108 protein-coding genes (2 of these 108 running past the window's edge) are annotated in these 113604 nt (G+C 63.0%); 45 read left to right on the top strand and 63 right to left on the bottom strand.

The genetic code is table 11. The annotated features are described in order from the left end of the window. Both mtnA and mtnK read right to left on the bottom strand, forming a co-directional pair. Nucleotides 1–825: the 5' portion of an S-methyl-5-thioribose-1-phosphate isomerase gene (gene mtnA, locus NKH97_RS02140; protein ID WP_352440044.1), read on the bottom strand. It extends 270 nt beyond the left edge of the window; the window shows 825 of its 1095 coding nt (coding positions 1–825); the start codon lies at nucleotides 823–825; the stop codon falls past the left edge of the window. Beyond that, entirely contained in the window at nucleotides 822–2096 is a 1275-nt protein-coding gene (mtnK, locus tag NKH97_RS02135) for an S-methyl-5-thioribose kinase (RefSeq protein WP_023808758.1), read from the bottom strand. Before mtnK ends, mtnA begins: the two co-directional genes overlap by 4 nt. A 135-nt stretch (nucleotides 2097–2231) precedes the next feature. Here mtnK and NKH97_RS02130 point away from each other — a divergent pair, with 135 nt between their 5' ends. From NKH97_RS02130 to NKH97_RS02115, 4 genes are all read left to right on the top strand, one after another. Then, nucleotides 2232–3743: a sugar ABC transporter ATP-binding protein gene (locus tag NKH97_RS02130; protein ID WP_352440043.1), complete on the top strand. Its 1512-nt coding sequence runs from the start codon at nucleotides 2232–2234 to the stop codon at nucleotides 3741–3743. A 79-nt stretch (nucleotides 3744–3822) separates the two neighbouring features. Beyond that, complete coding sequence (locus NKH97_RS02125; protein ID WP_023808756.1) at nucleotides 3823–4818, top strand: ABC transporter permease; 996 nt, start codon at nucleotides 3823–3825, stop codon at nucleotides 4816–4818. Between the two features lie 50 nt (nucleotides 4819–4868). Continuing rightward, nucleotides 4869–5921, top strand: coding sequence for a substrate-binding domain-containing protein (locus NKH97_RS02120; protein WP_352440042.1), 1053 nt, complete (start codon nucleotides 4869–4871; stop codon nucleotides 5919–5921). A gap of 99 nt (nucleotides 5922–6020) precedes the next feature. Further along, complete coding sequence (locus NKH97_RS02115; protein ID WP_352440041.1) at nucleotides 6021–6866, top strand: acyl-CoA thioester hydrolase/BAAT C-terminal domain-containing protein; 846 nt, start codon at nucleotides 6021–6023, stop codon at nucleotides 6864–6866. Here the strand turns inward: NKH97_RS02115 and NKH97_RS02110 are convergent. From NKH97_RS02110 to NKH97_RS02100, 3 genes are all read right to left on the bottom strand, one after another. After that, nucleotides 6852–7718 carry an alpha/beta fold hydrolase gene (locus NKH97_RS02110; protein ID WP_128302420.1) on the bottom strand — a complete coding sequence of 289 codons (867 nt, stop codon included), beginning with the start codon at nucleotides 7716–7718 and terminating at the stop codon, nucleotides 6852–6854. The two genes, NKH97_RS02115 and NKH97_RS02110, sit on opposite strands and share 15 nt — an antisense overlap. Nucleotides 7719–7882: 164 nt before the next feature. Continuing rightward, nucleotides 7883–9937 carry a bifunctional aldolase/short-chain dehydrogenase gene (locus NKH97_RS02105; RefSeq protein WP_352440040.1) on the bottom strand — a complete coding sequence of 685 codons (2055 nt, stop codon included), beginning with the start codon at nucleotides 9935–9937 and terminating at the stop codon, nucleotides 7883–7885. Between the two features lie 90 nt (nucleotides 9938–10027). Then, nucleotides 10028–10993, bottom strand: coding sequence for a sugar-binding transcriptional regulator (locus NKH97_RS02100; protein WP_127291072.1), 966 nt, complete (start codon nucleotides 10991–10993; stop codon nucleotides 10028–10030). A 191-nt stretch (nucleotides 10994–11184) separates the two neighbouring features. Between NKH97_RS02100 and NKH97_RS02095 the strand changes: the two genes are divergently transcribed. The 4 genes from NKH97_RS02095 to NKH97_RS02080 all read left to right on the top strand — a co-directional run bounded on the left by NKH97_RS02095 (nucleotide 11185) and on the right by NKH97_RS02080 (nucleotide 18371). Then, a complete protein-coding gene (locus NKH97_RS02095) occupies nucleotides 11185–12837 on the top strand; it encodes an acyl-CoA synthetase (RefSeq protein ID WP_128302422.1) in 1653 nt (550 codons plus the stop codon). 375 nt (nucleotides 12838–13212) lie between these two features. Further along, the gene (locus tag NKH97_RS02090) at nucleotides 13213–13818 is read left to right on the top strand and encodes a TetR/AcrR family transcriptional regulator (protein ID WP_023808749.1); all 606 of its coding nucleotides are present in this window, start codon (nucleotides 13213–13215) and stop codon (nucleotides 13816–13818) included. 55 nt (nucleotides 13819–13873) lie between these two features. Then, nucleotides 13874–15025: an efflux RND transporter periplasmic adaptor subunit gene (locus NKH97_RS02085; protein WP_352440039.1), complete on the top strand. Its 1152-nt coding sequence runs from the start codon at nucleotides 13874–13876 to the stop codon at nucleotides 15023–15025. Between the two features lie 199 nt (nucleotides 15026–15224). Continuing rightward, nucleotides 15225–18371, top strand: coding sequence for an efflux RND transporter permease subunit (locus tag NKH97_RS02080; protein WP_352795271.1), 3147 nt, complete (start codon nucleotides 15225–15227; stop codon nucleotides 18369–18371). A 68-nt stretch (nucleotides 18372–18439) separates the two neighbouring features. Here the strand turns inward: NKH97_RS02080 and NKH97_RS02075 are convergent, their stop codons facing one another. The 16 genes from NKH97_RS02075 to NKH97_RS02000 form a co-directional block, all read right to left on the bottom strand. Next, nucleotides 18440–20149 (bottom strand): trimethylamine N-oxide permease, encoded by a 1710-nt coding sequence (locus NKH97_RS02075; protein WP_128302425.1) that lies wholly within the window; start codon nucleotides 20147–20149, stop codon nucleotides 18440–18442. A gap of 388 nt (nucleotides 20150–20537) precedes the next feature. Further along, nucleotides 20538–22907 carry a trimethylamine N-oxide demethylase gene (locus tag NKH97_RS02070; RefSeq protein WP_352440037.1) on the bottom strand — a complete coding sequence of 790 codons (2370 nt, stop codon included), beginning with the start codon at nucleotides 22905–22907 and terminating at the stop codon, nucleotides 20538–20540. Nucleotides 22908–23049: 142 nt separating this feature from the next. Next, nucleotides 23050–23679, bottom strand: coding sequence for a sarcosine oxidase subunit gamma (locus tag NKH97_RS02065; protein ID WP_023808744.1), 630 nt, complete (start codon nucleotides 23677–23679; stop codon nucleotides 23050–23052). Next, nucleotides 23672–26653, bottom strand: a complete 2982-nt coding sequence (locus tag NKH97_RS02060) for a sarcosine oxidase subunit alpha (RefSeq protein WP_352795270.1) — start codon at nucleotides 26651–26653, stop codon at nucleotides 23672–23674. Before NKH97_RS02060 ends, NKH97_RS02065 begins: the two co-directional genes overlap by 8 nt. Beyond that, complete coding sequence (locus NKH97_RS02055; protein WP_352440035.1) at nucleotides 26653–26928, bottom strand: sarcosine oxidase subunit delta; 276 nt, start codon at nucleotides 26926–26928, stop codon at nucleotides 26653–26655. The genes NKH97_RS02060 and NKH97_RS02055 overlap by 1 nt, the downstream gene beginning before the upstream one ends. A gap of 17 nt (nucleotides 26929–26945) precedes the next feature. After that, nucleotides 26946–28199, bottom strand: coding sequence for a sarcosine oxidase subunit beta family protein (locus tag NKH97_RS02050; protein WP_127270293.1), 1254 nt, complete (start codon nucleotides 28197–28199; stop codon nucleotides 26946–26948). Between the two features lie 36 nt (nucleotides 28200–28235). Beyond that, a complete protein-coding gene (gene glnT / locus NKH97_RS02045) occupies nucleotides 28236–29543 on the bottom strand; it encodes a type III glutamate--ammonia ligase (protein WP_352440034.1) in 1308 nt (435 codons plus the stop codon). Between the two features lie 62 nt (nucleotides 29544–29605). Continuing rightward, nucleotides 29606–30934, bottom strand: a complete 1329-nt coding sequence (locus NKH97_RS02040; RefSeq protein ID WP_023808740.1) for an FMN-binding glutamate synthase family protein — start codon at nucleotides 30932–30934, stop codon at nucleotides 29606–29608. 6 nt (nucleotides 30935–30940) lie between these two features. Then, the gene (locus NKH97_RS02035; protein WP_023808739.1) at nucleotides 30941–31666 is read right to left on the bottom strand and encodes a GltB/FmdC/FwdC-like GXGXG domain-containing protein; all 726 of its coding nucleotides are present in this window, start codon (nucleotides 31664–31666) and stop codon (nucleotides 30941–30943) included. 4 nt (nucleotides 31667–31670) lie between these two features. Beyond that, complete coding sequence (locus tag NKH97_RS02030) at nucleotides 31671–32567, bottom strand: class II glutamine amidotransferase (RefSeq protein ID WP_023808738.1); 897 nt, start codon at nucleotides 32565–32567, stop codon at nucleotides 31671–31673. 103 nt (nucleotides 32568–32670) lie between these two features. Continuing rightward, complete coding sequence (locus NKH97_RS02025; protein ID WP_352440033.1) at nucleotides 32671–32994, bottom strand: hypothetical protein; 324 nt, start codon at nucleotides 32992–32994, stop codon at nucleotides 32671–32673. After that, nucleotides 32991–33680, bottom strand: a complete 690-nt coding sequence (locus tag NKH97_RS02020) for a hypothetical protein (protein WP_352795269.1) — start codon at nucleotides 33678–33680, stop codon at nucleotides 32991–32993. Before NKH97_RS02020 ends, NKH97_RS02025 begins: the two co-directional genes overlap by 4 nt. A gap of 45 nt (nucleotides 33681–33725) precedes the next feature. Continuing rightward, nucleotides 33726–35129 carry an APC family permease gene (locus NKH97_RS02015; protein WP_023808735.1) on the bottom strand — a complete coding sequence of 468 codons (1404 nt, stop codon included), beginning with the start codon at nucleotides 35127–35129 and terminating at the stop codon, nucleotides 33726–33728. A 14-nt stretch (nucleotides 35130–35143) separates the two neighbouring features. Further along, nucleotides 35144–35305: a hypothetical protein gene (locus NKH97_RS02010; protein WP_013532900.1), complete on the bottom strand. Its 162-nt coding sequence runs from the start codon at nucleotides 35303–35305 to the stop codon at nucleotides 35144–35146. Nucleotides 35306–35341: 36 nt separating this feature from the next. Further along, on the bottom strand, nucleotides 35342–35719 hold the full coding sequence (locus NKH97_RS02005) for a hypothetical protein (RefSeq protein WP_352795268.1): 378 nt from the start codon (nucleotides 35717–35719) through the stop codon (nucleotides 35342–35344). A gap of 12 nt (nucleotides 35720–35731) precedes the next feature. After that, entirely contained in the window at nucleotides 35732–36019 is a 288-nt protein-coding gene (locus NKH97_RS02000; protein ID WP_027036059.1) for a hypothetical protein, read from the bottom strand. A 287-nt stretch (nucleotides 36020–36306) separates the two neighbouring features. On the opposite strand from NKH97_RS02000, the gene NKH97_RS01995 reads away from it, so the two are divergent. The 4 genes from NKH97_RS01995 to NKH97_RS01980 are packed head-to-tail and all read left to right on the top strand — an operon-like array spanning nucleotide 36307 to nucleotide 40090. Continuing rightward, entirely contained in the window at nucleotides 36307–37440 is a 1134-nt protein-coding gene (locus NKH97_RS01995; protein ID WP_352795267.1) for an aminomethyl transferase family protein, read from the top strand. Between the two features lie 41 nt (nucleotides 37441–37481). Continuing rightward, nucleotides 37482–38078 carry a dimethylamine monooxygenase subunit DmmA family protein gene (locus tag NKH97_RS01990; RefSeq protein ID WP_023808731.1) on the top strand — a complete coding sequence of 199 codons (597 nt, stop codon included), beginning with the start codon at nucleotides 37482–37484 and terminating at the stop codon, nucleotides 38076–38078. Beyond that, nucleotides 38075–39040: a PDR/VanB family oxidoreductase gene (locus tag NKH97_RS01985; RefSeq protein WP_023808730.1), complete on the top strand. Its 966-nt coding sequence runs from the start codon at nucleotides 38075–38077 to the stop codon at nucleotides 39038–39040. Before NKH97_RS01990 ends, NKH97_RS01985 begins: the two co-directional genes overlap by 4 nt. Nucleotides 39041–39049: 9 nt before the next feature. Further along, nucleotides 39050–40090 (top strand): heme-dependent oxidative N-demethylase family protein, encoded by a 1041-nt coding sequence (locus NKH97_RS01980; RefSeq protein WP_352795266.1) that lies wholly within the window; start codon nucleotides 39050–39052, stop codon nucleotides 40088–40090. Nucleotides 40091–40403: 313 nt separating this feature from the next. Here the strand turns inward: NKH97_RS01980 and NKH97_RS01975 are convergent, their stop codons facing one another. Then, a complete protein-coding gene (locus NKH97_RS01975) occupies nucleotides 40404–41120 on the bottom strand; it encodes a helix-turn-helix domain-containing protein (protein ID WP_127270283.1) in 717 nt (238 codons plus the stop codon). 259 nt (nucleotides 41121–41379) lie between these two features. On the opposite strand from NKH97_RS01975, the gene NKH97_RS01970 reads away from it, so the two are divergent. Beyond that, nucleotides 41380–42738: a trimethylamine monooxygenase gene (locus NKH97_RS01970; protein ID WP_352795265.1), complete on the top strand. Its 1359-nt coding sequence runs from the start codon at nucleotides 41380–41382 to the stop codon at nucleotides 42736–42738. 15 nt (nucleotides 42739–42753) lie between these two features. Here NKH97_RS01970 and NKH97_RS01965 read toward each other — a convergent pair whose 3' ends face one another. The 8 genes from NKH97_RS01965 to NKH97_RS01930 all read right to left on the bottom strand — a co-directional run bounded on the left by NKH97_RS01965 (nucleotide 42754) and on the right by NKH97_RS01930 (nucleotide 51895). Then, nucleotides 42754–43131 carry a GFA family protein gene (locus NKH97_RS01965; protein ID WP_352772238.1) on the bottom strand — a complete coding sequence of 126 codons (378 nt, stop codon included), beginning with the start codon at nucleotides 43129–43131 and terminating at the stop codon, nucleotides 42754–42756. A 38-nt stretch (nucleotides 43132–43169) separates the two neighbouring features. Then, nucleotides 43170–43955, bottom strand: a complete 786-nt coding sequence (locus NKH97_RS01960) for a hypothetical protein (protein WP_352795264.1) — start codon at nucleotides 43953–43955, stop codon at nucleotides 43170–43172. Nucleotides 43956–43962: 7 nt separating this feature from the next. Further along, complete coding sequence (locus NKH97_RS01955; protein ID WP_352795263.1) at nucleotides 43963–45945, bottom strand: ABC transporter permease; 1983 nt, start codon at nucleotides 45943–45945, stop codon at nucleotides 43963–43965. Further along, entirely contained in the window at nucleotides 45942–47027 is a 1086-nt protein-coding gene (locus NKH97_RS01950) for a quaternary amine ABC transporter ATP-binding protein (RefSeq protein ID WP_352792669.1), read from the bottom strand. Before NKH97_RS01950 ends, NKH97_RS01955 begins: the two co-directional genes overlap by 4 nt. Nucleotides 47028–47103: 76 nt before the next feature. After that, a complete protein-coding gene (locus NKH97_RS01945; protein WP_127291030.1) occupies nucleotides 47104–48078 on the bottom strand; it encodes an ABC transporter substrate-binding protein in 975 nt (324 codons plus the stop codon). 420 nt (nucleotides 48079–48498) lie between these two features. Beyond that, entirely contained in the window at nucleotides 48499–49263 is a 765-nt protein-coding gene (locus NKH97_RS01940; RefSeq protein ID WP_352795262.1) for an SDR family oxidoreductase, read from the bottom strand. Between the two features lie 89 nt (nucleotides 49264–49352). Then, nucleotides 49353–50222 carry a DUF427 domain-containing protein gene (locus NKH97_RS01935; RefSeq protein ID WP_502895876.1) on the bottom strand — a complete coding sequence of 290 codons (870 nt, stop codon included), beginning with the start codon at nucleotides 50220–50222 and terminating at the stop codon, nucleotides 49353–49355. 17 nt (nucleotides 50223–50239) lie between these two features. Beyond that, on the bottom strand, nucleotides 50240–51895 hold the full coding sequence (locus NKH97_RS01930) for an ABC transporter substrate-binding protein (RefSeq protein ID WP_352628581.1): 1656 nt from the start codon (nucleotides 51893–51895) through the stop codon (nucleotides 50240–50242). A gap of 114 nt (nucleotides 51896–52009) precedes the next feature. Between NKH97_RS01930 and NKH97_RS01925 the strand changes: the two genes are divergently transcribed. Continuing rightward, nucleotides 52010–52912 carry a LysR family transcriptional regulator gene (locus tag NKH97_RS01925; protein WP_352628583.1) on the top strand — a complete coding sequence of 301 codons (903 nt, stop codon included), beginning with the start codon at nucleotides 52010–52012 and terminating at the stop codon, nucleotides 52910–52912. A 24-nt stretch (nucleotides 52913–52936) separates the two neighbouring features. Here the strand turns inward: NKH97_RS01925 and NKH97_RS01920 are convergent, their stop codons facing one another. The 8 genes from NKH97_RS01920 to NKH97_RS01885 form a co-directional block, all read right to left on the bottom strand. Continuing rightward, a complete protein-coding gene (locus tag NKH97_RS01920) occupies nucleotides 52937–54979 on the bottom strand; it encodes a dipeptide ABC transporter ATP-binding protein (protein WP_352609385.1) in 2043 nt (680 codons plus the stop codon). Further along, entirely contained in the window at nucleotides 54972–55850 is an 879-nt protein-coding gene (locus tag NKH97_RS01915; protein WP_352440023.1) for an ABC transporter permease, read from the bottom strand. Before NKH97_RS01915 ends, NKH97_RS01920 begins: the two co-directional genes overlap by 8 nt. After that, complete coding sequence (locus tag NKH97_RS01910) at nucleotides 55847–56800, bottom strand: ABC transporter permease (protein WP_352792731.1); 954 nt, start codon at nucleotides 56798–56800, stop codon at nucleotides 55847–55849. Before NKH97_RS01910 ends, NKH97_RS01915 begins: the two co-directional genes overlap by 4 nt. A 71-nt stretch (nucleotides 56801–56871) precedes the next feature. After that, nucleotides 56872–58536 (bottom strand): ABC transporter substrate-binding protein, encoded by a 1665-nt coding sequence (locus NKH97_RS01905; RefSeq protein WP_352440022.1) that lies wholly within the window; start codon nucleotides 58534–58536, stop codon nucleotides 56872–56874. 237 nt (nucleotides 58537–58773) lie between these two features. After that, nucleotides 58774–59958, bottom strand: coding sequence for a mandelate racemase/muconate lactonizing enzyme family protein (locus tag NKH97_RS01900; protein WP_352440021.1), 1185 nt, complete (start codon nucleotides 59956–59958; stop codon nucleotides 58774–58776). A gap of 1 nt (nucleotide 59959) precedes the next feature. Next, nucleotides 59960–61066 (bottom strand): mandelate racemase/muconate lactonizing enzyme family protein, encoded by a 1107-nt coding sequence (locus NKH97_RS01895; RefSeq protein WP_352440020.1) that lies wholly within the window; start codon nucleotides 61064–61066, stop codon nucleotides 59960–59962. A 34-nt stretch (nucleotides 61067–61100) separates the two neighbouring features. Next, entirely contained in the window at nucleotides 61101–61793 is a 693-nt protein-coding gene (locus tag NKH97_RS01890; protein WP_023808713.1) for a GntR family transcriptional regulator, read from the bottom strand. Between the two features lie 106 nt (nucleotides 61794–61899). After that, nucleotides 61900–62688 carry a HalD/BesD family halogenase gene (locus tag NKH97_RS01885; protein WP_023808712.1) on the bottom strand — a complete coding sequence of 263 codons (789 nt, stop codon included), beginning with the start codon at nucleotides 62686–62688 and terminating at the stop codon, nucleotides 61900–61902. A 102-nt stretch (nucleotides 62689–62790) separates the two neighbouring features. Between NKH97_RS01885 and NKH97_RS01880 the strand changes: the two genes are divergently transcribed. Further along, nucleotides 62791–63723, top strand: coding sequence for a LysR substrate-binding domain-containing protein (locus NKH97_RS01880; RefSeq protein ID WP_352628589.1), 933 nt, complete (start codon nucleotides 62791–62793; stop codon nucleotides 63721–63723). Between the two features lie 22 nt (nucleotides 63724–63745). Here NKH97_RS01880 and NKH97_RS01875 read toward each other — a convergent pair whose 3' ends face one another. The 3 genes from NKH97_RS01875 to NKH97_RS01865 are packed head-to-tail and all read right to left on the bottom strand — an operon-like array spanning nucleotide 63746 to nucleotide 68337. Next, nucleotides 63746–64897, bottom strand: a complete 1152-nt coding sequence (locus tag NKH97_RS01875; RefSeq protein WP_352440018.1) for an efflux RND transporter periplasmic adaptor subunit — start codon at nucleotides 64895–64897, stop codon at nucleotides 63746–63748. A 15-nt stretch (nucleotides 64898–64912) separates the two neighbouring features. Beyond that, nucleotides 64913–68089: an efflux RND transporter permease subunit gene (locus NKH97_RS01870; protein WP_352795261.1), complete on the bottom strand. Its 3177-nt coding sequence runs from the start codon at nucleotides 68087–68089 to the stop codon at nucleotides 64913–64915. Continuing rightward, the gene (locus NKH97_RS01865) at nucleotides 68083–68337 is read right to left on the bottom strand and encodes a hypothetical protein (protein ID WP_023808708.1); all 255 of its coding nucleotides are present in this window, start codon (nucleotides 68335–68337) and stop codon (nucleotides 68083–68085) included. The genes NKH97_RS01870 and NKH97_RS01865 overlap by 7 nt, the downstream gene beginning before the upstream one ends. A 243-nt stretch (nucleotides 68338–68580) precedes the next feature. On the opposite strand from NKH97_RS01865, the gene NKH97_RS01860 reads away from it, so the two are divergent. After that, complete coding sequence (locus NKH97_RS01860; protein WP_023808707.1) at nucleotides 68581–69171, top strand: TetR/AcrR family transcriptional regulator; 591 nt, start codon at nucleotides 68581–68583, stop codon at nucleotides 69169–69171. A 329-nt stretch (nucleotides 69172–69500) separates the two neighbouring features. On the opposite strand, the gene NKH97_RS01855 is transcribed toward NKH97_RS01860, so the two are convergent. From NKH97_RS01855 to NKH97_RS01835, 5 genes are all read right to left on the bottom strand, one after another. Then, nucleotides 69501–70523 (bottom strand): LacI family DNA-binding transcriptional regulator, encoded by a 1023-nt coding sequence (locus tag NKH97_RS01855; protein WP_128302452.1) that lies wholly within the window; start codon nucleotides 70521–70523, stop codon nucleotides 69501–69503. A gap of 137 nt (nucleotides 70524–70660) precedes the next feature. Further along, nucleotides 70661–71452: an ATP-binding cassette domain-containing protein gene (locus tag NKH97_RS01850; protein WP_023808705.1), complete on the bottom strand. Its 792-nt coding sequence runs from the start codon at nucleotides 71450–71452 to the stop codon at nucleotides 70661–70663. A 3-nt stretch (nucleotides 71453–71455) separates the two neighbouring features. Further along, a complete protein-coding gene (locus NKH97_RS01845; RefSeq protein WP_128302453.1) occupies nucleotides 71456–72442 on the bottom strand; it encodes an ABC transporter permease in 987 nt (328 codons plus the stop codon). A gap of 114 nt (nucleotides 72443–72556) precedes the next feature. After that, entirely contained in the window at nucleotides 72557–73492 is a 936-nt protein-coding gene (locus tag NKH97_RS01840; protein WP_023808703.1) for a substrate-binding domain-containing protein, read from the bottom strand. A 328-nt stretch (nucleotides 73493–73820) separates the two neighbouring features. Continuing rightward, complete coding sequence (locus NKH97_RS01835) at nucleotides 73821–74978, bottom strand: fumarylacetoacetate hydrolase family protein (protein ID WP_023808702.1); 1158 nt, start codon at nucleotides 74976–74978, stop codon at nucleotides 73821–73823. A gap of 236 nt (nucleotides 74979–75214) precedes the next feature. On the opposite strand from NKH97_RS01835, the gene NKH97_RS01830 reads away from it, so the two are divergent. The 8 genes from NKH97_RS01830 to NKH97_RS01795 all read left to right on the top strand — a co-directional run bounded on the left by NKH97_RS01830 (nucleotide 75215) and on the right by NKH97_RS01795 (nucleotide 82328). Continuing rightward, nucleotides 75215–76495 carry an NAD(P)/FAD-dependent oxidoreductase gene (locus NKH97_RS01830; RefSeq protein WP_023808701.1) on the top strand — a complete coding sequence of 427 codons (1281 nt, stop codon included), beginning with the start codon at nucleotides 75215–75217 and terminating at the stop codon, nucleotides 76493–76495. Nucleotides 76496–76597: 102 nt separating this feature from the next. After that, on the top strand, nucleotides 76598–77482 hold the full coding sequence (locus tag NKH97_RS01825) for an ABC transporter permease (RefSeq protein WP_023808700.1): 885 nt from the start codon (nucleotides 76598–76600) through the stop codon (nucleotides 77480–77482). Then, nucleotides 77479–78348 (top strand): ABC transporter permease, encoded by an 870-nt coding sequence (locus tag NKH97_RS01820; protein WP_023808699.1) that lies wholly within the window; start codon nucleotides 77479–77481, stop codon nucleotides 78346–78348. Before NKH97_RS01825 ends, NKH97_RS01820 begins: the two co-directional genes overlap by 4 nt. Continuing rightward, a complete protein-coding gene (locus NKH97_RS01815; protein ID WP_023808698.1) occupies nucleotides 78333–79403 on the top strand; it encodes an ABC transporter substrate-binding protein in 1071 nt (356 codons plus the stop codon). Before NKH97_RS01820 ends, NKH97_RS01815 begins: the two co-directional genes overlap by 16 nt. A 69-nt stretch (nucleotides 79404–79472) precedes the next feature. Next, entirely contained in the window at nucleotides 79473–80081 is a 609-nt protein-coding gene (locus NKH97_RS01810; RefSeq protein ID WP_128302457.1) for a cupin domain-containing protein, read from the top strand. After that, nucleotides 80071–81156 carry an ABC transporter ATP-binding protein gene (locus NKH97_RS01805; protein WP_128302458.1) on the top strand — a complete coding sequence of 362 codons (1086 nt, stop codon included), beginning with the start codon at nucleotides 80071–80073 and terminating at the stop codon, nucleotides 81154–81156. Before NKH97_RS01810 ends, NKH97_RS01805 begins: the two co-directional genes overlap by 11 nt. A gap of 97 nt (nucleotides 81157–81253) precedes the next feature. Then, nucleotides 81254–81862: a 2'-5' RNA ligase family protein gene (locus NKH97_RS01800; RefSeq protein ID WP_128302459.1), complete on the top strand. Its 609-nt coding sequence runs from the start codon at nucleotides 81254–81256 to the stop codon at nucleotides 81860–81862. 112 nt (nucleotides 81863–81974) lie between these two features. Beyond that, nucleotides 81975–82328 (top strand): nuclear transport factor 2 family protein, encoded by a 354-nt coding sequence (locus NKH97_RS01795; protein ID WP_023808694.1) that lies wholly within the window; start codon nucleotides 81975–81977, stop codon nucleotides 82326–82328. A 103-nt stretch (nucleotides 82329–82431) separates the two neighbouring features. Here NKH97_RS01795 and NKH97_RS01790 read toward each other — a convergent pair whose 3' ends face one another. Together NKH97_RS01790 and NKH97_RS01785 are read right to left on the bottom strand one after the other, a co-directional pair. Next, nucleotides 82432–82911, bottom strand: a complete 480-nt coding sequence (locus NKH97_RS01790; protein WP_023808693.1) for an SRPBCC family protein — start codon at nucleotides 82909–82911, stop codon at nucleotides 82432–82434. Beyond that, nucleotides 82908–83264 carry an ArsR/SmtB family transcription factor gene (locus NKH97_RS01785; protein ID WP_023808692.1) on the bottom strand — a complete coding sequence of 119 codons (357 nt, stop codon included), beginning with the start codon at nucleotides 83262–83264 and terminating at the stop codon, nucleotides 82908–82910. Before NKH97_RS01785 ends, NKH97_RS01790 begins: the two co-directional genes overlap by 4 nt. 159 nt (nucleotides 83265–83423) lie before the next feature. On the opposite strand from NKH97_RS01785, the gene NKH97_RS01780 reads away from it, so the two are divergent. Beyond that, on the top strand, nucleotides 83424–83771 hold the full coding sequence (locus NKH97_RS01780) for an ArsC family reductase (RefSeq protein WP_352722811.1): 348 nt from the start codon (nucleotides 83424–83426) through the stop codon (nucleotides 83769–83771). 222 nt (nucleotides 83772–83993) lie between these two features. Here the strand turns inward: NKH97_RS01780 and NKH97_RS01775 are convergent, their stop codons facing one another. From NKH97_RS01775 to NKH97_RS01765, 3 genes are read right to left on the bottom strand one after another with little or no spacing between them, the layout of a single operon-like run. Continuing rightward, nucleotides 83994–84350 carry a DUF488 domain-containing protein gene (locus NKH97_RS01775; protein WP_128302461.1) on the bottom strand — a complete coding sequence of 119 codons (357 nt, stop codon included), beginning with the start codon at nucleotides 84348–84350 and terminating at the stop codon, nucleotides 83994–83996. A 19-nt stretch (nucleotides 84351–84369) separates the two neighbouring features. Beyond that, nucleotides 84370–85626 (bottom strand): aminopeptidase, encoded by a 1257-nt coding sequence (locus NKH97_RS01770; RefSeq protein ID WP_023808689.1) that lies wholly within the window; start codon nucleotides 85624–85626, stop codon nucleotides 84370–84372. Beyond that, on the bottom strand, nucleotides 85623–86615 hold the full coding sequence (locus tag NKH97_RS01765) for a LysR substrate-binding domain-containing protein (protein ID WP_352795260.1): 993 nt from the start codon (nucleotides 86613–86615) through the stop codon (nucleotides 85623–85625). Before NKH97_RS01765 ends, NKH97_RS01770 begins: the two co-directional genes overlap by 4 nt. Before the next feature lie 93 nt (nucleotides 86616–86708). On the opposite strand from NKH97_RS01765, the gene NKH97_RS01760 reads away from it, so the two are divergent. The 3 genes from NKH97_RS01760 to sbmA all read left to right on the top strand — a co-directional run bounded on the left by NKH97_RS01760 (nucleotide 86709) and on the right by sbmA (nucleotide 89577). Next, on the top strand, nucleotides 86709–86930 hold the full coding sequence (locus NKH97_RS01760; RefSeq protein ID WP_128302464.1) for a hypothetical protein: 222 nt from the start codon (nucleotides 86709–86711) through the stop codon (nucleotides 86928–86930). Nucleotides 86931–87043: 113 nt separating this feature from the next. Continuing rightward, nucleotides 87044–88204, top strand: coding sequence for a YbfB/YjiJ family MFS transporter (locus NKH97_RS01755; RefSeq protein ID WP_128302465.1), 1161 nt, complete (start codon nucleotides 87044–87046; stop codon nucleotides 88202–88204). 113 nt (nucleotides 88205–88317) lie between these two features. Further along, nucleotides 88318–89577, top strand: coding sequence for a peptide antibiotic transporter SbmA (gene sbmA / locus NKH97_RS01750; RefSeq protein WP_023808685.1), 1260 nt, complete (start codon nucleotides 88318–88320; stop codon nucleotides 89575–89577). A 34-nt stretch (nucleotides 89578–89611) separates the two neighbouring features. On the opposite strand, the gene NKH97_RS01745 is transcribed toward sbmA, so the two are convergent. Continuing rightward, nucleotides 89612–90610, bottom strand: a complete 999-nt coding sequence (locus tag NKH97_RS01745) for a polysaccharide deacetylase family protein (protein WP_352795299.1) — start codon at nucleotides 90608–90610, stop codon at nucleotides 89612–89614. Nucleotides 90611–90824: 214 nt separating this feature from the next. Here NKH97_RS01745 and NKH97_RS01740 point away from each other — a divergent pair, with 214 nt between their 5' ends. After that, nucleotides 90825–91490, top strand: coding sequence for a tetratricopeptide repeat protein (locus NKH97_RS01740; protein WP_023808683.1), 666 nt, complete (start codon nucleotides 90825–90827; stop codon nucleotides 91488–91490). Beyond that, nucleotides 91487–92923 (top strand): ribosome biogenesis GTPase Der, encoded by a 1437-nt coding sequence (der, locus tag NKH97_RS01735; protein WP_352609401.1) that lies wholly within the window; start codon nucleotides 91487–91489, stop codon nucleotides 92921–92923. Before NKH97_RS01740 ends, der begins: the two co-directional genes overlap by 4 nt. A 28-nt stretch (nucleotides 92924–92951) precedes the next feature. Here der and NKH97_RS01730 read toward each other — a convergent pair whose 3' ends face one another. Beyond that, nucleotides 92952–93875: a LysR substrate-binding domain-containing protein gene (locus NKH97_RS01730; RefSeq protein WP_352440007.1), complete on the bottom strand. Its 924-nt coding sequence runs from the start codon at nucleotides 93873–93875 to the stop codon at nucleotides 92952–92954. A gap of 119 nt (nucleotides 93876–93994) precedes the next feature. Between NKH97_RS01730 and NKH97_RS01725 the strand changes: the two genes are divergently transcribed. The 7 genes from NKH97_RS01725 to NKH97_RS01695 all read left to right on the top strand — a co-directional run bounded on the left by NKH97_RS01725 (nucleotide 93995) and on the right by NKH97_RS01695 (nucleotide 99576). After that, a complete protein-coding gene (locus tag NKH97_RS01725; RefSeq protein ID WP_352722806.1) occupies nucleotides 93995–95293 on the top strand; it encodes an MFS transporter in 1299 nt (432 codons plus the stop codon). 144 nt (nucleotides 95294–95437) lie between these two features. Beyond that, nucleotides 95438–96622 (top strand): cell wall hydrolase, encoded by a 1185-nt coding sequence (locus tag NKH97_RS01720; RefSeq protein ID WP_023808679.1) that lies wholly within the window; start codon nucleotides 95438–95440, stop codon nucleotides 96620–96622. Nucleotides 96623–96875: 253 nt separating this feature from the next. After that, nucleotides 96876–97283, top strand: a complete 408-nt coding sequence (locus NKH97_RS01715; RefSeq protein ID WP_352795259.1) for an AtpZ/AtpI family protein — start codon at nucleotides 96876–96878, stop codon at nucleotides 97281–97283. Between the two features lie 59 nt (nucleotides 97284–97342). Continuing rightward, the gene (locus NKH97_RS01710; protein WP_023808677.1) at nucleotides 97343–98101 is read left to right on the top strand and encodes a F0F1 ATP synthase subunit A; all 759 of its coding nucleotides are present in this window, start codon (nucleotides 97343–97345) and stop codon (nucleotides 98099–98101) included. Between the two features lie 85 nt (nucleotides 98102–98186). Continuing rightward, nucleotides 98187–98411, top strand: coding sequence for a F0F1 ATP synthase subunit C (locus tag NKH97_RS01705; RefSeq protein ID WP_006206606.1), 225 nt, complete (start codon nucleotides 98187–98189; stop codon nucleotides 98409–98411). Nucleotides 98412–98474: 63 nt separating this feature from the next. Next, complete coding sequence (locus NKH97_RS01700) at nucleotides 98475–99074, top strand: F0F1 ATP synthase subunit B (protein WP_127290956.1); 600 nt, start codon at nucleotides 98475–98477, stop codon at nucleotides 99072–99074. Between the two features lie 10 nt (nucleotides 99075–99084). Then, entirely contained in the window at nucleotides 99085–99576 is a 492-nt protein-coding gene (locus tag NKH97_RS01695; protein WP_023808675.1) for a F0F1 ATP synthase subunit B, read from the top strand. A gap of 134 nt (nucleotides 99577–99710) precedes the next feature. Here the strand turns inward: NKH97_RS01695 and rnhB are convergent, their stop codons facing one another. Continuing rightward, nucleotides 99711–100406, bottom strand: coding sequence for a ribonuclease HII (gene rnhB, locus NKH97_RS01690; RefSeq protein WP_352795258.1), 696 nt, complete (start codon nucleotides 100404–100406; stop codon nucleotides 99711–99713). A 151-nt stretch (nucleotides 100407–100557) separates the two neighbouring features. Further along, a complete protein-coding gene (locus tag NKH97_RS01685; RefSeq protein ID WP_127257410.1) occupies nucleotides 100558–101712 on the bottom strand; it encodes a PA0069 family radical SAM protein in 1155 nt (384 codons plus the stop codon). Nucleotides 101713–101861: 149 nt separating this feature from the next. On the opposite strand from NKH97_RS01685, the gene NKH97_RS01680 reads away from it, so the two are divergent. Both NKH97_RS01680 and NKH97_RS01675 read left to right on the top strand, forming a co-directional pair. Then, nucleotides 101862–102386, top strand: a complete 525-nt coding sequence (locus tag NKH97_RS01680; protein WP_352795298.1) for a glycosyltransferase — start codon at nucleotides 101862–101864, stop codon at nucleotides 102384–102386. 143 nt (nucleotides 102387–102529) lie between these two features. Further along, a complete protein-coding gene (locus tag NKH97_RS01675) occupies nucleotides 102530–103504 on the top strand; it encodes a hypothetical protein (protein ID WP_352795257.1) in 975 nt (324 codons plus the stop codon). A gap of 7 nt (nucleotides 103505–103511) precedes the next feature. Here the strand turns inward: NKH97_RS01675 and NKH97_RS01670 are convergent, their stop codons facing one another. The 7 genes from NKH97_RS01670 to NKH97_RS01640 form a co-directional block, all read right to left on the bottom strand. Next, a complete protein-coding gene (locus tag NKH97_RS01670; protein WP_023808670.1) occupies nucleotides 103512–103934 on the bottom strand; it encodes a GFA family protein in 423 nt (140 codons plus the stop codon). A gap of 137 nt (nucleotides 103935–104071) precedes the next feature. Beyond that, nucleotides 104072–104626, bottom strand: coding sequence for a molybdenum cofactor biosynthesis protein B (gene moaB, locus NKH97_RS01665; protein ID WP_023808669.1), 555 nt, complete (start codon nucleotides 104624–104626; stop codon nucleotides 104072–104074). After that, nucleotides 104613–105512: a 4-(cytidine 5'-diphospho)-2-C-methyl-D-erythritol kinase gene (locus NKH97_RS01660; protein WP_023808668.1), complete on the bottom strand. Its 900-nt coding sequence runs from the start codon at nucleotides 105510–105512 to the stop codon at nucleotides 104613–104615. The genes moaB and NKH97_RS01660 overlap by 14 nt, the downstream gene beginning before the upstream one ends. 20 nt (nucleotides 105513–105532) lie before the next feature. Next, on the bottom strand, nucleotides 105533–105718 hold the full coding sequence (locus tag NKH97_RS01655; protein WP_352772272.1) for a hypothetical protein: 186 nt from the start codon (nucleotides 105716–105718) through the stop codon (nucleotides 105533–105535). 128 nt (nucleotides 105719–105846) lie between these two features. After that, on the bottom strand, nucleotides 105847–106710 hold the full coding sequence (locus tag NKH97_RS01650) for a S49 family peptidase (protein ID WP_023808666.1): 864 nt from the start codon (nucleotides 106708–106710) through the stop codon (nucleotides 105847–105849). 79 nt (nucleotides 106711–106789) lie between these two features. After that, complete coding sequence (locus tag NKH97_RS01645; protein ID WP_352772275.1) at nucleotides 106790–107590, bottom strand: tRNA1(Val) (adenine(37)-N6)-methyltransferase; 801 nt, start codon at nucleotides 107588–107590, stop codon at nucleotides 106790–106792. Further along, a complete protein-coding gene (locus tag NKH97_RS01640) occupies nucleotides 107590–107814 on the bottom strand; it encodes a putative signal transducing protein (protein ID WP_352795256.1) in 225 nt (74 codons plus the stop codon). Before NKH97_RS01640 ends, NKH97_RS01645 begins: the two co-directional genes overlap by 1 nt. A gap of 203 nt (nucleotides 107815–108017) precedes the next feature. On the opposite strand from NKH97_RS01640, the gene NKH97_RS01635 reads away from it, so the two are divergent. Next, a complete protein-coding gene (locus tag NKH97_RS01635; RefSeq protein WP_023808663.1) occupies nucleotides 108018–109034 on the top strand; it encodes a polyprenyl synthetase family protein in 1017 nt (338 codons plus the stop codon). 21 nt (nucleotides 109035–109055) lie between these two features. Here NKH97_RS01635 and NKH97_RS01630 read toward each other — a convergent pair whose 3' ends face one another. Beyond that, a complete protein-coding gene (locus NKH97_RS01630) occupies nucleotides 109056–110492 on the bottom strand; it encodes an MFS transporter (RefSeq protein ID WP_352772278.1) in 1437 nt (478 codons plus the stop codon). Between the two features lie 100 nt (nucleotides 110493–110592). On the opposite strand from NKH97_RS01630, the gene NKH97_RS01625 reads away from it, so the two are divergent. The 5 genes from NKH97_RS01625 to NKH97_RS01605 all read left to right on the top strand — a co-directional run. Further along, complete coding sequence (locus NKH97_RS01625) at nucleotides 110593–111195, top strand: TetR/AcrR family transcriptional regulator (RefSeq protein ID WP_023808661.1); 603 nt, start codon at nucleotides 110593–110595, stop codon at nucleotides 111193–111195. A 75-nt stretch (nucleotides 111196–111270) separates the two neighbouring features. Next, the gene (locus NKH97_RS01620) at nucleotides 111271–111939 is read left to right on the top strand and encodes a GntR family transcriptional regulator (RefSeq protein ID WP_127290934.1); all 669 of its coding nucleotides are present in this window, start codon (nucleotides 111271–111273) and stop codon (nucleotides 111937–111939) included. Between the two features lie 107 nt (nucleotides 111940–112046). Further along, nucleotides 112047–112640: a biotin transporter BioY gene (locus tag NKH97_RS01615; RefSeq protein ID WP_023808659.1), complete on the top strand. Its 594-nt coding sequence runs from the start codon at nucleotides 112047–112049 to the stop codon at nucleotides 112638–112640. Then, on the top strand, nucleotides 112637–113080 hold the full coding sequence (locus NKH97_RS01610) for a DUF1284 domain-containing protein (protein ID WP_352795255.1): 444 nt from the start codon (nucleotides 112637–112639) through the stop codon (nucleotides 113078–113080). The genes NKH97_RS01615 and NKH97_RS01610 overlap by 4 nt, the downstream gene beginning before the upstream one ends. A gap of 237 nt (nucleotides 113081–113317) precedes the next feature. Next, a protein-coding gene (locus NKH97_RS01605; RefSeq protein WP_352795297.1) for a tetratricopeptide repeat protein crosses the window boundary here: on the top strand, nucleotides 113318–113604 show its 5' portion. 1489 nt of this gene lie beyond the right edge of the window; 287 of the gene's 1776 nt are visible here — the first part of the coding sequence; its start codon is at nucleotides 113318–113320; its stop codon lies beyond the right edge, outside the window.

The raw sequence follows: 113604 nt of genomic DNA, 5'->3' as shown, positions 1-113604 counted from the left end.
CGCGACATAGAACGGCACATCATTGTCGGCGGCGGCGAGTGCCTTCAGATAGGTGCCGATCTTGTTGCAGACATCGCCGTCGGCCGTGGTGCGGTCGGTGCCGACGATGACCATGTCGATCTCGCCGCGCTGCATCAGATGGCCGCCGGCATTGTCGACGATCAGCGTGTGCGGCACGCCGTGGCCGGCCATCTCCCAGGCGGTCAGCTGGGCGCCCTGGTTGCGCGGCCGTGTCTCGTCGACATAGACGTGGACCGGAATGCCGGCTTCCGTGGCCAGGTAGATCGGCGCCGTGGCGGTGCCGTAGTCGACGGTGGCCAGCCAGCCGGCATTGCAGTGGGTCAGGATGTTGACCGGCTCGCCCTTCTGCTTGCGCGCAGCGATCGCCTTGATGATGGCGAGACCGTTCTCGCCGATGGCGCGGTTGAGGCCGACATCCTCGTCGGCGATCTCACTGGCCCGCCGATAGGCGGCTGCCGCGCGTTGTTCGGGAGGCAAAGGCCGCAGGAAGCGCCGCATCTCGTCCAGCGCCCAGCGCAGATTGATCGCCGTCGGCCGCGTCTCGTGCAGGGTCTCCCACACGGCGTCGAGCGCTTCATCCGACGGATCGTCGGCCATCTGCATGGCGACGCCGTAGGCAGCGGTGACGCCGATCAGCGGCGCGCCGCGTACCCACATATCGCGGATGGCGGTGGCGATGCCGTCGACCGTGCCGATCGTTTCGATGCGGAAATCATGCGGCAGCCAGCGCTGGTCGATGATCTCGACCGAACGGCCGTCGTCGCTCAGCCAGATGGTGCGATAGTGGCGGTCGCCGACGTTCAAAGGCTGCTCTCCTGTTCGATCAGCGCGGCCAGTTGGTTGACCTCGTCGATGCTGTGGATCTGGCGCCGGTTGACGGCGAGGTGACGGCCGAATTTCAGCGCCTTTGCCTCACAACTGGCGCGCAAATCCTCATCGGCAATGGTCTCGAAATCGGCATTGTGGGCGAGGCCGAGGATGCGCCTGTGCACCTCGATGCCGGCAAAGCCGAGCAAATCGGTCCACATCTGGTGCAGAACATGGTCGAGCGCCTGCTCGGCACCGAGCCTGTCGCCCTGATCCTCGAACAGGCTCCTCTGGTAGAGCATGCCGGTGCGTTCGGTCCGCCATAGATGCGAGAACTCGGCGCGGAACACCGCCCAGGTCTCGGTCGTCACCCCGAGCAGATAGGCGCGCATGGCGTCGCGCTTTCCCTCCTGCTCGTGGCCGCGCTGCGAGAAGAAGGACATCCAGAAATTGGCGAGCAGCATGCCGACATCGAAGGCCATCGGGCCGTAGAAGGCAAACTCCGGATCGATCATCCGGGTTTCCGTGTCGGTGACCATGATCGAGCCGGAATGCAGATCGCCATGCAGCAGCGTTTCGGCATTGGCGGCGAAGATGTGCTTCAGCCGCTGCGCCTCGACCTTCAGGTCACGGTCGGCGCGCAGTTCGGCGACCAGGCTGTCGAGCTGCGGCGAGGTGTGCCGGTTCATCTTGGCGTCGAAATAGGGGTCGGAAAACACCAGGCTTTCGGTGATGTCGCAGAGCTCGACATTGTCGGCGAACAGCGCCAGATCGGCCTTGCGGTCCTTGGCGGCCATGTGCAGGTCGGAGCCGCGAAACAGCGTCCGGGCCATGAACAGGCCGATGTCCCGGGCAATGTTCGGCAGCTGGCGGCCGTCGATCAGGGCGCGGCGCAGGATGATGTGCGGCGGCGCAAGATATTCCATGATGATCAGCGCCTGGCCTTCATCGAAATAATGGATCGCCGGCACCGAGCCTGGCGCGCGCGCCTCTTGCCTGGTCAGCGCGTGATATTCGAAGAAGGAGCGCTTCAACGGCAGCGGCCAGCTGTCGCCGACCAGGCGAACATAGGGCAGGGCCTGCTTGACGACGGCTGCACCATTGGCGCCCTCGGCGATGAACACCAGGTTGAGATTACCGTCGCCGACCTCGCGGACCTTCCAGGCGCCAGTGTCCTTGCCGATCTTCGCGCACAGCGCCTCGTTGCCGCCAAGGCGTGCAGCCAGGGTTTCGACCGATAGTGCTTCGAACCGCAATTTTTCAGTCATCGTCATCCTCCCGCTTATGCGCTCCGAACATAACGGACGCATGGCGGCTGGACCAAGCTAGGAAGCGATCTGGCAATTGTCAATCGTGTTGACAATTGCCGATGCAGCCCGTAGCGTCATGTCAGGGAGGAACGCATGGTCGGTAATGCCGTGTTCCGCGTAGAGGGACTGAGGAAATCCTTTGGCCATAACGAGGTGCTAGGCGGCGTCTCGGTCGAATTGCATGCCGGCGAAGTCACCGTGCTGATGGGCGCCAACGGCGCCGGCAAATCCACCCTCGTCAAGATCATCTCCGGTGTCTACGAACGCGGCGGCGGCACGATGGCGCTCGCCGACCAGGATTTCGCACCGAAAACCCCTGCCGAAGCGATCCGCGCCGGCGTCGTCACCGTGCACCAGAATATCAACGACGGTGTCGTCGCCGATCTCGACGTCGCCACCAACCTGACCCTCGACCGACTGAGCGGCAGCGGTGCGCCGACCCTGTTCAATCCAATGCGCGTGCGGCGGGAGGCCAAGGCGGTTGCCGAGCGCATGGGGCTGACCATCGATTTGAAGGCGCGGGTGAGCGATCTTTCGCTGGCCGATCGTCAGATGGTGGCGATTGCCCGCGCCCTGGCGCACCAGCCGAAAGTGCTGATCCTCGATGAGCCGACCTCATCGCTCTCCAGCGCCGAGGCTGATCGGCTGTTTGCGCTGATCGACAGGCTGCGCGAGCAGGGCGTGGCGGTCCTCTACATCTCGCATCGCATGTCGGACATCAGGCGGTTGGCTGATCGCATCATCTCGATGCGAGACGGGATCATCTCGGGCATTTTCGACAAGAAACCGCTCGACTATGAGGGCGCGGTCAATGCCATGCTCGGCCGCAAGATCCATCTCGACCAGATCGTCGTCAGGAATTCGGCCAAGGCCGTCCTCAAGATAGAAGGTCTGCGCATTGCACACGGCGCTCGGCCGATTTCGCTGACGCTCGGCGACGGCGAGGTCGTTGCCATCACCGGCCTCGTCGGCGTCGGCAAGACGGCGCTTGCCGAGACGCTGTTTGGCGTGCGCCAGCCGCTCGCCGGTACAATGACGCTGAACGGCAGGCCTTATGCGCCTGAAACAGCCGGCGAGGCGATCGCCGCCGGCGTGTTCCTCGTCGCCAAGGACCGCGGCGAGAACGGCATCGTCCAAAGCTTCAACATCCAGGAAAATATCAGCCTGCCGTTTCACAAGCGCATGTCGCGCTTCGGCATCCTGAGGCGCCGCCTCGAACGCACCACGGCACGCCGGCAGATCGAGGAGCTGAGCATCGTCTGCCGTTCCGAGAAGGACGAAATGTCGGAGCTGTCCGGCGGCAACCAGCAGAAGGTGATGGTCGCCCGCTGGATGGCGCAGGAGGCAAGACTGTTCATTCTGGATGAGCCGTTTCAGGGCGTTGATATCTCGGCCCGGCGCGACATTGCCGCCAAGCTCAGGGCCAGTGCCAACGGCCGCGCCACGCTGCTGTTCGTCACCGAGCTCGATGAGGCGCTGGAGACCGCTGATCGCATCCTGGTCATGTCGGAACAGACCATCGTCGGCGAGCACCGCAATGCCGATGTCGATCTCGACCGCCTGTTGGCCGAGGTCGCCGGCGGGCCGCTGCACAGTGCCGCCTGAGCCCGGGCGATAGGAATTGGAATGGAGAGAGCATGGGTTCGGATTGGGTAAAGACGGCAGCAGCGCGCGGGAGCGCCGGATGACATTGCGCGACCACGCCATCCGCTACGGGTTCATCGTGCTCTTGTTCGGGCTCGTCGCCTATTTCTCGATCGCCGCCGACGGTTTCGTTTCGCCGCAAAGTGCCGTTTTCATCTTCCAGTCGGTCGCCATCACCGGCGTGCTGGCGCTCGGCGTCACCGCCACGCTGGTCGTCGGCGGCTTTGATCTGTCGATCGGCTCGGTCGCCACCTCAGCCATGATGGCGGCGGCCTATGTCATGGTGGTGCTGGAGCAGAACGCCCTTGTCGCGGTCGTCGTCTGCCTGCTCATCGGCGCCATTGTCGGCCTGATCAATGGCTGGTTGATCGTCTACATGCGCGTGCCCGATCTGCTGGCGACGCTCGGCATGATGTTCCTGCTGGTCGGCCTGCAGCGCATTCCGACAGAAGGCCGCTCGATCGCCACCGGCATGACCATGCCCGACGGTTCGGTCGCCAACGGCAAATTCTCCGACGCCTTCCTGGCGCTCGGCCGCCACCGCTTCGACTTCTTCATCCCGAACCTCATTCCGGTGTCGGTAGTCGTGCTGCTCGTGCTCGCCGTGCTGATCTGGTTCTTTCTCGAATACACCCGCTTCGGGCGCATGATGTATGCCGTAGGCAGCAATGAGCGCGCCGCCGAACTCGCCGGTGCGCCTGTCAAGGCATACAAGATCTGGGCCTACGTTATTTCAGGAGTTTTTGCCTCGATCGGCGGTATTTTGCTCGCTGCCCGGCTTGGACGCGGCGACATCGCCTCGGGTAATAATCTGCTACTCGATGCGGTCGCCGCGGCACTGATCGGCTACGCGGTGCTAGGTGCCGCCAAGCCGAACGCCTTCGGCACTGCCATCGGTGCGCTGTTCGTCGGCATCTTGCTGCAAGGCCTGACGATGATGAACGCGCCTTACTACACGCAGGATTTCGTCAAGGGCGTGGTTCTGGTCGTCGCCCTTGTCTTCACCTTTGCGCTTTCGGGCAGGGGCAGAAGGTAGCTTTCGACCGGAACAGGATTTTGGGTTTAACAAGAGTGGAGGAAAACAAAGTGAGCATTACAAGAAGACTTCTGGGGAAGGTGGCGCTCGGATTGGCCGGCGCAACCATGCTGATGCAGGTCCCGGCTTTTGCCGCGGACAAGCCGGCGCCTTTCGACAAGCCTGGCGTCAAGATCGCGCTGGTGCGTTATCTCTCGACCGGTGACTTCTTCCAGGCCTATCTCTCGGGCGTCGAGGCACAGTCGAAGGCGCTCGGCATCGACCTGCGCGTCCTCGACAGCCGCCAGGATGCCGCCCTTCAGTCCGACATGGTCGATCAGGCCATCGCGCTCGGCGTGCAGGGCATCATCATCCAGCACGGCCTGACGGAATCGATGAAGGACGCCGCCCAGCGTGCGGTCGACGCCGGCATCAAGGTGGTGGCGTTCGACGTCAATGTCGAAAATCCCAAGATCCCGCAGATCGAACAGTCCGACCGCGACCTGGCGCGCCTCGCGCTCGAGCAGGCTGTCAAGGACAATGGCGAAAGCTGGAATGCCGGCTATGTCTATGTCGCCGGCATCGCGCCGCTCGACCGCCGCAACGAGACCTGGGTCGACGTCAAGAAGAAGTATGCCGGCATCAAGGAAGTCGCGATGTTCGGCACGCTCGACAATCCGATTGCCAACTCCGTCGCCAACCAGGCGCGTTCGGTGCTAACGGCGCATCCCGACATCAAGGTGATGTTCGCTCCCTATGACGAATTCGCCAAGGGCGTGAAAATCGCTATCGACGAAGCAGGCTTGAACAAGGGCATCAAGATCTATTCGGCCGACATCTCGACGTCCGACATCGCTGCGATGCGTGAGCCCGACAGCGCCTGGGCCGCGACCGCCGCGACCAATCCGGCCGTCGTCGGCCAGGTCTCGGTGCGTGCGCTGGCGCAGCTGCTGGCCGGTGAAGATCCCGGCCACAACGTCGTCGTGCCGCCGACGCTGATCACCCAGAAGGACCTCATCGACAAGGACATCAAGAACATGGAGGACCTGTCGGCCAAGCTGCCGCAGTTCGCCCACGCCGATGTCGCGATGCCGGCCTGGATGCCAAACCCGAACGCCAAGTAACTTTCGCTGTCGAAGGCCGCTTGCAGTCGCTTGCTGCAGGCGGCCTTTTGCCGAATATTCGCAGAGCCAGTCACTGGTTCTGGAAGGTTCGGTGCGTAAATGGAAGCACAGGCGGCAATCGAGAAAAACCTGTCCGGCGCCGTCGCTGGAACATTGTTTCGATGCCCGCACGCTACCACCGGCGTGGTGGTGCTGGGTGGATCGAGTGGCCGCATCGATGTCGGGCGTGCACGGCTCTTTGCAAACCAGGGTTCGTCGGCCCTTGCCCTGCAATGGTTTGGCGGTGAGGGCCAGCCTCCCGGAATATGCGAAATTCCCCTCGAAACCTTCTTTGCGGCAACCGACTATCTCATTGGAACGGGATGCCGCCGCATCGTCTATGTCGGCACATCCAAGGGTGCCGAGGCATCACTCCTTGCGGCCGTCCATGACCAGCGCATCAACGCTGTGGTCGCCATCAGCCCCTCATCGGTGGTTTGGGGAAATATCGGTGCGGGCCGGGATGGCGTCAGCTGGCCTGAGCGGTCCTCATGGTCGCTCGACGGTATCCCCCTGCCATTCGTGCCGACAGATCCGGATTGGGTACCCAAGCTCGTGGATGGTCTGGTGTCTTACAGCGGATTATTCGAACGCAGCTTGAAAACCTTCAAGCGGGAGGCGAATGCCGCGACCATCCCGGTGGAAAAGATATCGGCCGAGATTGTGCTTGTCGCGGGTGGCGACGATGCGCTGTGGCCCTCCCTATGGTTTGCGGAAGAGATTGTCCGGCGGCGCGGCAAAGCCGGCAAGATCACCCACCTCGTTTCATCGCCGGATGCGGGGCACCGAATTCTCTTACCGGGGGAGATCACGCCGCGCTCGGTGTCGCATGAGCATGGCGGCAGTGACGAGGCTGATTCGAGGCTGGGAACCAGGGCCTGGAAACACATCCTAGAGTTGCTGTAGCACGCGTTTCGCGGCGGCTGAAGAATGCTGGTCGTTCCAGAAGTCGAGCACAGTCGAGATTATTGCCTCTGGCGCGTCTTCCTGAACGAGATGTTTGGCATTTGGAACCGTGATGAACGGCGCACCGGGGATGCGGCGCGCGAGTTCTCGCCCGTCGTCGAGCGGAATCCACTCGTCGTCTTCACCCCACAGGATCGTCACAGGGCAACGTATCTCGCCATATCGCCACTCGACCTCTCGACTGTACTTGTCGTCCATCTGTGCGATCTGACGCCAAAAAGCCTTCTGTCCTTCGTCTCCAAGCCATGGCTGCAGATAGAGCTGCATTTCGTCCGCGCGCAATGCGTTCGCGACAGCGCCGCCGATATAGGCGCGAAGCATGGCTTCATGGATATAGGCCGGCAGACTGGCAAACGCTTTCTCGTTTTCTTTTGCCGCTTGAACCAAGGGCGATCCCTGAGGGCTGATCGCGACCGGATCGATCAGCACCAGTGAGCGATAATCGAGCCTGTTGAGAAGGTGGCCACGCAACGCGACGGAGCCGCCGAAGTCATGCGCCACAATGTCGGGCAGCTCCAGCTCCCAGTGAGCGTAGAGCGCCGCGAACAGCTGGTTTTGAATGCCGCGCGACACGTCCGCGTCGGGCTTGGCGGATTGCCCGTAGCCGAGCATGTCGAAATAGTAGATCCGGCGCCGTTGCCCGAGCCAAGCTGCAATCCGCCGCCATTCCACCGACGAGAACGGGGTGCCATGAAGCAAGACCGCCGGCGGGCCGTCGCCGATCGTTCCCCATGCGATCGGGTGACCCGAAAAAATAAAGCGTTCGGGCAGGGACCAGTTTTCGGCTGGCATGAGGGAACTCCTCGAGAAGGCAAAAATTTGGCTGCTTGACCTTGCTCGATCTCAATGGCCGGTCGGGTCGAAAGTTCCCAACCGCCCTTTCTCCAGCGCGTTTCCGGGCAATAAGCTCAAGTTTCGGAGTTGCACCGCACCTTTTCGTCTAACGGATCTCTACATCAGCGCAGCGCTGCCGCGATATTGCCGCCATCGACCGTCGTCACATCGGCGGTGGTGCGGTCGGCCAGCGCGTGATGCAGGAAGGCCTGCGCCACGTCCTGCGCCGTCACTTCCTGGCCGAGCAGATTGCCGGACATGTAGTCCTTCTCCGACACGCCGCGCGCGCCTGAGCGGCTGGTAATCATGGCGTCGGTCAGAAGCCCTGAGCGGATGCGGTCGGCGTTGACGGCGTTGGAGCGGATGCCATGCGCGCCATAGTCGAGCGCGTATTGCCGGGACAGGAACAGCGTCGCTGCTTTCGGCACGCCATAGGCGCCGAACTTCGGACCTGGATTGACCGCCTGCTTGGAGGTGTTGAACAAAAGCACGCCGCCTGTGCCCTGCTCGAGCATGATGCGCACGGCATTCTGCGCCACCGACTGATGGGCGAAGAAATTGAGTTCGAAACTCTTGCGCAGGAGTGCGTCATCGAGCTCACCGATGCGGCCTTCCCAGGCCGCGCCGGCATTGGAAACCATGATGTCGACACCGCCGAACACGGCGACGGCTCTGTCGAAGGCGGCACGCACCTGCGCCGGGTCGGTGATGTCGGCTGCGACGCCGATCGAGTTGTTGCCGGCCTTCTTCGCCGCGTCGGCAGCCTTTTCGGCGTCGAGATCGACGACGACGGCATGGGCGCCATTGTCGGCGAACAATTTGGCTGTCGCTGCGCCGATCGCGCCGGCGCCGCCGGTGATCAGCACCACCTGGCCAGTCAGTGGCTTCGGCTTGTTGGACGCGAGCTTGGCCTGTTCCAGCGACCAGTATTCCAGCGGGAACAGATCGGCCTTGGAGAGCGGGTGGAAACGGCCGACCGCCTCGGCGCCGCGCACCGCCTCGATCCACATCTCGCCGACATCCGAGGCGATCTTCGCGTCCTTCAGCGTGCGGCCGTGGCCGAACATGCCGAGGCCGGGCACCAGCGTCAGCCGCGGCATCTGGTCGAGCATGGTGCGCTTGACGTCGTCGAGCGAATCATTGGTTTCGAAATAGGCGCGATAATCATTGGCGAACGCGTCGACATGGCTCTTGATCACCGCCTTGTAGTCGCCGGCCTTGTCCGCATCGGGCGCCGGCAGCGCCATCGGCCCGGTCTTGATGCGGATCGACAGATCGGGTGTCGACACGCCGCGTCCGGCATAATCGGCAATCTCGGATGAATTGATGAAATCGACGATTGCCGGCGAAGTGCGGAAGTCAGAGATCATGCGGTCGAAGCGGCCTTCGCCGCGCGCTACCGCCACCGCTCCGCGCAGCATCGGCGCAATGGACGCCGGTGTCGCGAGCTTTGCCGGCAAGACTGCCTTTGCCGCCTTCGGCTTGCCGCTTGCGGCAATGAAGTCCTCGGCGACATTCACATAGTGGATCATCCGGTCGTAGGCCTGTTTGGCGTCGTCGCCGAAGGTGAAGATGCCGTGCTTGTCGAGGATCAACCCTTCGACATCAGGGTCGGCATCGAAGATGTCGGCCGCCGCCTTGGCGAGGTCGAAGCCGGGCATGATATAAGGCACGTAACCCATCTTGCTGCCGAAAACCGTCTTCACCAGCGGCTTGGAGTCCTCCTGGTCGACGATGGCGAGGATGGCGGTCGAGTGCGTGTGGTCGACGAATTTGTGCGGCAGGAAGGCATGCAGCAGCGTCTCGACCGAGGGGTTGGGCGAGGATGGATCGATGAGGTTGACGCGTTGCAGCGCGACCATGTCCTCGTCGGCCAGTCTGTTCAGCGCGCGCGCCTTGAGCAGCGGCTTGAGCTTGACCGCCGGCAGGCCCTGCGGCTCGATGACGCCCATGTCCCAGCCGCTGCCCTTGACGCACAGCACGTCCCACTGGTCGCCGACGAGATCGGTGGCCGTCGTCTTGCAGGAGGTGTTGCCGCCGCCATGCAGAACCAGCCGCGGTTCGCCGCCGAGCAGCCGGGTCGTGTAGACGCGCAGCGCCAGGTCGCGGCCGACACCCTTTTTCGCGTAGTCGGCGACGAGTTTTTCGGCTGCTTCGTCATTCCACAAGTTCTTCATGTTCGCTTCGTCCGGTTGCTGTCTTTGTTGGTGAAACAGGATTGCCGCGACGCTTTGATGACAATGCCCCGGCAGCGGAGAGGAGGATTTCTAGGAGGCCTTTTCTATGGTGGCAGCCGCATGGTCCAGGAGCCGCTGCGCCATGTGCGCGCCGACCACCAGATGCGTGCAAAGGCCGCCCGCGATCGCCGCGAGCAGCGGTTCGAACTTGCTGTCCTCCTGCACCACCACCAAACGCCTGGCGATGGCGCGCAGCGAGGCAAGCTCGGCGGAGATCACCCGCCTGTTATAACTGCAGTCGAGCACCTTGCCCTCGGCGTCTATGATCTGCCCGGCAATCACGCCGGCAGCGCCTTGGCTGCGCAGATCCGCCATTTCACTGGGCGTCAGCGCGCCGCATTTGACCAGATGGCTGTCGGCGTCGACCGCGCCGACCGAGTATAATGCCAGGTCGCATTCGCTGACACCCGACAATTGTTCCCGGATCACCGGCTCGGCACGCAGCGCCCGCGCGAGTTCTTCCGTCGACAGCACCAGCGGCGCGTAGAAATTGAGCCCCTTGGCGTTGAGCCGCCGCGCGATCTCCATGGTGCATTGGTCGGGCCGATAGGAATAGGGTGCGCCGAGATTGCCGCAGAGCTGCACCACAGTGACGTCCTGCAGATCGGCATAGGACATGACGTCGGCGATCATGTAGACGGTTCGGCCCCAGGCAACGCCGATGCGGTCGCCCTTCTTGACCAGTTCGAGAAAGACACTCGCCGCCAGCACGGCGATTTCCGTCGACGGGTCGGCAATATGATCATTCTCCGGTGCGATCCAGACGGCGTCGAGGCTCAACGCATCCTCGAGCTTGCGCGCCAGCACGTCGTCGGTGAAAAGCTGGGTCGAAGTCGAGATGTTGACGATGCCGGTCTCGCGAGCCTTGCGCAGGTACATGGCGACTGAGGCACGGGAAATGTTAAGCTGGCTCGCCACCTGGTCCTGCCGCAGGCCATGGGCATAGTAGAGCCAGGCGGCCTTGTGGATGAGTTGTTCTGCCGGTCGGATCGCCATGCCGTCTCCTCGGCTGACATTATTCACGGCTCTCGACAAAAGTCAAACTGGGCAGAGGTATGCGATGCTCCCGCTTACGCCGAATCTGGTTCATCATTGCGCCGAATGCGCTCTGTCGTGGCATCGTTTGTGGTGACGCGGCCCGAGCCTGTGATTAGAACGTCTGAAAGAAAACCGCGGGGGAGCATGGGATGGGCAGTCCTTACGAACAGGATCTCGACAAGAACGCGGCCAACCATCAGCCGTTGACGCCGCTCACCTATCTGGAGCGCGCGGCCAAGACCTATCCCGACCATATCGCCATCATCCATGGCCGCCAGCGCATCGACTATCGCACCTTCTGGCAGCGGTCGCTGAAGCTTGCCTCGGCGCTCGACAGGCGCGGCATCGGCAAGGGCGACACCGTCACCGTCATGCTGTCAAACACGCCGCCGATGCTGGAGGCGCATTTCGGTGTGCCGATGACCAAGGCGGTGCTGCATTCGCTCAACACCCGCCTCGATGCCGCGGTCATCGCCTTCCAGCTCGATCATGCCGAGACCAAGGTGCTGATCGTCGACCGCGAATTCTCCGGCGTCGTCAGACAGGCCCTGGAACTGGCCAAGGTCAAGCCGCTGGTCATCGACTATGACGATCCCGAATACGCCGCCGACGCGCCGTACCCGAAGGGTGAGCGCATCGGTTCGCTCGACTATGAGGACTTCATCGCCGGGGGCGCCGCGGACTTCGCCTGGTCGATGCCCGACGATGAGTGGGACGCGATCTCGCTGAACTATACCTCCGGAACGACAGGCAATCCGAAGGGCGTCGTCTACCACCATCGCGGTGCCGCGCTGATGGCCTACACCAACACCATTCATGCCGGCATGGCCAAGCACGCTATCTATCTCTGGACGCTGCCGATGTTCCACTGCAATGGCTGGTGCTTTCCGTGGACGCTCGCAGTCCAGGCCGGCACCCATGTCTGCCTGCGCTGGGTGCGGCCGAAGCCGGTCTACGATGCGATCGCCGATCAGGGCGTCACCCATCTGTGCGGCGCGCCGGTCGTCATGTCGGTGCTGATCAATGCCAGGGACGAGGACAAGCGCGTATTTCCGCAGACGGTCACTTTCAACACCGCCGCAGCACCCCCGCCGGAAGCGGTGCTATCGGGGATGGCGGATGCCGGATTTGCCGTCACCCATCTCTACGGCCTGACCGAGACCTATGGCCCGGCGGTCGTCAACGAATGGCATGGCGCCTGGGATGATCTCGAAAAGGGCGAGCGCAGCGCCAGGAAGGCGCGGCAGGGCGTGCGCTATGCAGCGCTCGAAGGCCTGACAGTCATGGACCCCGAGACGATGCGGACGACACCGGCCGATGGCGAGACCATCGGCGAGGTCATGTTCCGCGGCAACATCGTCATGAAGGGCTACCTGAAAAACCGCAAGGCGAGCGACGAAGCCTTCGCCGGCGGCTGGTTCCATTCCGGCGATCTCGGCGTCATGCACCCCGATGGCTACATCCAGCTCAAGGACCGCTCCAAGGACATCATCATCTCCGGTGGCGAGAACATTTCCTCTATCGAGGTCGAGGACGCGCTCTACAAGCACCCGTCGGTTGCCTCTTGCGGCGTCGTCGCCAGGCCCGACGACAAATGGGGCGAGGTGCCTGTCGCCTATGTCGAGCTGAAGCCCGGCAAGATCGCGACCGAAGCCGAGATCATCGATCACTGCCGCGCGCTGCTTGCCCGGTTCAAGGTGCCGAAGGCGGTCATCTTCGCCGAAATCCCGAAGACCTCGACCGGCAAGATCCAGAAATTCCGGTTGCGCGAGATGGCAAAGGACCTGACTTCGTCATCCTAGGGTGGAGCAGTCGCGAAGCGACGTCGCGGAAACCCTAGGATCCATGCCGTGACCTCTCAGCCATGCTCCAACGTCGAGGATGACAGGGCGCGCTTACCAGCGTAACTTCTTGATCCGCCACACTCCTCAGCAGACGTCGCGGCATGGATCCTAGGGTCTGCGCCGCGTCGCTTCGCTCCTTGCTTCGCCCTAGGATGACGAATTCATCAGGGCCAGCCGCTAATAGCGATCGTCGATTCCACCTTCTCACTGTCACCATCTGTCACCATCTGTCACCATTCGTACGCGTACATCGAATCCGCGTTGACAGGCCGCTCTTTTCAATTTACGAGTGACGAAAATCGAAATTCGTCACTCGTAAATTGACAGAGGATCATGTCCGAAGCCGCCACCATAGTCGCCGAAGCCGCCCGACAGGAAAATGTAACGCGCATTCTCGATTGCGCCGAGCGCCTGTTCCGGCATTATGGCTACGGCAAGACCAATGTCGCCGACATCGCGCGTGAACTCGGCATGTCGCCCGCCAACATCTATCGTTTCTTCGCCTCCAAGGTCGAAATCCACCAGGCCGTCTGCGGCCGGATGCTCGGTGCCAGCTACAAGATGGCCTACGAGATTTCGCGCCTGCCGATCAGCGCCGAGGAGCGGCTCCGGCGTTACGTGCATGCGCAATACAAGATGACGATGGAGGTCATGCTCGACGACCAAAAGGTCCACGAGATGGTCATCGTCGCCCTCGAACGGGATTGGGGTGTGATCGACAAGCATGTCGACAGCATCCACGACCTGTTTGCGGAAATCATTCGTGACGGCATCGAGGCCGGTGAGTTCAGAAAACAGGATCCGGTGATCGCGTCTCGCTGTTTCGGCGCCGCGACCGTCATCCTGTGTCATCCGCAGATGGTGGCGCAATGCCTTGCCAAGACCAACCGGGCAATGCCTGACGACCTCATCGACTATGCAATCAAGGCTTTGAAGTAGCCGCCGCCCGCCGGGCGCCGGTTCAACGATTCATCTCCATTTCGGGAGTACGCGCGTGTCTTCGTTCAGTTCAATCATCGGCAGGCTGCCGGCTGTGGGCCCGGTGCTGCTTGTCACCGCCACTCTCGGGCTTGCCGGCTGCAGCCAGGAAAAAGCCGGAGTCAAGGATATTATCCGTCCGGTCAAGGTTGTCGAGATCGCGAAGGTGCATGACACCCGCATGCTCTCCTATTCCGGATCGGTGCGGGCCCGCACCGAGAGCGCTCTGGCGTTCCGCGTCAATGGCAAGATCACCGAGCGCCTCGTCGATATCGGCCAGCATGTGGCCTCGGGCGATGTGCTCGCCCGCATCGATCCCATTGACTACGACCTTTCGGTCAAGAGCGCGCAGGCAGCGCTCGATGCCGCCGAGCGGCAGGTCGAGACCGTAGAGCTTGCCCGCAAGCGTGCCGAGCAGCTTTTTGCCAAGAATTTTGCCCCGAAATCACAGCTCGAACAGGCGACCTTGACCTATGACCAAGCGGTCGCCACGCGTGATTCCGCCCTTTCGACACTTGCTCAGGCGAAGAACCAGGTCGGTTATACCGATCTCAAGGCCGACAGGGATGGCATCGTCACCACCGTCAGCGCCGACGTCGGCCAGGTGGTCGGTTCCGGCACGCCGGTTGTTACTGTCGCTGTCGACGGCGAAAAGGAAGTGCTGATCGCCGTTCCCGAAATGGAAATCGCCGAATTCAAGCCGGGCAAGGCCGTCAAGGCGGGCTTCTGGTCCGACGATGCGCTGGCGCTCGATGGCAAGGTCCGCGAAGTCGCCGGCAGCGCCGATCCGCAGTCACGCACCTTTGCCGTCCGCGTCAGCCTGCCCAACGATCCGCGTGTGCTGCTCGGCATGACCGCCAGCATCGAAGCCTCGGCGGCCAATGAGCGGCAGCTGGTCTCGATCCCGCTGAGCGCACTGGCCGAGCAAGGCACGCAATCGATCGTCTGGACCGTCAATCGTGGCGCCGACACCGTTCATGCCCGTCCGATCAAGGTCGCCGAATTCGCCGCCGATGGGGTGCGTGTCGCAGAGGGTTTGAACCCCGGCGATGTCGTGGTCGCCGCCGGCACGCAATTCATGACCGAAAACCTGAAGGTGAAGCTCGCCGGTGAGACGGCGCTGCAATCGGCATCCGCGGCAGACGGCGACGCCAAGCAGGTGCGCTGACGACAGACAACCGGCTGCGCGTTCCCGCAGTCGCTGGTTTCCGGGCGGCAGGCGCCCGACCGAGACGCTCGATTGATGTAACCCCCACGTCGATTTCGCGTCCCACCGCGATGAGCGTTTCTCCTCTCGGAGAGCCTTGCCGCCCGGAAGCCACTACGAACCCTCGATTTTGTTGCGCTAGATAGATGGACCAGCGTCGATGACCAATTCCACGGAAGAGAAGCGGCCCTTCAACCTGTCGCGCTGGGCAATCGGCCATCCCGCCATTGCGCGGTTCCTGTTCGGCCTGATCATCATTTCCGGCGCGCTCGGCCTGATGCGTATGGGCCAGAAGGAAGATCCCGATTTCACCTTCCGGATCATGGTCGTCCAGGCGATCTGGCCGGGCTCCTCGATCAAGGAGATGGAAGACCAGGTCGTCAACAAGATCGAACGCAAGCTGCAGGAAACGCCGCATCTCGATTTCGTGCGCTCCTTCACCCGCGCCGGCAGCGCCATCATCACTGTGCAGATCAAGGGCGACACCAACACCGCCGAGGTGACGGACGCTTTCTACCAGGTGCGCAAGAAGGTCGGTGACATTGCCGGTGACTTGCCGCAAGGTCTGCTCGGCCCCTATTTCAACGACGAGTTCGGCGACACCTTCATCACGCTGCATTCGATCAGCGGCGATGGCTTCAGCTATCCCGAGCTGAAGAAGTTCGCCATCCAGGCGCGCGACATGCTTTTGACGACGCCTGGCGTCGAGAAGGCCGTTATCATCGGCGACCAGCCGGAAAAGCTCTATATCGACGTCTCGTCCAAGGCCCTGGCCGAACGCGGCCTGACGCTGACCGATCTGCAGAATGCGATCAAGGGACAGAACAATGTCGACCCGGCCGGCTCCGTCGATACCGGCACCAACTCGGTACGCATCTCCGTCGAGGGCGATGTCGGCAAGGTCGAGGATATCCGGAACCTGCGCCTGCGCGCCGGCGGACAGGTCACAAGGCTGGGCGACATCGCCACGGTGACCTCGGGGCTGGAAGATCCGTTCCAGCGCAAATACCGCTTCAACGGTCACGACAGCGTGCAGTTGGGCGTCGTCATGGCCAAGGGCTTCAAGGTTACCGACGTCGGCAAGGATGTCGAGGCCACCTACAAGCGCTTCGAAGAGGCGCTGCCCTACGGCGTTGCGGTCGACCAGATCTCCGACCAGCCCGGCGTCGTCACCGATGCGGTGGCCGAGTTCATGCATGCGCTTGGCGAAGCGCTGCTGATCGTGCTCGTCGTCTCGTTCCTGTCGATAGGCTGGCGTTCCGGCCTGGTCATCGCCATCGCCATCCCGCTGGTGCTGGCTGCGACCTTCGCCATCATGTACGAACTCGGCATCGACCTGCAGCGCATCTCGCTCGGCGCGCTGATCATCGCGCTCGGTCTTCTGGTCGACGACGCGATGATCGTCGTCGAGATGATGGAGCGCAAGCTGGAGGAGGGGATGGTCAAGGTCGAGGCGGCGAGCTTCGCCTATTCCTCGACCGCCTTCCCGATGCTGACCGGCACGCTGATCACCACAGCCGGCTTCATTCCGGTCGGCTTCGCGGCCTCGACCGCCGGCGAATATGTCCGCACCCTGTTCTATGTCGTCGGCATCGCGCTGATCGTCTCCTGGTTCGTCGCGGTCTATTTCACGCCATGGCTCGGCAACATGATCCTCAAGCAGCGCAAGCATGCCGGCAGCCATCACGATGTCTTCGACACACGTTTCTACCGCCGGCTTCGTGCTACCGTCAGCTGGGCCGTGCGCCATCGCATCATCGTCCTGGTGATGACGCTGGTCACCTTCGGCACCAGCCTGTGGGCTTTCCAGTTCATTCCGCAGAACTTCTTCCCGCAATCGTCGCGGCCGGAAATCCTTGTCGACCTTTGGCTGCCGGAAGGCACCAGCATCAAGGAAGTCGAGGCGCAGGCCAAGGCGCTCGAAACCAAGATGATGGACGACAAGGACAAGCGTTTCATCGCCACCTATATCGGCGAAGGCGCGCCGCGCTTCTTCCTGCCGCTCGACCAGCAGCTGAGCAACCCCAACTTCGCCCAGCTGCTCGTCATGGCTAATGACGAACCGGCCCGCGAACGGCTGATCGCCAAGTTGCGCACCGTCCTGGCGCAAGACTTCCCATCCATCCGTGCCAAAGTCGATCGTCTGTTCCTCGGCCCGCCGACCGGCTGGCCGGTGCAGATGCGCGTCATGGGGCCGGATCGCCAGGAGGTGCGCCGCATCGCCGACCAGGTGAAGGCGAAGTTCCGCGAGGATCCGCTGCTTGGCGCCGTGCATGATGACTGGCTGGAGCCGGTTCCGGCGATGAAGCTGGTCATCGACCAGGATCGTGCCCGCGCACTCGGCGTCACCTCGCAGCGCATCCGCCAGATGCTGCAGGCGGCGATGTCCGGCGCGCCGCTCGACGACTTCCGCGACGGCGAGGAGACGGTGTCCATCGTCGCCCGCGAGCCGGATGCCAGCCGCAGCCTGCTGTCCTCGGTCGACTCGGTCTATATCCCGACCGACTTCGGTGGCTTCGTGCCGCTGTCGCAGGTTGCCAAGGTGGTGCCGGTGCTGGAGCAAGGCATCGAGTGGCGCCGCGACCGTCTGCCGACCATCAGTGTGCGGGCAACGCTGCCCGACGGCGTGCAGTCCAATGACGTCGTCACCAAACTGTACAAGGATATGCAGGGCCTGCGTGACGGATTGGCGCCCGGCTACAAGGTCGAGATCCAGGGCGGTGCGGAGGATTCGGCGGAAAGCCAAGCTTCGATCGCCGCCAAGGCGCCGATCATGCTGGCCGTCATCGTCGTGCTTTTGATGATCCAGCTGCAGAACTTCGGCAAGGCGATGCTGGTGCTGGCGACCGGTCCGCTTGGCATTATCGGTGCTGCCGCGGCACTCTTGATCAGCGGCGCGCCGTTCGGCTTCGTCGCCATTCTCGGCGTCATCGCGCTGCTCGGCATCATTATGCGCAACTCGATCATCCTGGTCGACCAGATCGACCAGGACATCGCCGCGGGCATGGACCGCTACGAGGCGATCATCGGTTCGGCCGTTCGCCGTTTCCGGCCGATCACGCTGACGGCGCTGACGGCGGTGCTGGCGCTGATCCCGATCTCGCGCGGCGTCTTCTGGGGTCCGCTCGCCTACGCCATGATGGGCGGCATCCTCGTTGCCACGGTGCTGACCATCCTGGTCCTGCCGGCCGGTTACGCCCTGTTCTTCGGCCAGGAGCCGAAGAAGCGCGGGGCGGAGGGGCGGACGGACGATCTGGAACTGAGCCAGGAAGCCGAAAAGCCGCAACTGGCGCTGGCCGCCGAATAGATCGATCACGCCAGTCGAAAAGGATCGGACGCGCCGAAGCGCGCCCGGTCCTTTTCACTTTTACGAGGTCAGATGACGAAGAACCAGTTGGCGAGCAGCATCACCACCACGCCGGCGACCAGCGTCAGATAAGGCAGCATCCCCGCCTTTTTGACCGAGAGGTCGGCCCCCGTCATGCCGAGATCGGCCAGCATGTGGTCGGGGAACTTGCCCTTGTCCTGGATATAGTGGCGGAAGCAGAACACCGGGATGATCAGGGCCGCGGTGATCAGGCCGGCCCACAGCGCCATCGGGTTCCACACCTTGGCGCCGGCGCCCATGAAGATCATGTTGACATAGGCGAAGATCGCGCCGACGCCGAGCAACCAGCTCGGTGCTTTCCAGGGCCGGGCGATATGGCCGTTGTCGATGCGGTGGATCCAGCCGGCGTTGAGGTTGAGGAAGTTGAAGATGATATAGCCGCAGTTCGACACGGCGAGGATGAAGAAGAAGCTCGTCGCGTCGGCAGAGGCGATGGCCAGCACGATCAGGTTGAAGACGAGATCGGTCCACATTGCCCGCGTCGGCGCGCCATGTTCGTTGACATGGCTGAGATAGCGCGGCAGCCAGCCATCGACCGAGCCCTGGTAGAGCGTGCGCGAAGAGCCTGCCATGGCGGTCATGATGCACAGAACCAGAGCCAGGATCATCAGCATCACCAAGAGGCTGTGGATCAGTGCGCCGCCGCCGACCATGCCGGCCAGCGCGTCGGCGACACCGGAGCCGTCGACGATCGGTGTCGCCAGCATGCCGTTGAGGCCAAGCACGCCCTGGAAGGTGAACGGCACCAGGATGAACAGCAGCATGCACAAAAGGCCGGAATAGAAGATCGCCTTGAACGTGTCGGTGCCCGGGTTCTTGAACTCCGAGGTGTAGCAGACGGCGGTCTCGAAACCGTAGGTCGACCAAGCGGCGATGAACATGCCGCCAAGCACCAGCGTCCAGCCGGCAATGTTCCAGGCGCCGGGTTCGGGCGCATAGGCGGCCGCCAGCGGCACCAGCGGCGAGAAATTCGCCCAGTTGATCTGGCCGGTGACGATCGGCACCACGCCGACGATCAGCATCGGAATGATGACCAGCAGGCCGATATATTTCTGCACGTTGGCAGTGCCGAGGATGCCGCGATGCTGGATGGCGAAGATGATCAGCATCAGCACCGCACCGATGAAGAAGGTCGCGTTGAGGGTGAACGAGACCGGCCCCAGCGTGTGGCTGTAGAGCGTCCAGTTGCGGATCACCGGCGTTGCCGCGGCGGTCACCGCCGTGATGGCGTCGGCGGCACTCGTCCCGGCATGCGCGGCGATATAGGCGACGACTTCGGGCGAGGCATCGGTGAACAGCGGCACCGGCGCCAACGCGTTGAGGATATAGGCGGCGGCGATCGAGCAGCCGAGCGATAGCACCGGCGACCAGGCGAACCAGTTGCACCACACCGACAGCGGCGCGATGAACTTGGAATAGCGCAGCCATGCGGTGGCGCCGTAGATCGACGCGCCGCCCGACTTGTTCGGAAACAGGCCGGCGATTTCGGCATAGGTGAAGGATTGCAGGAAGCCCATGATCATGGAGAAGATCCAGATCGCGAAGGCCAGCGTGCCGGTCGTGCCGGCAATGCCGCCGATCGAGAACAGGACGAGGGCAGGCACACCGCTCGCCACCCAGAAGGCGCCGCGCCAGTCGATATTTCGGTGCAACTTGCCTTCGGCAAGCGGCTCCAGGACAGTCACTATCGTGCTCATATGTCTTTGTTCCCCATTTTGATGTTCCGCGTTCGTGACCGCCGCGGCTTCGCGAGGCTTCACCATCGACGCATGCATTGTTCGACTGCCGGTGTTTCCACTCAGTCGTATTTTTTTCTTAACAGTGAAGATTGATCCGGCGCGCTTTCAGGTCAAGCGAATTGTCGCGCCGTGCACATCCCGCTTGCGAAACATGTCAGCTTCACACTGGCGGGCAGGATTGTTCGGAAAAGGACCAGGGGTCTGGAAACGAAAAACCCGCCGGAGGCGGGTCGCGGCGCAAATCAGCACCATGGACGAATATGTAGCATAGCTGCCCTCAGCAGGTCAAGAAAAAATTCCTATCACGAACTGCCAGCACGGCCTCACTGTCTTGGGAGGAAGGCCGTCAGGAGCGTGGTTTGGTCTTTTGCGGATCGTAGTGGGCGAAGGCGACGACGCGCGCCGGCAGCCGCTTGGCATGGCCGTCGAGCTTGCCGATCTCGACCTCGGTACCGACAGCTGAATGGGTGACGTCGAGCCTGGCCAGCGCGATGGTCTTGTTCAGCATCGGAGAACGCATGCCCGACGTGACCACGCCGATCTGGGCGCGGCCGACATGCACGCAATCGCCATGGCCGACGTCGACATTGGCCTCGATGTCGAGGCCGACCAGCTTCGTCTGCGGGTGCTCCTTGCGGCGGATCAGCGCTTCGCGGCCGATGAAATCGTCGGTCTTGCTCTTCAGCGGCACGGTGAAGCCGATGCCGGCCTCGAACGGGTCGGTCTGGTCGGAGAATTCGTAGCCGGCGAAGATCAGCCCGGCCTCGATGCGCACCATGTCCAGCGCCTGCAGCCCCATCGGCTTCAGTCCATGCGACTGGCCGGCTTCCCAGATGGCGTCGAACACTTTTTCGGCGTCGCGCGGATGGCACCAGATCTCGTAGCCGAGCTCGCCGGTATAGCCGGTGCGCGAGACCACGACCGGAATGCCGTTGCCGCCACCAATGCGGGCGACGGCGAAGCGGAACCATTCGAGTTCGTCGATCGATGGCTGCAATGGCGAAGTCCAGATCACTTCTCGCAGGATGTCGCGGCTCTTCGGACCCTGCACGGCGACATTGTGCATCTGGTCGGTCGACGAGCGCACCAGCACGTTGAGACCCAGCTTGGCGGCCGTCTCGCGCAGCCATTCGCCGGACAGATCGTCGCCGCCGACCCAGCGGAAATTGTCCTTGCCGAGCCGCAGCAGGGTGCCGTCGTCGACCATGCCGCCATGCTCGTAGCACATCGCCGAGTAGACCACCTGGCCGACGCCCAGCTTCTTGACCTCGCGGGTCAGCGTGTATTGCAGCAGCGCTTCGGAATCCGGACCGGTAACCTCGAACTTGCGCAGCGGCGACAGGTCCATGATCACCGCGTCCTGCCGGCAGGCCCAGTATTCGGCGATCGGCCCGTCCTTGGCGAAGGAATTGGCCAGCCAATAGCCCCTGTACTCGCCGAAGTTGCGGGTGTGCTTGGCAAAGCTCGAATGAAAAGCTGTCTCGCGGGTCATTTTCGGTTCCGAATCGGGCGTCATGCGTCTGGCGATCGCTCGCGAGAATTTGTGCTGGCCGGAATAGGTCCGCACATGGATGTCGGTCGGGTTCCAGCCATTGGCCGGCGTCGTGTCGTCGGGGCAGGCGGAGGAAACGCAGACGATGTCGGTGAGCGCCCGCAGCAGCACGTAGTCGCCCGCCCGCGACCACGGCTCGTCGGACACCATGACGCCATGCGCGTCGATCGCGGTGTTGAAGAAGAAGTTGATCGCCATCCAGCCGGCGCGGGGCGTGACGCCTTTGTCCAACAACGCGCGATTAAAGTTCTCAGAGCAGTTGGTGTGGCCGGGATAGCCGATGTCGTCGTAATATTTGGCGGCGCAGGCGAGCGCGAAGGCGTCGTGCCGACCGCATGTGTCCTGCACCACCTCGACCAGCGGCTCCATGTCCTGGTCATAGTATTTGGAATGCAGGCCGGGCATCGGGTAGCTCGCACCCATCAGCGTGCGCGTTGTCGTCACGTCGAGCGGATGATCCAGTCCCCTGTCCAGCTTGCGCGCCGAAAAGCACTGGAAGTCGGTGCACTGGCGGCCGTCGACATCGATGATCTGCAGATAGTCACCGGCCTTGACGAAATAGGCCTCCGCCGTCGCCGAATGGACACGCAAATCGAGCACCGGGTCGGCCAGCGGGTCCGCCAACAGCGATTTCGCCGCCGGGCGGATCGTGGCGCGGCGAACGATGGCGGTCAGCGGCGTCGCCGTGTCGTGACCGTCGACCAGCATCGGCCCGCCGGGGGCCGCAATCAGCATCGAGCCGTCACGCGTGACCGTGAATGTTTGTTCTGTACCGGCAGGCGTAGTGGCGCCGAACACCCGCACCGCCTTGGCATGGTCAAGCTGCACCTGCCGGCGCGCGAGCCCGCTCCGTAGCGATGCGAGGCTGTCGTCGTCCTCTATGAGCAGCGCCTTGATGCCGGCAGCGTTGCTGTCCGATGCTTCACCGAAAATGCCGGGATCGGTCGCGCCGGTCCTGTCCCAGGCCAGCAACTCGCAGGCCTGGCCACCCTCGACATTGCGCACGGTGATCGTGTCGCCGGCCATGATATCGATGAGCACCGCGCCATTGCCATGGATCGTATAACGCTCCATGCCCGGCGGCAGCGCGATCTGGCCGGGCCTCAGGATGAGGCTCGGCCGCGGCGGTCCGGCGGCAATTGCGGGGTAGGGCGACTGGCTCATCTCAGCCTTGCGGTTCGAGAAACAAGTTTGCCTGTGTGTGAAATTATTTTAGCGGTAAGAATAGCAGTGCGCGTGCGTTTGGCAAGGCGAAGCGCACTTCTTCCCTTCTCCCCCAAGGGAGAAGGTGGGGCGCGCGCAAACGCTATTCGAAATCCTCGGAATGGCTGACCGTAACGCCGTACTCCGCAGCCGAGTCGAGCATCGTATGCCAAAGGCTTTCGGCAAAGGTCGCGAACACCAGGAGGTTGAACACCGCCAGGCCATCCGGCCGATCATTCCCGCGCCAGAGCGTGACGCTGGTGTGGTCCATCGACGTCGCAGCAGCGGCACCAATCGGAAACGAGGCGGCATGCAGGTCGATCGACGACAGCTTGGCGAGCATGGCGCGCGCCTGGATTCCGGAAACGCTGATCAACGCGCGTGCATGCGACTGGTCCGATAGCGAAGCGGGACCGGTGAATGCCGGCGCCAGCGTCCACATCGTGTGCTTGCCACTTTTCGACAGGATCAAGAACTGATCCGGCCCCGACCAGATCAGCGTGGCATCCGGAGTTTGTACCGCCTTCGGCGCATCCGGTGCCGCGATGCCGAAGCGGGTCCTAGTCGCCTTTGCCAGTTCGGCTCCTTTGCCGCGCCGCGCCATCACCTGGATCGGATCAAAATTGCGAACCTCGGTCAGCGAGACGCCAGCCTCGATACCGCGTGCACCATGCGCACCGGTGACAAGCGCTTTTTCAAGCGGACTGCGGGGAGTCCAGGAAAAATCAACCACGCTGACGCCCTCCATCCGGATCGTAGAAGACGGGATTGCAGAGTTCGACATCGTAGTCTTCGCCGCGCAATGGATCATGCGCGTGGACGATCTCGCCGATGCGCTCGCGGCCGCGTTCGACAAGCGCGAGCCCGATCCACTGACCCAACGTCGGCGAGAAGCAGACCGAGGTGACATAGCCCTGGTCGTTGCCGGGGCCGGGCGTCTGACCCTTCGGGATGATGTGCGCGCCAGAGCGCAAGCGGCGGCCCTTGTCGGTCGGCTTGATGCCGACCACGACCTGGCGATCCGGGGCGATCAGTGCCTCGCGTCCGGCCATCACGCGGCCGATGAAATCCTTCTTGGTCGACATCATTTTGCCGAGGCCAAGATCGGCGGCTGTCGTCGTGCCGCTCAGTTCCGGTCCGGCGACGTGACCCTTTTCAACGCGCATGACACCGAGCGCCTCGGTGCCGTAAGGCGTCACGCCGAATGGCGCTCCGGCCAGCATCAAATTGCGCGCCATGGCATCGCCAAAGCGCGCCGGCACCGAAATCTCGAAAGCCATCTCGCCTGAGAACGAGATGCGGAACAGCCTTGCCCTCAGGCCCCCGCGAAGTGCTACTTCGCGCGCGCCCATGAATGGAAAGCCTTCGTTGGAAAGGTCCTCGGTCGGATCGACGATTTCCCTCAGCAGGTCGCGTGTCTTCGGCCCGGCGATCGAGAATTGCGCCCACTGGTCGGAGACGGAAGTGAGCTGCACGTCGAGCTCCGGGAACAGCACCTGGCGGCAGAATTCGAGATGCTGCATCACCAGCCCGGCCTTGGCCGTGGTGGTGGTCAGGAAATAATGGTCCTCGGCCAGCCGCGACGTCGTGCCGTCGTCATAGACGATGCCGTCCTCGCGCAGCATCAGCCCATAGCGCGCCTTGCCAACTGCGAGGCTGGAGAAGGTGTTGATGTAGACGCGATCCAGGAAGGCGCCGGCATCGGGGCCGTGCACGTCGATCTTGCCGAGCGTCGAGACATCGCAGAAGCCGACGCCACCGCGCACCGCCTTGACCTCGCGGGTCACCGATTCCAGCCAGTCCTTCTCGCCCGCGCGGGGGTACCACTGTGCCCGCTTCCACAGGCCGGTGTCGACGAAGACAGCACCTTGTTCCACGGCCCAGTGGTGCGACGGCGTCAGCCGCGTCGCATGGAACGTCTCGTCGCGGTGATGGCCGGCGAAGGCGCCGATGGCGACCGGCACGTAAGGCGGCCGGTAGATCGTCGTGCCGGTCTCGGGGATCGAACGGCCGCTGACCGCGGCCATGATGGCAAGGCCGGCGACATTAGAGGTCTTGCCCTGGTCGGTGGCCATGCCGAGCGTCGTGTAGCGCTTCAGGTGTTCGACGGATTCAAAGCCTTCGCGTTGCGCCAGTTCGATGTCAGAGGCGGTGACGTCGTGCTGGTAATCGACAAAAGCCTTGCCCTTGCCGGCGACGTGCCAGAGCGGCGTCAGCGAGAATGCCTCGTCGTCGGCGAAAGGCGCGGTACCCACTGTGCCGCTATGTCCCGTGTCACGCGCCGCTGCCGCGCCGGCGGCAAATCCCTGGCTCAGGCAGGCGCCGAGCCCGAAATCGCCATTGGCGGCGCCGGCGGCGACCATGCCGGAGGGCGCGCCGTCGGGCACGAAGGCGGCAATGTCGTCACGCCATTTCGGCCGGCCGCGATGATAGGAGGTCAGCCCAACCGCCGGGTTCCAGCCGCCCGAGACGGCGAGCCCGTCGGCTTCGACTTCGGCGCGCGCGCCGCCGGTCAGCGACACCGCGATTTTCCTGACCCCATCCTTGCCGCCATCGACGCCACTGACGGAACCGTGCAGCACCGGGAAGCCGCCCTTGGAGGCCAGCGAACGATGCGCCGGCGATACTTCGGACCGTGCATCGATGACCGCCGCGATCTGCAGACCGGCACCGAGTGCCGTCTCGACAGTGCGCCAGCCATCCTCATTGTTGGTGAACAGCGCGAGGCGCTTCGCCGGTGTCGCCGCATAGCGCGCGACATAGGTGCGCATGGCGGACGCCATCATCACACCGGGCGTGTCGTTGCCGGCAAAGACGATCGGCCGTTCGATGGCGCCGGCCGCGACAACGCAGCGCTTGGCCACGATCCGCCACAGCCGCTGGCGCACCTGATGCTCGGGCGGCGAGGGCAGGTGGTCGTTGACTCGCTCGATCGCGCCATAGGTACCGCCATCGTAGACGCCGAATAGTGCCGTGCGGGTCATGATGCGGACGTCCGGCATATCAGCCAGTTCAGCCAGCGTCCGCGACAGCCATTCGGCTGCCGGCACACCATCGATCGTGCCGTCATCCGACAGCAGGCGGCCGCCGGGGACAAAATCCTCTTCGCACAGGATGACGCGGGCACCAGCGCGGCCGGCTGCCAATGCCGCGGCCAAACCGGCCGGGCCTGAACCGGCGATCAGCACATCGCAATGCGCCCATGCCTTGTCGTAGTGGTCCGGATCGGCGACGCCTGCGGCGCGGCCAAGGCCGGCGGCGCGACGGATCGCCGGCTCGTAGATTGCTTCCCAGAATTTCGCCGGCCACATGAAGGTCTTGTAGTAGAAGCCGGCGACGAAGATCGGCGCGAACAACTGGTTGACCGACATCATATCGTGGCGCAGCGATGGCCAGCGGTTCTGGCTCGCGGCTTCAAGCCCTTCATAAAGCTCGGCCGTGGTGGCCTTGGTGTTCGGCTCGCGCCGTGCACCCGTGCGCAACTCGACCAATGCGTTGGGTTCTTCCGAACCGGCGGTGAGAATACCGCGCGGGCGATGGTATTTGAACGAGCGGCCGACCAGCTTGACGCCATTGGCGATCAGCGCCGAGGCCAGCGTGTCGCCCTGGAAGCCGGAGAAAGCCTTGCCGTCGAAGCGGAAGTTCAGCGGCGCCGACCGGTCGATGAGACCGCCATTGCCGAGCCGGTGTGTCTGCGCGCCGGCCATCACGCACCGACTTTCGCGGCGCCGGCACCCGCCGCCGGCTCAACGGCGGAAATCTCGTGCGTCAGCGTGTTGCGGGTGACCTTCAGCCAGGCCCGGCAACCCCCGCCATGGTACCAGTGTTCGCTGGTCTGTCCGGCGACATTGTCGCGCAGATAGACATAGTCGAAGACCTCGTCTTCCGAGGCGCCGGCTTCGGGCCGCACAGGCTTGGCGTCGCCGAGATAGGTGAACTCGCCGAGTTCGCGTTCACCGCAGAAGGGACAGACAATGCGCATGCTGTTCTAGACCGCCTTCAATGCAGGTTCGGTTGGGCGCCCTGGCCCTTTTCGTCGATCATGGCGCCAGTCCGGAACCGGTCGAGGCGGAACCGCGCGGCTTCTTCGTGCGATTCGTCGCGCGCAAGAAGATGGGCAAAGACGAAGCCGGAGCCCGGCGTCGCCTTGAAGCCGCCATAGCACCAGCCGGCGTTGAGATAGAGCCCGTCGACCGGCGTCTTGTCGATGATCGGCGAACCGTCCATCGACATGTCCATGATGCCGCCCCACTGGCGCAGCAAGCGCACGCGGCCGATCATCGGCATCAGCGCCATGCCGCCCTCGCAGACGTCCTCCATGACAGGCATATTGCCGCGCTGGGCATAGGAATTGTAGCCGTCTATGTCGCCGCCGAACACCAGCCCGCCCTTGTCGGACTGGCTGACGTAGAAATGGCCGGCGCCGAAGGTCATGACACCAGGGATGAGCGGCTTGATCGCCTCGGAGACGAAGGCCTGCAGCACATGGCTTTCGATGGGCAGGCGCAGGCCGGCCATCGCCGCGACGCGCGATGAACTTCCGGCAACAGCCATACCGACCTTGCCGGCGCCGATCTTGCCGCGCGACGTCTCGACGCCGGTCACCTTGCCATTGGCGTCCCTGACGAAGCCGGTGACTTCGCAATTCTGGATGATGTCGACGCCGAGTTCGCTCGCCGCATGCGCATAGCCCCAGACAACAGCATCGTGCCGCGCCGTGCCGCCGCGTCGCTGCAACAGCCCGCCTTGCACGGGAAAGCGCGCATTGTCGAAGTTCAGGAACGGTATCATCTTCTTGACGGCAGCGAGGTCGAGCAGTTCGGCGTCGATGCCGTTGATACGCATGGTGTTGCCGCGCCGCGCATAAGCGTCGCGCTGTGCGTCGGAGTGGTAGAGGTTGATGACGCCGCGCTGGCTGACCATTGCATTGTAGTTGAGGTCCTGCTCCATCCGCTCCCACAGCTTCATCGACAATTCGTAAAAGCCGGTATTGCCTGGCAGGCCGTAATTGGAGCGGATGATGGTGGTGTTGCGGCCGGCATTGCCGGAGCCGATCCAGCCTTTTTCGAGCACGGCAACATTCTTGATGCCGTACTCGCTGGCGAGAAACCAGGCGGTGGCAAGGCCATGGCCGCCACCGCCGATGATCACCACATCGTAGCGGTCCTTCGGCGTGGCGTCGCGCCAGGTGCGTTGCCAATTCTTGTGGCCGGACAGGGCAGCACGGGCGAGCGAAAAGATCGAATATTTCATACGTTCATTCCGAGGTCGCTCGCACCGCGCTGGTGGTCAGATATCCAGCGTGTGGTCGCGCTCCCATTGCGTGAAGTGCGAAGCATAGGAATTCCATTCCTGGTGCTTCAGCTTTAGGTAGGCCGACGAGAATTCCTCACCCAGCGCCGCCTTGAGCGATTTGTCCTTGTCGAACTCGCGCAGCGCGTCGAGCAGATTGAGCGGCAGTTTTGGCGCGCCCTTCACCGTGTGCCCATGCTGGTACATGTCGATGTCGTAGCGCTTGCCGGGATCTGCCTTCGAGCGGATGCCGTCGAGGCCGGCGGCGATGATAACCGCCTGCAGCAGATAAGGGTTGGCAGCACCATCCGGCAGCCGCAGTTCGAAGCGGCCGGGGCCGGGCACGCGCACCATGTGGGTGCGGTTGTTGCCGGTCCAGGTCACCGTGTTCGGCGCCCAGGTGGCGCCCGAAATGGTGCGCGGCGCATTGATGCGCTTGTAGGAATTGACCGTCGGGTTGGTGATCGCGGCAAGCGCGGAAGCATGCTTCATGATGCCGCCGAGGAAATTCCGGCCCTTGGCCGACAGGCCAAGCTCCATCGCATTGTCGGCGAAGACGTTGGTCTTGCCCGATTTGTCCCAGACCGAGATATGGGCATGGCAGCCATTGCCGGTCAGGCCCTGGAAGGGTTTGGGCATGAACGTCGCGCGCAGGCCGTGCTTCTCGGCGATCGACTTGACCATGAATTTGAAGAACGAGTGCTTGTCGGCGGTCGCCAGCGCGTCGTCGAAGGCCCAGTTCATCTCGAATTGGCCGTTGGCATCCTCGTGGTCGTTCTGGTAGGCGCCCCAGCCGAGCGCCAGCATGTGGTCGCAGATCTCGGCGATGACGTCATAGCGGCGCATCACAGCTTGCTGGTCGTAGCAGGGCTTTGAGGCCGTGTCGTATTCGTCGGAAATCGTCTTGCCGTCCGGCGAGATCAGGAAGAACTCGGCCTCGACGCCGGTCTTGACATGCATGCCGTCGCTGGCGGCCTCCGCGATCAGCCGCTTCAGCGTGTTGCGCGGCGCCTGGTCGACCTCCTTGTCGTCCATGATGCAGTTGGCCGCGACCCAGGCGACCTCAGGCTTCCACGGCAGCTGGATCACCGAATCCGGATCCGGAACCGCCAGCATGTCGGGATGCGCTGGCGTCAGATCAAGCCAGGTGGCGAAACCGGCAAAGCCGGCGCCATCCTTCTGCATGTCGGCGATGGCTTGCGCCGGCACCAGCTTGGCACGCTGGCCACTGAACAGGTCAGTGTAGGAAATCATGAAATATTTGACGTTTTTCGCCCTTGCGAATTCAGCAAGATCAACTGTCACGGAAGTTCCCCATTTTTTGTCGATTGTGGCCCCAGAGCGTGTGGGCTTCGGCCCTTCATTGATTAGAAGCCGTTCTTCCCCGGTATCCAGTTGGTGCCGGCCAGCGGTACGCCGGCCATGGCGGCTGCCTCGATCGTCAGCGCGACGAGGTCCTCGGGTTCCAGATTGTGCAGGCTGTTCTTGCCGCAGGCACGGGCGATGGTCTGCGCTTCCAGCGTCATCACCTTGAGGTAGTTCGCCAGCCGGCGTCCGGCGGCCACCGGGTCGACCCGCTTCATCAGTTCGGGGTCCTGCGTGGTGATGCCTGCGGGGTCGCGCCCCTCGTGCCAGTCGTCATAGGCGCCGGCCGTGGTGCCGAGCTCGTTATACTCCGCCTCCCAGCGGGGATCGTTGTCGCCGAGCGCGACAAGGGCGGCCGTGCCGATCGAGACCGCGTCGACGCCGAGCGCCAGCGCCTTGGCGACATCGGCGCCGTTGCGGATGCCGCCGGAGACGATCAACTGCACCTTGCGGTGCATGCCGAGATCCTGCAGCGCCTGCACCGCCGGCCTGATGCAGGCAAGCGTCGGCATGCCGACATTTTCGATGAACACCTCCTGTGTCGCGGCGGTGCCGCCCTGCATGCCGTCGACGACGACGACATCGGCGCCGGCCTTCACGGCAAGCGCCGTGTCATAGTAGGGCCGGGCACCGCCGACCTTGACGTAGATCGGCTTTTCCCAGTCTGTGATTTCGCGCAATTCGAGGATCTTGATCTCGAGATCGTCGGGACCCGTCCAGTCCGGATGGCGCGAGGCCGAGCGCTGGTCGATGCCCTTCGGCAGCGTGCGCATTTCGGCGACGCGGTCGGAAATCTTCTGGCCAAGCAGCATGCCGCCGCCACCCGGCTTGGCGCCCTGGCCGACGACGACTTCGATCGCATCGGCACGGCGCAGATCGCGCAGGTTCATGCCATAGCGCGACGGCAGGTATTGATAGACCAGCTGCTTGGAATGGCCGCGCTCTTCCTCGGTCATGCCGCCATCGCCGGTGGTGGTCGAGGTGCCCGACAGTGTGGCGCCGCGCCCGAGCGCTTCCTTGGCGGGCCCCGACAGCGAACCGAAGCTCATGCCGGCGATGGTGATCGGGATCTTCAGCTCGATCGGCTTCTTGGCATGGCGTGAACCCAGCACGACCGATGTGTCGCAGCGTTCGCGATAGCCTTCGAGCGGATAACGCGAGATCGAGGCGCCGAGGAACAGGAGGTCGTCGAAATGCGGCAGCTTGCGCTTGGCGCCGGCGCCACGGATGTCATAGATGCCGGTCGCCGCCGCACGGCGGATCTCGGAAAGCGTATAGTCGTCGAAGGTCGCGGATTTGCGCGGCGTCGTCGGCGGGTTGCGATAGGTCATGCTGCCTCAATACGCGTCGGCGTTGTCGATATTGAAATTGTAGAGCGTGCGCGCCGAGCCGTAGCGCTTGAACTCCGACGGCTTGACGCCGGTGACGCCGGCACGGTCGAGCAGGCCTTGCAGCAATTCCAGATGCTCGGCCCGCATCTCCTTGGCGATACAGTCGGCACCCAGGCTGTCGACCTTGCCGCGCACGAAGAGACGCGCCTCGTAGATGGAATCGCCCAGCGCGTCGCCGGCATCGCCCAGCACCACCAGATTGCCCGACTGCGCCATGAAGGCCGACATGTGGCCGATATTGCCGTGCACGACGATGTCGATGCCCTTCATCGAAATGCCGCAGCGCGACGACGCATTGCCTTCGATGACCAGCAGGCCGCCCTTGCCGGTGGCGCCGGCATACTGGCTGGCGTCGCCTTTGATGGTGATCGAGCCCGACATCATGTTCTCGCCGACGCCGGGACCCGCCGAGCCGTGCACGGTGATGGTGCTGCCGGAATTCATGCCGCCGCAATAATAGCCGACGCTGCCGCGCACATCGATGGCAACAGGCTGGTCGACGCCGACGGCGACCGAATGGCTGCCTTTCGGGTTCAGCACTTCCCATGCCGTTTCGTTCGAGCCGGGAGCCAGATTGTGCAGCGCCTGGTTGAGTTCACGCAGCGACAATTGGTCGAGATCGAAGACCCGAGGGTCGTGTGCTGCCGTCTTTGAAAGCGTGGTTGCCGGCATGAATTCAATGCTCCCAGAAATAGACGGTTGCGGGTTCGGGTTCCCAGACCCTCGCATTGTCTATGCCAGGCAGTTTGGTCAGCGCGCGATATTCCGAGCCGAAGGCGACATACTGGTCGGTCTCGGCCATCACGGCGGGCTTGCAGGCGATCGGATCGCGCACCACGCCAAAGCCGTTCTTGGTGCCGACGACGAAGGTGAAGAAGCCGTCGAGGTCGGAGAGCGTGCCTTCCAGCGCTTCGCCGAGATTCTTGCCATGCGCCATCTGCGACGAGAGATAGGCGGCGGCCACTTCAGTGTCGTTCTCGGTCTCGAATTTCATGCCTTCGCGGATCAACTCGCGGCGGACATTGTTGTGGTTCGACAGCGAGCCATTGTGCACAAGGCACTGGTCGGCGCCGGTCGAGAACGGATGCGCGCCCATTGTCGTCACAGCCGATTCCGTCGCCATCCGGGTGTGGCCAATGCCATGCGTGCCGGTCATCTTGCGGACATCGAAGCGATCGACGACCGCCTCGGGCAGGCCAACTTCCTTGTAGATCTCGACAACGTCGCCGGCGCCCATGATGCGGATGTCGGGGCGCAGCGTCTGGATGGTTTCGCGCGCTTCATCGATCTTGGCGGGCGTGGTCCTGACGACCGCATGGGTGGATTTCACCGCGATCGTCACCGGGGTGCCGATGGCCTTGGCGAGCTCCGCCTCGAGGCCGCGGAAATCGCGGTCCGGCTTGGCCGACTGAATGGTGATCTTGGCCTCATTTTTGGAAGGCGCGCCATAGATGGCAATGCCGGCGCTGTCGGGACCGCGATCGCTGAGCGAGATCAGCATCTGCGACAGCATCGCGCCAAGCTGGGGCTCCAGCGACTTGTCCTTCAAAAACAGTCCGACAATTCCACACATGTCAGCCTCCCGATGTTTGTAGCTAAGAGATCGTTTGTAGCTAAGAGAGGATGTATCGAATGAGTTGCACAAATTCAATCGTATGAAAAAAATATTCCTCTAGTTACCTATGCGGCTCAATGCCGCTCTGCGCACTGTCGCCGTCTCGCCGGGCATTGTGAACCCATTTCGCGGTGCGGATGCGAGCGATCTTGTAGGCGTCGAGAATCGACAAGGCATAGATCAGGAAGCCGCCGGCGTGACGGCCGACAAAGCTGGCATCCGACGGTGCGATCTTGGCCGTCACCCATGCCAGGATCACCATGAAGAAAAGGAACTGCAGGCCGCGCACCGGCACGCCGAGAATGACGTGCCCGCTTCCCGGCAGCACGATTGCCGCGCCGAGAACCAGATAGGGGTTGGTGGGTGCCGTGGTGGGAATGGTCATGCGGCTTGCCGTTCGCTTTTGTTGATGGCGTCGCGAAGCGCCGACACCGACACCAGCAGTCTTTCGATCAGCGCGGGATCGAGTGTGGCGTCGCCGAATTCGGCCTGCCGGAACACACCGTAGCGCGCCCGTTCGGCTTCGGCCAGCAGCCACACGATGCGTACCCCTTTCGGGGTGATCAGCAGTTCCTTGGCGCGCCCTTCGGAAAAAATCCCGAGGTGGCCGGCGATGGTCTCCAGTGGGAAGTGGACGCCCCTGCGATCCGTCCGCAACACGGCCTCAGCCGGAAATGCTGAGCTCTTCGGCAGCGTGTGCTCGAGATGATCGAAATTGGAGAAGGTCGTCGGCGATCCCGGCCGCATCATCATGTCGAACGTCGACGGCACCGCGACCTCTTCGGTGATCGAAACACTGAGCCAGCGCGCCGGCAGTTTTCGCGTCGCCAGCGTATCGACGATGGTGCGCACCTGGACACGTTTGCTGTTCCAGGATCCTTCCCAGGTGATGACGCCGGCGGTGCCATCCGAAACATTGGCAGCGTCGGCGATGACTGTGCGGATGCGGCCTTGCTCAACGGCGAGCGCCATCGATGCCCTGCTGCGGCTGGCACGCGCCTGCCGGGCAAGGTGGAGAACGACAGCCAGGATAATGGCCCCGGCCAGCAGTGCTGATGTCACCTCGGACATTTTCTCATGCCAGGCCCGCCCAGGCTATGGACGGGCCTTCTCCCATCAATAACCCTGCGGCTTCGGCCACGGCATGGTGAACTGATCGCCGCGCCGCACGAATTTGTAGCGATAGAAATGGAACCACAGTGAGATCAGGAAGTAGAAGGCGACCATGGCGATCAGCTGCGAGCCGAAGCCGAGGAAGATGGCGAAGAAGGTCACCACGCACAGGCAAAACAGCACGATGGCCGGGATCGGGTGGAAGGGGTGCGTGTAGCCGCGCCGGATCGAGCCCAGCGGCCACTTCTTGCGGAACATGATGATGTTGATGCTCATGAAGGTATATTGCAGCACGCCCGACAGGATCGAGAAGGTGATCGCTTGGTTGAGGTCGGCGATGAAGGCGAAGGCCAGCGCGATCGGCAGCAGGAACAGGATCGAACGATAGGGCGTGCGATATCTCGGATGCACGGCCGAGAACCATGTCGGCAGATAGCGGTCGCGGCCGAGCGAGAACCAGGCGCGCGCCGCATCGTTGATGCAGCCATTGGCGGAGGCCATTGCAGCAAGCAGCGTGGCGACGAACAACAGGTTCTCGAGCAGCGGGCTGCCAGTCAGCTTGCCGGCGTCCCACAGCGGATAATAGGTGATGCCGAGATACTCCCATGGCATCATCGAGGCGCAGACATACCAGGTCATGGCGGCTGCGATCAAAAGCGTGATCATGCCCGCCATGGTGCCGTAAGGCAGCGAGCGGGCCGGCGAGCGCACTTCCTCGGCGGCCTGTGTGGTGCCCTCGATGCCGAGATAGTACCAGATGCCGAACTGGAAGGCGGCGATGACGCCGATCCAGCCATAGGGGAGCGCATTGCCGGGAGTGACCAACTCGTTCAGCTTCAGCACGGCGCCTTGCGTCCACGGGCTGACCGAAAAGAACAGGATGACGATCGAGATATAGGCGACTGCTGTGATGACGAAGTTGACGTTGAGCGTCATCAGCACGCCGCGATAGTTCAGCCACGCCAGCACGACGATGGTCGCGGCGATGAAGGAATTGTGGGTGAGCCCTTCGACGCCGGCCTTGGCGACGATGGTATCGCCGAGCAGGATGGCGTCGGACACTTCGAGCATGGTGTAGGCAAAGACCAGGAACAGCGCGACGTTGAACGCCATCAGCGGTCCGACGATGTGCTTTGCCTGCGCATACTGGCCGCCGGCGGCGGCCACGGTCGATGTCACCTCGGAATCAATCATGGCGACCGAGGTGTAGAGCAATCCCACGACCCAGCAGACGATCAGCGCGGCCAGTGCGCCACCCTTGTCGGCCGAGAAATTCCAGCCGGTGAATTCGCCGACCAGGACGATGCCGACGCCGAGCGCCCAGACATGGGCCGGTCCGAGCACGCGCAGGAGTGAAACTCTGTCCCCTTGGGCAGCCGGGGCAGCCGGTTCAAGTGCGATCGTCATTGTTCAATCCTGACTCAGATCCGGTGTTTTTCGGAAGTGGCTTCCAGTTCGCCTTCGCGCGAGGAGGTCAGCACCTCTTCGGAGAAGGTCGTGTCGACCTTGAACCAGTCGTAGAGCATCCACAAAGCGAGCACGATCGAGATGCCCCAGCATGCGTAAGAGAGTGCTACCCACATGATCGTGTCCCCCGAATTAGATCGTCTTCAGAACTCTTACTTGTCGTCGAATTTTTCGTTGATGACGTCGCGATATTCGCGGTCTGATGCACGAAACAGGAAGACGAAATAACCGATCAGCACCGCCGCCATGATGATCAGCGTCGGCCAGTCGATGACATAGTGGAAGCGGTTCTGGATGATGTCGTGCGCGGTCTCGGGCGTATAGCCGAGCTTTTCCCAGATAGACGCCATGGTCGAGTTCTGGCCTAGCGCTTCCCAGGTCTTGGCGTCGAGCGCGTCGATGGATTTCGCCGCGCCGGCGAGGCCCAGCTTGAGCGGTAGCCACAGTGCCACGAAAATGGCGACCACGACGACGGCAATGTCGAAAACCTGCCCGGCCTTGCTTTGCTCCGGCGGCGTGTAGCGGGACATCTCTTCTACCCCTCAGGACTTGCGGTTGCGGAATGCGTCGGCGTTCTTGATGTCGAGCCCGTAAATGAATTCCTTGTCTTCCTTGTAGTGCTTGACCATCGCCAGGATGGCCGCGGTGTTGAAGATCAGCACGGCGGCGGCGGCGATCGCGACCACGGCCTTGATGCCGCTGTGCGGGATGTAGGGCCATGTCATGAGGAGGACGAAGAGGATCGTCGCCCACAGGCAGACGATCAGGAGCGCGGCTCCGCGCACGTCGGAACGGTACAGCGCTTCGATGCGCTGCTGCATGTCTGACATCGGTTTCTCCCCTTTCTCCGCCGTCCGGTTCCGAATCTCCCGTCCGCCGTCCTCTTTCAACAGAGTGAAATTTTTTTCATAAGTTCTGTCTGAATCCCGCAATTGTCAAGCGCGATTTACGTGGGGTTAACCGTTTGGTTTGCGTGACGGATTTTGCCTGACAATGAAATTAATTGCTTATGGGTATTGCGGCGCCCGGAGGTTTGCGATCAATATTCGGCCAAAGCTCCCGCCGCTGCGCAGGGGGCAGGGAACAGCAGAGCATTATCGAAACGGAGGACGAGCGGATGACGGCATCCTGGAGATTTTCGACCCTGGCGGATCGCCACCGAGCGCTCGGTTCGAAGCTCGAAGACTGGAGCGGCATGGGAACCGCCTGGACCTACGACAAGGATGCCGACGAGGAGTACATCGCCATCCGCACCAAGGCTGGTCTGATGGATGTCTCCGGCCTCAAGAAGGTCCACATCACCGGGCCGCACGCCTCGCATCTCATCGACCTCGCCACCACACGCGATGTCGAAAAGATCTATCCCGGCAAGTCGGCCTATGCCTGCATGCTGAATGAGGCGGGCAAATTCACCGACGATTGCATCCTCTACCGCACCGGCCCCAACGCTTGGATGGTCGTGCATGGTTCGGGCACCGGCCATGAGGAGTTGCAGCGGGCAGCTATGGGCCGCGACGTCTCGCTGCGCTTCGACGACAATCTGCACGATCTGTCGCTGCAGGGTCCGACAGCAGTCGATTATCTAGCCAAGCATGTGCCGGGCATTCGCGACCTCAACTATTTCCATCACATGCAGACGCAACTGTTCGGCTTGCCCGTCATGATTTCGCGCACCGGCTATACCGGCGAGCGCGGCTACGAGATCTTCTGCCGCGGCCAGGATGCCGGCACGATCTGGGACAGGATCCTCGACGAGGGCAAGAGCGCCGGCATCATTCCGTGCCGCTTCACCACGCTCGACATGCTGCGCGTCGAAAGTTATCTGCTCTTTTACCCCTACGACAATTCGCAGAAATATCCGTTTGAGAACGAAGGCCCGGGCGACACGCTGTGGGAACTCGGCCTCGACTTCACCGTCAGCCCCGGCAAGACCGGCTTTCGCGGCGCCGAGGAGCACTATCGGCTGAAGGGCAAGGAGCGCTTCAAGATCTATGGCGTGCTGCTCGACGGCAAGGAGCCGGCCGATGAAGGAGCGCCGGTCTATCGCGACGGCAAAAAGGTCGGCGTGGTGACCTGCGCCATGTATTCGCCGCTGGTCGAGAAATCGATGGGCATCGCCCGGCTCGACGTCGACTGCGCGGTCAAGGACACCAAGCTCGAAATCCGCAACAAGAGCGGTGCCATCAAGGCGACGGCGCAGCCACTGCCATTCGACGATCCCAAGAAGACCAAGCGCACCGCGAAAGGTTGAGGCATAGTCAACGGCGAGGGGTTCGAGGCACGAAGGCATAAATGGCAGCCAAAAGCATCATCAGCCGGCCGGTTTACGGAACTTTGTCTCCGCAACCCGGCAAGCATCATCTTTTCATCGCGGACGCGGAAGGGGCGCTGGCAATAGCGGAGATGGCCGGGAGGGCGCCCCCCAGGTTTTTCGACGACGCCGAAGTCGTCTTCATTCCTGGGCCGGACGGCAAACACACCGTCGCGCTCGAAGCGTTGAAGCCGGCACAGTTCCACCAGGCGCCGTCCTTTGCCAGCCTGTTGCCACGGCTCCGGCAGACACTGGCCAACGCGCATATGGGCCTGCGCCTCTATCTCTCGGGCACCGAGGGCCTGATCGGCCAGGCGATGCAGGTGGCGCTTGAAGCCGGCATCGACCACACCTCGATCCAGACCGAGCACCGCGGCTCGCTGGCGCGGCGCATGCAATGCGTCCACTGCAAGGGCATCACCGAGAATGTCACGACGCAGCCGGCGACCTGCGCGCATTGCGGCCTGCTGCTTCTGGTGCGCGACCATTATTCCAGGCGCATCGCAGCCTTCCAGGGCGTCTGCATCAATGCGGAAGATCGCAGCGAAATTCCTCCGATGGAGGAGATTTTCCGATGAGCACCGGCACCACTAAGCTAGACGTCGTTGTCAGCGATGTCGTCCCGGTCAACGACCTGGTCAGCCGCTTCCATTTCCGCCGGCGCGACGGCAACCTGTTGCCGACATTTTCCGGCGGCGCGCACGTTGTCGTTGAAATGCGCGATGGCGAACGGACCCGGCTCAATCCCTATTCGCTGATGGGCTCGCCACTCGATACGCGCGAATACACGATCTCGGTGCGCCGTGACGATGTCGGGCGCGGCGGCTCGCTGTTCATGCACCGGAGCGTCAAGCCCGGCATGGAGATGGTGGTCAGCTATCCGGTCAACCTGTTCTCGCTCGACCTGCGCGCCAAAAAGCATCTGATGCTGGCCGGCGGCATCGGCATCACGCCGTTCATGGCGCAGACCGCGCAGCTGGCGGCGGAGGGCGGCAATTTCGAACTGCATTACACCGTCCGCACCGCATCGCTCGGCACCTATGCGGATGTGCTGCGCGCGCGCTACGACCGCAGGGTCAGGCTCTATCATGATGACCTCGACGAGCGCATCGGACTCGACCGGTTGCTGTCGACGCAGCCGCTCGGCACGCATCTCTATGTCTGCGGCCCGGCCGGCATGATCAACTGGGTGCGCGATCGGGCTGCTGCCTTGGGCTGGCCGCCGGAGACCGTGCATTTCGAGCATTTCGCGGCACCCCAGCCCGGGCTGCCGTTCGACGTGACGCTTGCCGTCAGCGGCAAGGCGATCCGCGTCGACGAACAGCAGAGCCTCTTGGAAGCGATCGAGGCGGCCGGCGTCGATCCGCCTTACCTCTGCCGCGGCGGCGTCTGCGGCCAGTGCGAAACCAACGTCATCTCTTGCGACGGCAAGTTCATCCACAACGACCACTGGCTAAGCGAGGAAGAGCACCGTTCGGGCAAGAAGATCATGCCGTGCGTGTCGCGCTTCGAAGGCCGGTCGCTGGTCCTGGAACGGTAGGAGAAAATCATGGGCATTACCTTTCGCAAGGAAACGTTCCGCGACGACTTCACCTTCAAGAACAGCCCCGAGCACATAAGGCGGTTTCCGTTCCCGTTCCACGAAGACGCCTACATGTATGCGGTCAACATCGAGCCGCATGTCGTCGGACCCAGGGGCAGCGTGCTGGAAAACCTGATCGACGTCGACGAGCACTATGTCGCCGAGATGCAGGACCGCGCGCTGGTCCTGGCTGAGGATCCGCTGCGCTGCCAGTCGCTGCCGCACATGACGCTGGCCGGCTGGGACCTGCTCGAATTGCTGATGGAGCAGCAGGCGCTGGGCTATCCCGAGCATTTCACGCTGACCCGCGACGGCGATCGCTGGCGCTGGATCAACCGGCCGCTCGGTATCGACGACACCTTCACTTTCGGCGACACCTCGACGTTGCCTTACGGCCCGATGGAATACATCACCCGGCAGAGCCAGGGCGATTTCTGCATCCTCGACCAGCGCGACGGCAATCTGTGGATGGATGCCGGCATGGTCACCACCCAGGCCGACTGGTCGCTCGATTTCGAAATCGGCATGAACTTCTTCGAATGGCATGCGCCGGTGCCGCTGGCGCATGAGAAGGGGATTTTCGTCAGGGCGCTGAAATTCCTCACCAACATCCAGCAGGGCAAGCCGGCGCGGCGCCTGAATTGGACGATGACCATCAATCCGCGCCTCGACACCAGTCCGGAAAACTACCACAAATGGGGTCCGGACCGGGCGACGGTGACGCCGGAGAATGTCGGCGACAAGGTGCATCTGCGTGTCGAACTGCAGAGTTTCTGGCGCCTGCCGCGCTCCAACGGCATCGTCTTCCCGATCCGCTGCTATCTGATCAAGATGGACGAATTGGTGACGCAGCCCAAATGGGCACGGCGCCTGCACCGCGTCATCCGCGACCTGCCCGACGAACTCGCCAACTACAAGGGCCTGACGCGCTATCGTCCGGCGTTGGTCGAGTGGCTGTCGAAGCTGGATGATGGGAGTGCGACAAGTTCGGGCTTTGGGCCGGATTAGAGCCTGCTGGGAGAGAAAGAAAGGAGCCCGGCGGGACGGTTTCGCTCCCTTCCTCTACCCCGTCGATCGGGGGAGAGGTGTCGCGCGAAGCTCGACGGAGTGGGGGTCGACCTGATTCGGCGGTTGTGAGTTCGCGCCCAGGCGATGCTTCCGATTGTTCAGCTGCCTGCCGAGATTTCAGGCCCGCTCGGTCGTGCCACTTGTCGGCGGGTTCGCGTTTGAGGACCGCCTTCCCCCACTCCGTCGCTGCTTCGCAGCGCCACCTCTCCCCCCTCCGGAGGGAGAGGAAGAGAGTTTTGCGGGACAGCTAACCTCACCCCGCGCTCTGCGGATAGCAAATGATCGACAAATAGCGCATCGGCAGCTTCGTCAACTGTTCCGGCCCGTGCGGTGCGTCGGCATCGAAGAACAGGCTGTCGCCGGGCTTCATCGGGTAAAGGTTGCTGCCGTGCCGGTAAACCACCTCGCCTTCCAGCATGTAGAGGAACTCCATGCCCTCATGCTGGAAGGTCGGGAACACATCGGAATCCTCGGTCAGTGTGATCAGATAGGGTTCGACGACGACGCCGCTGGTGTTGGAGCCGATATGGCCGAGCAGATTGTACTGATGGCCTGCACGGGTGCCGCGGCGCTCGACATCGAGGCCTTGGCCGGCCTTGACGAAGACGGCGCTGCGCTCTTCCTCAAAGCGGCGGAAAAAGGCGGTGACCGGAACGCCGAGCGCCCGCGACAGCGCCTGCAAGGTGGTCAGCGACGGCGAGGTGATGCCGTTCTCGATCTTCGACAGCATGCCCAGAGAAATGTCGGTGGCGACCGCCAGATCGGCGACGGTGATACCGAGCTTCTTGCGGAACGCCCGCACCTCGCGGCCGATCGCCACCTCCAGCACTTTTTCGCGCGTGTCGCGAATGGCATGCGGGTTCTGCGTCAGCGGCGCGCGGATGGTCTTGCCGTCGGCCGAAACCTTTGGCAGCGGCTTGGCCGTCGCACCGGCGAGACCAGCCTTGGGATCGGAAACCTTCTTCGCCATGTCGCCCCCCGCACTCCTGGGATTTATTTCACTCTAGGTGAACATGTCAGGTGCCGATACAGGAGCGCAACTGCGACGGCAAGTCGCGTGAACGCGCATGCGGATGATAATGATGTTTGGCAGCGTCCGGTTTTTCGCGGGAAATCCGCCCGCGCGGAACCTTGTTTCAGCATCGGGCTGTTGACAGCACGAAAGGGCCAATTACTGTCCTGTGAGTGAAATTTGTTTCGTAAGAGCAATTCAGATCGGGAGGCCTGCCATGAAAAGTCGCGTTGCCGTCATCGGAGCCGGCCCGTCCGGCCTGGCACAGCTCAGGGCTTTCAAGTCGGCGGCCGACAAAGGCGCCGACATTCCCGAAATCGTCTGCTTCGAAAAGCAGTCCGACTGGGGCGGCCTGTGGAACTACACTTGGCGCACCGGCCTCGACGAGCATGGCGATCCGGTGCACGGCTCGATGTACCGCTACCTCTGGTCGAACGGACCGAAGGAATGCCTGGAATTCGCCGACTACACCTTCGAGGAGCATTTCGGCCGGCCGATTGGCTCCTATCCGCCGCGCGCCGTGCTGTGGGACTACATCAAGGGACGCGTCGAGAAATCAGGCCTGCGCAAATGGGTGCGCTTCAACAGCCCGGTGCGCATGGTGACGTTTTCCGACGAGACGAAGAAATTCACCGTCACCGCGCATGATCGCACCAACGACGTCACCTATTCGGAAGAGTTCGACAATGTCGTCGTCGCTTCCGGGCATTTCTCGGTGCCCAATGTGCCCTATTTCGAGGGCTTTTCGACCTTCAACGGCCGCATCCTGCATAGCCACGATTTCCGCGACGCGATGGAGTTCAAGGGCAAGGATATATTGATCATCGGCCGCTCCTATTCGGCCGAGGACATCGGCTCGCAGTGCTACAAATACGGCGCCAAATCGATCACCTCCAGCTACCGCTCGAAGCCGATGGGCTTCAAATGGCCGGAGAATTGGAAGGAAGTGCCGCTGCTGCAGAAGGTCGTCGGCAAGACCGCGCATTTCAAGGACGGCACCACTAGGGATGTCGATGCCATCATCCTATGCACCGGCTACCTGCACTCTTTCCCGTTCCTCACCGAGGACCTGAAGCTGAAGACAGCCAACCGCATGTGGCCGGACGGGCTCTACGAGGGTGTCGTCTGGGAGAAAAATCCGAAGCTGTCCTTCATCGGCATGCAGGACCAGTTCTACACCTTCAACATGTTCGACGCGCAGGCCTGGTTCGCCCGCGACGTCATCATGGGCCGCATCAAGCTGCCGTCGGCCAAGGCAATGGCCGAGCACGGCGCGAAATGGAGGGCGCGTGAGGAAACGCTCGAAGACGCCGAGCAGATGATCTGGTTCCAGGGCGACTACACCAAGGAATTGATGGATCAGACCGACTATCCCGGTTTCGACGTCGAGGCGGTCAACCAGACCTTCATGGAGTGGGAGCACCACAAGGGCGAAGACATCATGAGCTTCCGCGACCACGCCTATCGCTCGCTGATGACCGGCACCATGGCGCCACTGCATCATACGCCCTGGCTGCAGGCACTGGACGATTCGATGGAGAGCTATCTCGAGGTGAAGGGGGTCGCGGCGGAATAGCGGGTGGGCTTGCCTTCAGGCCGGCACCGCGACCCAGCCGTGGCGACTCTTGCCGTAGACAGACTGTGTCGGCTCCGGGAATGACGGGTCGCCGAAACAGCCGACGGCAACGGCCACCGCTGCGGGTCTCCGCGATGGATACCAGAAAACCGTCGAGCCGCACGTTCCGCAGAAATGGAAGGTGACGGGAAAGCCGCTGTCGGAATCACGTTGGTATGTCTGGAATGAGCCGCTGATCTCGATCGCGGCGGCATCGAAGAAGGCGGCGATCCCGAACGGACTGCCGGTCCGTCGCTGACAGTCCAGGCAATGGCAAAGCGAGACCTTGGCCGACTCTTGCGGGCATCGGATCTGCAATTGGCCGCAGGTGCAGCGAGCTGTCCGGCCTGTCATCACTCTCTCCTTTGCAGGGTTGGGCGGTTCAGCTTTACTCAATCCAGCGGATAGTCGGGAGCAGCATCGGTCTCCGTCACCTTGACCGACAACACGTCGCAGTCGTTGGCCCAGTCGGGGCCATCGCCGCGCATCGCCATCGTGTCGGCCATCAGCAGGAACTGCATGGTTCTGAGCGCCCAGTCGGTCGGCTCTTCCGGCCAGGCGAAGACGCCGGCGGCGTCGCCGCCGAATTTCACATGGTGGCAGACGAAACCGACCTCGACCTTCCAGGATCGCAGCGTTGCGCCTGGTGGTGGGTAGGGCGGGTCGGGAAGCTCGAAGTAATTGGCGACATGAATTTTTGTCGGCACATCAGGCGCGATGCCCTTGGCTTTGAAGGCGGCAACGGCGTCCTCATGGAATCGCTCGAGCAGGCCTTGCCCCGACAGCCTGTAGGTCGCGCGGAAGAAGCCGCCGCACCAGACGGATTCGTTGGTGTCGTTGGAGATCAGCAGAGTGGCGCGAAAACGGCGCAGCCTTGGCGCCAGCGCCGGCCAGTCGCATTCGGCAGGTGAGAACTCGTCGAGAAGATCGCTGCCGCGCACCGGGCTGCTCAATACCGGGCAGTCTTCGCCGTAGAGGTGCCAGAGCTTTCGCAACTCCGCTGCCGCGATGCCGGGCTTTCGCAGTTCCTCCACCGAGGCGCGGACCCGCGCGATCGCATAGTTCGTCGCCGCCTCCAGCGTGCCGAAGCCGGATATCAGGTGCTCGCCGTCCGGCTCGCCGGTTCTGGCCATATCGAAAACGAGGACGGCGAAGGGTGGCTCGCCCGGCTCGGACATCCGGCTTCTATCCCAGCCTTGCCCTGGCCTTCGCCGTCCAGGCATTGAACAGCCGGTCGGCGACGATGCCGATGAAGGCGATGGCCAAGCCCGCAACGATACCACGACCGGAATCGGCCTTGGACAGCGCGATGAACACTTCCTGGCCGAGATCGCGCGTGCCGACCATGGCGCAAATGATGATCATCGCCAGCGCCATCAGGATCGTCTGGTTGACGCCAAGCATGATCTCCGGCAGCGCCAGCGGCAGTTGCACGCGAAAGAAGGTCTGGCGTGGCGTGCACCCGGAAACCTTGGCTGCCTCGATCAGCGCCGGCGGCACCTGCCTGATGCCGTGATTGGTGTAGCGGATCGCCGGTACCACGGCGAAGGCTATCGTTGCGATCATCGCGGTGACGTCGCCGACCCTGAACAGCATCACCACCGGGATGATGAAGCAGAAGGACGGCAGCACCTGCAGCGTATCGATGACCGGTGTGACGATCTTCTCGAAACGGTTGCTGCGTGAAGCCATCAGGCCGATGGGGATGCCGATCAGGCAGGCAATGAAGGCAGAGATGCCGCAGAGATAGACGGTCGCCATGGTCTTTTCCCACAGGCCGGTGATGGCGCAGAAAGCGGTCAGCGCTGCCACCAGCACGGCCAGCCGCAGGCCGGAGAGCTGATAGCCTGCGAGGCCGAGCAGGAAGACGGCGCCCAGCCAGGGAAAGCCCTCGCAAAAGGCGCGCAGCGGGTTCAGCAGATTGAGGATGAGCGTCACGCGAAACGCCTCGATCATGTCGAAGAAATTGATCGTCACCCAGTTTACGGCCGCTTTCCACAGGGGCGCGGTGGTGAAGGTGATCGCCTTCGGCACCGCCGCGAAGGCCGGCACGAACAGGCCGAGAAGTGTCGTCACCACAAGGATGGCGATGGCCAGCGTCAGATTGGGGTAACGCCGCCAGAGGCTCAGGCTTGCCTCCTGATGGACATGGCCCTTTGCCTGCTTGTGCGCGATGGCCTGGCTCAGCCGGTCGAGCGCGATGGCCAGCGCGACGATGGCAAGGCCGGCTTCCATCGCCTCGCCGACCTTAAGGGCGCGCAGTGCCAGAAGCACGTCATAACCGAGTCCACCGGCGCCGATCATCGAGGCGATGATCACCATGTTCAGCGCCAGCATGATCACCTGGTTGACGCCGACCATCAGTGTCGGCCGTGCCGAGGGCAGCAGCACTCGCCACAGTTTCTGCCGCGCCGTGCAGCCTGCCATCTCGCTGAAATCGTCGATCTCCGACGGCACCCGCGACAGGCCGAGCATCGTTGCCCGCACCATCGGCGGCGTGGCGAAGATGGCGGTCGCGATCATCGCCGACACCGGGCTGTTGCCGAACAGCAGCAGCATCGGGATGAGATAGGCGAAAGTCGGGATCGTCTGCATCAGGTCAAGGGCAGGAGAGACGATGAGCCTTTCGGCCCATGGCTTGCGCCACGCCCAGATGCCGGCGAACAGGCCGGTGACGATGCAGAACGGAACCGCGATGGAGATCAGCGCCAGCGTCAGCATGGCGCTGGTCCATTGGCCGAACAGGGCGATGTAGAGGAAACAGCCACCGACCAGCAGACTGAGTTTTCTGCCGCCAACGGCATGACCGGCGAGGAAGGCGGCGGCGCAGACGCCGACCCAGGACAGGCGCGGCAGGATATAGGCGTCAGCGCCGTGGCCGATCTTGAAATTCTTGGCCAACAGATTGAGCGCGAAATCGAGGGGAACGCCGAGCACAGCGGTGATCGAGCGGGTCAACCAGGACAGGTTCGACTTGATCCAGCGCATCAGCGCGCTGACCCAATCGGCGACCGGCACGACGGCGCTGGCCGGATAATTGACGGCCCAGGGCAGGCGATCCTGCAGCAGGAGCACGACAAGCACAACGGTAAGCGCTGCCGCCCAGATCAGCAGCCATACCTGAATCGGCCGTGGCCTTGCCTCGCTGGCGCTTGCTGTCACCGTCATGCGCCGACCCTTGAGCGATCGATGCCGGCCAGCAGATCGATCACCGCTTGCGGCGTCACCTCGCCGATCGGCTTGCCGGTGCCGTTGACCACCGCGAACGGCTTGTTGGCGGCAACGATGCCGGCCGAGAAGCTGGCGATCTTGGCATCCGGGGCAACGGTGCCGCCATGTTCCGAGCCGTCGCAGGCGCGCATCAGGCTGCGTGCTGAAATAACCTTGGCGCGGTCGACGTCCCGGGTGAACTCGGCGACATAGTCGGTCGCCGGATTGACCACCAGCTCCTCCGGCGTGCCGATCTGGATGACCTCGCCATCCTTCATGATGGCGATGCGGTCGGCCAGCCGGATGGCCTCGTCGAAATCATGGGTGATGAAGACGATGGTCTTGTGCAGCATGGTCTGCAGCCGCATCAGCTCGTCCTGCATTTCGCGGCGGATCAGCGGATCGAGCGCCGAGAACGGCTCGTCGAGGAACCAGATTTCCGGTTTTGTCGCAAGGCTCCGGGCGATGCCGACACGCTGCTGCTGGCCGCCGGACAGCTCGCGCGGATAGAAATGCTCGCGGCCACGCAGGCCGACAAGTTCGATGACCTCGCGCGCCCGCGCTTCGCGTGTCGCCCGGTCCTGACCCTGGATGCCGAGCGGGAAGGCGATGTTCTCCAGCACGTTGAGATGCGGCAGCAGGGCAAAGTTCTGGAACACCATGCCCATGCGGTGCCGCCGCAATTCGATGAGTGCTGCATCGGAGATTTTCAGGAGGTCATTGCCTTCGAATTCGACCTTGCCATGGGTCGGCTCGACCAGCCGCGACATGCAGCGGACCAGCGTCGACTTGCCGGAGCCCGACAGGCCCATGATGATGAAAATCTCGCCCTGGCGGATTTCGAGGTCGACGGCGCGCACCGCGCCGACCAGCCCGGCGGCGGTGACATCAGCCATGCTGGCCTTGCCGTTGCGTTCGCGGATGAAACTGGCCGCATTCGATCCGAACAGCTTCCAGACGTTGCGGCAGGCAAGCTTTATCGGGCGGGCATCTTTTGGCGTGCCCGCCTCCTTGGCGCCCTGTTCAGTCTTGTCCGTCATTCAAACGTCCTTCTGGAACACCAAGAACCGAGGCCCGGCTGATCAGCAGCCGGGTCTCATCTTCCAGTCGGAACGATCACTGCGCCCAGGCTTTCCAGTCGGCCTCGTGGGCGGCGATCCAGGCTGCGGCGACATCTTCCGGCGTCTTGCCGCCGAGATCGATCTCGCCGCTCATCTTGTTGAGTTCGTCGGTGTCGACCGTGTAGGCCTTGGCCACCTTGTAGGCGACCGGCCATTTGTCCTTCATGCCGGACCAGGAGTACTTCCAGATCTCGCCATGCGGCTTGCCGCAATCATATTTGGCGTCGGGATTGGTGCCCCATTTCGGGTCGTTGTAGCACTCGGGCGTGTATTCGGGGAATTCCACCCACTCGCCCTTGTACTTGGCCGGCGCCCAGTGCGGCGAATAGATCCACAGCATGATCGGCGCCTTGCGCTGATAGGCGGAATCGAGTTCGGCGAACATCGCCGCGTCGGTGCCGGCATGGATGACGGTAAAGGGCAGCTTCAGTGCCTCGACGCGCTCGTCGTCAAAGCCTTCCCAGGTCACCGGGCCGCCGAGATAGCGCCCCTTCGGTGCGGTCTCGGCCGTCGAGAAGGCTTCGGCGCATTTCGGGTCCTTCAGCGCTTCCCAATTGGGTAGGCCGGGGCACTTCTCCTTCATGTATTCGGGAAACCACCATTCTTCCTTGGCCTTCGGGCCGAGCTTGCCCAGCCGTTCGGTCTGGCCTGTCGCATCGGAGGCCTTCATGGCCTCGCCGGCGGTCGTGTCCCAGAATTCCATGCCGACATCGAGATCGCCATTGGTGAGGCCTGTGGTCAGGCTGGAGAGGTAGTCGGCGGTCGGATACTCGACGGTGTAGCCGAGCTTTTCCAGGATGCCGCCGAGGATCTTGGCGTTCAGGTTGACGCTGGTCCAGTCGAACAGCGCGATCTTGATCGGGTCGTTCGATTCCGGCGCGGCTGCGTAAGCCGGTGATGTAAGCGCACTTGCGGCGGCAAGCGCGAAGGCTCCCATTGTTAAGTTCGAAATCACACTGCGAAGTGACATGCTTGTTCTCCTTCAAGCTGTGAAAATTATCGTTCGTTCCCTTCTTGCGGCTTTTCTTGATTGTGTTGGAAAGGCTGGTCTTTGCGCAAGGCCGTCGGCGCCAAATTGTTGCCCCGGCTTTGGCCAGCGCAGGCAAGATGGTGCTCAATTCTGGTGATGATGGGACAGGATTGGAGTGTCGGCGTCATGGCTGCCGACGGATCGCTGCGGGAGCGGTCATCTGCGGATCGATTGCCAGTCCTGCGGCGCCCCTGCAAGGTGCGAGCCATCAAGGTCCTATGATCTCGGCTACCCGCCTGGTAAGCCCCATCTCGCCAAGGCCGTTTCATAGGATGAAATTATATATACCAAGGTTCATGTCGCGCAACGACTAACGCTTCGCGAGACGTACAAATTCAGACTGCAGGCGAAGCTGAGCTCTTACCAGCAGACGTAGCCGCCATCGACAATCAGGTCGAGGCCGGTGACGAAGCTCGCTGCGCGGCTGGCGAGGAACACCGTCGGCCCGACCATTTCCTCCGGCGCCGCCATGCGCCCCATCGGCGTGTCGCGCTTGAAGATCTTCACTTCTTCCGCCACCTCCGGCCGCTTGTTCATCGGCGTCAGCGTGTAGCCCGGACTGACGACATTGACGCGCAGGCCGCGGTCGGCCCATTCCATGGCGAGGCTCTTCGACATGTGGATGACGGCGGCCTTCGAGGAATTGTAGTGCGCCTGCGTCAGGCCCCGGTTGACGATGGTGCCCGACATCGAGGCGATGTTGATGATCGAACCCTTGCGTCGCGCCAGCATCTTGCGCGCCTCAGCCTGGCAGGACAGGAAGACGCCGGCGACATTGACCTCGTGCACCCTCTGCCATGTCTCGAGCGGCATCGTCTCGGCCGGTTCAGAGCCGGCAATGCCGGCATTGTTGACCGCGACGGTCAGCGCACCGAGTTCCGCCTCGACGCGATCGATCGCCGCCGCGAGATCGCGCTCAGATGTCACCGTGCCTGTCAGCACCAGCGCCTTGCGGCCGAGTTGCGTGATCCGGTGAGCGGTTTCGTCCAGCCCACCCTTCGACGCGTGGCCGAAACAGGCGACGTCGGCGCCTGCCTCGGCCAGTCCGATCGCGATTGCCTGGCCGATGCCGCTGCCGGCGCCGGTGACCAGCGCGACATTGCCGTCCAGCTTGAAAAGATCCATCGAGTGCCCTCCCTGTCTCGGGGAGGGTATGCGCTGCACCATGCTCCGATCAAGCGCCCTCGCGCAAACGGGTCAAGCGGCGTCGATGCTCAGAAATAACCGCTCGAAGCGGCCGTGGCTTCCTTCGGGATTTCGACGCCATCGACCAGGATCTTGTCGACCAGTTCGTGGTGGAAACAGACCAGCCCCTTGATGCGCTCCGCCTCGTGCACCGGCTCGGGATAATACCAGACCAGGTTCTCGTGACGCTTGGCCTTCGTCGTCACGTGGTAGTAGTTGGAGATGCCCTTGTAGGGGCAACGCGAGATGTAGCGGCTGGGCGCGAACATATCGAGCCGCGTGTCGGCGATCGGCAGATAGTGGCGCACCGGATGGCCGGTCTCGAACAGGAACACGCCGCGGCGTGAATCGGCGACCTGTTCGCCGTCGAGAATGACCTGGACGCGCCGCGACGACGGCAGGCAGTCGACCCGGCGGAACGGATCGCGAGCGTGGACGAAGATTTCCTCGTCCTCCTCGAACCAGTGTCCCATCTTGCTCCAGGTGAACGACATATAGTCCGATATTGGCGGACAGCCCTTGACCGGATCGAGATAGCGCCAGGCCGCGTCCTCGACCAGCGTGATGCCGGTGTTGAGCGAATAGTGGCTGGCTATGCCTTTGAATGGGTCCTCCGTCGTCGTCTTGCTCGGCAGCAGGAACTCCTCGCGCACGTCGCTCATCGGGAAATAGTAGACCGGCAGATGGTCGGACTCGTAGAGCACCAGCGCGTTGACCGTGTCGGCGACGATCATCGATCCGACCTGCACGCGCAACCGCTTCTGCGTCGGCATGGTGAAGGCGACATAGCCCGGCTCGAAATCATATTGGGTGATCGAGTCGAGTGGCGGAAAATGCGGCCCGCGGCCGCGCAGATGGGGCTTGCGAATGGTAGTCTCCCGTTTCTTTTCTTTTGTCATCGGGCGTTGGGGCACGATCAGCTCAATGACACGCGATCGAGCAGCAGCCCGGCGGCGATTGGCGGCAGTCCGCTGACATTCTTGCGCACCGGCACCAGCAGATCGGGAAAATAGCTGAAGATGACAGGCGTCTCGTCGAGCAGCAGTTTCTGGATGTCGGAGGCGGCAGCGCGCTGCGCGCCGACGTCGAGCGCCTTCAGATAGCTGGTGACCATGCCGTCATAGGCCGGGCTCTTGAAATGCGCCGCGTTCCACGGGCCGTCGCTGACCAGCGGGCTCTTGAGAAACACGTTCGGCACGCTGCGATGCGCGTAGTCGGTAATGCCGAGCGGGCTGTCCAGCCAGTCCGACTGGCCGAACACCGCCTTGCCGTAATATTTGTCCTGGTCCTCGATGTTGAGCGAGATGCGGGCACCGATTTCCTTGGCGAAATTCTGGAACAATTGCGCATAGCCCGGAATGTCGGAATAGCGCAGCGTGGTCAGCGTGATGTCGAAGCCTTCGGCGAGACCCGCCGCCTCGAGCAACTGCTTGGCCTTGGCGATCTCCTGGACGCGTTGCGGCACCGACTTGTCGGTCGCAGGGAAGGCCGGCGCGAACGGGCTGTCATTCCCGGTCGCCGCCATGCCGCGGCACAAGCCGTCGACCAGCTTGGAGCGGTCGATGCACAGCGCCAGCGCCTGGCGCACGCGCTTGTCGGTGAACGGGCCGGTGTCGCAGCGCATGTGAAGCTGGCGGTGCGCGGTCGAAGCGACACGCAACACGGTGATATCAGGACTGTTCAGCACGACCTGGCTGACATCGAGCGGAACGGCATCGAGAATGTCGACCTCGCCCGCCTGCAGCGCCAGGATGCGCGGTTGCACGTCACCGTAGAACTTGAACTCGAGCCGGTCGGGCAGCGCTTTCTCACCCCAATAGTCTGGGTTGCGGATGAAGGTCGCGCCGACCTTGGGCGTGTAGGTTTCCAGCCGGAACGGCCCGGTGCCCTCGAAGGTCTTTTCGTAGTCGCCCTTGTAGCTCGCCGGCAGGATGACGGCGTTGTAATTATCGATCGACACCGAATAGGGAAAGCTGCCATTCGGCGCATCGAGATGGAAGGCGACGGTGTGATCGTCGACCTTCTGGGTGCCACCCTTCGACAGCAGGCCTTTGAACACCGATAGCGCATTGGAAGCGCCGTTGGGATCGGCCAGCCGGTCGAAGGTTGCGACGACATCGTCGGCCTTGAAGTCCTCGCCATTGTGGAATTTCACGCCCTTGCGCAGCTTGAAGGTCCACACGCTGCCGTCCTCGTTCGGCGACCAGCTCTCCGCCAGCACCGGCTTCAAGGTGAGATCTGGCTGCGTGATGCAGAGAAATTCGGCGGTCTGGAAAACCAGCTGGTAGCTGCCGCTGTCATAGTAGGTGACGGGATCGATGGCGCCGCCCGGCGTCGCCACGCCGGCGCGCACGGTGCCGCCGGGCTTGCCCTCGGCGCGTGCCTGCTGCGTGCCAAGGCCGACAGCAGCGACGAGGCTGCCCAGGAACGGCAGCGAGAGGCCGAGCACGCTGCCATGGCGCAGGAAGTCGCGCCGGCCCATCCTGCCGGCCAGCAATTCGTCGATAGCGGAATTTTCGATTGCGGTCAGATTCCTGCGAGCGGCATCGATTATCCTGAAATGCCTTGGCATGGCTGCATTCCTCGCTAGTCGTGGGGCCAAGCCATCTAGTTCATTGTTGACCGCGGCCGGAAAGCGATATTTTTTGATAGGGGTCATCGAAATTTTCGATGCAAGGGGCGAGGCATGGACACTGAAAATCTGCGCAGCTTTCTCGAAGTTGCCACCCATGGCAGCTTCACCGTCGCGGCCAGCCGGCTCAATCTCGCCCAGTCCACCGTCAGCGCACGGATCAGAGGGCTGGAGGAACAGTTGGGGCGCCGGCTGTTCGTGCGCGATCGCGATGGTGTCACGCTGACGCCGGCCGGCCGGCAGTTCCTGCCGCATGCCTCGTCGATCACCCGCACCTGGGAGCAATCGCGGCAGGACATTGCCGTTCCCCATGGCTACGAGACCTTGCTGCGGCTGACCGCGCCGGCCTATCTGTGGGACCGCATCACCTCGCCATGGGTCGAGTGGATGCGCACTAGGCGGCCGAACGTGGCGCTGCGGCTGGAGGGCAGCTTTCCGGACTCGGCGATCGACCAGCTGGCGGAAGGCCTGCTCGACATCTGCATCCTCTATCTTCCGCGACCGCATCCCGGCATCGTCTACGAGACGCTGGCCGTCGATCAGGTCGTGCTTGTCCAGCATGCTGCGCAGACCAAGCCGTGGACCGAAAACTACATTCTGATGGACTGGGGACTGGAATTCCGCATCGAGCACGACCGCGCCTTTGCCAGCATGGTCAAGCCGGCCATATCGGCCGGGCTGGTCTTCATCGGCCTCCAGCATGTCCTGTCGCAGCAAGCCGCCGCCTATCTGCCGCTCAGCGCCGTCAGCGGCCATATCGAGCGCGGTGAGATGCGGCGCATCGACAACACACCGGTATTCCAGCGGCCGATCTACCTCGCCTATCCCTCGAATCCCGTGTCTTCGGATGTCCTGGATGTCGCTTTGACTGGGCTTCGCACGCTGGCCAGAGACTGGGCCGAAGGGCAGGGCTTTTCAGAAGGGGATCGTTCCCTGAGCATGGCAGGCCAGATCTGACTGCCAAGCCACGGAAGCGCAGCGCTATGCCGGCTCGGTTGCGACCGCCCGCTGCAACCTGGCCAGTTCGGCGTAGGGGATGTGGCAGCGGATCGAATGTCCAGGCTGGGCCTCGCTGAGCGGCGGCTCCTGCTGTTCGCAGATCGGGCCGATCTTTCGCGGGCAGCGCGTGTGGAACACGCAGCCCGAGGGCGGGTTGGTGGCGCTGGGGATTTCGCCGTCGAGACGAATGCGTGCCGTCTCGGTCTGGTCGAGTTTGGGCACGGCCGACAGCAGCGCTTCGGTATAGGGGTGATGCGGCCCGGAAAAGACGTCTTCCGACGGTCCGAGTTCCATGATGCGGCCGAGATAGAGCACGGCGATCTTGTCGGAGAGGTAACGAACCACGGCAAGGTCGTGCGAGATGAAGATGTAGCTGACGTCTTCCTTCGACTGCAGGTCGGCGAGCAGATTGAGGATGGCCGCCTGCACCGACACGTCGAGCGCCGAGGTCGGCTCGTCGCAGACGACGATGCGCGGATCGCCGGCGAAGGCGCGCGCGATGGCGACGCGCTGCTTCAGGCCGCCGGAGAGCTGGCGCGGCTTGACGGCAAGATGCCGGTCGGTGAGCCGCACCGAGCGGACGAGGTCGTTGAGGCGGACCTCTAGTGCCTTGCCGCTCAAACCCGCCAGCCGCTTCAGCGCGCGGCCGATCAGGTGGCGGATCGAATGCGAACGATTGAGCGCCGAATCCGGATTCTGGAAGACGATCTGCATCGCCTTGATCTGGTCGTCGCTGCGGTTCTCCAGCCTGGGCGCCAGGGCCTTGCCCTCAAGCTCGATGGTGCCGCCTGCGTCTGGCGGCACCAGGCCGAGCAGCAGCCTGGCAAAGGTCGTCTTGCCGCTGCCGGACTCGCCGACCAGCCCGAGCGTCTCGCCGGGTCTGAGATCAAGCGAGACGTCCTTGACGGCGCGCAGTGCATGGCCGTGGCTGGCATAGGTCTTGTTCAGCCCGGCGACGCGCAGCACCGGTGCTGCTGCCACCTTTGGCGCCGGCGCCACATCGCTCGGTGTCGCACGCGGCAACGCTTGCGCCTTGTCGTGATAGTGGCAGCGTGACAAGCGCCTCCCGCGTTCGTCACTCAGATCATAGAGCGGCGGCAATTCGGTGCGGCAACGGTCGTCGGCGAGCGCGCAGCGGTCGGCGAAGGCGCAGCCCTTGATGTCGGCCCCGATGCCGGGCAGAAACCCCGGAATGGTGTCGAGGCGGCCCTGATCCTTGCGCTGGCCACCGCGCGGCAGGCAGCGCAGCAGCGCCACCGTGTAGGGATGGCGCGGATCGTTGAACACGACCTCCGTCGGCCCTTCCTCGACCAGCATGCCGGCATAGAGCACGCCAACCCGGTCGCACATGTTGGAAACGACCGCGAGGTTGTGGCTGATGAACAGGATAGAGGCCGACAGTTCCTGCCTGAGCTGTGCGATCAGGTCGAGCACTTCGGCCTCCACCGTCGCATCGAGGCCGGTGGTCGGCTCGTCGAGGATCAGCATCGACGGATCGTTGGCCAGCGCCATGGCAATCGCCACGCGTTGCTGCATGCCGCCGGAAAGCTGGTGCGGGTAGCGCTGCATGACGCTGACGGGGTCGGAGATGCGCACGCGGTTCAGCATCGCAATCGCCCGGTCGGTGGCCGCTTGTCCCGAAATGCCGCCGAGTTCAAAAATCTCGGTCAGCTGACGGCCGACGCGGATCGACGGATTCAGCGCCTTGCCCGGGTCCTGATAGACCATGGAGACGCTTTCCGCGCGCGCCCGCCTGAGCGCCTCGGCGTCCAGCTTCATCACATTCTGGCCATCGAGGGAGATGGCGCCGCCGGTGATGGAACCGTTTCTAGGAAGATAACGCACGACAGTGAGCGCCACTGTCGACTTGCCGCAACCGGATTCGCCGACCAACCCATAGGCTTCGCCCTGGCCGATGGTGAGGCTGAGGTTGCGCAGAACGGCGCGATTGCGGCCGGCGACGCGGTAGGCAACCGAAAGATCGGTGAGTTCGAGTGCGTTTCCGGCCTTGGCGGAGTTAGTCATTGAGCGCTCCGTGAACGCCGTCGGCCGCCAGATTGACGCCGATCACCAGCGAAGCGATGGCGAGCGCATCGAACAGCACCGTCCACCAGAAGCCGCCGCCGATCATGCCGTAATTGTTGGAGATCGACAGCCCCCAGTCGGGCGAGGGCGGCTGGATGCCAAAGCCCATGAAGGAGAGCGTGGCGACGGCGAAAATGGCATAGCCGAGCCGCACGGTGGTTTCGACCAGGATCGGCGGGATGACGTTGGGCAGGATCTCGACGAACATCGTATGCAGCGCACTTTCATGCCGAAGCTGTGCGGCGGCGACATAGTCGAGTTCGCGCTCGGCCAGCACCGCCGAGCGCACGGTGCGCGCGATGATCGGCGCGAAGCTCAGGCCGATGACGACGATGACGGTCGTCTTCGAGGTGCCGAGCGCAACGATGGCCAGCAGCGCGACGATGACCACCGGGATCGCCATGAAGGCTTCCAGGATGCGGCTGACGACATCGTCGACGAGACCGCGAAAATAGCCGGTAAGGAGGCCGAGCGCCGTGCCGGCCACTGTCGCCAGCAAGGTTGCCAGCGGTGCGACGGTCAGGATGTCGCGCGAACCGACGATGACGCGCGAGAAGACGTCGCGGCCGATCTGGTCGGTGCCGAACCAGTGTTCGGAAGAGGGCGGCGCCAGCGCGTTGATGATGTCGTCCGCAAGTGGATCATAAGGTGCGAAATGCTCGCCGAACAGCGCACAGGCAACCCAGAACAGCACGATGGCGAAACCAACAAGGAATGTTCGGGAGCGCAACAGCGAGAAAAAGACCTCCGCCAGCGGGCCGCGCCGGCGCGTGTCGTCTGGTGTCGGAGAGCTGGTTTGGACGGCGCTCATTGATCTGACCCCAGACGGATACGCGGATTGAGCACGGAATAGAGGAAGTCGGCGACAAGGGTGGCCACGGCATAGACAATGCCGATGGTGAGGATGCCCGACTCCAGCATCGGGAAATCCTTGCCGCGCGCGGCGGTGAAGATCAGCGACCCGATTCCCTGATAGCGAAACAGCGTTTCGATGACGACAAGGCCGCCGATGAGGTAGCCGGTCTGCGTCGCGATGACAGTGATGGTCGGCAGCAGCGCGTTGCGCAGCACATGCCGCCAGATCACCGTGCGCCAGGGCAGGCCCTTCAGCACGGCCGTTCGCGTGTAGTCGGAATCGAGCGCCTCGATCATGCCGGAGCGTGCCATGCGGGCGATGTAGCCGAACAGCACCAGGAACAGCGGCAGCGAGGGCAGGATCAGGTAATAGAGCTGCGTGAAGAAGCCGGTATCGCGCGGCCATGCGGCCGAGATCGGCAGCCAGCGCAGCCACACGCCGAAGATCAGGATCAGGATGATGCCGGTGACGAATTCCGGCAGCACCGTCACCGACAGGCCGCCAAGGCTGATGATGCGATCGAGCGGCCGGTTGAGGTTGAGCGCTGCAATGACGCCGCCGAGAATGCCGATCGGCACCACCAGAACGAAGGCGACCGCCGCCAGCTTCATCGAATTGCCGAGCGCATCGATGACGAAAGGCGCGACCGGCGAGCGGAAGATGTAGGACGTGCCCATGTCGCCCTGGACGAAATTGGAGATCCAGCTCCAATACTGCGCCAGCAGCGGACGATCGACACCGAGCGTGTGATTGAGCGTGTCGACCGCGCGCTGGTCTGCGAACGGACCCAATATTGCGCGCCCGACATTGCCGGGCAGCACCTGGCCGCCCAGGAACACCATGATGCTGAGCAGGAACAGCGTGACGAGCGACAGCGAGACACGCCGGACAAGGAAGGAGAGAATGGCTAGGACTCCTTGTGGAGCCAGCCCCCATGCGGGAGCTGGCTGTTAGAGGATTGGCTTTTCCTTTCCGCTCAGGCCTTCGATGCCTTATCGAGGAACAGCTGCGACATGGCGGTCGGCTGTACGCCGGCCACGCCCTTCGCCGTCGCCGTCAGATAGTCGTAGAAATAGCCGAAGATGACAGGCGTTTCCTCGAGCAGCAGCTTCTGGATCTTGCCGGCGTCGGCCTTCTGCGCCTCGAGGTCAAGGGCCGCGATGTAGCTGGTCGCCAGCGCATCATAGTCCTTGTTCTTGAAGTGTGCCGCGTTCCAGGTGCCTTCACTCTTCAGCGGTGCCGCGAGATAGACATTCGGCACGCCGCGGTGACCATAGTCGGTGATGCCCATCACCGAATCCAGCCAGTTCGACTTGCCGAACACCGCGTCTCCGTAATAGCCGCTCTGGTCGAGGATATTGAGGTCGAGTTGAACACCGATCTCCTTGACCCAGTTCTGGATGAGCTGGGCGTATTCAGGGATTTCTAGGTAGCGTTCGGTGGTCAGGGTTATCTTGAAGCCCTGGCCAAAGCCGGCTGCTTCCATGAGCTGCTTGGCCTGGGCGATATCCTGCTTGCGTTGCGGCACGCTCGTATCGGTCGAAGGATAGACGGCGGCGAATGGGCTGTCATTGCCCAGAGCGGAGCGTCCCTTCATGAGGCCGGCGGCCAGCTTGTCGCGATCGAGGCAGAGCGCAATGGCACGGCGCACGCGCGCATCCTTCAACGGGCCCTCGTCGCAGCGCATGTGCAGTTGCTGATGGGCTGACGACTTCAAGCTGATGATGTCGACGTTCGGATCGTTGAGCAGAGCGACGCCGGCCAGCACCGGCATCTGGTTGATGATGTCGACCTGGCCGCCCTGCAGCGCCAGGATCTGCGGCTGCATGTCGGTGAAGAAGGTGAACTCGGTGCGTTCCGGCAGCGCCTTCGGCCCCCAATAGTCCTCGTTGCGGACGAAGGACGCACCGACCTTTGCCGTGTATTTCTCTATTCTGAACGGCCCGGTGCCGTCGAAGCTCTTTTCATAGTCGCCCTTGTAGCTCGCCGGGATGATGACGGCGTTATAGTTGTCGGACGACAGCATGTAGGGGAAGTTGCCGTTCGGCGCATCGAGGTGGAATTCCACCGTGTAGTCGTCGACCTTCTTCGAGGCGCCCTTCTGCAGGATGCCGGTGAACACCGACAGCGCATTGGACGAATTGGCCGGATCGGCAAGGCGGTCGATGCTGGCCACGACATCGTCGGCTTTCATCTCGCCGCCGCTGTGGAATTTTACGCCTTTGCGCAGCTTGAAGGTCCAAACGGTGCCATTGTCGTTCGGCTTCCAGCTTTCGGCCAAGGCCGGCTGAAGAACGAGGTCAGGGCCGTCGACGCAAAGGAATTCGGCAACCTGCTGCATGACCAGCAGGCCGCCTGCGTCAGCGATGGTGACCGGGTCGATTGTCGCTGCCGGCACGCTGCTGGCGACGCGGATGGTGGCGCCGGGCGCGCCTTGGGCGCGCGCCAGCGACGGCATGCCGCTGAGGCCGGCTGCCATGCCGATACGGCCCAGCAGCGGCAGCGACAGGCCGAGCAGGCTGCCGTGACGGACGAAGTCGCGGCGGCTGACACGACCGTCGACAAGGCCGTCGATCAGGTGATTTTCAAGCGGCGTGCGATTGCGCCGGATCAGGTCGAGAATGGTGTAGTTCTTGCTCATGGGTTTTTACCCTTTCCCCTATTTCTTATGGTTGACGAAATTTCGTGGATTGCTCCATTTCGGATCGCCAGAGAGGCCTGTCGATCGGAATCTTAGCATGCGGTTTTGCCCGGTATCTAGTCGTGGCACGGACGCGCCGGATTGCTGGCTGCACTGCTTCCATCGTCTTTGTCCAACCTTCCCGGCCGAAGTCGCGGTGGTTGGCTTCTCGTGCCTGGCCGTCGGTCTTGCCGTCATCTAGTTCAGCGGCAAACGGCGATAGGTTCCGGGCTTTGCCGGGTCATGATACTTGTTGCACGGTCCTTTCTCGGTAAAGTCTCTGTGACAGGCAGCGAGGTTTTCGCGCGATAAGGTGACGCCGAGACCGGGACCTTCCGGAACGCGCACGAAATTGTTTCTCGGCGAAAACGGCCCTTCCTCGGTGACATCCATCGGCAGCATGCGAAACAGCGACTGGTTAGGCTCCCTGATCCAGCCTAGTGCCGCGCACAGGTGCAGATAGGCGGCACTGCCGATGCCGCTGTCACCGCTGTAGCACCAGAAATCGATGCCGGCATGCTCGCAGGCGCCGACGAAGCGCAACAGCCGGCCTATGCCGCCATGCGTCGTCGGGTTGCCGACGAAGGCGTCCGGCACCTTGGTTTCCATGGCGCGCGCAATGTCGATGTTGTGGGTCGAAAACGGGATCGAGCAATGGCGCCGCAATTCGCGCATCTCCTCGATCGTCGCCACCGGATCCTCCCAGTTGCGCACGCCGAGGTCTTCCAGCGACCGCGCTAGGCGACGCGCGGTGCTGAGCGAATAGGCCTGGTTGGAATCGATGCGGATCATCGCATCGTCGCCGAGTTTCTTGCGGATCAGCTCGACCATCCTGAGCGAGATTTTCGGATCTTCGGTCGAGAACTTGCCTTCGAAGAAGGTCGTTCCATGCGTCTCGTGCAATTCGACGCAATAGTCGGCGACTTCCTCCGGCGTCGTCTCGCCCTTCACCTTTGGCCCGTCACCGCGCAGCGAAAAATAGTCGGTGAACGGGATGTCCTTGCGCACGGCGCCGCCGAGCAACTGGTAGAGCGGCTGGTTCCACGCCTTCCCGCGCAGGTCCCACAAAGCCATCTCGATGGCGCCGAAAGCCATGATGCGGGTGCGGTCGTTGATCGACTGCACGCCGGTCCAGAAGGGCAGGCAGACATGCTCGGCGCCGGCGATGTCGAAGGCATCGCGCCCGACCAGCCATGGCGCCAGGACATCGTTGATGATCGCGGCCGCCGCCGGCGTCGGCGCTTCGCCGAGGCCAATCAAGCCATCCTCCGTCTCGACTTCGACGATGGTCGGCGAAAATCCGTCGAGTTCGCCGAACACCCAGGCATAGGGCGCCTCGAGGCGCAAATTGATCGGCGTGGCTTTGATGCTGCGGATTTTCATCTCAGCGGCCGACTTCGAAGAAAGGCTTGCCCAGCAGATCGGGAACGACGTCGATACCGAGGCCCGGTCCGTCCGGAATGCCCATGCGGCTACCGGTGACCGGCGGCATGTTCGACGCCGTGCGCACCGTCACCCATTCATGGAAGGCGATGGCGTGCAGCCGGCGCTCCTCGGGCGTCGACAGCGACAGGTGTGCCATCGCAGCGGTGTCGATCTCGGCGCCACCAGTGTCCTCGACCGTGATCATGAAACCCAAATCGACGGCAACATCGCGGATCTGACGGGTCTTGGTCACGCCGCCCAGCCGCGAGATCTTCAGCGTTAGCCCGTCGGCCGCGCCCCGACGATGGATTTCCAGCATCTCCTCGAGCGAGGTGACGGATTCGTCGAGCACCATTGGCTTGTCGAGCATGCGGCGAACCGACATGTTCTCGTCGATCGTCGTACAGGGCTGCTCGAACGTGTAGTCGATGCTGCGCGTCGCGTCGGCAAACTGGCGCGCCTGGTAGGGGGTCCAGCCGGCGTTGGCATCGCAGAAGATGACCGTGCCTTTCGGCACCGAGGCGGCGACCGCGGCGACGCGTTCGATGTCGTCATGGACATTGCCGCCGACCTTGACCTGCAGCCGGTGGAAACCATCCTTGACGATGCGCTTGGCCAGCGCGGCCATGGCGTCGACGCTGCCGTGCGTGACGACCTTGTAGAGTTCGGCCGTCTCGCTCTCCTTGCCGCCCAGCAGCGTTACCAGCGGCACGTCGGCGGCTCGTGCCGCCAGATCCCAGCAGGCCATGTCGAGCGCCGACTTGATGTAGGAATGGCCCTTGAACACCGTATCCATCAGCCGCCCGATGCTTGCCAGCCCGCGCGGATCGTGGCCGATAAGGTGCGGCGCGATTTCGGGCACGCCGGCGCGGGTGCCGGCCGGGAAGGCTGCCGAATAGAAATTGCCGAGCGGCGCCATCTCGCCCCAGCCGGTAAGGCCGCTGTCGGAGGTGATCGACACGATCACCGCGTCGAATGCGTCGGCTTCGCGCCCCTTCGACATGCGGTATGGCCCGTCCACGAAGGGCTGCACGACGTGGTAGGCCTTGATGGTTTCGATCTGCACGTGTCTTGTCCGCTGTCTGTGAGTTGGGAACGGGTCAGGCGCCCCTCGACGGGCGTTGTTCGAGGCCGCGCGCGTAGGCAAGCAACTCCTCGAAATCGAGATCGATGTGCTCCCTGGCATGGCGCTGGGCGGCACGCATGTCCTTGCCCTTCAGCAACCGCACATAGGTTTCGTGAACGTCTTCGGCCGGAACCGGCTCATTGCGGGCATGTTGGTGGAGCGCAAAATACATCTGCAGCCGGCTGGTCAGCCGTTGCCAGGTTTCCAGCAGCACCGAATTGTCGGCCCATTCGTAGATCAGGCCATGCAGTTGCAGCGCGGTTTCGATTTGGCGTGTCGTGTCCAACGCACGGGTCGCCTGCTTCACGGCTTCGTGGCGCCGGTCGAGCTCGTCGAAGAAGCGTTGGTCGCGCAGCGGCCACGCCCGCTCGATGGCCAGCTCGTCCATCACCTTGTTGAACGAATAGGCATCGTCGATGTCCTTGGCTGTGACCTCGATGACAAAGGTGCCGGCATAGGGAATGCTGGTCAGGATGCCTTCCTGCACCAGCTCGCGCATTGCCTCGCGCAACGGCGCGCGGCTGACCCGCATTTGTTCGGAAATCCGCAGCTCGTTGAGCTTCTGGCCGGGTGCGAGCTGCCCGGTCAGGATCGCGCGCCGCAACAGCGCGACGATCTCGGCGCGTCGCGTCGTGTCCGCAATCGGACTGAAATCCGCTTTCGCCATTCGGCCGCTCCCAGGGAAATCGAAAGCAAGACAAGCAGATTGTCGACAATCTAACAAGAGGTCATCTTCGGATTCTTGGGGCCGCTGGCATATTGCCTCTTCGGTCTCAGGCGGCGCGGCCGTAGAAGCCGACGCGCTCCTCGGCGCTGAACATCACGCCGGGCTTCTCATAGTAGGAAAACACCGCGATCATGCGCTCTCGCTCGCCTTCGACGGTGGTGACGCGATGCGCGGTGTTCTTGCCGCGGAAGACATTGAGTGTGCCCGGTTTCATGCACAGGATCTTGGAATCGGGGTCGCGCCCTTCCAGCAGCCTTGCGACGCCGTCATAGTTGGGATTGTCGTCCGACCTCAGATCGGTGCGGTATTCGAGGTCGCCGCCACGCTCCGCTGCCTGCAACAACAGCGTCGTCGTGAATTCGGAACGATCGAAATGCCAGTTCAAAGCCTCGCCGGCGCGATAGGCCATGACGTTGGTACGGGCCAGGGGATCCTGCATGACATGCAATCTGGGCTTGCCCATCGTCGCTGCCAGGAAGCGCAGTAGCGGTTCGTATTCGTAGATGGCGAGCACGACACTGCCAGGAATCTGGTCGGCACAGACGGTGTGACTGATGGTCTCCACCTTGCGCAGCGCCGGATGGTCGGGTGCAAGCTCGGGAATGTCAGGCTTGAAGTAGATGTTGTGCATGCGCTTGTGCGCATGCGAGCGCGCGGCCATCACCGGCTGGATTTCGCGCACGGCTTGTTCCGCCACGCCGGGGCGCAAAAACCCTTCCAGATTGAACATGCCGTCGGCTTCGAGCGCGGCGACGGATTGTTCGACAAGGCGCTGCCATTCGGCGCTGCCTTCGCGGTCGAGCGGATAGCGGTTGAGATCGAGGATGTCTTTCATCGTCATGGCTCCGAAGGTTGTGAGCTTATGAGACGGCAAAAAAATCTTTCTCTCAACGTCGAAAATAGTTAGGATTGGCCAAGAAAAACTTACGGACTCGATGTGGAACGGTTGCCGCCGCTGAATGCGATCAAGGCTTTCGAGGTTGCGGCGCGTGCCGGCAGCTTCACTTTGGCCGCCTCTGAACTCGGCGTATCGTCGGCGGCGGTCAGCCAGCAGATCCGCAACCTCGAGAGCTGGTTCGGCAAGCAGCTGTTTGTGCGTAGCGGCAATCGCATCGCGCTCACCGACGCCGGCCACGCCATCTATCCGCAGACAGCGAAAGCTTTGGGAGACATCGCCACCATAGGCCAGCGCATGCTGGAGGGCGGGGTGCGGACGCGTCTGGTCGTCAGTGTGCCATTCTCGTTGGCCGAACTGTGGCTGGCGCCGAGGCTGGCGGTACTTCTCGATGCCTTTCCGCAGATGGCGATCGACGTTCGGGTCGAGGACGATCCGGTCGACCTGATGCGCCAGAACATCGATCTGCGCATCAGCTATGGCGACTATCACTATCCCGGGCTGAAACTTGTTCGTCTCGTCCATGACGATGTCCTGCCGGTCTGTGCACCGGAATTCTGGCACCGGCACGGCAATGGCGATCCCAGTCTGGCGGATTTGCACGAGAGCCAGTTCATCCACACCAATTGGGGGCCGAACTATGCCTCGCACCCGACCTGGGCGGACTGGTTCGCGGCATCCGGCGGCAGTCGCTCGCCCGACCCGTCGCACGGGCGGCGCGTCGGCCTGTCCAGCCTGGCGATCGCCTCGGCAAGACTGGGTCTGGGCATCGCCCTTGGCCAGCGGGTCATGGCGCGCGCCGATCTGGAGGCCGGTCGGCTGATTGCGCTCTCCTCCGTCTCGGTGCGCCTCGGGCATCCCTACTGTGCGTTTATGCCGCCGGCCAAGGCCGACCGCGCCGATGTTGCCGGTCTGGTGGAACTGCTCAGTCGAGCGGCGCCCGCGACCTGTGGGAAGGTCGGGGCGCCGCGCTGAAGCCGGGTCCTGACGGGGGTGTTCAGGTGGCCGGCTTTTCCGGTATCGGCGATACAGGCGCTCCGGGTCCGATCTTCTGCAGATTGCCCGTGATCACCTGGTCGCCCTCGGCGACGCCGCTGAGGATGGCGACCTGATCGCCGCTCGTCGGTCCTAGCGAAACCAGCCGCTGGTCGACGGTGTTGCCCTTGCCGACGACATAGAGATATTTGCCGAGCTGGCTCGAGCCCAGCGCCGTCTGCGGCACCATCAGCGCGTCGGCCTGCTCTCTCACATGCAGCCGGACACGAACATATTGGCCCGGCAGCAGCGTGAACTTGCCATTGCCGATCGTCGCGCGCGCGGTGATGGTGCCGGTCGAGCGGTCGATCGAATTGTCGATGAAGGTAAGCTCACCCTTTTGGCTGGCCTCGGTCTGGCCGGGGAGCAGGACCTCCACTTCGATCGGGCCGTTGGCACGGGCTTGCTCGATCTCGGCCAGATCCGTCTCGCTCGGGTTGAAGGTGACGTAGATCGGGTCGAGCTGCACCAGCGTGTTGAGCACGGTACCGGCAACGCTGACCAGCGTTCCGACCGAGGCCTGGTTGCGGCCCAGGCGCCCGCCAAACGGCGCGCGGATTTCGGCATAGCCCAGATTGAGCTCTGCCGTGCGGACCGCCGCCTGGTTGACCGCCAGCGACGCCTGCGCTTCGCGCAAGGTGCTGGTGCGCTGGTCGAACCCGTCCTTGGCGAGGTAGCCGCTCTTGGCGAGCTCGGTGCCGCGACCGAGATTGGACCGGGCATAGTCGAGCGTCGCCGTGTCGCGCTGCACTTGCGCCTTGGCCTGGTCGAGAGCCGCCTGGAAGTCGTCAGGCGAGATCTTGTAGAGAAGGTCGCCTTGCCGGACATCGACACCGTCGTCGGCGGCCTGCTCCTGCAGATAGCCTGGAATCCTGGCCTGCAAGGTGATGCTGCGGATCGGTTCCGTCCGCGCGGCGTAGTCCAGGTAGATCGGGATCGTCTTCTTGACGACGCTGACCACCGGCACCGGCATGACGAATGCCGCCGGAGCAGGCGTCGCTGCGGCCGTGCCGGCATTGAGGCTGAGATTGCCCATGTCGAGCAGGTGGACGCTGGCCACCGAGATCGCTCCCAGTGCGACGGCCGTTCCCAACGCGATTTTCCATTTACGCATGATCAGTCTCCAATCTTATTCGGCCGCTTCCGCCAGGGGCGGGATAGCGTGCTCAGTCGTTGGTTCATTGTCTTGAGAGGCGGGCTCGTCACTGCCGCGGCGTTCGCGCAGCTGCTCGATGACCGCGTAGAACACCGGCACGAACACCAGCGACAGGATGGTCGCCGCGACCATGCCGCCGAACACGGTGGTGCCGATCGACTGCCGGCTTGCCGCACCGGCGCCGGTCGCAAACATCAGCGGCAGCACGCCGAGGATGAAGGCGAAGGCCGTCATCAGGATCGGCCGCAGCCTGAGCCGTGCCGCCTCCATCGCCGCGTCGACGATGCTGAGGCCTTCTTCGCGCCGTCGCCTTGCGAACTCGACGATCAGGATCGCGTTCTTGGCCGCCAGGCCGATCAGCATGACGAAGCCGATCTGCGAGTAGACGTCAATCTGCATGCCACGCAGCAACAAGGCCACGAAGGCGCCGAACAGGGCCAGTGGCACCGCCAACAGCACCATGAACGGCATCGCCCAGCTCTCATACTGCATCGCCAGGATCAGGAAGACGAAGACGATGGCGAGGCCGAAGACGACGGACGCGATCGATCCTGCCTTGAGCTCCTGGAAGGTGATGCCGGTCCATTCGAAACCGAAATCCCTTGGCAGCGCAATGGCGGCGGCCCGTTCCATCGCGGCAACCGCCTGGCCTGAGGAAAAGCCGGGTGCGGCACCGCCATTGATCGAGGCCGAGGCATTGTTGTTGTAATGCGGCACGGTCTCCGGGCCGACGAAGGGCACGAGTTTGCCCAGCGTCGAGAGCGGCACCATGCCGCCGGAGGCATTGCGTACATAGAGCCGCGAAATGTCGGCGGCACCCGCACGTGCATCCTTGTCGGCCTGGATGGTCACCCGGAAGGTGCGGCCGAACAGGTTGAAGTCGTTGACGTAGAGCGAGCCGAGATAGATCTGCAGCGTGTTGAAGACATCGGGCAGGTTGAGGCCGAGCAGTTTGGCCTTGCTGCGGTCGAGGTCGTAGTTGAACTGCGGCGTCGAGGTCGAGAACGGCGAGAACAGCTGCTGCGGGTTGATTTCCGGCTGCTTGCGCGCCTCGGCGATCACGGCTTGCGTCGCATCGTTGAGGGCTGAACTGCCGCGGCCGGTCAGATCCTCGACGACGAATTCGAAGCCGCCTGTGGTGCCGATACCCGGGATAGACGGCGGATCGAAGCTCAGCGCGAAAGCTTCCGGGATCTGCATCAGCTTGCCGCGCACATCGGCGACGAGCTTCGACGCGCTCTGGTCGGGGCCGCGCTCCTCCCAGGGCTTCAGGATGGCGAATTCGACCGCCGAATTCGACTGCGCCGCACTGGTCAGGAAATTCAGGCCGCTGATCGAGCCGACAATCTCGACGCCGGGCGTCGCCTGCAGGATGTCGCGCGCCTTCTGCGCCACCGCGTCGGTGCGTTCCAGCGACGCGCCGTCGGGCAACTGGATGACGACGAAGAAATAGCCCTGGTCCTCGACCGGAAGGAAGGTCGAGGGCAGCCGCTGCCAGACGAAGTAGGTGGCGACCAGGCCGGCCGCGAACAGGCCGAGCATGATCCAGCGCAAGCGGATGAGAATGCGTACGCCATTGGCGTAGGCGTGCGATAGCCTGTCGAAGCCGGCATTGAACCAGCGGAACGGGGCGAACTGCGTCTCGCCGCGATGGCGCAGGAAGGCCGCACTGAGCGCGGGACTGAGCGTCAATGAGTTGAAGGCGGAGATGCCGACGGAGATCGCCACGGTCAGCGCGAACTGGTTGTAGAGCTTGCCGGAGACGCCGGGAATGAAGGCGACCGGCACGAACACCGCCATCAGCACCGCGGTGGTGGCGATGATCGGTCCGGTGACCTCGCGCATTGCGGCCTTGGTCGCCGCAAGCGGCTTGAGCCCGGCCTCCAGCTGTCGTTCGACATTCTCAACCACGACGATGGCGTCGTCGACGACGAGGCCGATCGCCAGCACCATGCCGAGCAGGGAGAGCATGTTGAGCGAGAAGCCGAGCATCTCCATGACGACCAGCGTCGCCACCAGCGACACCGGAATGGCGATGGTCGGGATGATCGTCGTGCGCCAGCTTTGCAGGAAGAGGAACACCACGGCGACGACCAGCACCAGCGCTTCGCCGAGCGTGATCAGCACGTCATGCATCGATGCCGAGACGAAGCGCGTCGTGTCGTAGTGCATCGCATAGGACACGCCCTTCGGGAAGCGGCCCGACAGCTCGTGCATCTTGTCCTTGACGCGCTGCTGCAGATCGAGCGCGTTGGAGCCGGGCATCTGGTAGACGGCAAGCACCACGGTCGGGTCCTTGCCGAAGAAGGCCGACGACGAATATTGCAGCGCGCCGAGCTCGATGCGGGCGACGTCGCGCAGCCTGACCAGCGAGCCGGTGTCGGTATTGGCGCGCACGACGATGTCGCCGAATTCCTTTGGATCGCTCAACCGGCCGACGGCGTTGACCTGCATCTCGAAGGCGGTGCCGGCCGGGGCCGGCGATTGGCCAATCTTGCCGGCCGCCACCTGGACATTCTGCTCGGCGATGGCGTTCTGCACATCGACGGCGGTGATGCCGAGATTGGCGAGCTTGTCGGGATCGAGCCAGACGCGCATCGAATAGCGCCGCTCGCCGAAGATCTGCACATCGCCGACGCCGGGCAGCCGCTTCAGCGGATCGACCACCTGCAGATAGGCAAGGTTGCTCAGTGCCACCGGATCGACCGAACTGTCGGGTGAGGTCAGGTTGACGATGAGGACGAAGTTCGGATTCTGCTTCTTGATCGTCACGCCGCCCTGGTTGACGATCGCCGGCAGCGACGAAGCCGCCTGCGAGACGCGGTTCTGCACGTCGACGGCGGCGGTGCTCAGCGAATAGCCGACATCGAAGGTGATGGTGATGGTCGAGGAGCCGTCATTGGAGCTCGTCGACGACATGTAGGTCATGCCCTGCACGCCGTTGATCTGCTGCTCCAGCGGCGTCGTCACCGTATCGGCCACCACTTGTGCGCTGGCGCCTGGATAGTGGGCGCTGACCACGACCTGCGGTGGCGTGATGTCGGGAAACTGCGAGACGGGCAGCAGGAAATAACAAATCGACCCGGCGAGCACCATGATGATGGCGATCGCCGAGGCGAAGATCGGACGGTGGATGAAAAAGTTTACCACGAGACGCAAGCCTCCCCGGCTGCTCTTGCCCGCCCGAAGGCGCTGGCGACGCTGGACAGTCTTTGACCGCGCTTGTCACCGAGGTCGTCCCGCGAATGCAGCAACGGCACCTCGTTGCGCTGCGCATCGGCAAGCGAGCGCAGCATCGTCTCGAAGGCGCGCGGGTCGACGCCATCGGCTTTCATGACCAGCCGGATCATCGGATCCCGGACGGCCTCATCTATGGTAAGATCGCGGCGCTGTGGCATTGGCCGGCTCCTTGTCTGTCGATTCGCAGCCCATGCTCGCGAACCGTTTTTAATCTCTTCACCGGCCGAGGCCGCATGATTGGCAGTTTCTCGCCCCTCTCGTCTGGCAGGGCCGTTCACGGCCTTGTTATTGACGGTGGACGATATAGGTGTTACCAGTAAGTAACATTCTGGAAGTTACAGACCGGTAACACCCTAGTCAAGAGGTGGCCGAGGGTTTTTTGGAAACGAAAGGAGATCATGATGACAGACGGCATCGTGGAGCGCTCTCGTCCCCGGGATCGGATCCTGGAGACGGCACGCGACATGTTCCACAAGCATGGCATCAAGGGCGTCGGCGTCGACGCCATCACCGAAGCTGCCGGCACGAACAAGATGACGCTCTATCGTCACTTCGAATCCAAGGACGAACTGATCGTCGAATGCCTGCGCGCCAATGCGGCCAAGGCCGGCGCTATGTGGGATGCGTTCGATGCCGAATTTCCTGGTGACAAGCTTGCCCAGCTGCATGCCTGGGTTCGCAAGGCGGCTGCCATGCTCAATGCGGACGGGCGCGGCTGCGACATGGCCAACGCCGCCGCTGAACTGACCGAGCCGGACCATCCGGCCAGGCTGGTGATCAAGGAACTCAAAGAAGCCCAGCGCGAGCGCCTTGTGACGCTATGTCGGGACGCGGGCATCGGCCAGGCTGAACTGCTCGCCGATACGCTGTCGCTTCTGCTCGAGGGTGCGCGGGTTAGTGTACAGACCGTGGGTTCGGAAGGTCCGAGCACGCAGTTCGTGCGCATGGCTGAAGGATTGATCGCTTCTTTCCGGGGCGCCGCCGCCGGTTGACGGGACCCGTGGCCTGTCAACGTGCGTCATTCCATCTGCGATGACTGGGCGTGCTTTGGTGTCGCTGTACCGCCATTCCTGCCGGCCAAACGAAAAAAGCCCGCTGCCGGGAGGAGGTGGCAGCGGGCTCGATTTTCGAATGTGGCGCGGGAGGAGGTGCACCCCATTCAGCGTCGGCATCGCATCTGGGAGGAGTAGATGGCCGACAACCAGAACCTACGAGTTGCCCAACGATTCGGCAACAAAGAAACTTGCATAGCTGCTGTGCAGATTTGCCGTGCCAATTATCGTACAAATCCGGAAACCCGGTTTAGCCAAGCCATTTCGCATTACTGCACGGGGACGTTTTCCCTGAAGATCAAGCGCGGTTCGATGAACTTGCGCGTCAGATAGGGTGCCGAGGAGGCAATCGAGCCGAGCAGGCGAATGACCGACTGTTCCGCGATCAGCCTGGCATTCTGGTCGATGACGACATCGAGCAGGTCGTCGACGAGATGACCACGCGTGTCCTTGGTCAAGTCGTGGCAGATGAACACCGGCTTGCGGTTCGGCCTGGCCTCGCGGATCGCCTTTGCAACGCCCGAATGCCCAGCTCCGACGCAATAGATGCCGAGCAGCTCCGGCTCGTCGTGCAGCGCCTTCATGGTCTCGGTGTAGCTGGCATCGGGCTCGTCGTTGACCTCGACGGCGCTGCTGACGGTCAGATTGGGAAACTCCTCACTGAGCACCGAGCGGAAACCCATTTCGCGTTCCTCGTGGCCGCGATAGGAACGTGAGCCGACGACCATCGCCAGATGACCGATTCGGCCGCCAAGGAAGCGTCCCATCAGCAGCGCCGCCGTTCGTCCCGCCACCCGGTTGTCGATGCCGACATAGGCCGCGCGCGGTGCCGCCGGAACATCGGACACCAGCGTCACCAGGCGCATGCCGGCATCGACGATGTCGTGCAGGATGTTGCGCGTACGCGGATGATCGACGGCGATGACACCGACGCCATTGGCCCTGAGCGAAAGGTTTTCGACAGCGCTCTGCAGCGCGTTCGGCGAGATACCGGCGAGGTTATGGATCCGGCACGAGGCAACAAGCGGCAGGCGCGCGGCGTAGTCCTCGATGTGCCCGGCGAGATCGCGCATGAAGGCATTGCTGCCGATCGGCAGCAGGAATTCAAGGTGGGCGGGCCGCGAGGGTAGCGTCACCTGATCGGCGACCGGCAGATAGCCGACTTGCTTGGCCGCCTCCATGACGCGCTGGCGGTTGGCCGCACTCGCACCCGGCCGGTTGTTGAGCACCCGGTCGACCGTTGCGGTCGATAGCCCGCAGCTACGAGCGATATCGGAGACAGTGGCTTTCATGCCGTAACCCACAGCCCGCAGTTGCGTGCGGTATCCGAGACTGTGGCTTTCATGCTGCAATCCTGTTCGCCATGCGATGGCGCGTCAGACAAGCGATGCGATCTGAGGTGACGGGTGATTGCCGCCCATCACCATTCTCAGTGCGATGGCTTGCCATCGGCGATGGCATCGCGGATCTCCTTGTCCGACATGCCGGTAATGATCCGTTCGACCTCCGCCACGCTGGTCTTCTTGGGGTCTATGTCGTCAGCAACCACCTTGCCCCGGCGCATGACGACGATGCGGTCGACCACCTGGAAGACATGGTGGATGTTGTGGGCGATGAAAATGCAGGAATGGCCGGAATCGCGGGCGCTGCGCACGAAGCTCAGCACACCCTGTGTTTCGGCGACGCCGAGATTGTTGGTCGGCTCGTCGAGAATGATCAGGTCGCTGTCGAAATGCATGGCGCGCGCGATCGCCACCGCCTGGCGCTCGCCGCCGGAGAGCGAGCCGATCGGCGTCGTCGGCGGGATGTTCTTCGAGATGCCGACCTGCTTGAGCAAGTCGCGGGCAACCGTGTTCATCGCGTCCTGGTCCATCCGGTTGAGAAAGCGCGGCGACTTGATCGGCTCGCGTCCGAGGAACAGATTGCGGGCGATCGACAGTTGCGTGACCAGCGCCGAGTCCTGGTAGATGGTCTCGATGCCGTGGGCGATGGCGTCGCTGGTGCTGCGCAGGCTCACCTTGTTGCCGCGGATGAAGATGTCGCCGCTGGTCAGCGGAACGGCACCCGAGAGCACCTTGATCAGCGTCGACTTGCCGGCGCCATTGTCGCCGAGCAAGCCGACGATCTCCCGTTCATTGACGTGGAAATTGGCATCCTCCAGCGCCTGCACGCGGCCGTAGGACTTGCGGATGTTCGTCATGCGGATCAGTGGCTCGGCCATGGTTCAAGTCCCTGCCTGATGCCGGCGTTCCAGCCATGAATGCAGCGCCATCATGCCAAGGATGATGGCGCCGATGAAGATGTTGTAGGCAAGACCGGGCACGCCGATCAGCACGATGCCGTTGCGCATCACGCGCAGGATCAGGATGCCGAGCACGGTGCCGATGATCGTGCCGCGCCCGCCGGTCAGCGCGGTACCGCCGATCACCACCATGGCGATGACTTCCAGTTCATAGCCGGTGCCGCTGTTGGGGTTGGCCGCCGAGGTGCGCAGCGACGAGATGACGCCGGCAAGCGAAGCCATGACCGACGACAGCACGAACAGGCCGATCTTGACGCCGCTGACATTGACGCCGCGCGCCCTTGCAGCACTCGGGTTGCCGCCGGCCGCCTGGATCCAGTTGCCGGTGCGGCTTTGCGTCAGCACATAGCCGAGCGCGATCGCCGCGGCGATGAACCAGAACAGCGACATGTAGATGCGGAACGGTCCGATGAAGAAATCGCCGACCAGCGCTTCGGCCAGCCAGCTGCCCTCCGCACTCCAGGTGCGCTGCGGAAAACCGTCGGTGACGAAAAGGGCGGTGCCGCGCACCACAAGCAGCATGCCGAGCGTCACCAGGAAGGATGGGATCTTGAGCTGCGTCACGAACCAGCCATTGACCAGCCCGATGATGGCGGCGACCAGCAGCGCGGCGACAAAGCCGACCTCAAGGGAGGTCAGCCCGCTGTTGAACAGGGTCCACATCAAGACCGGCGAGAAGCCGAACAGGGAACCGACCGAGAGGTCGAACTCGCCCGACGTCATCAACAGCGTCATCGCCAGCGCGATCAGGCCGAGCTCGACCGTGAAGGCCAGCGTATTGGAGATATTCTGCGGCGACAGGAAGTCGTGGTTGAAACTCCAGAAAACGGCGATCTCGACGACGAGCAGCACGAAAGGGCCGAATTCCGGCCGTGCGATCAGGCGTTGGACGAGCGAATGATTTTCCACAGGCAATCCGCGACATGAGTGGAAGGCTGAGCGTTGCACATCGCGTGCGAAGGGCTCGGCGAAATGGAGAGCCAGTCGCGACCGTTGGGCGGCCGCGACTGTTGAGATTGGATGTTACTTGCCGGACAGGATGTCGTCGTAGATCTGCGCGGTGTCTTTTTCGTAGAGCGCGCCGGTGATGACGTTGAAGCCCGGAGGAATGCCGCCGGCGGCCATATTGGCCAGCGAAAGCGCGACATAGCTGGTCGCCTGCGGGTCCTGCCACTGGCCGGCATTGACATAGCCGTTCAGCACTTCCTGGGTGGTGTCGAGCGAGTTGCCCCAGCCGACAACCGGGATTTCGCCCGGCTTGATGCCGACCTGGTCGAACACCCGCTTGATCGAGCCGGTGACGAGATCGCCCAGGCCGATGATCGCCTTGACCTTGGCTTTGTTGGCAGTGAGGTAGTCGACCATGCGGTTGATCACTTCAGCCTGGTCGAGCGTCGCTTCGGTGATTTCATAGGTGATGCCGAGCGGCTCGAAGACGCTCTTGATGCCTTCCTCTTCCTGCACGCCATAGGTGGCGCCGGGGATCTCGACCGGCATCCAGACGAAGTCGCCCTTCTTCACCAGGCCTTTGTCGACCAGATACTGCGCCCAGTGTTTGCCGAAGGTGACATTGTCGCCGCCGACATAGGCGTTGAAGTCGGCTTTCGGGTCGGGCGTGTTGAAATTGATGATCGGCACTTTCGCCGCCCGCGCTTCCTTGACGATCTCGATCAGGCTGCCCGGATCAGGGCTCGTGGTGACGATACCATCGGCCTTGGCGGAGAGGGCGGCGCGAACCGCTTCTTGCTGTGAGGCGACGTCGCCATTGTGGAACGAGGTGTTGACCGTGTTGCCGGTATCCTTGGCCCATTGCTTGGCGCCGGCCAGGAAGTAGGTCCAGACCGGATCGGCCGGGCCGCCATGCGAAATCCAGTAGAACGTCTTGGCCTGTGCCGCTGCTGGTATCACCATCAGCGCCACCAACAGGCCGTATAGAACAAGTCTTAGCCGTGTCAGCATTTGATTTCCTCCCGTTGTAGATGGTCAGTTCAAAATCCGTCCCTTGTTCAGCATCTTTTGCCAGCGCCGGTTGAATGCGTCAGAGCATCCCCTTTTTCGACGGATGGCAAGCCTCCATTTGCAGGTGTAGTGGGCGCCTGACGGGTCGTCATCAGCTGCCCCATCAGATTGCATCAGTTGAGGTGATTTTCCGACTGTCGGATAATTGGTGGGATTGTTTCGGGTCGCGCGAACGCGGCCTGCGTCGACAAGGGTCACGCCGGCGATCATCCTACGCCCACGGGACCAGGTCCGTAGCGCCCTGGCAGGGCGTCGACGATACCAGTTGCTAGATCAGATCGGCTCTGGCTAGCTCCCGCATCAGATGGCTGGCGCCATAGGTCCAGTGCGGGCAGTCGGGCGAGAGCCGCACCCGGTTGACCAGCGCACCGAATTTCTCCGACGAGATGGTGACGATGTCGCCGACCTTGTGAGTAAACCCCTTGCCCTTCTCGCCTCGATCCTTGGACGGAACGAACATGGTGCCGAGATAAAGCGCCAGCCCGTCCGGATACTGGTGGTGCGGCCCCATGGCCGCGGCGACCAGTTCCTCCGGCGAGCGGCTGATCTCGGCCATCGAGCTTGCGCCCTCCAACGAGAACCCGTCCTCGCCCTCGACTTTCAGGCGCACGACGGCGCGCTTGACGTCATCGATGGAGAATTTGTCGTCGAACAGGCGGATGAAGGGACCGAGCGAGGCCGAGGCATTGTTGTCCTTGGCCTTGCCGAGCAGCAGCGCCGAACGCCCTTCGACGTCGCGCAGATTGACGTCGTTGCCGATGGTGGCGCCGACGATCCTGCCGCTGGAGGCGGCGATCATGGCGATCTCGGGTTCCGGATTGTTCCAGGTCGACACCGGGTGCAGCCCGACATCGGCGCCGAAGCCCACCGAGGCCATCGGCTGGCACTTGGTGAAGATCTCGGCGTCGGGGCCGATGCCCACTTCCAGATATTGCGACCAGGCGCCGCGCGAAATCAGCTTGGCCTTGATCTCCATCGCTTCGGGCGAACCGGGTTTCAGCTTCGACAGATCGTGGCCGATCAGTCCTGCGATGTCGGCGCGGATGGCGTCGGCTTTTTCAGCCGAACCGCGCGCCTGTTCCTCGATCACCCGTTCCAGCAGGCTGACGACGAAGGTGACGCCCGATGCCTTGACCGCCTGCAGGTCGACCGGGGAGAGCAGGTAGGGTTTTGCTGGATCGCGCCCGGTCTCAAAACTGTTGGCGGCGATGTCATCGAGCGATCCGATCGGTCTGCCCTCGGCCGAGCGGACATGCCCAGCGGGGTCAGCCATCTCGCAAAGGTCTCGCATGGTTGGTGCCGCACGCGAGGTGATGTCGAAGACCGTGCCATCGCGCACCGTGACGACCAGCGGGTATGCGGCATCGCTACCTCTGGCGCGTCCGACAAAAAGGCCCTCGGTGGGCAGGTGGGTCGGGTTCGTCATAGCGCTCTGTCCTCTGAGTGATCGACAATGTGGCGAAGTGATCGTCAATGTGGGCGGCCGGATCGGCGCGGCACTTTCACCGGATTCCCGTCAAAGGTCTATCCCGTCGCAGGCGATCGGAACTCTGGGTCTCCGATCGCCTCGGCGGCAGTCCACAGACGAAAGCCGGAGTGCTCTTTCAAAAATGTGAAATTCTGACTAGGATTTTCACCAATCGCAGCGCATTCAGGTGACCCTTGGCGACAGCATTCTCCGATCCGATCTGGCTCAAGCCACAGGCAGCTTCCACGTTTCAATCGCTTCCCAATGGCGAACGTGTCGATCTCGCCATTGTTGGCGGTGGCATCATGGGCTTATCGACCGCCTTGCATGCCGCCCGGCTTGGCCTGTCGGTGCAGGTGCTGGACGCCGGCGAGATCGGCCAGGGCGCATCAGGCTTGAATGGCGGTCAGGTCATTCCCGGCCTGAAATACGATCCGGAATGGCTGCTGGAGCATTTTGGCCTTGAGCGCGGCGAGGCGCTTGTCAATTTTGCGGCGTCGACCGCCGATGCGGTGTTCGAGCTGATCCGCGACGAGAAGCTGGCGGTGCCGTTCGTTCGCAATGGCTGGATCCAGGCGGCGCACACCGAGGCCGCGCTGAAGGCGGCGGGAAACCGTGACCGGCAATGGCGCGCACGGGGCGCGGATGTCCAGTTGCTGAACGCAGCGGAGATCGCGGCCAAGACCGGTGCGCAGGGCTATCTCGGCGGCTGGCTCGATCGCCGCGCCGGTGTTATCGATCCGCTCGCTTACACATCTGAACTCGCCCGTGTCGCGACCGCGGCTGGCGTGAGGGTAGCCGAGCGCGAAAAGGTCGTGCGGCTCACCAAGACCGCCGGCGTTTGGCGTATTTCGACCGAAAATGGCCTGGAATTGCAGGCAAAGGCGGTCGTTCTGGCGACCAACGCCCATACGGACGGTCTGATCCCCGGCCTTGCGCAGACGATCGTGCCGCTGCATTCTTTTCAGATCGCCACAGCACCGCTGTCGTCCGGTCAGGCGGCCCCGATCCTGCCGGAAGGGCAGGCGGTGTCGGACTCCAGGCGCATCCTCGTCTACTACCGCAAGAGCGCCGACGGCCGGCTGGTGCTTGGCGGGCGGGGTCGCATGGCGCTGCCGACGAGCGCCAGCGACTGGGCGCATCTCGAGCGGGCGCTGCGGCGGCTCTATCCCATGCTGTCCGGCATCGCCATCGAGAAGCGCTGGTTCGGCCGCGTGGCGATGACGCCGGACCATCTGCCGCACATCCACGAGCCGGAGCAGGGCCTGCTCGCCGTGGTCGGCTGCCAGGGTCGTGGTGTCGGCCTGATGACCGCTCTTGGCGAGCGCATCGCCGGCTATCTCCAAAGTGGCGACGCCAGGCATTTGCCCTTCCCGGTCTCGCCGATCCGACCGATCCCGTTTCACGCCTTCCGCCAAGTCGGCGTCGCCGCGACCATCGCCTGGTACCGGCTGCTCGATGCGTTGGAGCGCTGACCAAAGCAATTCCTGTCAATGGGTTTCCGTTTGGGATTCCGCTTGACAGTTTCATGGATATGAAAAACTCTAAGCCAATTTCAAATTCCGATAGGCAGGTCGATGTCGACCCTAGTTGCAACATCAGCGCCAGAGGCCCGGTCTTCTCAGGGCTTCCGGGTCGCCATGCTGCTCCCGGGCGCTCTGGTCACTTTCCTGCTGATCCTGTTTGCCCTCGGCCTCGTGCTTTTCCTCGCCTTCCGCAACAATGACGGTTCGCTGCTCGGTGCCGGTTTCAGCTTGGCGAACTTCGCAACTGTGGTGTCCGATCCGCTGTACTGGACGGTGACGCTGCGTTCGCTGATCATTGCCGCTCTGGTCACGCTGGCGACCGTCGTCACTGCCTATCCCGTCGCCTACTATCTTGCCTTCCACGCCGGCCGGCGGCGCGGCCTTCTGCTGTTTCTGGTGACGCTGCCATTCTGGACCAGCTATCTCCTGCGCGTCTTCGCCTGGAAGATCGTGCTCGCCTACAATGGCGTTTTGAACTCGGCGCTGATCGAAAGCGGCATCTGGTCCGAGCCGACATTGGCCTTTCTCAACACGCCGGCCGCCGTCGTCGTCACGCTGGCGCACGCCTACGCGCCTTTTGCCATCCTGCCGATCTACGTGGCGCTGGACACCATCCCGAAATCGCTGATCGAGGCCGCTTCCGATCTCGGCGCGCGGCCCTTCACCTCTTTCCGCCGTGTCGTGCTGCCCAATTCGATGCCGGGCGTGCTGGCGGCAGCCCTTGTCGTCTTCGTGCCGACGGTCGGTGACTATGTCACGCCGGCGCTCGTCGGCGGCCCGGCCAGCACCATGATCGGCACGCTGATCCAGGCGCAATTCGGCAAGGCCAACGATTGGCCGTTTGGCGCCGCACTCTCCGTCGCCGTCATGCTGGTCATCCTGTGCGTGGTGCTGGTCGCGCGTTTCGCCGACCGCAGATTTGGCAGCCGCACATGAGCGCTGCACGCACGCAGGGAGGCGGCCGCTGGCTCGGCGTCTACGTCGTCGCCTATCTGGTCTTTCTCTATCTGCCGGTGCTGCTGATCCCGCTGTTTTCCTTCAACAACTCGATCCAGGCAGCGTTTCCGCTGCAAGGCTTCACCTTGCAATGGTACGCGACTTTGTTCGGCAATTCGGCGCTGACCGGTGCACTCCTGAACAGCCTCGTCATCGGCGCCATTGCCGCCACGAGTGCGACGCTGTGCGGCATCACCGTATCCTACATGGACCTCTACGGCCGCTCGCCGCTGGCCGCCACCATCAGCGCCATCGCCCGGCTGCCAATCCTGATCCCCGGCGTCATCGTCGGCATATCGCTGCTGATCCTCATCAATCTCATTGGTCTGGGGCCATCGCGCATCGCCATCGTTCTCGGTCACATATTGGTGGCGCTGCCGACGACCGTGGTGATCATGCGCAGCCGCTTCGCCGCCATCCCGAAAACCATTCGCGAGGCGGCGCTCGATCTCGGCGCCTCCGACTGGACGACGTTCCGGCGGATCATGCTGCCGCTCAGCCTGCCGGCCATCGTTTCGGCCTTCATGCTGGCCTTCCTGATCTCCTTCGACGAATTCATTGTCGTCTTCTTCCTGGCCGGCACCGAGCCGACGCTGCCGCTCTACATCTGGAGCCAGCTGCGTTTTCCAAAGTCGCTGCCGACGGTGATGGCGCTGGGCACGTCGATCCTGGCTGTGTCCTTCATCATCGCTGCAGCGGCTGAAATCCTGCGCCATCGCGGCTTGTCCGCCACGGCGCCAAAGCCCGCGGATCCGTCACAACCAAAACAAACCAAGAGAGGAGAACTGCAATGGCATTCGACCTGAAATCGATCTCTGCAAAGACTGTTTGCGCTGGATTGACGGCGTTCGCGCTGGCGCTGTCGTCGACCGTCGCTTTCGCCGGCGACAAGCTGCAATATTTCACCTGGTCGGGCTATGAACTGCCCGATTTCAACAAGAGCTTCCTCGCCGCGCACCCCGACGGCGTCGAGGCCTCGATCTTCGGTGACGACGATGACGCCTTCACCAAGGTCAAGGCCGGCTTCCGCCCCGACATCGCGCATCCCTGTTATGACAAGGTGGCGCGCTGGAACAAGGAAGGCCTGCTGCAGCCGATCGACACCAAGCGGATCAAGAACTGGGACTCGATCTTCCCGGTGTTCAAGAACCTGCCCGACCTGCAGGCCGGCGACGGCAAGGTCTGGATGGTGCCATGGGACTGGGGCAACACCTCGATCCTCTACCGCACCGACCTGGTGAAGAACCCGGAAGCGAGCTGGAACCTTTTGTGGGACAAGCAGTATGCCGGTCGCATGGCGACGATCGACGCGGTGCACGACACGCCGGTCGTTGCCGCACTGCTCGCCGGCGTTAATCCGTTCGACATGACGCCGGAGCAAATGGACAAGGTGGCCGAGAAGCTGCGCGAGCAGCGCCCGCTGCTCTCCAATTACACCACCGACATGACCTCCGTCGAACAGGCGCTGGCCAGCGGCCAATTGGTCGCCGCCATGACCTGGAACGCGTCGGCCACCTCGCTGAAGAAGCAGGGCGTGCCGGTCGAGTTCATGAAGCCGAAGGAGGGCATGCTGACCTGGGCCTGCGGCTTCGTCATGCTCAAGGACGCCAAGAATGTCGACCTCGCCTATGACTTCATCAACAGCCGGCTGGAAGCCGACTCCGGCAAATACCTGATCGAGGCCTATGGCTATGGCAGTTCGCTGAGCTCCGCTTTTGCCACCGTGCCGAAGGAGGAGCTGGAGAAATTGCAGCTGCCATCCGACCCGGAAGTGATGCTGAAGACCACCATCTTCACCGGACCGATGAAACAGAATGACGACCTCGCCAAGATGTTCGAAAAGGTCAAGGCAGGCGGCTGAACCCTAGAGCACCGCGCGGCGTCAGCCACGCGGTGTCACCCGAGACACTGCAAACGAGGTCGGGAATTGATGGACATACTGGACGAAGCTGCTGAGAAGCCGAAGGACGATGCCGATGTGCGGGTCGGCCGGCGCGTGCGGGCGCTGCGGCTGGAGCGCAACCTGTCGCTGGCCGATCTTGCGGCAAAAGCCGGCGTGTCGATCGGTGCGTTGAGCCAGATCGAACGCGGCATGTCCTCGCTGCGCGTCAAGGTGATCTGGCCGCTCGCCGCCGCCCTCGACATCGAGCCGTCGGCGCTGATCGCCGACGGCAACGATGCCGTCAACGATCTCTATTGCGTGCGTGCCGATAAGCGACGGCAAATCCCGGTCAAGTCGGAAGGCATTGCCAAGGCGCTGCTGTCGCCGCCGGGCGCGACGCTGACCGGCATGCTGGTGACGGTGGAAGCCGGCGGCGGCACCGCGGAGGCCTATGCGCATGCCGGTCATGAATTCGGCTTCGTGCTGTCGGGCGAGGTCGAACTGGTGGTTGATTCGACAAATTACGTGCTGAAGACCGGCGACAGTTTTGCGTTCAAGAGCACGCTTTTGCATGCCTTCCGCAATCCAGGCGCCGAGCGTTGCCAGATCCTCTGGGTCAACACCACGAAGCCATCCGAGGTTCGCGATGGCGCCTGATCCACTTGTGCGGCTACAGGCTGTCTCGAAGATTTTTCCTGGCGGCATCGTCGGGCTCGACGCCGTCGATCTCGACATTGTCGGCGGCGAGTTCATCACGCTGCTCGGGCCGTCGGGTTGCGGCAAGACCACCAGCCTGCGCGTCATCGCCGGCTTCGAAAGCCCGACGACCGGCAAGGTGTTGCTCGATGGTCGCGATATCACGGCACTTCGGCCGTTCGACAGGCCGGTCAACACCGTTTTCCAGGATTACGCGCTGTTCCCGCACATGAATGTCGCCGAAAATGTCGGCTTTGGCCTATCGCTGCGCAAACTGTCTGGAGCCGAACAGGCAAAGCGCGCCGGCGAAGCCCTTGACATGGTCGGCCTCGCCGACAAGCTTGGCGCCCGCGTCTCCGAACTGTCGGGCGGCCAGCGCCAGCGTGTCGCACTGGCGCGTGCCATCGTCTGCGAACCACGCGTGCTACTGCTCGACGAGCCGTTGTCGGCGCTCGATGCGCATCTGCGTGAACAGATGCAGGTTGAACTGAAGCGGCTGCAGTCGCGGCTCGGCACCACCTTCGTCATGGTCACCCACGACCAGACCGAAGCGCTGTCGATCTCCGACCGCATCGTCGTCATGAACAAGGGCCGCATCGAGCAGATTGCGCCGCCGGCCACACTTTATGACCGGCCCGCCACGAAGTTTGTGGCGAGCTTCATCGGCACCATGAATCTCCTGCAATCGCGCTTCGTCGGCCGAGACGGCGATCGCCTGCGCTTCGCCGCCGGCGCCCTACCGCTGGAGGCCATTTCTGAAACCGGCGAAGCTCTCGCCGAGGACGCCATGCACACCGTCGGCGTGCGGCCGGAAGATCTCCTGGCGATGACCGAGGCCGCGCCCGGCACAGCGCCGGCACGCGTCAACAGCATCGTCTTTCACGGCCGCACGTTGCGTCTGCACGCTGAACTCGGGCAGGGCGCACCTGTTGTCATAGACGCGCCGCGCCAAGCCGAGGGTTTTCAATTCCAGGTCGGCGACGTGGCGCATATCAGCCTGCGCCGTGGTGCCAACTGCCCGGTGCTACCAGGTTAGTTTCATCGATCAAATCCACGCTTGACTCCAAGGATTGTTCCTGTTTTGTTCCAACCGTAGATGAGAAACAGGAGCGTTCTTCGCCGGGCGTATGGGTATGTATCGGCAAGGTGAATTCGATTTCGGCATACCAGAGCCTCCGTGGCAACCGAAGCGGCCGGATCGTGCCTTCTTCGGGTTGTTCTTGCAGCCGAAGGACTATGGTTCATTCGCCAATCTGCAGACGCAGCTTTGTCATCGACATGAAGTCGGTGAATCGCTGCTGTCGGCTGAACGGTTCCATCTGAGCCTGCAACATGCCGGCGACTACAAGCGGCTGCGGTCCAAGACCGTCTTTGCGGGATCTCGATCGGGTCAGCGTGTCCACATGCCTGCTTTCGAGGTCACGTTTGGCCACGTCGGCAGCTTTCCCGGTCGCCCGGCAACAAGGGGCAGGCCACCTCATCGCCCATTTGTGCTTCTCGCCGATGATGGACCGGTTTTTGAACTTCACAAATTGCTTGGTGTCGAGATGCTCAGGAATGGGCTCAAAGCGTCGGATCATTTCGTTCCGCATCTGACACTTGCCTACGATCAAAAGTTCATCTCTCGGCAGCCCATCGAACCGATCAGCTTCGTTGCCCATGACTTCATCTTTGTTCACAGCCTGCGCGGCCTGACAAAATACCTCTTCCTGGATCGTTGGCCTTTGCCGTTGGCATCGTAGTTCGCAAGCTGGGCGATCCGTCCTGACACGGATTGTCAGCTACCGCACGTTCCGACGATGGAGGCCAGCAAGCTGTTCCCCATTTGCAGTGCGTCTGACAGGAGGAATACAAATGACCATCGCGGAAATTGCCAAGGATTTCACCGAGCTGCTCAAGCAGGGCGATAACGAAGCTGCTGCCGAGAAGTACAACGCCGATGATATAATCAGTCTCGAAGCCATGGCGGGGCCGATGGCCATCTCCCATGGCAAGGAGGCGCTCAGGCAGAAGGGCCAATGGTGGCAGGAGAACAATGAAGTGCATGGCGGCTCGGTCGAGGGCCCCTACGTCAACGGAGACCAGTTCGCGGTGCGCTTCAAGTTCGACATAACGCCCAAGGCTACCGGCGAGCGTGTCACCATGGATGAAGTTGGCCTCTACACGGTCAAAAACGGCAAGATCACCGAAGAGCGCTTCTATTATTGAGGCCGTGAAATACCATCGGCTTGCGGGAGCTCGGTCTCGTCGCTGAAGGTTGAAAAATAAGCATGGCGGCCGGGACGATGTCCCAGGCCGCCATGTGAGAGGCTCAAATGGTCTTCACGTACTGCGCAAGCTGATCGGCCACCGTGCCCCAGCCGTCGAAGAAACCCATCTCTTCATGGTTGTTGCGGGTCGCCTCGTCGCCATGGATGGCGGTGGCGGTGTAGCGCGTGCCCTTGCCGTCCGGCTGCAAGGAAATGACAGCGGTGATGAAGGGTTCCCCTGACGGCCGGTAACCCGGCAACAATGCATCCGTCCACACCAGCCGCTCGTTCGGCACGATTTCGAGATAGCAGCAATGGCGGTCGTTGACCTCATTGCCGTCGGGCGACTGCATGCGCGTCCGGAACAGACCGCCCGGCCTGAGGTCGATCTCGCAGTCGGTGATCATCCAAGGCCTAGGCGTGAACCATTGCTTGACATGCTCAGGCGTCGTCAAGGCGCGCCACAGCAATTCGCGCGGCGCATCGATGACGCGCTCCAGCACGAGGTCCAGCCTGGGATCCGGCTTGAGGGGATAGATCATTTTTCTGTCTCCTGGAGGGTCATCACATAGGCGTCGAACTGGTCGAGGCGGCGCTCCCACAGCGTGCGCTGTTCGGCCAGCCAGTTTTCGGCAAGCTTCAGCGGCTCGGGTGCCAGTTGATAGGTCCTGACCCGGCCGGTCTTTTGCGAGCGCACCAGCCCGCAACCTTCGAGGATTTTGAGATGTTCGATGAAGGAGGGCAGGGCCATGTCGAACGGTTGGGCAAGCTCGCTGACCGAGGCAGGGCTGCGGTTCAGCCGCTCCACCACGCGTCGCCGCGTCGGATCGGACAGTGCGCGAAAGATGCCGTCGATCGGTGGACGGCTCGGAGTTGTGGTCTGAAGGCTTGTCATTGGTCATCCCGGGTGTCGTCGAAAGCGGCTCGAAAATACTTAGGAAAATTCCTTAGTGTTGACAAGCCCAAAAACACTGGGACACCGGTGCGACCGCTGGCAAAGCGCGCAGAGCGTCCTTAATCTGCGGTCAGATTCGAAATCGGAAGGGCCGCTGTTTTGACGATCATCATCTACGGCTTCACCACCTGCGACACCGTCAAGAAGGCGCGCGTCTGGCTGGAGGGCCATGATGTTTCCTACCGTTTTCACGATTTCAGGGCAGAGGGGCTGGACGCCAAGCGTCTTGACGGCTGGGTTGGCAAGGTCGGCTGGGAAAAGCTGCTCAACAAGGCGAGTACGACGTTTCGCGAACTGGCGGAAAAGGACAAGCAGGGCCTGGATGAAAAGAAGGCCAAGGCGTTGATGCTGGCCAAGCCGACCGTGATCAAGCGGCCGGTGCTGGAGGTCGGTGATCGGATTCTGGTGGGGTTCAAGGCTGATGTTTATCAGGCGGCGGTGAAGTAGCGTAGCGAGAAGGCGACGCTGCCAATCTCCCCCCTTGCGGGGGATGGCCGGCAGGCCAGAGGGGGGTGTGAAGGATCGCCACCCTTTGACTGTTCGTCTCAGAATTTGGCCGGTGATTGGCTGACAGGTCGGCGGGACAGCACCCCCCTCTGCCCTGCCGGGCATCTCCCCCGCAAGGGGGGAGATTGGCCAATCGCCGACCTTACAGATTGTGGGCGCCCTTCAATCCGTCTTTCTGAGAAATGCCGCCAGCGCCACCGCATTGTTGTGCTTCTCATCATGCGCGCCGTAGAGCAGTGTCACCTTGCCGTGGCGAAGCAGGCCGCGCAATTCACCCACCGCATCTTCATTCCCGTCCAACTCAACTCGGTACTGCTTCTGAAACTCAGCCCAGCGCGCCGCCTCATGGCCGAACCATTTGCGCAGATCGTCGCTCGGCGCGATGTCCTTCAGCCACAGCGCCAGCGCGGCGTCCTCCTTGCTGACGCCGCGTGGCCAGATTCGGTCGACCAGAACCCGTTGCCCGTCATCGGGCGCGGGTGGCTCGTAGATACGCTTGACCGCTAGGTCGAAGGCCATCGGACCCTCCGTAAGCGGGTCAGGCCCACTCGCCCTTGCGCATGACGGGCACGCGGGCGCCGTCCTTGTGAACGCCATCGATGTCGATCTTGTCCGAGCCGATCATCCAGTCGATGTGGATTAAACTCTTGTTGCCGCCGCGCGCCGCGATCTCGTCCTGGCTGAGCGAGGCGCCGTCGACGAAGCACTTCGAATAGCACTGGCCGAGCGCGATGTGGCAGGCGGCGTTCTCATCGAACAGCGTGTTGAAGAACAACAGCCCGCTCGCCGAGATCGGCGAGGAATGTGGCACCAGCGCCACCTCGCCGAGGCGGCGCGCGCCCTCATCCGTATCGAGCACCTTCTTCAGCACGTCCTCGCCCTTCGATGCCTTGGCCTCGACGATCCTGCCTTCTTCGAAACGCACCGAAATGTCGTCGATCAGCGTGCCCTGGTAGGACAGCGGCTTGGTCGAGGAAACATGACCCTCGACCCGCCTTGCGTGCGGCGTGGTGAAGACCTCCTCGGTCGGGATGTTGGGGTTGCAGGTGATGCCGTTCTTGGCGGTCGAGGCGCCGCCCATCCATTCATGGCCGTCCGCCAGCCCAACGGTCAGGTCGGTGCCTGGCCCGGTGAAATGCAGCGCATGGAAATTATGGCCGTTGAGCCATTCGGTGCGGCTGCGCAGCGCTGCGTTGTGCGCTTTCCAGTTGCCGATCGGGTCCTCCACATCGACCCGCGAGGCGGCGAAGATGGCATCGGCAAGCTTCACCACGGCAACGTCGTCGGCATCGCCGGGGAAGACCTGTCTGGCCCAGGCGAGGTCCGGATAGGCGACGATGTTCCAGTTGATGTCGAAGCCGGTGATCTTTTCCAGCGCCGGCTGATACGCCATCGAATTCGCCTTGTTGGCGCGCGCCACCTTCGCCGGATCCTGAGCCGACAACAGCGATGGATCCTCGCCGCGCACGGCAAGCCTGGCCGCATTGTTGGCAAAGGCTTTCGCCATGCCCTCATAAAGCCAGCCGGCGGCGCGGTCGAAGCTCGCGTCGGCGCCGAAACGGTAGCGGGCCAGCGTCATCTCGTCATCGTTGAAGATTGGCGTCACCAGCCCGGCGCCGGCCTTGTAGGCATGCTCGACGATCCGCCTGGTCAACGGCAGTGCCGCGATCGACGAAGTCAACACCAGATCCTGGCCTGGCTGCAATTGCAGCCCGACCTTGATGGCGACTTCCGCCAGCCTGTCGAGCTTCACCGGGTCGATCGATGCGGAAACGCCGCGCGAATGTGTGGTCATGATCCTGCCTGTCGTAGTTTGATGTCCGACTCTACATAGCTCGGTGCCTCCGTCCTTTCCACCGCGATCGCGACGGTGGGTTCTGCGTTCGCGGACCCGAACCGCGCCATGGTTGCCTCGATCTCTTCCCTGATCCAGAGCTTGAAATCCCGGACCTTGCGGCTTTCCGCCTTGACGGACGAGGTCACCAGCCAATAGCCGAGCCCGCTCTGGGCGCGGATTCCGAAAGGCGCCACCAGCCGCCCGTCGGCCAGCGCATCCGCGGCGAGCAATTGCCAGCCCAGCATCACGCCATGGCCGGCAATCGCCGACTCCAGGCACAGCATCGGGTCGGTGAAACGCGCACCCTTGAGGAAGGTGACAGGTGGGACACCGGCCGTTTCGAACCAGCTTTCCCAGTTGATCATCGCCCGCTCGTCGGTAATCGCGCAGGTCTGGGCAAGGTCCTCGATCGATTTCAGTTTTTGGGCGATCGGCGGCGCGCAGACCGGGAAGACTTCCTGCGCCAGGAGCAGTTCCGTGCGCCCGCCCGGCCATTTGCCGTCGCCGAGCCGGATGGCGATGTCGATGTCCGAGTGATCGAGATTGGCCAGCCGCACCGAAGCGTCGATGCGCAGCAGCACGTTGGGATGCCGGTCGAAGTGGCGAGATAGTCTGGGCAACAGCCACTTCGAGGCAAAGGCCGGCGCCACCGAAACCACCAATGTGCATTGCGTAGCCTCGTCGGCCAGCGCCACGGCCTGGGAAAGCTCACGAAATCCAGCACCAAGGCGGGCCGCGAAGACGGTGCCGAACTCAGTCAGCACCAGACCGCTCGCCGTTCGCTCGAACAGCGCCTGGCCGAGCTGTTTTTCGGTACGGCTTATCTGCTGGCTGACGGCGCTGACGGAAACGTTGAGTTCACCGGCCGCCGCCGCCAGCGATCCGAGCCGGGCAACGGTTTCGACGGCGCGGAGGCCGTTGAGATGGACGCGGTTGAGCATGGCCATTGAGTTTTTCTAAACTGATCCGGCTGAAATCTCAATTGAAGGCATGTCTAAACGGCAGATTTTGTCGGGAGAGACAGACCCGTGGAGCCGGAAATGCTGAGGATCTTGTCGTCATCGCTGAGGGTCTTTTTCGCTGCGACTACTTCGCATGAGCCGCGCCAGGACAGCGAAACGCAGAGATGGCTGATCGATCCGCTTTCGCATCCGGTGCTGAACACCATGTCGGAGCGCGAACTGGGCGATGTGCCGTTCAGGCTGACGGCACGGCGGACAGTGCACGAGACGGTTCCACTATGCGCCGGCGGTCGCTGCTGAGCAGGTGCCAAGCGTTCCGGTTCGAGGAAAGTCGAGGCGAGCACGTCCCGCGTACGCACTGGCCCAACAGATGGCGATTGTTTCAGCGATCCCTGCACTTATTGTGCAGTGCAATGACATCAGCCACCTCGACAGCGCTGCGGTTCGCTCTCGCCGGCATGATTGCCATGGCGATTGCCATGGGCATCGGCCGTTTCGTCTACACGCCGATCCTGCCCGGGATGATGCAGGAACTGCATCTGTCGCCTGCCGATGCCGGCTGGATCGCGTCGGCCAATTATCTCGGCTACCTCGTCGGCGCGTTGGCAGCGGCGGGCGGCTGGGCGCATGGGCGCGAGCGCCTGCTGATGCTGGCGGGGCTTGGCGCCAGTGCGGTCCTTGCCGCGCTGATGGGGCTGACCGAAGCGATGGCGGCCTTTCTCGCCATCCGCTTTCTGGCCGGTCTGGCCAGCGCCTTCGTCATGGTGTTCATGGCCAGCATCGTGTTCAGCCATATCGCGGCTGCCGGTCGCAACGACCTGCAGGCCTGGCATTTCGGCGGCGTCGGGCTCGGCATAGCGGCATCGGCGGCGATGATGGCGGTGCTGGTCGCCGAGCATTCGGGCTGGGCGGCAGGCTGGCTGTGGTCGGCGACGATTTCGGCCTGTGGTTTCGTCCTCGTCGCTCTGTTGGTCAATGAGGGTCCGCTCGGCAACGGCGAAGTCACCCGCGAGCCGGCACTGCGGATGGACCGGTCGTTGGTCAAGGTCATCATCGCCTACGGCCTGTTCGGCTTTGGCTATGTGGTGACGGCGACATTCCTGGTCGCCATCGTTCGGCAAGGCGGCGGCAGCCGCATCTTCGAGGCCATGGTGTGGATGGTCGCCGGTCTTGCGGGCTTTCCCTCCGTCTGGCTCTGGCAGAAGATCGCGGCCCGGACCGGCCTCTATGCCGCCTATGCGCTGGCGTGCTTCATCGAAGTTGCCGGCGTCACCGCCAGCGTCGCCATCGGCGGAGCCACCGGGCCGCTGCTTGCCGGCGTGCTGCTCGGCGGCACCTTCATTGCCATCACCGCATTTGGCCTGCAAGCCGCCCGGCAGCAGGCGCCAGAGGCGCCGCGGCGGATCTTTGCCCTGATGACGGCTGCGTTCGGCCTTGGCCAGATCATCGGTCCGGTCGCAGCCGGATTTCTGGCGCAAATGTCCGGCGATTTCTTCCTCGCCTCGATCACCGCCGCAACCATGCTGGTCGTCTCCGGCGCCATCACATGGTCGGCTGCGCCAAAATCGCCATGATTGTGGGCTTGCTGTGCCGGGCATCGGGCACGGGCATTTTCTTTCCCACTAATGTGTGACTTTATGCCCGCTGTCGTCAGCTGATTTGCGCCTAGATCGAGGAATTCGCCACAGTGTTCGTATCCTTTTTCCCGCAGCCGAAGCTCTTTTTCACTTCGGCCGCCGTCTGGAGCCTTGCGGCGATCCTGTTCTGGTTCTTCGGTGGTGAACAATTGGGTGCGGTTTTCGGATTGCCGCCCGCCGCGGCCGGCGCGCCGCCCCTCATCGGCATCGCCATCCTCGTATCGAAGCCGTTCCTCTGGTTCTATCTCTATTTCGCGTTCTGCGTGCTCGTCTTCTATGCATTCTGGAGTTGGTATTCGCCGCATCCATGGCAGCGCTGGTCGATCCTGATGACCGCGGTCATTCTGTTCTTCATCTATTTCAATGTGCAGGTCAGTGTCGCCGTCAACGCCTGGTATGGGCCTTTCTTCGACTATGTGCAGGGCCTGATGTCGGGGACTGGAAAGTCTACCAACAGCGAATTTTATATCGGATTGGCCGATTTTTCGTGGCTGGCGCTGGTCGGCATGAATGTGCAGGTGGTCAATGCCTTCATCGTCAGTCACTGGATCTTCCGTTGGCGCACGGCGATGAACAACTACTTCGTCGAGAACTGGGGCAGGCTGCGCCATATCGAGGGTGCCTCGCAGCGTATCCAGGAAGACACGATGCGGTTCTCGCAGATCATGGAAGATCTCGGCTCCAGCTTCGTCCAGTCGATCATGACGTTGATCGCATTCCTGCCGGTCATGATCCAGTTGCAGGCCCATATCACCGAGTTGCCGATTATCGGCGCGATCCCGCAGCCATTGGTTGTCGCGGCCCTTGCCTGGTGTCTGTTCGGGACGATCTCGGTCATGGTTGCCGGTCTGAAGCTTCCAGGGCTGCAGTTCCGCAACCAGCGTGTCGAAGCCGCCTACCGCAAGGAACTCGTCTACGGCGAGGATCATGCGGACCGGGCCCAGCCGGCCACCACCGCCGAGCTGTTCGAGAATGTTCGTCACAATTATTTCAGGCTCTATTTTCACTACATCTATTTCAACGTCGTCCGTTACACCTACCTGCAGGCCGACAACATTTTCTCGCTGCTGATCCTCGGTCCCTCGCTGGTGGCGCACAAGATAACGTTCGGCGCGCTGAACCAGATTTCGAACGCGTTCGGCAAGGTGACCGGTTCGCTGCAGTTTCTGCTCACCTCCTGGTCGACCATCGTCGAGCTGCAATCGGTCCACAAGCGCCTGCGCGCCTTCGAGGCGACGCTCCAAGGCGAGCCGCTGCCTGAAATCGACCAGCGCTATCTGGCAAGGCAGGGCGCCGAGGACCCAGCCTAAAGGTCGAGGTTGGAAATCGAACCGGGTTGGCGGCTCAGCCGCCGACCGAAACCTGCTTCGGGGCAGCATCCTGGCGCGAGACATAGTCGCGAAAACTGATGCATTCGACATCCGCCTTGACGCAGACGTCGCCGGCAAAGCGCTCCAGCGCGTTCCAGTAGGCGCCGTCATTCATCAGCGCGAAGTGGAAGCCGAGTTCCAGCGGAATGCGTTTTCCCGCATACTGCCTGTCGAAGGCGGCGCGGAAGGCAGCATAGGTCCGGTTGGCGAACTCGCCCGCTTGGCTTGGCCGCTCGAAGCCGCCGGAATGCCTGACATAGAGATTGTAGTCCATGGCAATCACCGGCCGCGACTTCGGTCCTTCGGGAATCTGAGGCAGGGAAAAGTGCATGATGCCGTTGCTGGCCGTCGGTCGGGCAGGGCCTTGCGAGACGCCGCTGGCATCGAATTGATATCCGGCCGCCGGCAGCGCTTCGTAAAGCGCCTTGCTGGTCGACAGGTACGGCGCGCGAAAGCCGACCACCGCATGCCGCGCGAAATCGCGCCAGCCCTGTGGTTCGGGTGCAATGCCGTTGATCGCATAGGCGTTTTCGAGAATGTGCTCGAACGAACTGAACTCTTTCAGCCAGTCCGCCTTGCTCCAGTCCTTGCCGTCGAAATGGCCGCAGCCATGGCTGGCGATGTCGTGGCCTTCATGCGCGGCAAGGCCGATCTGTTCGAGCCGCTCGGTGACTTCCTGCTTGGAGGCGGCAAAGCCGATGTTGGATTTGCCGGCGCTTTTGCCGGGTGCGGTGTACTCCTTGCGCGTCTCCGTCGACAGCAGGAAGACGCAGGACAGAAAATAGGTGAAATGCGCGCCGGTGCGCTCAGCCAATGCCCGGCTGCGTTTCCATTGCGAAATATCGCGGGCGCTGTCGAATGACATGATGACGACCTGTTTCGGCTTTGCCGGCACCGGCGGATCGGCCAAAGCCCCGCCACCAGTGGTGAGCGCGGCAAGCGAAAACGCAACAACGCGGAACGGACGAAGCATAGGCAATCTGATCTTCACTCGGGGAACGTCTGCACGCCGGCTATCGCCTAAATGTGGCGTGGGTGCGATGAGCCTTTTCGGCTGCTTGTCCGGGGCAAACATCCGTTTGCCCCGGACAATAGGCGATTTTCCGGTTGAACCCCTTCCATGCCGGCAAAATTTCGCTAAAACGCGGGCTGACAAACGCCCGACGGGGCAGGAATGGTTTGATTTGATGTCCGACGACAGTTTCATCCGTGAAGTCAACGACGAGATCCGTCGCGAACAGGCGCAGGCGCTGTGGGACCGTTTTGGCCCCGCTCTGATTGTCGTTGCGATCCTCGTGGTGCTCGGCACCGCCGCCTTCGTCGGCTACCGCTATTGGGACGAGACGCGCGCCAACCGCTCGGGCGATGCGTTCTCGCAGGCGCTGAAGCTCGCCAATGACGGCAAGAACGATGAGGCGCTGACCGCGCTCGATCAGTTGGAGAAGGATGGCTACGGCGCTTATCCATTGCTCGCCCGCATGCGCGGCGCGACCGTCAAGGCGAACAAGGGTGACGTCCCCGCCGCCGTCAAGGATTTCGACGAAGTCGCCGCCGATACGGCCATTCCCCAGGGCATTCGCGACATGGCGCGCCTGCGAGCAGCACTGCTGCTTGTCGACCACGGCTCCTTTGCCGACGTCTCCAGCCGTGTCGAAGCGCTCACATCCGACACCAACACGCTGCGCCACACGGCGCGCGAGGCACTCGGCCTTTCCGCCTGGAAGGAAGGCAAGACGCAGGATGCGCTGAAACTGTTCGACCAGATCGCCGCCGATGACGGCGCCCCGCGCAACACCCGCGAGCGCGCAACATTGATGTCCGAGCTGATCCGCGGGTCGGGCAGTGCGTCGTGACCTTCAAAGTCGCCATCATCGGCAGACCTAACGTCGGCAAATCGACTCTTTTCAATCGGCTGGTGGGAAGGAAGCTGGCGCTCGTCGACGACACGCCGGGCGTCACCCGCGACCGTCGCGTCCATGCCGCCAAGCTCTACGACCTGCATTTCGATGTCATCGACACCGCCGGCTTCGAGGACGCTGGCGCCTCGACCTTGCCCGGCCGCATGCGTGCGCAGACCGAGATCGCCATCCGCGAAGCCGACCTGATCTTCTTCACCATCGACGCCAAGTCCGGCCTGTTGCCTGACGACAGGACCTTCGCCGAGATCGTGCGCAAGTCCGGCAAGCCGGTCGTGCTGGTCGCCAACAAGGCCGAGGCGAAGGGCGCCCAGGGCGGCATGCTGGAAGCCTGGGAGCTCGGCCTTGGCGAGCCGATCCCGGTTTCGGCCGAGCATGGCCAGGGCATGCCCGATTTGCGCGACGCCGTGATCGGCGCGCTCGGCGAAGCGCGCGCCTTCGGCGAAGAAGAAGATGGCGAAGACGAAGACGTCGCTGCCGGCGAGGTGCTGATCGGCGAGGATATCGCCGATCCGGATGCCGAGCACGCCTATGACGACACCAAACCGATGCGCATTGCCGTCGTCGGCCGCCCCAATGCCGGCAAGTCGACGCTGATCAACGCGCTGATCGGTGAAGAGCGGCTGCTCACCGGACCGGAAGCCGGCATCACCCGTGATTCGATCTCGGTCGATTGGGATTGGCATGGCCGCCGCCTGAAACTGTTCGACACGGCCGGCATGCGCCGCAAGGCCAGGATCCACGAAAAGCTGGAAGTGATGTCGGTGCAGGACGGTCTGCGCGCCATCCGGTTTGCCGAGATCGTCATCATCGTCCTCGACGCCACCATCCCCTTCGAGAAGCAGGATCTGCAGATCGCCGACCTGATCATCAGGGAAGGCCGGGCGCCGGTGATCGCCTTCAACAAATGGGATCTGATCGACCATCCCCAGGAGCTTCTGGCCGAACTGCGCGAGAAGACGGAACGGCTTCTTCCCCAGGCGCGCGGCATGCAGGCCGTACCCGTCTCGGCCGAGACCGGGCGCGGCCTCGACAAGCTGATGGATGCCGTCATCAAGACCCACAAGGTGTGGAACAGCCGCGTCTCGACCGGCAAGCTCAACCGCTGGCTGGAGGGCATCCTGGCGCATCATCCGCCGCCTGCTGTTGCCGGGCGCCGGCTGAAGGTCAAGTACGTCACCCAGGCCAAGACCCGTCCGCCGGGCTTCGTCGTCCAGTGCTCGCGGCCCGACGCGATGCCGCAATCCTATGTCCGCTACCTCTCCAACAGCCTGCGCGAAGCCTTCGACATGCCCGGCGTGCCGATCCGCATTGCGCTGCGCACGTCGGACAACCCGTTCGCCGGCAGGTCAAACAAGAAACGCAACTGATCGTCGGCGCCCACCTGGCGCTTCATGATCACGCCACGTTGCGCAGGCCGTTGTCGCTGACCCGCGCATTTTCGGGCAGCGCTTGCCGTGCGGCGTCCAGCAGGATATCGCCGAGGCGGGCCGCCACCGGCTCCGCCTCGGCGTCCTTGCGATGCAGGAACAACGCCATCTTGGGCAGGGCGGGCAATCCGGCGATCTCCGGCGTCATTGCGCTGACGCTGGCCGGCAGGCCGATGTCGGTGCGGATCGTCAGCCCCAGCCCCGCAGCAACCGCGGCCCAGATGCCGCCAAGGCTTGGGCTGGAAAAGGCCATCCGCCACGACAGGCCGGCACGGTCGAGCGTTTCAGTTGCAACCGTACGCAAAAGGCATGGCGCCTCGAGCGCCACCAGCGGCAGTGGCTCACCGTGGCGCAGGCTGGTCTCGATGCGCTTTGCCGGCCCGATCCAACGCATCGGCACATCGGCGACATGCTGGCTGTAGGGCAGCGTTTCGCCGCAGTGCCAGGCGAGCGCGATGTCGAGACTGCCTGACATGACCCTTTCGGCAAGGTCGTGGCTGCGTGCGATCCTGGCTTCGATCTTGACCTTGGGGTGCGCCCGGGCAAATCGGCCGAGCACGTCCGGCAGCACCGCCTCGCCGAAATCTTCCTGCAAGCCGAGCCGTACCCAGCCTTCCAACTCGACATCATGGATGGCGGATGCCGCCTCGTCATTCAATTCGATCAGCCGGCGCGCATAGCCGAGCATAGTCTCGCCGGCCTCGGTCAAAGCGAGGCCGCGTCCTGATTTGCGGAAGATCGGCGTCGCTGCCTGTTCTTCCAGTTTCTTCAATTGCGCGCTGACCGCCGACGTCGACCGGCCAAGCCGGTCAGCGGCCTTGGCAAAGCTACCCAGTTCCATACCGGTGACGAAACTGCGCAGGACGTCGAGGTCGAAAGTTACGCGTCGCATGTGTGAAGTCCCGATTTTCAGGATTGTATGTCAAAAACTTCCTGATTTTCAGGATGAAATTATGGCGGTAGGGACAGATCGTCAAGGCGGGACCACTGGCCAGCACGGGAAATGAAGTCATGTCCGCCATTGTCAATTGCGCCGACCGGCAGCCGTCAGAACTCCTGGAAGATACGGCAGCCGGTTCCGCCGAAAGGGTATTCAAGCCCGGCCATCGCTGGAAGGTTCTGGGCATCGGCGTCGCCGCCAATGCCGCCTTCTCGGCTACGTTCTCCGGCATCCCGGCGACGGCGGTCGTTCTTCGCCAGGGCTATCACCTGGGCAATGCCGAGCTCGGCCTGGCGCTCGGCCTTCTCGGGCTGGGGGTCGCGCTCAGCGAACTGCCCTGGGGCCTGCTCACCGATCGCTGGGGCGATCGCCGCGTGCTCCTGATCGGGCTCGGCGCGACGGCGGTGTGGCTCCTGGTCATGGCGATGCTGGTTGTGCCGACAAAGGCCGGTACTCCCGATGTCACGCTGCTCGCCGCGAGCCTGCTCATCACCGGACTGCTCGGCGGCAGCGTCAACGGTTCGAGCGGCCGCGCCATCATGGGCTGGTTCCGGGAAAACGAGCGCGGCTTTGCAATGAGCATCAGGCAGACGGCGGTGCCGCTCGGCGGCGGCCTTGGGGCCCTCATACTGCCCTCGCTTGCTCTGGCTTTCGGCTTTGGCGCGGTGTTCGGGGTGCTGGCGGGTGCATCCGCTCTGTCTGCCCTGTTCGCCTGGCGCTGGCTGCACGAGCCGCCGACGGCGGGCAAGGATCATCTCGCTGCGGCTTCTGTGGCCGGACCGGCGCCGCTGCGCAATCGCGATGTTTGGCGTATCGCGACCGCCATCGGCCTGCTCTGCTTTCCGCAGGTGGCCGTGCTCACCTTCGCCTCCGTGTTCCTGCACGATTTCGTTGGATTGGGAACGGCGGCGATCAGCGCGAGCCTCGCCGCCGTTCAGATCGGCGCCATGGTCATGCGCATCTGGAGCGGCCGCTTCACCGACTGTCACGGCAACCGCCGCCAATTTCTTCGCTTGTGCAGCGCGTTCAGCGCCCTTGCCTTCGCCATGCTTTGGCTGCTGGTCCTGTTCGGCCCAACCGTTCCGGGCGGCCAGCTCATCTGCTTGGCGGTCCTTCCAGTCGTGCTTATTGTCGCAGGCATCTCCGTCTCCGCCTGGCACGGCGTCGCCTACACCGAGCTTGCCACCCTTGCCGGGGCCAGCCATGTCGGGACCGCGCTCAGCCTTGCCAACACCTTTGTTTTTGTCGGCTTCTTTCTGGTGCCGGTGGCCATTCCGGGGCTCTTGCACCTCTGGTCCTGGTCCGGCGTCTGGCTGGCGGCCGCCATCTGCGCGCTGATCGCCCGGCCGATCTTCCTGCGTCCGGCCTGAATAGTCGGCCGCAAAATCGCCTGACTTCGCAACCACGACCTCGGGCCGACCGGGAAAACCCGATCGAAGCCGTTAACGTCCCATCAAGGTTAATGCATCATTTTGCTCTCCAGTGGGGTCAGTCGCGTTCCTGGAGAGTGTTCCGTGCATCGACGTGTGTTGAAGCGGCTGGTTGCCGCCGCCGGTGAGAGAAAACGTGGCTTTCTGGCTCCGCTCGTCATCGGTTTCGGCATCTGGATCGGCTTTCCGACGGTCGCCGCCTATCAGGACATGACGAGCCTGGTTTCCGGCCTCGAAGCATCGAGCACGCGCTGGAATTCCTATGTCGAGAAATCCGTCGCCGGCTCGACCCATGCGGCCGAGATGCCCTTTGCCGATTCTGATGTCACCGGCTCCATCTCCGGATCGGGTGTCCACCTGGCCGGTGTCGGCAACGTGTCGTTTCGCGGCAAGGGCGGCAAAGTCAGCGGCACGCCCGATGAGGACCGCGTCGTGCGCGCCGAGAAGAAAGGGCGCATCGTCCAGATGTCTCCCGTCGCACCGCCGAAGAACTTCAACGCCGGCTCGATCTTCGAGCGCACCTCCTCCTTGCTGCGGCCCAGCATGGACAGCGGCCTGAAAATGGCTTTCGCCAAGCCGCAGATCAAAGGCAAGGAAATCCAGATCGCCGCGGCATTCCATGCGCGCGAGGACAAGAAGCCGGATCCCGGCGTGCCGGCCATGCTGGCAGCGCTGGTCAACAACGACCATCCGGACGTGCTGGCCACCGCCTACGCGCAGTCCGAGCCTGATTATGCCAAGGCATCGCCCTTCGAAGCCCTGCTTCAGGACGAGCAGCCCAATGAGGGCCGCTTCATTCCGCCGATGGCCAAGGGCGATCATTCGTGGATCCAGAACCCGCTGCCCGCCAGTGTCTTCTCCCAAAAGGAGCAGGCATGCCTTGCCAACGGCATCTATTTCGAGGCGAGGAGCGAATCCGTGCGCGGCCAGGCCGCTGTCGCCCAGGTCATCCTCAACCGCGTCCGCAATCCGACCTATCCGAATTCGATCTGCGGCGTCGTCTACCAGAACGACAGCTGGTTCAACCGCTGCCAGTTCTCCTTCGCCTGCGACGGCAGGAAGAAGCGCATCGATAGCCCAGCCGCCTACAAGACCGCCCAGGAGATCGCCATGGCCGTCACTGCCGGCAAGATCTTCATCCCGGAGGTCGGATCGTCGACCCACTACTATGCCCAATATGTCCATCCCGGCTGGGCGCGCACAATGCAGAAGATGACCAAGATCGGCCTGCATATCTTCTATCGGACCTATGGCGGCGGCTGGAGCTGAGTGCAGAGCAGCCGCTGATCTTTGATGTGGCGCGCAGCCTATCGAAGAGCCATTGCGCAGGGGATTCGCGCCATGCATCCTCGTCATCATGGCGGGCACGATGTCGCACCTTTCTAATTGATTGATTTTATTGCCTAAAATACATGGCAATGAACTTCCGCCCGTGGCTTGACGGGCGCAAACCCTCTAACTATGTTGCCGGCGACTTTAGAAGCGGACGGACGGTGACGGTCTGACCGGGCAGGGGGTTGCGATGGCCGACAAGAATGGGCCAGACGGAACCGGAAAAACCGGCCGCGGCAATCGGCATGAACCCGATATCCGCGACGACGATCTTGAGCGCCGCCGCCGTGACCTTGAAGCTTCGCTTGCGACAAGGCGGCCGGGCCGGCTCGAGGGGAAAGACGACGCGAAAGCGGGCAGTGTGGCCGGTTATGGTCAGGCGCTCAAACTCTCCAGCGAGTTTATCGCCGGGGTGGTGGTGGGTGCCGGCATCGGCTGGATCATCGACCGTCTGGCGGGGACATCGCCATGGGGTCTGATCGTGTTTCTGCTGCTTGGTTTTGGCGCCGGAGTGCTCAATGTGATGCGTTCCGCCGGCGTTGTGGCAGAATTTGGACAGGGCGATAAATCGCGCCGTGACCAAGACGACAAGAAATGACCGCGCTTCATGTGCGGTAATGGTAACGAGGCCGTACGCGGCATTGACGGGGTTTGAACGTGGCAGCTGACAAGGTCGATCCGATCCACCAGTTCCATATCAACAAGCTGATTCCGATCGACATCGGCGGCTATGACCTGTCTTTCACCAATTCGGCGCTGTTCATGGTCGCAACCGTGATCGTCGCGGCTGGATTCCTGTTTCTCACGACGTCGAGCCGCAGCCTGGTTCCCGGGCGGCTTCAGTCGGTCTCCGAGATGGCCTACGAGTTCGTCGGCAACATGTTGCGCGATGCCGCCGGCACGCAAGGCATGAAGTTCTTCCCTCTCGTGTTCTCGCTGTTCATGTTCGTGCTCGTCGCCAATCTGCTTGGCCTGTTCCCGTATTTCTTCACCGTCACCAGCCACATCATCGTCACCTTCGGCCTTGCCGTGCTGGTGATCGCAACCGTGGTCGTCTACGGCTTCATGAAGCATGGTTTTGGCTTCCTGAAACTGTTCGTGCCGCATGGCGTGCCGGTCTTCCTGCTGCCACTGGTGGTGCTGATCGAAGTGATCTCCTTCGTGTCGCGCCCGGTCAGCCTCTCGGTTCGTCTGTTCGCCAACATGCTCGCCGGCCACATCACGCTGAAGGTGTTCTCCGGCTTCGTGGTCAGCCTGAGCGCGCTCGGCGCGGTCGGCGTCGCCGGCTCTATCCTGCCTCTGGCGATGGCGGTGGCGCTGACGGCACTGGAACTGCTGGTCGCCTTCCTGCAGGCCTACGTCTTTGCCGTGTTGACCTGCATGTATCTCAACGACGCCCTGCACCCCGGGCATTAGGTCCAAAAGTTTCCGGCCCAGGAATTTCCAACATTGGCGCCGGATGGAATCGCAACGGAATTTTAGATCCAAAGGAGTTGAACAAATGGACGCAGAAGCAGCAAAGTACATCGGCGCCGGCATCGCTTGCCTGGGCATGGGTGGCGCGGGCATTGGCCTCGGCAACATCTTCGGCAGCTACCTGGCGGGCGCTCTGCGCAACCCGTCGGCTGCCGATGGCCAGTTCGGCCGCCTGATCTTCGGCTTCGCCGTGACCGAAGCTCTGGGCATCTTCTCGCTTCTCATCGCGCTTCTGGCCCTGTTCGGCTGAGCACTCGGGAAGATTGGACAGGCCGGCCGCGCAAGCGGCGGGCCTGAATTTCGGGGATAGTCCATGTTCGTGACATCTGCCTTTGCGCAAGAGTCCGCGCCATCAGCCGATACCAGCCACGCTGCGACGGAAGGCGAAACGCATTCCGGCACCAGCGTGCCTGCTGAAGCGCATGGCACGTTTCCGCCATTCGATCCGGCGACGTTCCCGTCGCAGCTTCTGTGGCTGGCGATCACCTTCGGGCTGTTCTATCTCTTCCTGAAGCGGGTGGTGATGCCGCGCGTCGGCGGCATCATCGATGTCCGCAACGATCGCATCACGCAGGACCTTGATCAGGCGGCCAAGTTGAAGGGCGAGGCCGACGCCGCCGTTGCTGCCTACGAGCAGGAACTGGCGGAAGCCAAGACCAAGGCCAACGCGATCGGCCAGCAGGCCAACGACGCGGCCAAGGCCGAGGCCGACACCGCGCGCAAGAAGGTCGAGGCCGCGCTCGACGCCAAGCTTGGCGAAGCCGAAGCCCGCATTTCTTCCATCAAGGCCAATGCCATGAAGGAAGTCGGCAGCATCGCCGAGGATACCGCTTCGGCGATCGTCGAAGCCCTGGTTGGCGGCAAGGCCAGCAAGGCCGAGATCGCGGCCGCGGTCAAATCCGTGGCCCGGTGAGGAGCGCATCATGGATTACACATCTCTCGCGACGCTCTGGGCCACGGTTGCCCTGGTCATCTTCCTGGGCATTGCCGTCTACATCAAGGTGCCTCGCCTGATCGCCAAGGCGCTCGACGCCCGCGCCGCCAGGATCAGCAATGAACTGGACGAAGCACGCCGACTGCGCGAGGAGGCCCAGCAACTGCTTGGCCAGTATCAGCGCAAGCGCAAGGAAGCCGAGCAGGAGGCCGCCGACATCGTCGCCGCCGCCAAGCGCGAAGCCGATATGCTTGCCGCCGAGGCGCACAAGAAAACCGAGGACTATGTTGTCAGGCGCACCGCGCTTGCCGAACAGAAGATCGGCCAGGCCGAGCGTGACGCCATCAGCGAAGTCCGCGCCAGCGCCGTCGACATCGCCGTAGAGGCAGCGCGCGCGCTGCTTGCCGGCAAGATCGACGCCAAGGCCGGTGCCGATCTGTTCAAGGCATCGCTCGCGGACGTGAAGTCGAAGCTGAACTGAGCCCTCACAGCCCCCATACAATTAAAGCCGCCCGGGCAACCTGGCGGCTTTTTTGCTTGGAGAGTGCGTGAGACGCCGAAGCGGCCAATCTCCCCACAACAAGGGGGAGATTGGCTTGTCGCCGCCGCCGTTGTTCAATCCAGCCCAGCAAAGCTCTCTTCTTCAACCACTTCAGCGCCACCCAGCCTGAACGGCGAAAACGATACGCGATGCAGCCGCGCCACCGGGCCATGCGCTTCGATCGCGGTGCGATGGCGAAGCGTGGCGTAGCCCATATGGACTTCGAACCCGTAGCGGTCGTGGTGGTTGCCGCATCCGCACATCATGCGGTCCCGCATCACCTTGGCGACGATCGAGGCGGCAGCGATCGATTGCGAACGCTGGTCGCCCTTGATCAGCGCGCGCCCCGCGCAAGGCAGGCCCGGCGGCACGTCGCGTCCATCGGCAAGGGCGAGCTTCGGTCGGACCGACAGCCCTACCAGGGCGCGGCGCATGGCTTCCAAGCTTGCCTTGAGGATGTTGCTGCCGTCGATGCCCTCGGCGCTGATGGAGGCCATTGAGACCGCCTGCGCAGAGCCGAGAATTCGAAGGAACAAGGCTTCACGCTGCAAATGGCTGAGGCGTTTGGAATCGTCGAGGCCGTCGGGAATGTTGGCGGGATCGAGCACCACGGCCGCAGCGACCACCGGCCCGGCCAAGGGGCCACGGCCGGCCTCGTCCATCCCGGCAACCGGCCACAGGCCCTCCGCCATCGCCTTCGTCTCGAAGGAGAAGTCGGGCTTCTCGATGATATCAAAGAGAGGCGGAGAATCAGAACGCGCGCGAGCCATGTTGCGGCGAGGTTCGCATCGGCTCTGATTCTCCGCAAGTCCCTCCGGGTCGGGTGGGGCGCCGGACCGGGAGGGCACCGTCTGCAGGCCGGGGCAGGCCGGACGGGATTCTGGTGCCGCGACGGATCAAACCACCGCGACGAATTGTCTCTCAAAGCAGCGTCAGCTGCACCTGGTCTTTCCCGGCGGCAACGAACTGGTCGGTCCGCAGCGTGCGCCGTTCGGCATTGAGGCCGAGCCGCTTGGCTGTGATCTCGAAGCGCCGGCCGATCTGCCAGGCATAGGGACCGGCGCCCTTCATGCGTTTGCCCCATTCCGAATCGTAGTCCTTGCCGTCACGCATCGAGCGGATCAGCGACATCACATGGCGGTAGCGGTCGGGATAATGGCGCAGCAGCCAATCCTTGAAGATCGGGCTGACCTCCAGCGGCAGGCGCAGGATCACGTAGCCCGCTTCGCGCGCGCCGGCCGCACGTGCGGAATCGAGGATGCGTTCCATCTCCGGATCGGTCAGGCCCGGAATGATTGGAGCCACCATGACCGACGCCGGAATGCCGGCATCCGAAAGCTGCCGGATCGCTTCCAGCCGCTTGGTCGGTGTCGACGCGCGCGGCTCCATGGTGCGCGCCAGCATACGGTCGAGCGTCGTCACCGACAGCGCCACCTTGGCGAGCCCGCGCTCGGCCATGCGAGATAGGATATCGATATCGCGCGTCACCAGAGCGGACTTTGTCACGATGCCGACCGGATGGCCGCGCGCTTCCAGCACTTCGAGGATTTCGCGCATGATCCGGTATTGCTTCTCGATCGGCTGGTAAGGGTCGGTGTTGGTGCCGATGGCGATGGTGCGCGGCTGGTAGCTGTCCTTCGAAAGCTCCTTGTCGAGCAAGCGCGCCGCATCAGGCTTGGCGAACAACTTCGATTCGAAATCCAGACCCGGCGACAGGCCCATGAACGCGTGCGTCGGGCGGGCAAAGCAATAGACGCAGCCATGCTCGCAGCCGCGATAGGGGTTGATGGAACGGTCGAAGGAGATGTCGGGCGATTCGTTGCGGGTGATGATGGTGCGCGGCTTCTCTACCTGCACTTCGGTCTTGAAGGGCGGCAGTTCTTCCAGCGAATTCCAGCCATCGTCGAACACGTGCCGGCTGACCGGCTCGAACCGGCCGGAGGGATTGATGCCTGCTGACCTGCCGCGGTTGCGGTCCGGACGGACACGCATGCCACTCTGCTCGACCATCGCGTTGGCCATCTCGGCTCTTCCTGCTCCGAAAGCTGCAATGTCGGCGCGCACGATCTGTTCCATTTTCGCCCGCTCCCAGGGACTGTCGATGTTGTGTCGAATCGCTCTGCTCATGAAACTATTCCTATTTCGCTGAGAAGAACAAAGCAAGAACTTTCTATGGTGCGATGCAAAACTGGCGCTGTCGGGCGCTTTCCGCTATTCGGCTAAGGATGCTCAGTGTTGTCATCGAAACCCGCAATGACGAGGAGGGCCTCGCCCGCACGCTCGCCTCGCTGATTGGCGGCGCGGTAGAAGGCGTGGTGCGTGAAGTCATCGTCTGCGATACAGGCTCTACCGACCAGACGCATCATGTGGCCGAGCATGCCGGCTGTCAGTACGTGACGGGCGGTGTCGCTGCCGGCATCCGCCAGGCCAAGGGGGATTGGTTGCTGCTCCTGGAGCCGGGCGCGCGGCTGGTGGAGGGCTGGATCGATGAAGTTGTCGCCCATACGGCCAGGCAGACCATGGCGGCACGGTTTTCGCGCACGCGAGCCAGTCGCACGCCATTCCTGGCCCGGGTCTTTTCGGGAAACCGCGCCTTGGCCGACGGATTGCTGATCAGCAAGCGTCAGGCGGCGGCCGCGGCAAAGAGCGCCAGCAGTGCCGAGGCCATCGCCCGCGGCCTCGCGACGAAGCGGCTCGACGCTGAGATTTGGATGGCGCCGGCCAAGCAGGAGCGCCGCCCCTCGACGTGATTTTTTGCAGTTGCTCAGGTCATTGTGCATTGCACAAAATTTGACGCGGGGTTATCTTCCGTTCAAGCGGGAATTGGGTTTGGGTCATGCCGAGAGGCGAGCACCGATGCGGCATCGGTGGTGCTCTCATAGCCGAGGACCCAATGAAGCTTTCAACCCCCGACACATCCGGCGCGGCCAGTCTCGAGGCCATTGCGCGCAACGGCAGCCTGCTGCGGCGCATCGCCGTGCGTATTCCAACCTATCTGACGGACCTGCGTGAGAACCCTGCCTGGCTGCCGATGTTCGTGTTGGCGCGCACCATGCCCGGACGCCGCATGCATTGGCTCGGCGCAAAGCGCGCCCGCCCGGTCGCCAATGCCGGGGATACGATGTTTGCCGGTGTCGAACGGGGAGCGGTCGTCGATGCGTTGCGCTCCGACGGGCTGTTCTCAGGCCTGGTCCTGCCGCCTGATATCCATGAAGAGATCGCCGACTTCGCCGGGCGCACGCCTTGCTTCGGCAATTTCGACCGCCGTCTCGAATTCATGCCGGGGGAACATGCCGAGGCCGAGAAACGCCTTGGCCGCTCGCTGCTTAGCGGGCATTTTTTCGAGCGCATCCTCGACTGCCCGGCGGCGCTTGCCATCCAGCGCGATCCGCTGCTTCTGGATATTGCCGCGCACTATCTCGGCGGCCAGGCGAAACTGATCACGACGCGGGTCTGGTGGAGTTTTCCCACAGGTGCCGCTTCGGATGCCGACAAGAACCTCGCCTCGCTCGGCAAGTATCATTTTGACCTCGACGACTGGCGCATGCTGAAATTCTTCTTCTACCTCAAGCCGGTCGACGCCGACACCGGTCCGCATGTCTATGTCAGGGGCAGCCACAAGCGCCGCAGCCTAAAGCATCAGCTTACCCTTCTGGTCGGCCATCCCGCGCAACAGGTTCTGGATGTCTATGGCGAGCAGAGCCCGGTGACGCTGACCGGCGAGGCCGGTCTCGGCTTCGTCGAGGACCCCTTTGGCTTTCATATGGGCACCATGCCGGCACGCACGCCGCGACTGATGATGGAAGTCGGCTTCGGCGTATCGCCGCCGTCGCGCCGACGGTTTCATGGCGAGCCGGTCATCCGCTGAGAGCTGCCTATCCGAAGCTCATCTCGACAGGCGTCCAGTGAGCGCGGCGCCTGGCTTGGCGCTGTGCCCGGCTTTCGGCATCGAAGTCGACACGAGCCGGCTCCTGATTGAACCGCTCTCGGTCGTCCAGGGCGTTGATGATGACGATCGCCCTTGCGTCATCCTCTCCGGCGATTGCGGCGACATAGACGCCGCAATCCCGGCAGATCAAATAGTCGGCCGTCCTCAGCCCGAACTGATATTTTCGCAATCGCGCCTCATCCTTGACCGAGATGGTCAGTCTGCCGTCCGGATCGGCAATGGCGCGCGAACCATGTCTGACACAGAACGAGCATTGGCAGGCGCGAACTTCGATTTGCGATGGGTCGAGTTCGGTTGAAAATGCAAGGCGTATGTTGCCGCAATGGCATCCGCCGGTATGCGTGGTCATGGTTCTGCCTTGTCGTGATGGCGATGATCGCCTTCAGGCAAGGTACTTTTCCGAGGTTCGGTTTGGAATGGTGTTTCGAAGGCACCGGTGCTGTTCTGCCTGCAAAAGCGGCGTTGAACCGACGCTTTGCCTGGCTTTTACAAAGCCGATTTGCCGCGCCGTAAATGCTCGTCCAGGCGCGGCATGATCTCGACGAAGTTGCACGGCATGTGCCGGTAGTCGAGCTGCGCTTTCAGGATGCCGTCCCACGCGTCCTTGCAGGCGCCTGGCGAACCCGGCAGCACGAAGACGAAGGTGGCGTTGACGACGCCGCCGGTCGCCCGACTCTGGATCGTCGAGGTGCCGATCTTGTCGTAGGAAATCCGGTGGAACACTTCCGAAAAGCCATCCATGCGCTTTTCGAAGATCGGCTCCAGCGCGTCCGGCGTCACGTCACGGCCTGTGAAGCCGGTGCCGCCGGTGGTGATGACGACATCGATATTCTTGTCCTGTGACCACGCCAGAACCGTGTCGCGGATTTTCTCGCGGTCGTCGGTGACGATATTGCGGGCCGCCAGCAGATGGCCGGCCTCGGTGATGCGGTCGGCCAGCGTCTGGCCGGATTTGTCGTCGGCGAGGCTGCGCGTATCCGAAACGGTCAGCACCGCGATGCGCACGGGAATGAAGGAGCGGCTCTCGTCAATTCTGGCCATCTGCGCCCTCCGATGCGATGCTGCGCGTCGCGGCAACGAACCAGTCGGGCTGGCGGCCGCGGATTTCGGCGGCGGCGCGCTTGGCGACATTGCCGGTTTCGAACAGGCCGAAACATGTCGCGCCGGATCCCGACATCCGCGAGAACCCCGATCCGGCCTTGTTCAGCCAGGAAAGCGCCCTGCCGATTGCGGGTTGCACCTCCAGCGCCGCGGGCTCGAGATCGTTGCGGGTGATCTCCAGCCAGTTGCGCAGGCTGTGAAAATCGATGCTGCGCGGCAGCGGCGGCAAGGCCTCATTGTCGCGCCGGGAAAGCGCTGCAAAGACATCCGCCGTCGACACCGGGGTGCCTGGATTGACCAACACCAGGCCAAGCGCCGAAAAATCCGGCACCATCGACAGTTCATCGCCGATGCCACGCGCCACCAGCGGCTTTGCCGCCAGGCACATCGGCACATCGGCGCCAAGCGAAAGGCCGATCCGCGCCAGCTCGCTGCCATCGATGTCCAGCGCCCATGTCTCCACCAGTCCGCGCAGCACGGTCGCCGCGTCGCTCGAACCGCCGCCGACGCCGGAGGCAACCGGCAGGTTCTTTTCCAGCCGAATAGCGACCGGCGGTGTTCTCTCGTGCCCGGCTGTCTGCCGCAGGGCATCGCGCGCCTTGAGCACCAGATTGCTGGCGTCGAGAGGAACGGCCGGGGCGTAACGGCCGGATACGGTAAACTCATCGCCGTCGGCGGGCGCGATTTCGACCCTGTCGCCAAACCGTGTGAACACCGCCAGGCTCTCGATCAGATGATAGCCGTCAGGGCGCCTGCCGGTGACATGCAGCGCAAGATTGATTTTGGCGTGTGCGTGCCAGCTACGCGACCCGATGTCGGTGTCCACAATCGTCTGCGGGATGATGCTCAGTCCTTGGCCAGCCGGTATTCGCCGGTCTTCGGATCCTTGACCAAAGTGCCGATCGCGCCGTTGGCCGTTTGCTTTTCTGTGCGCCGCACCTTGGCGGTCACGCGCTCGGCTTCCCTAATGAAGGTGCGGTAGCCGAAATAGGCGGCAACGCCAACGACGGCCAAGAAAATGATCTGCGGCATGCCAAAACTCCTCCCACGCTGGGCCGGCGAAGGCGGCCGGTCGGGTCGGTTGATGCATGTCGGCCCGCTTTTGGGAACACGACATGCATGAAACTCAAGCTCTCATGCTAGACGGTTTTGCCGGGTTTTCAAAGCCCGAAGCGAGACCACAATGCGCGCTCTTCCGCCGCATCGATCACGCCGCTGGCGGCAGCGGCTGCGATATCGGGCGCTGAAAAGCCCTTGCTTGAGCCGAACAGGCCGAAGCGGCTAAGGAAACCGCGCGGTGTCGTGATCAGCCTGAGTTGGGTTTTCGCCCCGAAACGGGTCTTGAGCACAGTGCGCATGTCGCCGAGCGCATCGACCAGCCCGAGTTCGAGGCCCTTGATGCCGGTCCAGAACAGGCCGGTGAACAGGTCCGGATCGTCCTTCAGTTTCGTGCCGCGCCGCTCCTTGACGAGGTCGATGAAGGTTGCGTGCACCTCGAGCTGCAGCGCCTTCAGCCGCTCGACATCTTCCTTTTTCTCGGGCTTGAACGGATCGAGCACCGCCTTGTTCTGGCCAGCGGTGTGGACACGTCGCTCGATGCCGATCTTCTTCATCAGTTCCGGGAAGCCAAACGAAGCCGAGACGACGCCGATCGACCCGACGATGGAGGACGGATCGGCAAAGATCTCGTCACCGGCGACCGCGATCATGTAGCCGCCCGACGCCGCGACATCCTCGACGAAGACCAGTACCTTTTTGTTCTTTTCCGTGGCCAGGTCACGGATGCGCTTGAAGATCAGCCTAGACTGCACCGGCGAGCCGCCCGGCGAATTGATCGAGATGGCGACCGCCGGCGCGTCGTAGGAAAACGCCTTCTCGATGAGGCCGGCGGTGGAAGCCAGCGACAGGCTCGGCCGAAACTGCCCACCGCCTGCCATGATGGTGCCGTGCAGCCGGATGACCGGAATGGTGACGACGGTGGAGCGCCAGGATTTCGGCAACAGGCGGTTGATGAGTCGTTTCACGAGGGCGCGGTCTCCGGTCGATAGGTTGCAGGCATGTAGGGATTTCCCGGCCAACGGCAATGTGGCCGGGCAGAATAGCTCAATCTCCGAACAGCGAGGCGAGGCCGTTGGTGATCATTTCGCTGCGCTCGTCGGGGCCGTTGCCTGATTGCGCGTGCAGCATCAGGGGCGGGCGGATGGCAAGCTTTCCCCGTGTCCCGAGCGCTGCCCGCACGACGATGCGGATCGCCGCCGCATCGGGACGAGGGTGGACGGCGAGCATCTCGGCATCGCCGAAGCGGCCGGCGATCGCATCGAGAATGGCGCCGAGCTGTTCGGGCCGGGCGATTACGGCGAGCCCGCCGCGCGGCCTGACCACCGCCGCCGCACTGCGGATCCAGCTCTCGAACACCCCGTCCTCCATGACATGGGCCTCTTTTCTGAGGCGATCGGGGGAGGCGCGGTCCCGGGGAGCGTTGAAGGGAGGGTTCATGATGACGAAGTCGAAGTCGTTGTCGGCGAGGCCGGCGGCCGCCCGCGCCCGGCCCGATACGGTGACATCGGCGACCAGCACGGATGCGCGATCGCTGAGATGGGCATTGCCGGGATGGGCAAGCGTCGCCGCCGCGAAGGCCGCCATTTCCGGCGCGCGTTCGACAAGCACCGCCTCTGCCGCCGGGCAGCGTGACAGCACCGCCAGTCCGGCAGCTCCGGCTCCGGCGCCGAAATCGGCCAGGCGCCCGCTAAAGGTCGATGGCACGGAGGCCGCCAGCATCATCGCATCCATGCCGGCGCGATGACCGCCATGTTTGGGCTGCACGAGCCAGAATCGGCCGCGATGGAAAGCGTCGACCGTATGGGCCGGCGTGTCCGGGACAAGGGCGGCGGGCGCGGCGGACATTATTTTCCGCGGATTTCGTTGGCGATGCCGGCATCCGTCAGGATGCGCCGTGCCGCGTCGGCCTGGTCGGCATCGACCATGACGCGTTTCTGCAAAAGGCCGATCGACCCTTCGAGAATGCTCATATTCTGATCGGCGACAAAGCAGGCGATGCCGGCGTCGCGCATCAGCGCTTCAACAAAGGAGATGATCACGGCATCGTTGGTGCGGACAAGTTCTATCATCGTATGAAACTCGCAGTTTGCGCTATTGATGTAAACGGGCAGGGGATTCCGAGGCAGAGCCCCTTTCCCTCTCGGGTCGTTGACATTCCGTCATCGACGCCGCGCCAATTCGCCACTTGCCGTGGCCATGTCCGCCGCCCTAGAGTCCATGCAGGGACTAAGGGTGCCGTCGCACGCTCTATACCAAGACGGGAGTGATTGTTGTGGGTGTCGTTCTCAACATCGAAAACGGGAAGCGGGAGCCCGCCTCCATCAAGGATCTGATCGATCTGACAGTGGCGGATATGGGGCGCGTCAATGAATTGATCCTGTCCAAGGCCGGCTCCGACGTCGAGATGATCCCGGAGGTCGCCAACCATTTGATCTCGTCCGGCGGCAAACGGCTGCGGCCGATGCTGACGCTGGCCGCCGCGCAGATGTTCGGCTATGCCGGCGAGGGCCACGTCAAGCTCGCCACCTCCGTCGAATTCATGCACACGGCGACGCTTCTCCACGACGATGTCGTCGACGAGAGCGGCATGCGGCGCGGCAAGAAGACCGCCCGCATGATCTGGGGCAACCAGGCAAGCGTGCTGGTCGGCGACTTCCTGCTCGGCCAGGCTTTCCGCATGATGGTCGATGTCGGCTCGCTCGAAGCGCTCGATATCCTGTCGAGTGCTGCCTCCATCATCGCCGAGGGCGAGGTTATGCAGCTTGCCGCCGCCAAGAACCTCGAAACCACCGAGGACGAGCATTTCGCCGTCATCAAGGCCAAGACCGCCGCACTGTTTTCGGCTGCTGCCGAGGTCGGCCCCGTCATTGCCCAGGCGACCCGCAACGATCGTGCGGCGCTGCGCTCCTACGGCATGAATCTCGGCCTTGCCTTCCAGCTGATCGATGACGCGCTGGACTATGGCGGCACCAGCAAGGATCTCGGCAAGAATGTCGGCGACGATTTCCGCGAAGGCAAGGTGACCTTGCCGGTCATTCTCGCCTATCGGCGGGGCACGAAGGCCGAGCGCACTTTCTGGAAGCGTGCCATCGAGGACAATGTCACCGATGACGCCGGTCTGGAAAAGGCGATCGGCCTGATGACTCGCCATGGCGCCATTGCCGACACGATCGGACGCGCCCGCCATTTCGGCGAGATCGCCCGCGACGCGCTGGCGCCGCTGGAAGCGACGCCGCAGAAATCGGCGCTGATCGACGTCATCGATTTCTGCATCAGCCGGGTGAACTGAGCGGCGTCACCCGGTTGCCGGCTACTTCGCCTTTCCCGGCAAAGCGATTGCGGCAAGCAGGCTGACAACGATGCCCGCCGCCGCCAGCCAGAAGGCGATCTGTATGCCGTCGGCTATCGCGGCCTTCAGTGCATCGCCGCTCAATCCGCCGACATGGCTGTTGGCGATCGCGATCAACGTCGCCATGCCGATCGCGTTGCCGATGTTGAGCGTCGTGCAGGCCATCCCCGAGGCGACGCCCTGTTCGTCGTGAGCCACGCCCGACGCGGCCGCGATCCACATGGCGGTCCAGACGATGCCCTGTCCGACACCGGAGATGATCAGCCCTGGAACGAGAGCCAGATAGAAGCTGTTGGCTGATGCTCCAAGGACCATCAGCGCCGTGCCGGCCGCCCCTATGACCATGCCGCCGACCAGGGTCGAGCGGGTTGAAAAGCGCGTTGCCAGGCGTTCACCGAGCTGCGTGCCGGCGGCGATGGCGATCGACGGCACCAGGAAGGCGAGGCCGGTTTCCAGCGCGGTAAAGCCATGCACGGTCTGCAACAGGACGGTGAGGAAATAGGGCAGGGCCCCGAACGTTCCCATGAACAGGAAGGTGATCGTCATGCCGGCGACGAGGCTGCGATTGCGGAACAGCCGCAGCGGCATCAGAGGGTCGGCGCTCCTTGCCTCTATCAGCGCGAAGGCGATGATGAAGATCGCTGCCAGCGCGGCGCTGGCGATGATCGCTGGCGAACCCCAGCCATATTCAGGTCCCTGGACCAGCGTGAAGACCAGCAGCGTGGCGCCTGCGGTGACGGTCAGCGCGCCCGGGAGATCGAAGTTGCGGTGCTCGCGCCGCTTGGGGTCGCGTGGAATGATGGCAAAAGCGGCGATGATGGCGATGCCTGCCAGCAGCACATTGACGTAGAAGACCGACGACCAGCCGAAGGCGCCTGTCAGGAATCCACCGGCCAGTGAGCCAAGGGTGAGGCCGCTCGCGCCGGCACCGCCCCACACCGCCAGCGCCCTGTTGCGTTCCGGTCCTTCGGCAAACAGGCGGTTGATCAGCGAGAGCGTCGCCGGGAACAGGAAAGCGCCGCCGATGCCTTGTACAGCGCGGGCAGCGATGATGATTTCCGGCGACCAGGCGAGGCCGCCGACCAGCGACGAAAGCGCATAGAGCCAGAGAGCGAAGATGAAAATGCGGCGCTGACCGATAAGGTCGGCGGCTCGGCCGCCGAACAGCAGAAAACCGCCGGTAAACACGGTGTAGGCGCTCACCACCCATTGCAAGGTCTGGCCGGAAAAGCCCAGTCCAGCCCCGATTTCGGGCAGCGCCACGAAGACGATGTTGATGTCGAGAGCGATGATAAGCTGGGCGAAGGCGAGCAATGCCAGCGTAGCGCCGCGCTTCGCGCCAACCTCTCCCTGTGTCGCCATGGCGCCGAACGGCAGCCCTTGATCGAATGAACTCATGCCAATCTCCTTTTGGTTCTTTATCGATCGACAAAGAATTGAATTTGCAATCCGGAGTCAAGCGGATTATTTGTGGATCGATAAAGAAATGGAGGCTGCAATGGCGGGACGGCCAAGGGAGTTCGACAGAGCCCAGGCTCTGCAGAAAGCGCGCGATGCCTTCTGGATGCGCGGCTACGAGGGCACCTCGATGGCCGACCTCGTCTCCATGCTTGGCCTAGCCTCGGCGCGCATCTATGCCGCCTTTGGCTCGAAGGAGGATCTGTTTCGCGAAGCCGTTGTTCTCTACGAAACCAGCGAAGGAAGCTTCGCCACCAGCGCGCTTGCCGAGGAGCCGACCGCAAGGCGGTTTGTCGAGCGGTTGCTGCGCGATGCAATCGAAATCTACACAAGGCCGGACTTGCCGAAAGGCTGCATGGTCGTCTCGGCCGCCACCAACTGCGCCACGGAAAACGATAACGTGCTGCACTGGCTGGCCGAGCGCCGACTGGCGCGCAATGCATTGATTGTCGAGCGCCTGAGAAAGGGCGTTCGCGACGGCGACCTCAAGCCGGATACTGATCCGGAAGCGCTTGGCGACTACTACACCACGCTGTTGTTTGGCCTCTCTGTGCAGGCGCGCGACGGGGTGCCGAAGAAGCGGCTGCATGACCTGATCACCGTGGCGATGCCTGCACTCGACGGTTTCGTCTCACAGCCTTGAGTCTTGCTTCTGGCGCCTCGCGATTTCGACTGCAATTGGCTCGACAAGCTGCCCTGCCGCAAATTATCTATAAACATGGCAAAGGGCACGGACGACACCATCGCGGTGCGCATCAGCAAGGTTCTGGCGGACCGGATCATTTCCGGTGCGATCGAGCCAGGGGCCAGGCTTCGGCAGGATCATATCGCCGAGGAATTCCAAACCAGCCATGTTCCGGTGCGCGAGGCCTTCCGCCGTCTCGAGGCGCAGGGACTGGCCATCGGCGAGCCGCGCCGCGGCGTGCGTGTCGCGTCTTTCGATCTGGGCGAGGTCAAGGAGGTCGCCGAAATGCGGGCAGCACTCGAAGTGCTGGCGCTGCGCCACGCCGCGCCGCATCTGACATCGGCCATTCTCGATCTCGCCGAGGAGGCGACCAAGGCCGGCGACAAGTCCCGCGATGTCAGGTCGTGGGAAGAGGCCAACCGCGCCTTCCACCGCTTGATCCTGTCGCCATGCGGCATGCCGCGCCTGCTCGCGACCATCGACGACCTGCACGCGGCAAGCGCCCGTTTCCTGTTCGCGGCATGGCGGTCGGAGTGGGAGACGCGCACCGATCAGGACCATCGCGCGATCCTCACCGCCTTGCGGCAGGGAAACACCGAATCCGCGGCCGTCACACTGGGGCGGCACGTCCAATGGATTGGCCGCAAGCCGGTCAGGACGGCTTCCGGAACGACGCGCGAAGCCTTCGCCATAGTAGGTTAGACGGCCTCCGCCAAAGCCAGGGCTTGCAATCCCCAGGGAAGTGTGGATTCGATAATAGATCGAAAACAGAAATTATCTATAATTTGCAATCGATCGAAGGAATCCCAATGACAGACGTCGCATTCTCACCCGGCAAGCCGTCGTTCAGTCCGCTCCAGCTCCAGGATCGTTCTCTTGCCTGGCAGGTTGGAGCCGTCGTGCTTGGCACGCTGTTCCTGGCGCTGGCGTCCTATATCGAGGTGCCGATGGTGCCGGTCCCGGTAAACATGCAGACCTTTGCGGTGACACTGATCGGCGCCCTCTATGGCTGGCGGCTTGGCGCGCTCACCATCGCCGCCTGGCTGGTCGAGGGTGCGGTCGGCTTTCCGGTTCTGTCCGGAGGGGCAGCGGGTGCGGCGCATTTCGTCGGGCCGACGGGTGGCTATCTCTTCGCCTTCCCGCTTGTCGGCGCACTGGTCGGCTGGCTGGCCGAACGCGGCTGGAACGGCAAAAGGGTGATGCTTGCCTTCGTCGCCATGCTGCTTGGCAACCTTGCCTGCCTTGTGCTTGGCACAGCATGGCTTGCCGTCATGATTGGAGCCGAACAGGCCGTTACCTTCGGCTTCCTGCCGTTCATCGTCGGCGGCTTGCTCAAGTCAGCGCTGGGTGCCGCGACCCTCATGGCCCTTCCCGGCGGCAAGGCGAAGCCGGCCAATCCGTGACGATCAGGCTGCGCGCCCATCACCTCCTTTGCCTGCTCACCTATGTGGGCAAGGGATACAGCCCCGCCTTCATCGCCAATTATGATCGCGTCGCGGAGCGCCTGAGCCGGGGCGAGGGCATCCTCCTCGTTTCCGGCCCCGACGATGTCTGCGCTCCCTTGCTCGACGAGCCGGAACCGCATTGTCTCAACGAGAGTGTCGTCGAGCGGGACCGGCTCGCCGCGCTGGATATAGAGGAATTGCTGGCGCGGCCAATCCGTGTCGGCACCCACCTCGATCTCGACACGGGGACCTTAGCCCGGATGCGGCAGGCGTTTTCGGCTGGCCTTGTACGCAAGGCCTGCGGCGGCTGCGAATGGAACGAACTGTGCAGCACGATAGCGGCCGGTGGATATAGCGACACGCTGGTGCAGCGGTCCGCCTCGCCAGCCAAGGGTTGATATTGGCGCCGAGCTCAAGGGTCGAAGCTGTGATATATTCGGCGCTGCGCAGGGCCATGGCCGAAATTCAAAATCGGAAAACTGCCCCCTGTCGCCATGATTTGTTAATCGGGTGCCCGGATTGTGAATTCGAGGCGGATTGAAGCGCGACCCCAAAAAGGCCATGCTTTGCCTGGAAAGATCGAGTCTACGCCGATCCCGCTGATGCGGAGATGGCGCCTGGCTGAAAGGGATACGATGCGGCAAGGATGTGCGCGCTGGCTGACAAGGCTGGCAATTGTGACAGGCATGACGATCTCGGCTTTGCCGGCCTATGCCAAGCAGACCAGCGAACCGGTCAAGATCACGTCATTTTCGGGCGCCTATCTGGCAGCCCGGATCGCCGAAGGCGATAACGACCTCGACAGCGCCATCGCCTACTACAAGCAAGCATTGGCCTTTGACCCGAGCGACACCGGCCTGCAGCAGAGCCTGATGCTGTCGCTGATCGCGCAAGGGCGCTTCGACGAGTCCCTGGTCTATGC

The organism is Mesorhizobium sp. M0870, assembly GCF_040319775.1.
GTDB lineage: Bacteria > Pseudomonadota > Alphaproteobacteria > Rhizobiales > Rhizobiaceae > Mesorhizobium.
This window is presented reverse-complemented; position numbering and strand designations above follow the sequence as displayed.

Bases quoted from the DNA above. Each gene is read 5' to 3' on its own strand.
- mtnK (WP_023808758.1), bottom strand. From the start codon at position 2,096: ATGACTGAAAAATTGCGGTTCGAAGCACTATCGGTCGAAACCCTGGCT.
- NKH97_RS02130 (WP_352440043.1), top strand. From the start codon at position 2,232: ATGGTCGGTAATGCCGTGTTCCGCGTAGAGGGACTGAGGAAATCCTTT.
- NKH97_RS02125 (WP_023808756.1), top strand. From the start codon at position 3,823: ATGACATTGCGCGACCACGCCATCCGCTACGGGTTCATCGTGCTCTTG.
- NKH97_RS02115 (WP_352440041.1), top strand. From the start codon at position 6,021: ATGGAAGCACAGGCGGCAATCGAGAAAAACCTGTCCGGCGCCGTCGCT.
- NKH97_RS02110 (WP_128302420.1), bottom strand. From the start codon at position 7,718: ATGCCAGCCGAAAACTGGTCCCTGCCCGAACGCTTTATTTTTTCGGGT.
- NKH97_RS02105 (WP_352440040.1), bottom strand. From the start codon at position 9,937: ATGAAGAACTTGTGGAATGACGAAGCAGCCGAAAAACTCGTCGCCGAC.
- NKH97_RS02100 (WP_127291072.1), bottom strand. From the start codon at position 10,993: ATGGCGATCCGACCGGCAGAACAACTCATCCACAAGGCCGCCTGGCTC.
- NKH97_RS02095 (WP_128302422.1), top strand. From the start codon at position 11,185: ATGGGCAGTCCTTACGAACAGGATCTCGACAAGAACGCGGCCAACCAT.
- NKH97_RS02090 (WP_023808749.1), top strand. From the start codon at position 13,213: ATGTCCGAAGCCGCCACCATAGTCGCCGAAGCCGCCCGACAGGAAAAT.
- NKH97_RS02080 (WP_352795271.1), top strand. From the start codon at position 15,225: ATGACCAATTCCACGGAAGAGAAGCGGCCCTTCAACCTGTCGCGCTGG.
- NKH97_RS02075 (WP_128302425.1), bottom strand. From the start codon at position 20,149: ATGAGCACGATAGTGACTGTCCTGGAGCCGCTTGCCGAAGGCAAGTTG.
- NKH97_RS02070 (WP_352440037.1), bottom strand. From the start codon at position 22,907: ATGAGCCAGTCGCCCTACCCCGCAATTGCCGCCGGACCGCCGCGGCCG.
- NKH97_RS02060 (WP_352795270.1), bottom strand. From the start codon at position 26,653: ATGGCCGGCGCGCAGACACACCGGCTCGGCAATGGCGGTCTCATCGAC.
- NKH97_RS02055 (WP_352440035.1), bottom strand. From the start codon at position 26,928: ATGCGCATTGTCTGTCCCTTCTGCGGTGAACGCGAACTCGGCGAGTTC.
- NKH97_RS02050 (WP_127270293.1), bottom strand. From the start codon at position 28,199: ATGAAATATTCGATCTTTTCGCTCGCCCGTGCTGCCCTGTCCGGCCAC.
- NKH97_RS02040 (WP_023808740.1), bottom strand. From the start codon at position 30,934: ATGACCTATCGCAACCCGCCGACGACGCCGCGCAAATCCGCGACCTTC.
- NKH97_RS02035 (WP_023808739.1), bottom strand. From the start codon at position 31,666: ATGCCGGCAACCACGCTTTCAAAGACGGCAGCACACGACCCTCGGGTC.
- NKH97_RS02030 (WP_023808738.1), bottom strand. From the start codon at position 32,567: ATGTGTGGAATTGTCGGACTGTTTTTGAAGGACAAGTCGCTGGAGCCC.
- NKH97_RS02025 (WP_352440033.1), bottom strand. From the start codon at position 32,994: ATGACCATTCCCACCACGGCACCCACCAACCCCTATCTGGTTCTCGGC.
- NKH97_RS02020 (WP_352795269.1), bottom strand. From the start codon at position 33,680: ATGTCCGAGGTGACATCAGCACTGCTGGCCGGGGCCATTATCCTGGCT.
- NKH97_RS02015 (WP_023808735.1), bottom strand. From the start codon at position 35,129: ATGACGATCGCACTTGAACCGGCTGCCCCGGCTGCCCAAGGGGACAGA.
- NKH97_RS02010 (WP_013532900.1), bottom strand. From the start codon at position 35,305: ATGTGGGTAGCACTCTCTTACGCATGCTGGGGCATCTCGATCGTGCTC.
- NKH97_RS02005 (WP_352795268.1), bottom strand. From the start codon at position 35,719: ATGTCCCGCTACACGCCGCCGGAGCAAAGCAAGGCCGGGCAGGTTTTC.
- NKH97_RS02000 (WP_027036059.1), bottom strand. From the start codon at position 36,019: ATGTCAGACATGCAGCAGCGCATCGAAGCGCTGTACCGTTCCGACGTG.
- NKH97_RS01995 (WP_352795267.1), top strand. From the start codon at position 36,307: ATGACGGCATCCTGGAGATTTTCGACCCTGGCGGATCGCCACCGAGCG.
- NKH97_RS01990 (WP_023808731.1), top strand. From the start codon at position 37,482: ATGGCAGCCAAAAGCATCATCAGCCGGCCGGTTTACGGAACTTTGTCT.
- NKH97_RS01985 (WP_023808730.1), top strand. From the start codon at position 38,075: ATGAGCACCGGCACCACTAAGCTAGACGTCGTTGTCAGCGATGTCGTC.
- NKH97_RS01980 (WP_352795266.1), top strand. From the start codon at position 39,050: ATGGGCATTACCTTTCGCAAGGAAACGTTCCGCGACGACTTCACCTTC.
- NKH97_RS01975 (WP_127270283.1), bottom strand. From the start codon at position 41,120: ATGGCGAAGAAGGTTTCCGATCCCAAGGCTGGTCTCGCCGGTGCGACG.
- NKH97_RS01970 (WP_352795265.1), top strand. From the start codon at position 41,380: ATGAAAAGTCGCGTTGCCGTCATCGGAGCCGGCCCGTCCGGCCTGGCA.
- NKH97_RS01965 (WP_352772238.1), bottom strand. From the start codon at position 43,131: ATGACAGGCCGGACAGCTCGCTGCACCTGCGGCCAATTGCAGATCCGA.
- NKH97_RS01960 (WP_352795264.1), bottom strand. From the start codon at position 43,955: ATGTCCGAGCCGGGCGAGCCACCCTTCGCCGTCCTCGTTTTCGATATG.
- NKH97_RS01955 (WP_352795263.1), bottom strand. From the start codon at position 45,945: ATGACGGTGACAGCAAGCGCCAGCGAGGCAAGGCCACGGCCGATTCAG.
- NKH97_RS01950 (WP_352792669.1), bottom strand. From the start codon at position 47,027: ATGACGGACAAGACTGAACAGGGCGCCAAGGAGGCGGGCACGCCAAAA.
- NKH97_RS01945 (WP_127291030.1), bottom strand. From the start codon at position 48,078: ATGTCACTTCGCAGTGTGATTTCGAACTTAACAATGGGAGCCTTCGCG.
- NKH97_RS01940 (WP_352795262.1), bottom strand. From the start codon at position 49,263: ATGGATCTTTTCAAGCTGGACGGCAATGTCGCGCTGGTCACCGGCGCC.
- NKH97_RS01935 (WP_502895876.1), bottom strand. From the start codon at position 50,222: ATGACAAAAGAAAAGAAACGGGAGACTACCATTCGCAAGCCCCATCTG.
- NKH97_RS01930 (WP_352628581.1), bottom strand. From the start codon at position 51,895: ATGCCAAGGCATTTCAGGATAATCGATGCCGCTCGCAGGAATCTGACC.
- NKH97_RS01925 (WP_352628583.1), top strand. From the start codon at position 52,010: ATGGACACTGAAAATCTGCGCAGCTTTCTCGAAGTTGCCACCCATGGC.
- NKH97_RS01920 (WP_352609385.1), bottom strand. From the start codon at position 54,979: ATGACTAACTCCGCCAAGGCCGGAAACGCACTCGAACTCACCGATCTT.
- NKH97_RS01915 (WP_352440023.1), bottom strand. From the start codon at position 55,850: ATGAGCGCCGTCCAAACCAGCTCTCCGACACCAGACGACACGCGCCGG.
- NKH97_RS01905 (WP_352440022.1), bottom strand. From the start codon at position 58,536: ATGAGCAAGAACTACACCATTCTCGACCTGATCCGGCGCAATCGCACG.
- NKH97_RS01900 (WP_352440021.1), bottom strand. From the start codon at position 59,958: ATGAAAATCCGCAGCATCAAAGCCACGCCGATCAATTTGCGCCTCGAG.
- NKH97_RS01890 (WP_023808713.1), bottom strand. From the start codon at position 61,793: ATGGCGAAAGCGGATTTCAGTCCGATTGCGGACACGACGCGACGCGCC.
- NKH97_RS01885 (WP_023808712.1), bottom strand. From the start codon at position 62,688: ATGAAAGACATCCTCGATCTCAACCGCTATCCGCTCGACCGCGAAGGC.
- NKH97_RS01875 (WP_352440018.1), bottom strand. From the start codon at position 64,897: ATGCGTAAATGGAAAATCGCGTTGGGAACGGCCGTCGCACTGGGAGCG.
- NKH97_RS01865 (WP_023808708.1), bottom strand. From the start codon at position 68,337: ATGCCACAGCGCCGCGATCTTACCATAGATGAGGCCGTCCGGGATCCG.
- NKH97_RS01860 (WP_023808707.1), top strand. From the start codon at position 68,581: ATGACAGACGGCATCGTGGAGCGCTCTCGTCCCCGGGATCGGATCCTG.
- NKH97_RS01855 (WP_128302452.1), bottom strand. From the start codon at position 70,523: ATGAAAGCCACTGTCTCCGATATCGCTCGTAGCTGCGGGCTATCGACC.
- NKH97_RS01850 (WP_023808705.1), bottom strand. From the start codon at position 71,452: ATGGCCGAGCCACTGATCCGCATGACGAACATCCGCAAGTCCTACGGC.
- NKH97_RS01840 (WP_023808703.1), bottom strand. From the start codon at position 73,492: ATGCTGACACGGCTAAGACTTGTTCTATACGGCCTGTTGGTGGCGCTG.
- NKH97_RS01835 (WP_023808702.1), bottom strand. From the start codon at position 74,978: ATGACGAACCCGACCCACCTGCCCACCGAGGGCCTTTTTGTCGGACGC.
- NKH97_RS01825 (WP_023808700.1), top strand. From the start codon at position 76,598: ATGTCGACCCTAGTTGCAACATCAGCGCCAGAGGCCCGGTCTTCTCAG.
- NKH97_RS01820 (WP_023808699.1), top strand. From the start codon at position 77,479: ATGAGCGCTGCACGCACGCAGGGAGGCGGCCGCTGGCTCGGCGTCTAC.
- NKH97_RS01815 (WP_023808698.1), top strand. From the start codon at position 78,333: ATGGCATTCGACCTGAAATCGATCTCTGCAAAGACTGTTTGCGCTGGA.
- NKH97_RS01810 (WP_128302457.1), top strand. From the start codon at position 79,473: ATGGACATACTGGACGAAGCTGCTGAGAAGCCGAAGGACGATGCCGAT.
- NKH97_RS01805 (WP_128302458.1), top strand. From the start codon at position 80,071: ATGGCGCCTGATCCACTTGTGCGGCTACAGGCTGTCTCGAAGATTTTT.
- NKH97_RS01800 (WP_128302459.1), top strand. From the start codon at position 81,254: ATGTATCGGCAAGGTGAATTCGATTTCGGCATACCAGAGCCTCCGTGG.
- NKH97_RS01795 (WP_023808694.1), top strand. From the start codon at position 81,975: ATGACCATCGCGGAAATTGCCAAGGATTTCACCGAGCTGCTCAAGCAG.
- NKH97_RS01790 (WP_023808693.1), bottom strand. From the start codon at position 82,911: ATGATCTATCCCCTCAAGCCGGATCCCAGGCTGGACCTCGTGCTGGAG.
- NKH97_RS01785 (WP_023808692.1), bottom strand. From the start codon at position 83,264: ATGACAAGCCTTCAGACCACAACTCCGAGCCGTCCACCGATCGACGGC.
- NKH97_RS01775 (WP_128302461.1), bottom strand. From the start codon at position 84,350: ATGGCCTTCGACCTAGCGGTCAAGCGTATCTACGAGCCACCCGCGCCC.
- NKH97_RS01770 (WP_023808689.1), bottom strand. From the start codon at position 85,626: ATGACCACACATTCGCGCGGCGTTTCCGCATCGATCGACCCGGTGAAG.
- NKH97_RS01765 (WP_352795260.1), bottom strand. From the start codon at position 86,615: ATGGCCATGCTCAACCGCGTCCATCTCAACGGCCTCCGCGCCGTCGAA.
- NKH97_RS01760 (WP_128302464.1), top strand. From the start codon at position 86,709: ATGCTGAGGATCTTGTCGTCATCGCTGAGGGTCTTTTTCGCTGCGACT.
- NKH97_RS01755 (WP_128302465.1), top strand. From the start codon at position 87,044: ATGACATCAGCCACCTCGACAGCGCTGCGGTTCGCTCTCGCCGGCATG.
- NKH97_RS01745 (WP_352795299.1), bottom strand. From the start codon at position 90,610: ATGCTTCGTCCGTTCCGCGTTGTTGCGTTTTCGCTTGCCGCGCTCACC.
- NKH97_RS01740 (WP_023808683.1), top strand. From the start codon at position 90,825: ATGTCCGACGACAGTTTCATCCGTGAAGTCAACGACGAGATCCGTCGC.
- NKH97_RS01730 (WP_352440007.1), bottom strand. From the start codon at position 93,875: ATGCGACGCGTAACTTTCGACCTCGACGTCCTGCGCAGTTTCGTCACC.
- NKH97_RS01725 (WP_352722806.1), top strand. From the start codon at position 93,995: ATGTCCGCCATTGTCAATTGCGCCGACCGGCAGCCGTCAGAACTCCTG.
- NKH97_RS01715 (WP_352795259.1), top strand. From the start codon at position 96,876: ATGGCCGACAAGAATGGGCCAGACGGAACCGGAAAAACCGGCCGCGGC.
- NKH97_RS01705 (WP_006206606.1), top strand. From the start codon at position 98,187: ATGGACGCAGAAGCAGCAAAGTACATCGGCGCCGGCATCGCTTGCCTG.
- NKH97_RS01700 (WP_127290956.1), top strand. From the start codon at position 98,475: ATGTTCGTGACATCTGCCTTTGCGCAAGAGTCCGCGCCATCAGCCGAT.
- NKH97_RS01695 (WP_023808675.1), top strand. From the start codon at position 99,085: ATGGATTACACATCTCTCGCGACGCTCTGGGCCACGGTTGCCCTGGTC.
- rnhB (WP_352795258.1), bottom strand. From the start codon at position 100,406: ATGGCTCGCGCGCGTTCTGATTCTCCGCCTCTCTTTGATATCATCGAG.
- NKH97_RS01685 (WP_127257410.1), bottom strand. From the start codon at position 101,712: ATGGAACAGATCGTGCGCGCCGACATTGCAGCTTTCGGAGCAGGAAGA.
- NKH97_RS01680 (WP_352795298.1), top strand. From the start codon at position 101,862: ATGCTCAGTGTTGTCATCGAAACCCGCAATGACGAGGAGGGCCTCGCC.
- NKH97_RS01675 (WP_352795257.1), top strand. From the start codon at position 102,530: ATGAAGCTTTCAACCCCCGACACATCCGGCGCGGCCAGTCTCGAGGCC.
- NKH97_RS01670 (WP_023808670.1), bottom strand. From the start codon at position 103,934: ATGACCACGCATACCGGCGGATGCCATTGCGGCAACATACGCCTTGCA.
- moaB (WP_023808669.1), bottom strand. From the start codon at position 104,626: ATGGCCAGAATTGACGAGAGCCGCTCCTTCATTCCCGTGCGCATCGCG.
- NKH97_RS01655 (WP_352772272.1), bottom strand. From the start codon at position 105,718: ATGCCGCAGATCATTTTCTTGGCCGTCGTTGGCGTTGCCGCCTATTTC.
- NKH97_RS01645 (WP_352772275.1), bottom strand. From the start codon at position 107,590: ATGTCCGCCGCGCCCGCCGCCCTTGTCCCGGACACGCCGGCCCATACG.
- NKH97_RS01640 (WP_352795256.1), bottom strand. From the start codon at position 107,814: ATGATAGAACTTGTCCGCACCAACGATGCCGTGATCATCTCCTTTGTT.
- NKH97_RS01630 (WP_352772278.1), bottom strand. From the start codon at position 110,492: ATGAGTTCATTCGATCAAGGGCTGCCGTTCGGCGCCATGGCGACACAG.
- NKH97_RS01625 (WP_023808661.1), top strand. From the start codon at position 110,593: ATGGCGGGACGGCCAAGGGAGTTCGACAGAGCCCAGGCTCTGCAGAAA.
- NKH97_RS01620 (WP_127290934.1), top strand. From the start codon at position 111,271: ATGGCAAAGGGCACGGACGACACCATCGCGGTGCGCATCAGCAAGGTT.
- NKH97_RS01615 (WP_023808659.1), top strand. From the start codon at position 112,047: ATGACAGACGTCGCATTCTCACCCGGCAAGCCGTCGTTCAGTCCGCTC.